Source organism: Streptomyces sp. NPDC044003, assembly GCF_056435185.1.
In genome coordinates this window covers 56541-169441 of the sequence record NZ_JBWKFA010000006.1, presented here as the reverse complement: position 1 = coordinate 169441, position 112901 = coordinate 56541, and the positions used below count along the sequence as shown (strand labels likewise).

Here is a 112901-nt window from a genome sequence, read left to right as displayed (position 1 = left end):
TCCTCGCCGACGAGTTCGCTCGGGGTGCCGATGAGGTCCGTGACGATCGCGAAGAAGCGGCTCTCCTCGGTGTCCGTGCGCTGCTCCAGCTGGGCGAGCGGCCGGCGGCCCTCGTACTCCCAGGTGAGCGTGGTGCCCTGGGCCGAGTCCGTCTGCTCGACGAGCCGGCTTCCGTCCCAGGTGAACCGGACCGAATGCACGACCGTCCGGCCGTCCTCCGCCATCCGGTGCTTGGCCGTGCGCCGGCCCAGCGGGTCGTAGGCGTACGTCCACAGCGTCCCGTCCGGTGTCCGGCAGGCCGTCAGCCGGTCCTCGGCGTCCCAGGTGTAGCGCCAGGTCTCCGGCTTGCGGGAGAGCCGGGTCCGCTGCCGCAGCACCACCCGGCCCGCGGCGTCGTACTCGTAGCGGACCGCGCCGGCCGCCAGGACCCGGGTGCCCCCGTAGCTGCGTGCGCCCCGGCCCTCGTCCCGCAGCGCCCGGTCCGGCCAGTCGGCGTGGGTCTGGTTGCCCAGGTCGTCGTAGGAGTAGCGCTCCGACCAGTCGTCCGCGGTCACCTCGGTCGGGCGGCCCACCACGTCGAGACCGAAGAGGGTGACACGGCCGGTCAGCCGGTCGGTCACCTCCTCCGGGCAGCCGTCGGCCCGGTAGGCGTAGCCGCGTGACCGCAGCTCGCCCTGGGGGCCCGTTAGGGTCTGCCCGGCCAGCCTGCCCGCCGCGTTCCACTCGGAGGCCAGCGTCACGGGCCGGTCGGCCTCGCCGAAGACCCGGCTGAGCTCACGGCCCCGGGCGTCCCGGCCGAAGCGCAGCACGCGCCCGCCGCTGACCAGCTCGGTGCGCTGCCCGGTGGGGTCGTAGGCGAAGGTCGACACCGCGCCCGTGGGCGTGGTGCGGCGCACGACCCGGCCCGCCGCGTCCCGCTCGTACCGCAGGGTGCGGCCGTCGACGGTCTCGGCGAGGACCCGGCCCAGGGCGTCCCGTTCCAGCGTCAGGGTGGAGTCGGGTGCCGTGACCGAGGTGATCCGGCCGGCGGCGTCGTAGGTGTAGCGCGTGGTCCGGCCGGCGATCTCCTTGGTGAGGAGCCGGCCGCAGGCGTCGTACGTGAGGGTGGTGGTGTCGCCGAGCGGGCCGGTGCGTCCGACGAGCCGGCCGCAGGCGTCGTAGGCGTAGCGGACGGTGCGGTCGTCGAAGTCGGTCTCGGCGACCAGCCGGCCGGCCGCGTCGTAGACGTACGTCCAGGTCAGGCCCTGCGGGCCGAGGACCTCGGTGAGCCGGAGCTCGGTGTCGTAGCGGAACGCGTAGCGGGCCCCGTCCGCGCCCGTGCGGGCCGTGAGCAGGTCGAAATGGCCGTACTCGAAGCGGGTGGTGGCGCCGGTCGCGTCGGTGTGGGAGGCGCAGTTGCCCTCCTCGTCCCAGGTCCAGCTCTCGGTGCTGCCGTCCGGGCCGGTCAGGTGGGAGAGCCAGCCCTCCGGCGTCCACTCCATGGCGGTGACGGCGCCGGTGGGGTCGGTGCCGCGCACCGGGCGGCCGTAGGCGTCACGGGCGACGGCGTAGCTGTGGCCGAGGGCGTCGGTGGCGGTGAGGGTGACCCCGGCGTCGTCGGTGGTGAAGCGCTCGGTGGCGCCGTCCGGGCCGGTGCGTGCGGTGAGCGCGCCGAAGGCGTCGTGGGTGAAGCGGGTCACCGCGCCGTCCGGGGCGAGGAGTTCGGTGCGGTTGCCGCGCGCGTCGAAGGTCTGGCGCCAGGTCGTGCCGTCCGGTCCGGTGACCGCGACCGGCAGGTGCAGGGCGTCGTAGGCGGTGGTGGCCTCGGTGCCGTCGGGGAAGCGGATACGGGTGAGGTCGGCGTGGTCGTCCCAGGTGAAGTGGGCCTCGTTGCCGAGCGGGTCGGTGCGGGAGAGCAGGTTGTCGTGGCGGTCCCAGCTCCGCAGCACCGTGTTGCCGAGCGGGTCGGTCTCGGCGACGACCTGGCCGAGCTCGTTGAGCCGGACGACCGCGACGGCCCCGGTGGAGTCGGTGAAGCGGGTGAGGCGGTGTCCGGTGGCGGCGTCGGTCTCGTAGGCGAAGCGGGAGGAGAGGAAGCCGTCGGGGCCGATGGTCTCGACGACCCGGCCGGCGGCGTCGTACACGTACCGGTAGACGGCTCCCTTGCGGTTCGTCCAGGAGGTGACGCGGGCCTGGTCGTCGTAGGTGAACCGGAGCGGGCGGCCGGAGCAGTTGGTGACGGTGTCGAGGTTGCCGAAGGGGTCGTACCCGAAGGAGGTCAGGGTCCTGGCCCCCTCCGGGGCGTACAGGGAGAGGCCGGTGACCCGCCCCGCCTCCGGGTCGGTGAGGACGAGGGCGCGGTAGCCGCCCTCGTGGACGACGGAGGAGGGCAGGCCGTCGTCGCCGCGCTGGATGTGGACGACGTTTCCGTGCCGGTCCTCGATCGAGCGGAGCCAGTAGTAGAGCGTGCCGCGGAACGGGTTGCCGGTGTAGTGGCGGGTGAGTCCGGCGTGCGGGTCGCGCAGCGCGTACGTGACCTCGCCGAGCGCGCCCGCGTCGGCGAGCGAGAGCGGCAGCCGGGCCCCCTCGACCGGCCACACCTCGTCGTCCTCGCCCTGCGGGAGCCTCGGGTAGACGAGCACGGAGCCGTCCTCGCGGGCCAGGAGCGCCCCGCCCCGGGGGTCGAGCTCGATGCGTTCGTCGAGGGTGGAGGCCCAGCTGCGGCCGAAGAGCTGGCCGTAGCGGTAGCCGGAGAGGTGGGTGCGGCGCAGGATCAGGGGCAGGACGCCGGGCAGGGCGAGGTCGGTCTGGGCGAGGATCATCTCGCCGGAGGCGATGTCGACCGGGTCGGTCGCGCAGCGGCGGGTGTTGACGGGGGTGCCCTTGCCCCGCGGGTCGTCCTTCGCGTCCTTCATCGAGTCGGGCTTCACGGCGGACGGGCCGCGCTTGTCGTTCGGGCCGCCGCCGGGGCCCTTGCCGCCGCCGTCCTCGTGCTTGCGGCGCTCGTTGGCGAGGCGGACGCGCACGTCGTCGTCGTGGTTCTTGTGGTCGACGGAGATCTGCTTGACCGCCTTGGGGAGCGTCTTGCCGACGTGGTCCCCCATGGTCGTGGCGGACTTGGCGAGGGCGTCCATCGCCTTGTCGAGGACCGGGTCGAGGGCCTGCGCGATGGAGTCGCGGCCACGGGTGCGGCCGTGGTGCGACCTGGCCTTGGTGAGCTTCCCGCTGGTCTTGCCGTGGATGGCGACGCTGACGCCGTTGAGCTGGGTGCCGGCGTGGTCGTGCTCGGCATGGTCGATGGAGAAGCCCTTGCCCCCGCCGGGACCGCCGCCCGAGCCGCCCGCGGAGGCGAGCTTCAGGGCGTCCTTGGAGGACTGCACGCCGTCCTTGAAGCCGTCCGCGCCCGCCTGCTTGGCCTGATCGAGGTTCACCCCGTCCTGGAGGCCGAGGGCGGTGGCGCCGAGCTGGACGACGAGGTCGGCGGCGAGGTTCTCCAGGGCGGCGACGGCCGGCTCGGTCATCGCCGAGACGATGTAGGAGACCGCCTCCTCCATGCACTCCTTGATGAGGCGCTTGACCACCTCCTGGGTGGCCCGCATCGCGCCCGCGCCGATCAGCGCGGAGAGCCCGCCGGTGACCGGGATGAGGGAGAGGGCGATACCGGCTTCCGAGGCCAGATAGCCGAGTTGGACGAGAGCCGCGCCCTTCATGACCTCGACGGCCACCGCGGCGGCGTCGACACCGTCGGCGATGGTGCGCGCCGCCGAGGCGATGTCCTTGATGTGCTTGTCCTTGACTTTGCCCCAGTGACCGTTGAGGGCGTCGAGGGCCTCGCCGTGCCCGGAGGAGAGCAGCCGCTGCACATGGTTGTTGGCGAGCTGTCCGTCGTCCTCCAGGTCGTCGGCGAATTCCCGTAGGGAGTCCGCCATGTCCCGGTAGGCGTCCTCGTCCACATTGGGCCAGGCCACGCCTATGAGGTCGAGGAGCGTGTCCGCCCAGCCGGGCACCGTGACCGCCATGCTTCCCCCTGTGCGTCCGTGTGGTTCGTCTCGTTCGCGAAGCGGAACAGTCCTACCACGGAGAAGGACGCGGAAACGCATCCGGCGGTGGCATGAGCCACCGCCGGATGTTTCACGTGAAACGGACGAACCTCGCCACTACGCCCAGGTGATGAGCCTCTTCGGGTTCTCCAGGATCGCGGCGACGTCCGCCAGGAACTTGGAACCGAGCTCGCCGTCGACCAGGCGGTGGTCGAAGGAGAGGGCCAGCGTGGTCACCTGACGCGGCTTCACCTTGCCCTTGTGGACCCACGGCTGGAGCTTGATCGCACCGACCGCGAGGATCGCGGACTCGCCGGGGTTCAGGATCGGCGTACCGGTGTCGACGCCGAAGACGCCGACGTTGGTGATGGTGAAGGTGCCGCCCTGCATCGCCGCCGGGGTCGTCTTGCCCTCGCGGGCGGTGGCGACGAGCTCGCTCAGGGACTTCGAGAGCTCGGGCAGGGTCTGGGCGTGCGCGTCCTTGATGTTCGGCACGATCAGACCGCGCGGGGTGGCCGCGGCGATGCCCAGGTTCACGTAGTGCTTGAGGACGATCTCCTGCGCCGCCTCGTCCCAGGCCGCGTTGATGTCCGGGTTGCGCTTGGCCGCGACCAGGACGGCCTTGGCGATGAGGAGGAGCGGGTTGACCCGCAGGCCCGCCATGTCCTTGTCGGACTTGAGCTCCTCGACCAGCTTCATCGTGCGCGTGATGTCGAAGGTCACGAACTCGGTGACGTGCGGCGCGGTGAAGGCCGAGCCGACCATCGCCGCCGCCGTGGCCTTCCGTACGCCCTTGATGGGGATACGGGTCTCCCGGGCGTCCGCCGAGACGGCGGGCGCCGGGGCCGGCGCGGCCGCGGGGGCCTGGGCGACGACCGGGGCCGTCTCCACCACCGGGGCGGGGGCCGCCGCGCGGTGGACGTCCTCGCGGGTGATGATCCCGTCCGGGCCGGTCGGGGTGACCGACGCCAGGTCGACGCCGAGGTCCTTGGCGAGCTTGCGCACCGGCGGCTTGGCCAGCGGGCGGGCACCCGCGGGGGCGTGACCGTTCAGCTGCTCGGGAACCGACGGTACGGAGACGGGCGCAGCGGCCGTCGCCTTGCGAGCCCGGCGCTTGGTGGAGCTCGCGGCCACGCCGTAGCCGACGAGGACCGGCTGGCGGCCCTCCGGCTCGGCGGCCTCCGGCTCGGCCACCGGCTCCGGCGCGGGGGCGGCGGCCACGGCCGGCGCGGCCGGCGCCTCGGGAGCGGCGCCGCCGCCGACGTTCACCGAGATGATGACCTGGCCGACGTCGACCGTGGTGCCCTCGGGGAAGAGGATCTCGTGGACCGTGCCGTCGAAGGGAATCGGCAGCTCGACGGCGGCCTTGGCCGTCTCGACCTCGATCACGACCTGCCCGTCGGTGACGGTGTCACCGGGCTGGACGTACCACTTGAGGATCTCGGCCTCGGTCAGGCCCTCGCCCACGTCGGGCATCTTGAATTCGCGGATCGTCATCGTGCTCTCCTCAGTACGCCAGCGAGCGGTCGACGGCGTCGAGCACGCGGTCCAGGCCCGGCAGGTACTCCTCCTCCAGGCGCGCCGGCGGGTACGGCGCGTGGTAGCCGCCGACCCGAAGGACGGGGGCCTCCAGGTGGTAGAAGCAGCGCTCGGTGATGCGGGCGGCGATCTCCGCGCCGGAGCCGAAGAACACCGGGGCCTCGTGGACGACCACCAGGCGGCGGGTCTTCTCGACCGAGGCCTGGATGGTGTCGAAGTCGAGCGGCGAGATCGAGCGCAGGTCCACGACCTCGATCGACTTGCCCTCCTCGGCCGCGGCGGCGGCCACCTCCAGGCAGGTCTTCACCATCGGGCCGTAGGCGACGAGGGTGAGGTCCGTGCCCTCGCGGGCGACGCGGGCCTTGTGCAGCTCGCCGGGGATGGCCTCGGTGTCGACCTCGCCCTTGTCCCAGTAACGGCGCTTGGGCTCGAAGAAGATGACCGGGTCGTCGCTCTGGATCGCCTGCTGGAGCATCCAGTAGGCGTCGGAGGAGTTCGCCGGGGTGACGACCTTGAGGCCCGCGACGTGCGCGAAGAGCGACTCGGGGGACTCGGAGTGGTGCTCGACGGCGCCGATGCCGCCGCCGTACGGGATGCGGATGACGATCGGCATCTTCACCGTGCCGAGCGAACGGGCCCGCATCTTCGCCAGCTGGGTGACGATCTGGTCGTACGCCGGGAAGACGAAGCCGTCGAACTGGATCTCCACGACCGGCCGGTAGCCGCGCAGGGCGAGGCCGATCGCGGTGCCGACGATGCCGGACTCGGCGAGCGGGGTGTCGACCACCCGGTCCTCGCCGAAGTCCTTCTGCAGACCGTCGGTGATCCGGAAGACACCGCCGAGCTTGCCGACGTCCAGGCCCATGATGACGACCTTGGGGTCGGTCTCCAGGGCCTTGCGCAGCGACTCGTTGAGCGCCTTCGCCAGGGGAAGCTTCTGAACAGCCATGATTACTCGGCCTCTCCGCCCTCGAAGGACGCCTGGTAGGCGGCGTACTGTGCGCGCTCCTCGTCGACGAGCGCGTGCCCGTCCGCGTACACGTTGTCGAACATCGCCATGTGGTCCGGGACGGGCATGGCGCGGACGACCTCGCGGACGTGCTTGCCGAGAGCCTCGCTCTCCGCCTCCAGCTCCTCGAAGAAGGCCGCGTCGGCGTGGCCCTCGTTCTCCAGGTACGCCTTGAGGCGCAGGATCGGGTCCTTGGCCTCCCAGGCCTCGCGCTCCGCGTCGCGGCGGTAGCGCGTCGGGTCGTCGGAGGTGGTGTGGGCGGCCATGCGGTAGGTGAACGCCTCGATGAGCGTCGGACCCTCGCCGCGGCGGGCGCGCTCCAGGGCGGAACGGGTCACGGCCAGGCAGGCCAGGACGTCGTTGCCGTCGACGCGGACGCCGGGGAAGCCGAAGCCGCGGGCACGCTGGTAGAGCGGGACGCGGGTCTGCTTCTCGATGGGCTCGGAGATCGCCCACTGGTTGTTCTGGCAGAAGAACACGACCGGGGCGTTGTAGACCGCGGAGAACACGAACGACTCGTTGACGTCGCCCTGGCTGGAGGCGCCGTCGCCGAAGTACGCGAGCACGGCGGAGTCCGCACCGTCCTTGGCGATGCCCATGGCATAGCCGGTGGCGTGCAGGGTCTGCGAGCCGAGGACGATCGTGTACAGGTGGAAATTGTTGCTGTTGGGATCCCAGCCGCCGTTGTTCACGCCGCGGAACATTCCCAGCAGATTCGTCGGGTCGACCCCACGGCACCAGGCGACGCCGTGCTCGCGATAGGTCGGGAAGACGTAGTCGTCGTCGCGCAGCGCCCGGCCGGAACCGATCTGTGCGGCCTCCTGGCCGAGCAGCGAGGCCCACAGGCCCAGCTCGCCCTGACGCTGCAGGGCGGTCGCCTCGGCGTCGAAACGGCGGGTGAGGACCATGTCGCGGTAGAGACCGCGCAGCTCCTCGGCGCTCAGGTCGATGTCGTACTCGGGGTGCTGAACGCGCTCCCCCTCGGGCGTCAGCAGCTGAACGAGCTCGGGCTCCGTGGCCGTGGTGGCCGTCGCCTTCTTGGTGGTGCTCGTGCTCGCGCTTGCGGTGCGCTTGGTGCCGCTGCTGCGTCGCGTCGTCTTGCGCGCGGCAGTGCTCTCCACGGTCACGTGCGTGCTCCTCCGTCGGTCCGGCCTCCGGGTTCGCCGGTGAGGCCAGTGCGGCTCCGCCTTGTCCGTACCTTCGCACGGGGTGGGTGCGACGCGGCCGGAGTCGGGCGTGACAGGTGCCCCGGCGAGCGCCGTCATAGGCACGTTACCCATTACGCGGCATTCCCGCGAAACCCCACTTGACCTGCGATTTTGCTTGGATTTCCAAGTAAATCGAGAAATGGGGGAAGCGCTGCTGGTCAGCGCATGGACAACGACCCGACGCCGTCGTCGGAACACCCGGCACGTTATCCCGCGCACCCCGGGCGCCGGAAGACCCAATATGTGAGACTGACTGCGTGCGCGAAGAAGGAAAAATCCGGGTATTTCTGCTGGACGACCATGAAGTCGTCCGGCGCGGGGTCCACGAACTGCTCTCCGTGGAGGACGACATCGAGGTGGTCGGCGAGGCCGGGACGGCGACGGACGCGCTGGTCAGGATCCCCGCGACCCGCCCGGACGTCGCCGTGCTCGACGTCCGGCTGCCCGACGGCAGCGGGGTGGAGGTGTGCCGGGAGATCCGCTCGCAGGACGAGTCGATCAAGTGCCTGATGCTGACCTCGTACGCGGACGACGAGGCGCTCTTCGACGCGATCATGGCCGGGGCCTCGGGTTATGTCCTCAAGGCCATCCGGGGCAACGAACTCCTCAACGCCGTGCGGGACGTGGCGGCCGGCAAGTCCCTGCTCGACCCGGTGGCCACCGCCCGGGTCCTGGAGCGGCTGCGCGACGGCAACAACCCGAAGAGCGACGACAAGCTCGCCAACCTGACGGAGCAGGAGCGGAAGATCCTGGACCTGATCGGCGAGGGCCTGACCAACCGGGTCATCGGCGAGCGCCTCCACCTCGCGGAGAAGACCATCAAGAACTATGTCTCCAGCCTGCTGTCGAAGCTGGGCATGGAGCGGCGCTCGCAGGCCGCGGCGTACGTGGCGCGGCTCCAGGCCGAGCGCCGCTGACGAGCACCCGGCCCCGGTCTCACCCGTACCGGCCAGGCCGGGGCCGACGGCCCGCTTTCGGGACCTACGTCCCCGTCGAACCGGGGCAGGGGCCCCTTTTCCGACACGGTGCCGGTGGCGGAGAGTGGAAACCATGCCCACCGACGAGATCCGCGCCATCGAGTTGCTCAGCCGTGTGTCGTACGGCCGGGTGGCGACGAGCATGCGGGCGATGCCGTTCGTCGCCCCCGCCCGCCACATCGTCTCCGACGGCCGCGTCCTGCTCCGGATGCACCGTGGCCTCGGCTACCACCGCGCGTGCAACGGCAGCGTCGTCGCGTACGGCGCGGACAACTTCGACTCCGGCGCCGACCACATCTGGTCCGTGCAGTTCACCGGCACCGCGGAGATCGTCGAGCCGACGGACGAGGAGCTGGCGGCCTTCGGGCCCGAGCCCGTGCGGGTGGACGGCGAGCCCTTCACCCCGGTGTTCATGCGGATCGAACCGCAGTTCGTGACGATCCACGAGCTCGACTACAGCGGCCACGCGGACACCGGGGCGCACTCCGAGAGCCCCTCCGGAACGCCCGCCGAAAGCCCTTCCGGAGCGCCCGCCGAGGCCCGATCCGCGGAGCGACCCCTCCACCACGCAGCGTGATCTAACATCTGCGGAGTGCCGCGCTCATCTGTACTCCTCGCTCCGCCCGTAGGCCACCTCCTGCGCCGCTACCGGGACGTCGGCGAGCCCCTCTCCTGCGTCCCCGTGACCGAGGGCCTGCTCAACCGCGGCTACCGGCTCTCCACCACCCGCGGCGCCTACTTCCTCAAGCAGCACCTGGACGCCCCCACCTCCGACCGGGCCACCATCACCCGCCAACACCGGGCCACCCAGCGCCTGCACGCCCTCGGCCTGCCCGTGGCCCCGCCGCTCCCCGACAGCCGGGGCCGCACGGTCGCGCTCGTCGGCGGCCACTGCTACGCCCTGCACCCCTGGGTCGACGGCCGCCACCGCGACGGCGCCCAGCTCTCCACCGGCTGCTCACGGCGGCTCGGCACCCTCCTCGGCCGCGTCCACACCTGTCTGGAGCAGGTCATGGAGTCCCCGCCGCCGGGCGGCGAGCACGAGAGCGCCCGCCCCGAGGACACCTTCCGGGCCATCGAGGAACTGCTCCGCCTCGCCCGCGCGCACCGCCCCCGCGACAGCTTCGACGCCCTCGCCGAGCACCGGCTCAGGGAGCGGCGCCGGCTGCTCGCCCAGCACGCCCACCACCGGCCGCCGCCCGCGTCCGCCGCCGGCTGGGTGCACGGCGACTTCCATCCGCTGAACCTGCTGTACCGGGGCGCGGAACCCGCCGCGATCGTCGACTGGGACCGGCTCGGGGTCCGCCCCAGGGCCGAGGAGGCGGTCAGGGCCGCCGCGATCTTCTTCGTACGGCCCGAGGGGGAGCTGGCCCTGGAGAAGGTACGGGCGTACGCGCGCGCGTACCGGCGTGAGACGGGCGCGGACGGCGCCGAGCTGGCGGCGGCGGCGCACCGGGTGTGGTGGGAGCGGCTCAACGACTTCTGGACCCTGCGCTGGCGCTACCAGCTGCACGACCGCAGGGCCGACCCGCAGTTTCCCGCGGTGTCGGCCCTGGCGGTGTGGTGGACGCGTGAGTACGCGGCGGTCCGCGACGCCTTCGCCGGCTGAGCCGCCGGCGGGGCGTCAGCGGGTCAGCCGGTCTCGGCGCCCGTGCCCGTCGTCGGGGTGTCCGGGTTGCCGTTGCCGCCGGTGGTGTCGTCGGTCGGCTCGCCCGTCGGCTCCGTGGGGTTGCCGGTCGGCGGCGCGGTCGTCTTCGTCGGCGGGTTCGTCGGCTGGGTCGGCGGCGCGGTCGTCGGCTGCGTCGGCGGTTCGGTCGTCGGCGTGCCCGTGGGCTCGGTCGGCGTCTGCGTCGTCGGCGGGGTCCAGGTGTCCTGGGTGCCGCCCGTCGACGTGCCGGGCTCCTCGGTGGGCTCCTGGGAGGGCTCGTCCGAGGCCGTGGGCTCCTCGGAGGCCGTCGACGGCGAGTTGGTGACGGTCGTCGTCGGCTTCACCGTGCCGTTGTGGTCGTTCGCCTTGTCGACCGCGTACACGACGCCGGCGACGACCGCGATCAGCGCGAGCGCGGCGAACAGCCACACCTTGCCCCGGCCGCCCCGGCCGCCCCTGCCGCCGTTGCCTCCGCCGTATCCGCCCTGGCCGTAGCCGCCGGTGCCGCCCGTGCCGCCGTCGTACCCGCCGTAACCGCCGTCGTCCGGGTTCATCGGCGGGAGGATCGGGCCCTGCGCGGTCTCGCCGTGCATCGGGTGGCCCATCGCGGTCGTCGCGGCCATGCCGCCGCCCGGGGTGTGCCCGCCCTCGTAGATCTCGACCGGCCCGGTGTTCCACGTGCCGATGTGGCCGCCCTGCTGCTGGAGCATCTGCAGGCCGTACTGGATGAGGCCGCGCATCTCCTCGGCGCTCTGGAACCGGTCGTCCGGGTCCTTCGCGAGCGAGCGCATCACCAGGCCGTCGAGCTCCGGCGGCACGGACCCCGTCACCTCGGACGGCGGGACCGGCGCGTCCTGCACGTGCTGGTACACGACGGACAGCGGGGTCTCGCCGGTGAAGGGAGGACGCAGCGCGAGGAGTTCGTAGAGCAGGCAGCCCGTCGCGTACAGGTCGGAGCGGTGGTCGACCGCCTTGCCGAGGGCCTGCTCGGGGGAGAGGTACTGCGGCGTGCCCATGACCATGCCGGTCTGGGTCATCGTCGACTGCGCGCCGTGCAGGGCGCGCGCGATGCCGAAGTCCATGACCTTCACCGCACCCGTGTGCGTGATGATCACGTTCGCCGGCTTGATGTCGCGGTGCACGATGCCGTGCTGGTGCGAGTAGGCCAGCGCCTCCAGGACCCCGGAGACGATGATGAGCGCCTGCTCGGGACCGGGCGCCTCGGCGCTGAGCAGCAGGTCGCGGATGGTGCGGCCCTCGACCAGCTCCATCACGATGTACGGCACGGGCCGGCCGCCCACGAGGTCCTCGCCGGAGTCGTACACGGCGACGATGGCGTGGTGGTTGAGCCCGGCGACGGACTGCGCCTCACGGGTGAAGCGGGCCTTGGAGACCGGGTCCTCGGCGAGGTCGGCGCGCAGCAGCTTGACGGCCACGGTGCGGCCGAGCCGTACGTCCTCGGCGGCGAAGACCTCCGCCATGCCGCCGCGGCCCAGACGGTGCGTCAGGCGGTACCGGCCGTCGCCGACGACGCCGCCCTCGCCCCACGATTCCGCCGACGCGTCCGGCACACCGTTACCTGCTCCGGAATCGGGTGCCATCAGTCCTCGCCGTCGTCTGTCGTGCCGTGTCCAGTCGTCACGCTACAGGCTCCGTACGACACCACGGTCCGAGATGGACCGGCCATCCAACCCCCTCGACGTACACCTGTGCAAATTCGACGGGGTTTCCCCCCAGAGTGCGGAAACGCTTCGGAGAAGCTTCCTGTGCGGAGGGTCACGGAACGGGTACCGAACCGGTGCCCGGCTTGACGTGTCACTGCCCTACGGCAGACTTGCGCCAGGAAATTCCGGATCAACGCCGCCACGCGCGCGTAGGGGGAAGCACAGATGAGCCAGGACGGCGCACAGGGCCGCTATGCGGGCGGTTCGGTCGCGGGCGGCCGGTACCAGCTGCGTGACCTGCTCGGCGAGGGCGGCATGGCGTCGGTGTACCTGGCGTACGACAGCGCTCTCGACCGGCAGGTCGCCATCAAGACGCTGCACACGGAGCTCGGCCGGGAGCAGTCCTTCCGCGAGCGGTTCCGGCGCGAGGCGCAGGCCGTCGCCAAGCTGTCGCACACGAACATCGTCTCGGTCTTCGACACCGGCGAGGACACCCTCGACGGCGCCGTCATGCCGTACATCGTCATGGAGTACGTGGAGGGGCAGCCGCTCGGCTCGGTCCTCGCCGCGGACGTCCAGCAGTACGGCGCGATGCCGGCCGACAAGGCACTCAAGGTCACGGCCGACGTCCTCGCGGCCCTCGAGGTCAGCCACGAGATGGGCCTGGTCCACCGCGACATCAAGCCGGGCAACGTGATGACGACCAAGCGCGGCGTGGTCAAGGTCATGGACTTCGGCATCGCGCGGGCCATGCAGTCCGGGGTCACCTCGATGACGCAGACCGGCATGGTCGTCGGCACCCCCCAGTACCTCTCCCCCGAGCAGGCCCTCGGCCGCGCGGTGGACGCCCGCTCCGACCTTTATTCGGTCGGCATCATGCTCTTCCAGCTGCTGACGGGCCGACTGCCCTTCGACGCCGACTCGCCGCTCGCCATCGCCTACGCGCACGTGCAGGAGGAGCCGGTCGCCCCGTCCTCCGTCAACCGCTCGGTGACGCCGGCGATGGACGCGCTCGTCGCCCGCGCGCTGCGAAAGAACCCGAACGAGCGGTTCCCGAGCGCGGCCGCGATGCGCGACGAGTGCCTGCGGGTGCTCTCGGCCGGCCAGACCGGCGCCCCGATGATCGTCCCGGGCGGCGGTCCGGTCAGCAGCGGTGCGGGCGTCGGCTCGGCGGTCTTCCCGCCGGTCGGCCAGACCCCGCCGCCGACCCCGCACCCCGGTGTGCAGCAGCCGTACATGCCGCCGACGCCGCAGCCCGGCCCGTACGGCCCCGCGACCCCGGCTCCCGCCCCGGCGTACGGCTACCCGCAGCAGGCGCCGACGCCCGCGCCGTACGCCCCGACCCCGGCCCCGGGGCCGTACGCGCCCACGCCGGCTCCCATGCCGGCGGCCATGCCCGGATCGGCCACGGTCGCGGGCGGCTCCGGCTCGTCCGGCTCCGGCTCCCGGCGGAACACCCCGGTGCTCATCGGCGCGATCGCCGTCGCGCTGCTCGCGATCGGCGGCGTGCTCGTCGCGTACAACATGAACAAGGACGAGCAGGACCCGCAGGCCGGCGGCACGGGCGGCACGGAGACCCAGCAGAGCGAGTCGGCGGCGCCCGGCCACAAGGGCCCCGACCTGACCAAGACGATCGACGTCAAGAAGTGCACGCAGCCTTCGGAGTCGAGCGACGACCCCTCCAAGTTCGAGGTCCCGAACTTCACCTACAAGAACATCCAGTCGGTGAAGGACTGCATCCGCGCGGCAGGCTGGAAGGTCATGTCCCAGACCCCCGTGGACGAGGCCACCTACGGCGAGGGCACGGTCCTGGAGCAGTACCCGCCGGCCGGTGAGGACATCACCGACGAGGACGCCGAGTTCACCCTCAAGATCTCGACGGGCAACCCGCCGCAGTAGGGCGAACCCTTCACAGGGAGCGGCCGGAGAACTCCGCCGCACATATTCCTCGAACACCTGAACATCAGCGAAGCTCCGCTTCTAGCATGGCCATGCCACGCAGCCTACGAACGGATCTTCCATGCGTATGCGCTCACGAATCTCCATCGCAGCGACGGTGGCCATGGCGACTGTGCTTCCCGTAACCATGGCTACCCCCGCGTCAGCCGCTTCCGTCTCCTGTTCCGTATCCGGCGCCTGGGGCAGCGCTACATGGACCTGGAACGGGAAGTACCGGATGGACAACCTGCAGCTCACGGCCAAGGACACTGCCTCCGACGGTCACCACCCGGCGGTCATGCTGGCCACCCTTCGAGCGGACGGGAGCCGGAGGGAGTGGCCCTGGCATCACAACTACGACGGCAACGGCACGTCGCGGACGTGGAGCACGTACGCCTATGACACTGCCGGCATCAGGAACGCCACCATCGAGGTGGCCAACTTTGAGGGCAGTACGTACCTCGTGGGATGCATGGCCGGCTCGCTGAACAATCCAAACTGGTAACTCCGTTTCAACAGCCGGACCCCCACCCGAATGCCGAGATCCACATGCGCCCGGATGCCGGAACTATTCCGACATGTGACGCTGAGTTGAACACCTCGGCGGCTCGGTACGGGAGGGGGTCACCCGGTGACTCCAGCACTCCGCAAGGCACGCGCGCGGGCCCTCCGCCCGGCGCTGACCTGTGCGTTCACCTGCGCCTGCGCCCTGTACGCCGCGCCCCTCGGGTACGGCGTACAGGCCCCCGGCGCCTCGGCGGCCCCCACTCCGGTGGCGACCGCGTCCTCGTCGGCCGCGTCGCCGGACGGCCCCTCCGCGCCCGCCTCCGCTTCCGCCTCCCCGGGCGCTTCCGCGGGGGGCACCCGCGCCCCCGCCTCTCCCGCGCCCGCGCCCACCGGCACCGGGGCGCCGTCCGCCCCGCCCGGGCCGAGCGCCGAGCCGTCCGACGCGCCCACCCCCAGCGGCTCCGCCTCCCTCGCGGGGCGGCCCGCCGGCGAGGGGCGGCCCCGACCCGGGCGCGGCGAGTCCGCGGCTCCCTCCACGACCGCCTCGGCGCCGTCGCCCGGCCCCTCACGTACCGAAACCGCTACAAGCTCGCGCGGGCGCGAGGCCGCCGAGGGGACCGGCGAGCCGGTACGTGAGGAGGACCCGGTGCCGCCCGGGGCGGCGCCCGCCAGCCTGCCCGCCGCGGCCCCCGGACTGGCGGCCGAGGCCGCGCCCACCCTCGTCGACCAGCGGATTCCCGTCCTCACCCTGGGCGTGGGGCTCGCCCTGATGGGGCTCGGCATCGGCTTCCTCGGGCTCCGGATGCGCCGCCGCTGAGCCCGCCGGGGCCACCGGGTCCTCCTTGAGTCGGACCTTCCGCATCCCTCCGAGGACGGTTGTCCGGCGCGGCATACCCGGTATACATACTGAGTATGTCGATCCGCCACGGGCTCCTCGCCCTCCTCGAACGCGGCCCTCGCTACGGCTCCCAGCTCCGTACGGAGTTCGAGTCCCGCACCGGCTCCACCTGGCCGCTCAACGTCGGCCAGGTCTACACGACCCTCAACCGCCTCGAACGCGACGGCATGGTCGCCCAGGGCGGCGAGGACGAGGCCGGGCACACGCTCTACGCGATCACCGACAGCGGCCGCGCCGAGCTCAGGACCTGGTTCGAGAAGCCGGTGGACCGCACCAGCCCCGCCCGCGACGAGCTGGCCATCAAGCTCGCCATGGCCGTGGGCGCGCCCGGCGTCGACATCCGCGACGTCATCCAGTCCCAGCGCCGGCACACCGTGAAGGCGATGCAGGACTACACCCGGCTCAAGGCGCAGGCCCTGCTCGCCGTCGAGAGTGGCGGCGGGGCCGGGGGCCGGGACGACGTGGCCTGGCTGCTCGTCCTGGAGCAGCTGATCTTCCAGACCGAGGCGGAAGCCCGCTGGCTGGACCACTGCGAGTCCCGGCTGATCCGCCTGTCGGCCGCTGCCGCCTCCCCGAGCACCCCGGCCTCCCCGGCTGCCACGGCCGCCACGGCCGTCCCGGGCACGTCGGCCTCGTAGCGCACTTCGACCACCGGTACGCCCGGGGCGCGCCGCCCGCACGCCCGCGCCCCGCCCGTACCGCCGACGCACCACCTTCCACCGCACGCTCCCGTACCCGGCCCGACCGCCGGCGTACGGCCAACCGGGGGGACCCCTCCATGACCGCTCAGCAGCCCGTGCTGCAACTCCAGAACCTGACCCGCGTCCACGGCGCGGGCGCCACCGAGGTGCATGCCCTGCGCGGCATCGACCTCGCCGTGTACCCCGGCGAACTCGTCGCCGTCATGGGCCCGTCGGGCTCCGGCAAGTCCACGCTGCTCACGATCGCGGGCGGCCTGGACACCCCCAGCTCGGGCCGGGTGATCGTCGAGGACACCGACATCACCACCGCGAGCGTCAAGCAGCTCGCCGCCCTGCGCCGTCGCAGCATCGGCTACGTCTTCCAGGACTACAACCTCATCCCGGCCCTGACGGCCGCAGAGAACGTCGCCCTGCCCCGCGAGCTGGACGGGACCTCCGCCCGCAAGGCCCGCGTCGAGGCCCTCGCCGCCCTGGAGGAGATGGGGCTCGGCCACCTCGCCGACCGCTTCCCCGACGAGATGTCCGGCGGCCAGCAGCAGCGCGTGGCCATCGCCCGCGCCCTCGTCGGCGACCGCCGGCTCGTCCTCGCCGACGAGCCGACCGGCGCCCTCGACTCCGAGACCGGCGAGTCCGTGCTCGCCCTGCTCCGCTCCCGCTGCGACGCGGGCGCCGCCGGCGTCCTCGTCACCCACGAGCCGCGGTTCGCCGCCTGGGCCGACCGGGTGGTGTTCCTTCGGGACGGCGCCATCGTCGACCAGACCGTGCGCAGCGACGCCGACTCCCTCCTCTCGGGCCAGGTGGCCGAAGCGTGAAGACCTGGCTCCACTCCTGGCGGGCAGCGATCCGCATAGCCCGCCGCGACGCCTGGCGTTCCAAGGGCCGCAGCGCCCTCGTCCTCGCGATGATCGCGCTGCCGATCCTGGGTGTCAGTGCCCTCGATCTGACCTACCGCAGCTCCGAACTCTCCCCCGCCGAGCGGGTGGAGCGGACGATCGGTGCGGCCGACGCGCGCTTCAGGGACGCCCAGGTCGGCGGTGTCCCGATCTTCCAGGACCCGACCGGCGAGATGCACACGACGGCCAAGGACTACGAGAACGAGCCGTGGCCGAGCGGCCCCACCGATGTCACGAAGGTGATCCCGGCCGGCTCCACCGTCCTCACGGACGCCGTCGGTTCGGCGAAGCTGACGACGGCCCACGGTCTGCTCATGACCGAGGTGCGTGAGCTGAAGGCCTCCGATCCGATCGCCCGCGGCATCCTGACGCTCCTGGACGGACGTTTCCCGGAGAAGAGCGACGAGGTCATCGCGACCTCGCACTTCCTGGAGACCAGCGGTCTGTCGGTCGGCTCGACCCTTTCCGCCCGCAACTTCGATCGCCCGTACCGGATCGTCGGCTCCTACGAACTTCCCGACACGCTCAACGCCGACCAGGTCAACACGCTGCCGGGGGCCTTCCTCGCCCCGTACGCGAAGGCCGTCGAGAAGGCCGGGCTGCCCGCGCCCGATGTCTCCGTCTCGTACCTGGTGCGCCGGCCCGGTGGTTTCACGTGGAACACCGTCAAGGAGATCAACACCAAGGGCGTCGCCGTCGTCTCCCGCGCCGTGGTGATCGACCCGCCGGCCGCGTCCGAGGTGCCGCTCAACCAGAAGGAGGGCTGGGGCGGTTACGAGTCCAGCGCGGGGGCCGATGCCGCCGAGCTCGCCTCCCTCGCGACCGTCGTCGGCCTGGCGATGCTGGAGATCTGCCTGCTCGCCGGACCCGCCTTCGCGGTCGGCGCCCGCCGCTCGCGCCGCCAGCTCGGTCTGGTCGGGGCCAACGGCGGTGCCCGCAGCCACATCCGGGCCATCGTGCTGAGCGGCGGTCTGGTCATCGGCGTCGCCGCCGCCGTCACCGGCACCGTCCTCGCCCTGATCCTGACGCTGCTGCTGCAGCCGGTCCTCGAGGACACCATGGGTCAGCGGTTCGGGGCCTTCGACATCCGGCCCCTCGAACTCCTCGGCATCGCGCTGCTCGCGGTCCTCACCGGTCTGCTCGCCGCCGTCGTCCCGGCCGTCACCGCCTCCCGGCAGACCGTCCTCGCCTCGCTCACCGGCCGGCGCGGAGTCCGCCGCAGCAGCCGGGTGCTGCCCCTGATCGGCCTGGTGGCCCTCCTCATCGGCGGCGCGGTCGCCCTCTTCGGCTCGATGGTCTCCCAGCAGGTCACCCTCGTGGCGGCCGGCTCCGCCCTCGCCGAGCTGGGCGTCGTCGCCATGACCCCGGCCCTGGTGGGCCTCTTCGGGCGGACCGGCCGCTGGCTGCCGCTCTCCCCGCGGCTCGCGCTGCGGGACGCCGTCCGCAACCGGGGCCGTACGGCACCCGCCGTCGCCGCCGTCCTCGCCGCCGTCGCGGGCACGGTCGCCGTCTCCACGTACATGGCCAGCCGCGAGGCACAGAACCGGGCCGAGTACGAGGCCTCCCTGCCGTACGGCGTCGCCTCCGCCTTCGTCCAGGAGGAGGGCGGCCGGGACGTCCCCGCGGTCCGCGACGCGATCCAGCGCACCTTCCCGGTCGACGTCCGCGCCGACGTCGGGCGCGTCTCGGTCGGCAAGCCCGGCTGCCCGTCCTGGGGCGGCCCCGGCTGCGGCCGCTACGAGGTCGTCCTCCCCCCGGCGAACGAGTGCCCGATGTACGCGACGCTCCCGGGCGGCGGCGACCCCTCGGAGAAGTACACGCCCGAACAGCGGCGGAAGATGATCACCGAGGACTGGCGGTGCAAGGACTCCGCGAGCAGCGGGATGTACGTCTCCGACGGCGGCCTGGTCATCGGTGACGCCAAGCTGCTCCAGGTCCTCGGCGTCGACGACCCCGCGACCGTGAAGGCCCTCGCCGACGGGAAGATCGTCGCCTTCAACCGCGCCCTGGTCGAGAAGGACGGCACCGTCGGGATCAAGCAGATCACCGACATCGCCGCCGCCGACAAGGCCTCCGAGGAGGGCCGCCCCGCACCCGGCAAGGTCAGCACCCTGCCCGCCTACCTGGTGCCCGGCGGCAAGAAGTCCTACGGCGTCCAGGCCCTCATGACCCCCGCCACCGCCAAGGCCGCCGGCCTGTCCACGGTGCCGCTGGGCGTGTACGTCAGCACCGAGCGGCTCCCGGACAGCGAGCAGCGCCAGAAGCTCGACAGCGACCTCGCCAAGCTCGGCAGCAATGTCGAACTGCACCTGGAGGAGGGGTTCGTCAACGACAACGGCATCCTCCTGCTCTCGCTGGCGATCTTCGCGGGCCTGGTCACCATCGGCGCCGCCGGCATCGCCACCGGACTCGCCCAGGCCGACGCCGAGGCCGACCTGAAGACCCTCGCCGCCGTCGGCGCCCCGCCCCGGGTCCGCCGCACGCTCAGCGGATTCCAGTGCGGAGTCGTCGCCGCGATGGGCGTGCTCCTCGGCTCGGCCGCCGGACTGCTGCCCGCCGTGGGGCTCCGGCTCACCGAGGAGCGCGACCAGCTCCGCTTCTACGAGCAGAACCTCGCCGAGGGCTGGAGCAGCGACCTCGCCCCGCCGGACGTGCCGATCGTCATCCCCTGGGAGACCCTGGCCGGCCTGCTCGTCGCCGTCCCGCTCGGCGCCGCGCTCCTCGCCGCCCTGGTGACCCGCTCGCGCGGTGCGCTGGCCCGGCGCGCGGCGACCTGACGGTCTTCGTTCCCGTCCTGTGCCCCTGTACGAGGGTGGATCACCCCCGTACAGGGGCACACCCTGTGGTGACGCTTGGGTACGAGAGAATGGCGGCATGGAGATGCCGAGGAATGACAGGTCGCAGGAGAGCCCCCAGGTCCTCATCGTGGGACAGGACGGGATGGCGCTCGGCGGCACTCAGGGCGACGACGAACCCCGCGAGGTCCCGGTGACGGAAATGGTCGAGCAGCCTGCGAAGGTCATGCGGATCGGCAGCATGATCAAGCAGCTCCTGGAGGAAGTACGGGCGGCCCCTCTGGACGAGGCGAGCCGGGTCAGGCTCAAGGACATCCACGCAAGCTCCGTGAAGGAGCTGGAGGACGGGCTCGCACCCGAGCTCGTCGAGGAACTGGAGCGGCTCTCCCTGCCGTTCACGGACGAGGCGATCCCCTCCGAGGCGGAGCTGCGCATCGCGCAGGCGCAGCTGGTGGGCTGGCTCGAGGGCCTGTTCCACGGCATCCAGACGGCGCTGTTCGCCCAGCAGATGGCGGCCCGCGCACAGCTGGAGCAGATGCGCCGCGCGCTGCCTCCGGGTGCGTCCCACGACGATGACGACGACCACGGCCACGGCCACGCGGTCCGCTCGGGACCGTATCTGTAGGTCGCGCTCGGTACGGAGGAGGGGCCCGGCACAGCTCGTGTGCCGGGCCCCTCCCTCGTACGTACGGGGTCAGGCCTGCGGCACGAGCAGCAGCACCTTGCCGACGTGGCGGCCGCCCTCAAGGGCCCGGTGCCCCTCGGCGGCCTCCGGCATCGGCACGGTGCGGTCGACGACCGGCCGGACCGTGCCCGCGCCGATCAGCGGCCAGACGTGCTCCCGTACGGCCGCGACGATCGCCGCCTTCTCCTGCGCCGGGCGGGACCGCAGGGTGGTCGCCAGGACGGCGGCACGCTTCGCGAGCAGCGCCCCGAGGTTCAGCTCGCCCTTCACCCCGCCCTGGAGGCCGATGACGACCAGCCGGCCGTTCACGGCCAGCGCCTTCACGTTCCGCTCCAGGTACTTGGCGCCGACGATGTCCAGGATGACGTCCGCGCCCGCCCCGTCCGTCGCCTTCGCCAGCTCCTCGACGAAGTCCTGCTCGCGGTAGTCGATGAGGATGTCCGCGCCCAGCTCGGCGCAGCGCGCCAGCTTCTCGGGGCCTCCGGCGGTGACCGCGACCCGCGCGCCGACCGCCTTCGCCAGCTGGATCGCCATCGTGCCGATGCCGCTCGCGCCGCCGTGCACGAGCAGCGTCTCGCCGGGCCTCAGGTGCGCGAGCATGAAGAGGTTGGACCAGACGGTGCAGGCGACCTCGGGGAGCGCGGCGGCCGTGGCCAGGTCGACGCCCTCCGGGACCGGCAGCAGCTGCCCGGCCGGGACCACGACCTTCTCGGCGTAGCCGCCGCCGGAGAGCAGCGCGCACACCTCGTCGCCGACGGCCCAGCCGGACACCCCGGGGCCGAGCGCGGCGACCCGGCCGGCGCACTCCAGGCCCGGGTACGGGGAGCTGCCCGGCGGCGGGCCGTAGAAGCCCTGGCGCTGGAGCAGATCGGCGCGGTTGACCGCGCTCGCCACCACCTCGACGAGCACCTCGCCCTCGCCGGGTACGGGATCGGGCACCTCGGCCCAGACGAGAGCCTCGGGACCACCGGGTTCCGGAATCGTGATCGCATACATGGCGGCGAGGCTACTCGTCGGGGCGACTCGGTTCTCGGGCGGACGCGGTCTTGCCGGGTCGATCCGGGTCCGGGCGCGGGCCAGGGCCTGTCCGACCCTGATCCGCCGGACAGCCCTAGTCCTCGGGCGGCGAGGAGAGCGGGGTCACCGGTGCGGCGCGCACGATGGTGATCACCCGGTCGGTGAGCTGGAGCGGGCTGGCCGCGGGGTCGTCGTAACCGATGAGCCGGTGGCCCCGGAGCACGCTCACCACCAGGTCGCCGGTCTCCCGCACGTTCTTGCCGGCCTCGCTCTTGGTCACCGGCCGTTCCACGAGGTCGAGGCCCGAGCCCTGCTGGATGAGGTCCTCCATCACTGTGCCGGCGCTGGGGCTCAGCACGGAGAGGCCGAGGAGGCGCCCGGCGGCGCTGGCGCTGGTGATGACCGCGTCCGCACCGGACTGGCGGAGCAGCGGCGCGTTCTCCTCCTCGCGGACCGCGGCGACGATCTTCGCGCCCCGGTTGAGCTGGCGTGCCGTCAGGGTGACCAGGACCGCCGTGTCGTCGCGCTGGGTGGCGATCACGATCTGCCGGGCCCGCTGCACCTCGGCCCGCAGCAGTACGTCGCTGCGGGTGGCGTCGCCGATGACGCCGACGAATCCGTCCGCGTTCGCCGTCTCGATCACCTTGGTGGAGGGGTCGACGATAACGATCTGGTCCTTGCGGAGTCCGGTCGCGCAGAGCGTCTGGATCGCGGACCGCCCCTTCGTCCCGAAACCGACGATGACGGTGTGGTCGCGCAAGGTGGACCTCCAGCGGTTCAGCCGGAACTCCTCCCGGGTCCGCTCGGTGAGGACCTCGAGAGTGGTGCCGACCAGGATGATCAGGAAGAGCACGCGCAGTGGCGTGACGAGGAGGATGTTGGCGAGCCTGGCCGAGTCGCTGTACGGGACGATGTCGCCGTATCCGGTGGTGGAGAGCGTCACCGTCGCGTAGTAGGCGCAGTCGAGGAAGTCGAGCGTCTCGTCGGCGTTGTCGTGGTAGCCGTCGCGGTCGACGTAGACGATGAGGACCGTCACGGCCAGCACGCCGAGCGCCATCAGCAGCCGCTTGCCGACCTGGCGCAGCGGCCTCTCGACGACCCTGCGGGGCAGCCGGATCTGAGGGCCCGAGGCCCGCTCGTCCTCGTTGCGGGCCATCACGTCACGGCTGGGAAGTTTCACGTGAAACACGCTCCCTGAGCCGGTACGGCACCCGACGTCGGCGGCCAGGGAAGGTCGAGGACGTCCAGCTCCTGGCCGGACCGGGCGCCGCCGGGCGGGACGACGGCCATGCCGTCCGCGACGGCGATGCCCCGGAGCATGGCGGGCCCGTTGTAGTGCAGCGGAACGAGCTGCTCGCCCCGCCGGACGACCGGGACGAGCCGGGTGTCGTGCGGATGCCCGTGCACCTCGTCCGCGACGGGGGCGCGGCCCCGGCCCCGGGAGCGCGAGGTGTCGGCCAGGGCCGCGAGGAGCGGCTCGGCGAGCGTGAGGAGCCCGGAGACGGCGGCGAGCGGGTTGCCGGGCAGGCCGACGAGGTGGCGGTGGCCGCCGAGGGCCGCGAGGAGCATGGGGTGGCCGGGGCGGACCTTCACCCCGTCGACGAGGAGCGTGGCGCCCGCCTTGTCGAGCACCCGGTGGAGGTGGTCGACGGGTCCGGCGGCGGTGCCTCCGGTGGTGACGACCAGATCGGCGGCGGAACCGGTGACGGCCGCGTACAGCTCCTCGGCGTCGTCGCCGATCCGCCGGGTGGCGAGGACCTCGGCGCCGAGCGCCGTGAGCCAGGGGCCGAGCATCGGGCCGAGGGCGTCACGGATGAGCCCCTCGTGGGGGAGCCCGGCCGTGAGCAGCTCGTCGCCGAGGACGAGGACCTCCACCCGGGGGCGCGCCGGTACGGGGAGCTCGTCGTACCCGGCGGCCGCGGCGAGGCCCAGGACGACGGGGGTCACGGCGGTGCCCGCGGGGAGCAGCTCGTCGCCGGAGCGGCACTCCTGGCCCCGGGGCCGGATGTCCTGTCGGGGAAGCACCTCGCGCAGGGCGTGCAGCACAAGGCCCGCGGCCTCGGTCCGCTCCGTACGGGAGTGCTCGCTGCGGATGACGGCGGTGGTCCGGGGCGGTACGGGGGCGCCGGTGGCGATCCGTACAGCCTCGCCGTCGGCCAGGGCGGCGGCGGGCGCGTGACCGGCGAGGACGGGGGTCTCGGCGCGGACGCTCCAGGGGCCCGGGCCCGCGACGGCCCAGCCGTCCATGGCGGAGGTGTCGAAGGAGGGCAGGTCGGTGAGGGCGAGCAGCGGCTCGGCCAGGACCCGGCCGAGCGCCTGCCCGAGCGGCAGGCGGTGAGGCTCTCGGCCGGCCCGCGCGGCGGTCCCGGCGCGGGCGGCGGCGGCCCGGGCCTCGGGCCAGGCGGTGGCGCGGTGCGGCGGCTCGGCCTTCGCGCCGGTGGTGGTCGTTCCCGGGGCCACGGGGGTGGGCTCCTTCAGGGTCATCCGGCCTCGTCCTGCTCGGCGGCCCAGCGCTGGGCGAGCGCCGCGGCCTTGCGGGCGGCCTCGGCGACCGCCTCCGGTCCGCCCTCGCTGCCCGCGCGGGCCGCCGCGTAGCCGACCAGGAAGGTGGTCAGGGGCGCGGCGGGGCGGGCAACGCCGTGGGCGGCGTCACGGGCGAGGTCGAGCAGCACGCCGGTGTCGACGTCCAGTTCGATGCCCAGTTCTTCCTTGACTGCGGTGATCCATTCATCCAGCACGGTCCCATGATCCCTGATGCGGGTCCGGGCCGTGGCGATGTCCTCCCAGGTGTCGCAGTCGAAGGAGGCGAGGGGGCCCGCGGCGACGCGGGTGAGGCGGAGTCCTCCGGTGAGCCGGCGCAGCGGTCCGCCGTCGAGGGTGCCCCGCTGTTCCACGACGAGGGCCAGTTCGCGCAGGAGGGGGGTGCGGCGGTACGCGGCGACGAGCGGCTGGTCCCGCCCCTCCGCGTCGGTGAGGAGCACTCCCTCGGCCCCGGGGTCCGCGTCGAGCGCGTCGAGGAGGCGGCGGACGGCGGCCCCGTCGAGGAAGGGCAGGTCGGCGGAGAGGACGAGGAGGACGTCGGCTCCGGTCTCCCGTACGCCGGCGCCGAGGGCGGCCAGCGGGCCGCCGCCGGGCGGGTCCTCCCTGGTCCAGCGGACGGGGCGGGCGGTCGGGCGGGGGTCGGCGACGACCACGGTGCGTTCGGCGTCGGGGCAGGCGGCGAGCACCCGGTCGAGGAGGGTCCGGCCCCCGATCCGTACCCCGGGCTTGTCGGAGCCGCCGAGACGCCGGGCGGCGCCCCCGGCGAGCACGACGGCGTCGTATGCGGTGGTCACCCCAGCAGTATGGGCCGCGAGGGGCCACCGCCGACGGGCCCGTCTCCCTTGCTGAGACGGGCCCGTCGTACGGAGGCAGCGGCGCGGGGCCGTACCGGGTCCTGCTGGGACGGGCCCCTCGGACCGTCCGTGTCGGACCGTGCCTGTCGGACCGCGCGTGTCAGACCGTGCGGAGCAGGACCGCGGGCTGCTCGACGCAGTCCGCCACGTACCGCAGGAAGCCGCCGGCCGTGCCGCCGTCGCAGACGCGGTGGTCGAAGGTGAGCGAGAGCTGCACCACCTGACGGACGGCCAGTTCGCCCTGGTGCACCCAGGGCTTGGGGATGATCCGGCCGACACCGAGCATCGCGGCCTCGGGGTGGTTGATGATCGGCGTGGAGCCGTCGACCCCGAACACCCCGTAGTTGTTGAGGGTGAACGTGCCGCCGGTCAGATCGGCCGGGGTGATCGCTCCCTGCCGGGCCGCCTCCGTCAGCCGGGCGAACTCCTCCGTCAGCGACTCGGCGGTCCGGGTCCCCGCGTCCTTGACCACGGGGACGACGAGCCCGCGCGGGGTCTGGGCGGCGAAGCCGAGGTGCACGGACGGCAGCCGGACGATCTCCCGTGCGGCCGTGTCCACCGTGGAGTTGAGCTCGGGGAACCGGGCCAGGGCGTGGACGCAGATCCGCGCGAGAAGCGCGAGCAGCGAGATCTTCGGCCCGCCGGCCGCGTTCATCGCCCTCCGTGCCGCCATCAGCTCGGTCGCGTCGGCGTCGACCCAGCAGGTCGCGTCGGGGATCTCCGTACGGCTGCGGGACAGCTTGTCCGCCACCGCGCCGCGGACCCCGCGCAGCGGAACCCGCTCACCGGCCGGGGCGGCGACCGCCACGACGGGTGCGGGCGCCGGGGCGGCGACCGGCCGCTCCAGGGCCGCGAGGGCCAGCTCCACGTCGGCCCGCAGGATCAGCCCCTCGGGCCCGGATCCGCGCACCTCCCGCAGGTCGAGGCCCCGGTCACGGGCGAGTTTCCGCACGAGCGGCGAGATGACGGGCACGGGCCCCTCGTGCCCGGCCGGTGCCGGAGCCGCCGGAGCGGCGACCGGGGCCGGAGCGGCAGCCGGGGCCGCGGCGGTCACCGGAGCCTGGGCGGCCGCCGGGTTCGTGTGCCGCACCCGGCGACGCCGGGCGGCGGGCCCGGCAGTGCCGTAGCCGACGAGCACGTTGCCCGAGTACTCCGAGGAGACGGCCGACTCGGCATCGGCCCCGCCCGCCGTGGGAGCCGCTCCCGGAGCGGCCTCGGCGAGCTCCTCCGGCGCGCCCGTGCCGCCCACGGCGACCGTCAGGAGCGGTGCGCCGACGGGCAGTTCGGTGCCCTCCTCGCCGTACCGGGCGGTGACGACGCCGCCGTACGGGCAGGGCACCTCGACCATCGCCTTGGCCGTCTCGACCTCGACGACCGGCTGGTCGATGGCGACGACGTCGCCGACGGCGACCAGCCAGCGCACGATCTCGGCCTCGGTGAGCCCCTCACCGAGGTCCGGCAGCTTGAACTCAAGGACCTGTGCCATCAGCTGCCCGCCTCCCACTGCAGTCGCGCCACCGCGTCCAGGACCCGGTCCACGCCCGGCAGATGGTGTCGCTCCAGCATCGGCGGCGGGTATGGGATGTCGAAGCCCGCGACCCGCAGCACCGGCGCCTCCAGGTGATGGAAGCAGCGCTCGGTCACCCGCGCGGCGATCTCCGCGCCGGGGCCGCCGAAGCCGGTCGACTCGTGGACGACGACCGCGCGGCCGGTGCGCCGCACCGAGGCGCAGACGGTCTCGTCGTCGAACGGGACGAGCGAGCGGAGGTCGATGACCTCCAGGTCCCAGCCCTCGGCCTGGGCGGCCTCCGCCGCCTCCAGACAGACCGGCACCGAGGGACCGTAGGTGATCAGGGTGGCGCCGGTGCCCCGGCGCCGCACGACGGCCTTGCCGATCGGCTCGACGGCCGCGGGCGCCTCGGGGGACCAGTCGGACTTGGACCAGTAGAGCCGCTTGGGCTCCAGGAAGACCACGGGGTCGTCGGAGGCGATGGCCGCGCGCAGCAGCCCGTACGCGTCCTCGACGGTCGCCGGCGTGACGACGTGCAGCCCCGGGGTGGCCATGTAGTAGGCCTCGGAGGAGTCGCTGTGGTGCTCGACGCCGCCGATCCCGCCGCCGTACGGCACACGGATCACGATCGGCATCGGCATCGCGCCGCGCGTCCGGTTCCGCATCTTCGCCACGTGCGAGAGCAGCTGCTCGAACGCCGGGTACGCGAAGGCGTCGAACTGCATCTCCACGACCGGCCGCAGGCCGTACATGGCCATGCCGACGGCCGCGCCGAGGATGCCCGCCTCGGCCAGCGGAGTGTCGGTGCAGCGGTCCTCGCCGAACTCCTTGGCGAGCCCGTCGGTGACCCGGAAGACACCGCCGAGGGTGCCGACGTCCTCGCCCATCACATGGACGGTCGGGTCCTCGGCCATCGCGTCGCGCATGGCGCGCTGGAGCGCCTGCGCCATCGTGGCCGGCTTCGGCTTCCCGGCGTTCCCGGCGGCCTTGGCCGCCGCGGGGCCGGTCGTCGCGGTCGTCATCACGCCTCACCCTCGGCTTCGAGCTCGGCGCGCAGCTGCGCCGCCTGTTCGCGCAGCTGTGTCGTCTGCTCCGCGTAGACGTGGGAGAAGAGTTCCATCGGGTCGAGCACCGGGTCGGCGTTCATCCGTTCGCGCAGCTCCGCCGCCATCGTCTCGGCGGCCTCCGCCGCCGCGCGCCTGCCGTCCTCGTCGAGCAGGCCACGCTCCGTCAGTTCCCGTTCGAGCAGCAGGATCGGGTCGTGCGCCCGCCAGGCCTCGACCTCGCCGGCCGCGCGGTAGCGGGTGGCGTCGTCGGCGTTGGTGTGGGCGTCGATCCGGTAGGTGACGGCCTCGACGAGGGTGGGGCCGCCGCCGCGCCGCGCGCGGGCCACGGCCTCGGTGAGGACCTGGTGGACGGCGACCGCGTCGTTGCCGTCGACGAGCCGGCCCGGCATCCCGTACCCGACGGCCTTGTGGGCGAGGGAGGGGGCCGCGGTCTGCTTGGCGAGCGGCACGGAGATCGCGAAGCCGTTGTTCTGGACGAAGAAGACCACGGGGGCCTGCCAGACGGCGGCGAAGTTCAGCGCCTCGTGGAAGTCGCCCTCGCTGGTGCCGCCGTCGCCGACCATGGCGAGGGCGACGACGTCGTCGCCCTTGAGGCGGGCGGCGTGGGCCAGGCCCACGGCGTGCGGGAGCTGGGTGGCGAGCGGCGTGCACAGCGGCGCGATGCGGTGCTCGTGCGGGTCGTACCCGGTGTGCCAGTCGCCGCGGAGCAGGGTCAGGGCCTGGACGGGGTCGAGGCCCCGGGCGACGGCCGCCAGGGTGTCGCGGTACGAGGGGAAGAGCCAGTCCCGCTCCTCCAGGGCGAGGGCGGCGGCGATCTCGCACGCCTCCTGGCCGGTGGTGGACGGGTACACGGCGAGCCGGCCCTGCTTGGTGAGGGCGGTGGCCTGCGCGTTGTACCGGCGGCCGCGGATCAGCTCCGCGTAGAGCCGGAGCAGCAGCGCGGGGTCGGCGTCGGCCACGGCGTCCGTGCCGAGCACGCGCAGCGGCTCGGCCTCGGGCAGCAGCGGCGCGGGGTCGGTGCGCGGCTGCCAGGCCGGCGGCGGGGTGGTCCGGTGGGCGTCAACGGCACCGGGCGGCTCTTGGACTGTCGAACTGCGCTGTTGCAACGAGTCCACCTCCTCGTGGGAGCGGGCATAAGACCCGAAGGCGGGTGGCGCGAGTGTGGCGCGCCTCACCTACCGATTGTTCGGTCGTGGAGGCATTTTGGCTACAGGCACCTCCAGCCTGTGGACAAACGGTTCTCCACAGCCTGAGATAAGGGCAGGTCGTCCACCGGAGAGAGGCGGGGGCACATGGCGGATGAACAAATGGCCGAGGACTGGGAGCGGGTCGTCGCACCGGCGTCGGCACCGGTGACCCCAGGCGCCCCGGCACGCCCGCTGGACGCCATCGACCGCGACATCCTGCGCATCCTGCAGACGGACGGCCGCGCCTCGATCCGCTCCGTGGCCGAGCGGGTGCACGTCTCCCGGGCCAACGCCTACGCGCGGATCAACCGGCTCATCGACGACGGGGTGATCCGCGGCTTCAGCGCGCGCGTCAACCACGAGCGGGCGGGCCACGGCGCCTCCGCCTACATCACGCTCAAGATCGTCCAGAACTCCTGGCGGACCGTGCGCGAACAGCTCCAGGCCCTGCCGGGAGCCGCGCACATCGCCCTCGTCAGCGGCGATTTCGACGTGCTGCTGCTCGTCCACACGCCCGACAACAGGACCCTGCGCGAGCTGGTGCTCACCAAGCTGCAGTCGATCCCCGAGGTGCTCTCCACCCGGACCCTGCTGGTCTTCGAGGAGACGGACCTGGACCCGGACCACCGGGAGCCGGGCCGCTGACCCCCCAGTAGCCCGTACGAGGGGTCAGCGCGCCGTCCGCAGCCCGTCGAAGGCCAGGTGGACGACGGTCTCGGCGAGCTGCTCCCGCTCCGCCGTCGCGTCCGGATGCGGCCGGTACCACTCCACCAGCGAGTTGATCATGCCGAAGAGGAGCCGGGTCGCGAGCCGGATGTCCACGTCGGCCCGCAGGTCGCCCTCGGCGGCGGCGGCCTTCAGCAGATCGGCCACCTTGTGGTCGAACTCGCGGCGCCGCTCCATCGCCCACCGCTCGGTGGCCGTGTTGCCCCGCACCCGCAGCAGCAGCGTCACGTACGGCAGCTCGGCTATGAGCACCTCGACGGTGCGCCGCGTGACGTACTCGACCCGCTCGACGGCCCGGCCGCGCCCGGCCCCCGGCTCGTCGAGGATCGCGAAGAGCCCGTCGAGCGCCCGGCTGACCGCGCGCCGCAGCAGCTCCTCCTTGCCGGAGACGTGGTGGTAGATCGAGGACTTCGAGATCCCGGCCGCCTTGGACAGGTGCTCCATCGAGGTGCCGTCGTAACCGCGCTCGTTGAAGACCCGCACCGCGACCGAGAGCAGCGTCTCGGGGGTGTACGTGTCGCGCTTCGCCGTGGTCATCGGGAGTCCTCCGCGTCCTCGGCGGCCGCCCGGCGCACGAGGCCGAGCCCCGGCGCGTACCGGCCGTTCGTGTACCGCGCGTGCAGCTCGCGCAGCAGACCGCACGTGCGCCGGTAGCCGAGCCTCCCGGCCCACTCCATCGGTCCGGCCGGATAGTTGACCCCGAGCCGCATCGCCGTGTCCACGTCCTCGGCGGTCGCGACCCCACGGTCGACCGCGTCGACCGCGACGTCGGCCAGCATCGCGACCGTCCGCGCGACGATCATGCCGGGCACGTCGCCGATCACGGAGACCTTCTTGCCGAGTGCCTGGAAGAGCCCCACCGCCTCGGCGAGGGCGGCGGGGTCGAGGTCCTCGCGCGTGGAGAGCACGATCCGGCTCGCGGCCGCGTAGTCGTACGCGAGGTCGAAGGAGATGATCCCCTCCTCGGGGTACTCGAAGGAGGTCTCGCCGTCCGCGAGGCTGAGCTCGGCGCCACTCGGCAGCTCGATGTGACCGCCGCCCTTTTTGTGCAGGACCGTGATTCCGGCCGCCTCGAAGAGCCCCACCAGCGCCTCCGCCGGCCCGAGGTCACCCCAGACGGTGATCCACTCGGGCGCGCTCTCGGGCGCCGCCGTGTGCGGCTCGGGCCGCTCGGCGCCCTCCGCGTACGAGAACCAGCCGTGCCCCGACTTGCGCCCGAGCCGTCCCGATTCCACGAGCCGCCGCTGCGCGAGCGAGGGGGTGAACTTGGGGTCCTGGTAGAAGGACTCCCACACCGACCGGGTGACGGCCTCGTTCACGTCCTGGCCGATGAGGTCCGTCAGCTCGAAGGGCCCCATGCGGAAGCCGCCGCACTCGCGCAGCGCCGCGTCGATGGTGGCCGGATCGGCCCCGCCCTCCTCGAAGACCCGCAGTGCCTCCGCGTAGAAGGGGCGCGCGACCCGGTTCACGATGAAGCCGGGGGTGTCCGCGCAGCGCACCGGCGTCTTGCCCCAGCCCTTGACCGTCTCGTACGCGCGCGTGGCGACGTCCGCGTCGGTGGCGAAGCCGCTGACGACCTCGACGAGGGGGAGCAGCGGCGCCGGGTTGAAGAAGTGCAGTCCGACGAACCGGCCGGGCAGCCGCAGCCCTCCCCCGATGGCGGTGACGGAGAGGGAGGAGGTGTTCGTGGCGAGGACGGTGTCGTCGCCGACGATCTTCTCCAGGTCGGCGAAGAGCCGCTGCTTGACCGCGAGGTCCTCGACGATCGCCTCGATCACCAGCGCGGCGTCCGCGAGCTCCGCGGCGTCCTCGGCCGCGTGCAGCCGGCCGACGGCGGCCTCCTGGGCGACGGCGTCGAGGCGGCCCTTCTCCACGAGCCGGTCCAGGCGGGCGGTGAGGGCGGCGACGGCCTCGGCGGCCCGGCCGGGGGCGCTGTCGTAGAGGCGCACGGGGTGGCCGGCGACCAGCGCGACCTGGGCGATGCCCTGGCCCATGGTCCCGGTGCCGACGACGGCGACGGTGCGGTCCCGTCCGACGGCGGCGCTGCCCTGTCCCTCGGCGTCGGGGCGGTCCTGCCCTTCGGCGGCGGTCTCACTGGCGGTCACGTCGTCGCTCCCCCTGACGGTCACGTTGGCGCTCATAGGAGTGATCCTCCCCGATGGGTTTTCCACAGGATCGGCGGACCCCCTTGTCCCGACCGATCGTTCGGTTACTCTAACTCCGTACGCGTCTCCCTGCCCAGCTCGACGAGGAGTTGGTCCATCGATGGCCACCGCTCAGCTGACCACCGACCGTCTGGCCGAGAAGCACCGGTCCACACTCGACCAGGCGCTCGACACCATCCGCACGCGCGCCTACTGGTCGCCGTACCCCGAGCACCCGAAGGCGTACGGCGCCGACGGCTCGCTCGACGCGGCGGCGGGTCTCGCGGCCCACCAGTCCGCGCTGAACACCCGCTTCGACCTCGACCAGCCCGGCACGGACGACTGGACCGGCGGCGAGACCTCGCCGTACGGCCCCTCGCTCGGCATCGAGTACCCGCACGCCGACCTCGACGTGCTGCTCCCCGCGATGCGCGCGGGCATGGGCGCCTGGCGGGACGCCGGAGCCGAGACCCGCGCCCTGGTCTGCCTGGAGATCCTCGCCCGGATCTCCGCCCGCACCCACGAGTTCGCCCACGCCGTCATGCACACCAGCGGCCAGGCGTTCATGATGGCGTTCCAGGCCGGCGGCCCGCACGCCCAGGACCGTGGCCTGGAGGCCGTGGCCTACGCGTACGAGGAGCAGACCCGCACGCCCGCGGGGCGGGCCGGCTGGTCCAAGCCGCAGGGCAAGCGCGACCCCCTGGAGCTGAGCAAGGAGTTCACCCCGGTCGGCCGCGGCATCGCCCTGGTCATCGGCTGCAACACCTTCCCCACGTGGAACGGCTACCCGGGCCTGTTCGCCTCCCTCGCCACCGGAAACCCGGTCCTGGTCAAGCCGCACCCGCGCGCGGTGCTGCCGCTCGCGCTCACGGTGCAGGTCGCCCGCGAGGTGCTCGCCGAGGCCGGCTTCGACCCGAACCTGGTCGCGCTCGCCGTCGAGCGCCCCGGCGAGGGCATCGCCAAGACCCTGGCCGTCCGCCCCGAGATCCGGATCATCGACTACACCGGCTCCACCGCCTTCGGCGACTGGCTCGAGGACAACGCCCGGCAGGCCCAGGTCTACACCGAGAAGGCCGGCGTCAACACGGTCGTGGTCGACTCCACCGACGACTACAAGGGCATGCTGGCCAACCTGGCCTTCTCGCTGTCCCTGTACAGCGGCCAGATGTGCACCACCCCGCAGAACCTGCTGATCCCCCGCGACGGCATCACCACCGACCAGGGCCCCAAGTCGTACGACGAGGTCGTCGCCGACCTCGCGGCCTCGGTCGGCGGCCTGCTCGGCGACGACGCCCGGGCGAACGGTCTGCTGGGCGCCCTGGTCAACCCGGACGTGAAGGCGCGCCTGGAGGCCGCCGCCGGGCTCGGCGAGGTCGCCCTCGCCTCCCGCGAGGTGGTCAACCCGGAGTACCCGGACGCCGTGGTCCGCACGCCGGTCATCGTGAAGCTGGACGGCTCCAAGCCGGACGCCCAGGCCGCGTACTTCTCGGAGTGCTTCGGCCCGGTCTCCTTCGCCGTCTCGGTGGACTCCACCGCCGACGCCCTGGAGCTGCTGCGCCGCACGGTCCGCGAGAAGGGCGCCATGACGGTCGGCGCCTACACGACCTCGGCGGACACCGAGCGCGCGGTGGAGGAGGTCTGCCTGGAGGAGTCGGCCCAGCTCTCGCTGAACCTGACGGGCGGGGTGTACGTGAACCAGACGGCCGCGTTCTCCGACTTCCACGGCTCGGGCGGCAACCCGGCGGCGAATGCCGCGCTGTGCGACGGCGCGTTCGTCTCCAACCGCTTCCGGGTGGTGGAGGTCCGCCGCCAGGCCTGATCCACCGGCTCGTGGAGGCCCTCCGGGGCCTCCACGACACCTCCTGGGACGCCCTGGGGGGCTCCTAGGACGCCTCGATCTCCGCGTACCGCTGCACCCACGCGTGCATGGCGATCGCGGCCGCGGCGCCCGCGTTGATCGACCGGGTCGAGCCGAACTGGGCGATCGAGCAGACCATCTCCACGTGGGCGCGGGCCTCCTCCGTGAGGCCCGGCCCCTCCTGCCCGAAGAGCAGCACACAGCGGCGGGGCAGCACGGTCCGCTCCAGCGGGACGGCGCCCGGCAGGTTGTCGATGCCGATGACCGGGATGCCCTCGGCCGCCGCCCACGAGGTCAGCGACTCGGTGTCCGGGTGGTGCCGGACGTGCTGGTAGCGGTCGGTGACCATGGCGCCCCGCCGGTTCCAGCGGCGCCGGCCCACGATGTGGACCTCCTTCGCCAGGAACGCGTTGGCGGTCCGTACCACCGAGCCGATGTTGAAGTCGTGGCCCCAGTTCTCCACCGCCACGTGGAAGTCGTGGCGGCGGGTGTCCAGGTCGGCGACGACCGCCTCGCGCGTCCAGTACCGGTAGCGGTCCACGACGTTGCGCCGGTCGCCGTCGGCGAGCAGCTCGGGGTCGTACCGCTCGTCCCGCGGCCACGGCTCCGGGTGGGGCCCGACGCCGATCTCGGGGCCGAACCCCTCGTCGTACTGGACCGGCTCGGGCTGTTCTTCCGTGGTGCTCACCCGACGAGGGTACGGGGACCGTGCTCCTCACCCGTACGGCGCTGCTCGGGCAGCGGTTCGCCGGAGGTCCCCTCGGGCGTCTCGGCGGGGGTCCGCCTCAGCAGCCGGTCCCTGCCCTTCACCACCCGGGCGCCCAGCCACACCAGGAACGCCGTCGGCAGGAACACCGCGTCCGCGGAGATCATCGCGAGCGAGAAGACCGGCAGTCCGAGAAGGACCGCGATCCCGGCGTGCTCCATCATCATCACGACGAGCAGGACGTTCTTGACCTTGCGGTTGAAGAGCGTGAACGGGAAGGCGACCTGCACGATCACCGTGCCGTAGGTCAGCAGCATCACCATGATCCCGCTGGCCCCGAGCAGCTCGGACAGAGCCGGCCAGGGCGCGAAGTAGTCCAGGTGGAGCGGGTAGAACAGCGCCGTCCCCTCCTGCCAGCGCGAGCCCTGGATCTTGTACCAGCCGGCCGTGGCGTAGATCAGGCAGACCTCCACCATGAGCACGGCGAGGACGGCGTTGTGCGCGAGGTTGGCGAGGGCGTCGAGCAGGGTCCGCGGCTCCCCGGGCGCCAGCCGGCAGACCAGCCACCACAGGCCGTTCCCCAGCCACAGCACCCACAGCAGCACCGGAACCCACCACTCGCCGCTGACATCGCTGAACCAGGTCGCGGCGAGGAGGAAGCCGCCGAGCACGACCCACAGCAGCGGTCCGACGACATCGCGGCGCGGGGCCTCCCCGGCCTCGGCCGCGCGGGCCTCACGGGCCGCCCGCCGGGCGTCGAGGGACCACACCCGGCCGCAGCGGGTGAAGACCAGGTAGATCGAGACGATGTGGAGGACGTTGTCGCCGCCGTCGCCCACGAACACGGAGCGGTTCAGCAGCGAGAGCACACCGACCATGAAGACCACGGACACGGCCCGGGTCCGCCAGCCCACCAGGAGCAGTGCGGCGGAGAGCACCGCGAGCCCGTAGACGACCTCGAACCAGAGCCGGCCGTCCGACCACAGGAGCACGGTGAAGGCCCGGTTGTCGGCGATCAGCCGCTGCGCCAGCTCGAAGGACCAGGGGCCTTCGGGCCCGTACAGCAGGTGCCGGTGCGGCAGCTCGCGCAGCAGGAAGAGCAGCCAGGTCAGCGAGAAGCCGATCCGTACGATCGCGCTCTGGTACGGGGCGAGGGTGCGGCCCGTGACGGCCTGCACCCCGCGGGCGAGCCGGCGGTCGAAGGGCTCGCGGGCACGCGCGGGCGTGGCGTGGGACGTACTCATCGGCCCGCCTCCGCGCGGCTCGCGACGGCACCGGCGGACCGGTCGGTCTCGGTGATCCTCCACCACGGGAGGTCGCGGTAGGACGGGTTGGACCGCGTCTTCTCGGTGCTCCACTGAGGGGAGGGGACGGGCCGGGAGACGGTACGGAGCTGGATGCGCCGCACGTCGGGGCCGAGGGCGCGCCCGTCGGCGCCTTCGAGGTCGTCGAGCCTGAGCATCGCGATCCGGCGCATGTACTGCTCCGAGAGGTCGCCGCGCAGTCCGTTGGAGCGGTTGTCGTCGTTGTGCGTGTTGAGGTAGAAGTCCACGGCCCTGCGGAGCTGGTTCTGCTGCGCGTGGCTGGGCAGCGGGTTGTGCCGGATGGCCGCGATGTCCAGCGCGGTGAGGTCGATCCAGCCGGTGGTGCGGCGGCCGCCGTCGGCGGTGGCGAGCTCGGCGCGGACCTCGACCGAGATGTTCGTCTGGAGCGGATTGGGCGCGAAGAGCTTCCAGTTCTGCTCGAACTCGGGGTAGATCCAGTCGTCGACGGCCTCGCCGTGCCGCTTGGTCAGCGTGTTGGACGGCGCCACGTGCAGGAAGACCATCGCCAGGTGCACACAGGTGAACACCGCGACGACGGCGAGCGCGACGGCGACGACGACCTGGTACGGCAGCGAGAGGGCCATGATCCCGGTGCCGGTGGTGCCGGTCCCCTTGCTTCCGTCCTGGGTTCGGGCAGCGGCGCCCGGAGCCTCGGGAGGGCTTGCGGGCGGGTCCTCGGGAGGGCTGAGGGGCGGGTCCTCGGGGGGTCTCCGCCCGCCGTCACTCACCTCGACCGCGTCCTTTTCGACGTACGCGTCCATCCCGCCCCGATCCCGATCGGCCCACCTCGGTTATCCACAGGGTTGACACCATACGGGCCGCCGACCCACCATTGAAGTCATTCAACCGAACGATCGGTCGGTAGGGGGTCTGATGACCGCAGTGACGGCAGGGACGGCAGGGACCACGGGCGTGCCCGGCGTGTCGGACACGGCCGCGGCGGCGGAGCAGGCCGCCTACGAGGCCGTGTTCGACGCAGCCGTCGCCGCCGACGAGCGGATCGAGCCGCGCGACTGGATGCCCGAGGCCTACCGGGCCTCGCTCGTCCGCCAGATCGCGCAGCACGCCCACTCCGAGATCATCGGCATGCAGCCCGAGGCGAACTGGATCACCCGGGCGCCCTCCCTGCGCCGCAAGGCGATCCTCATGGCCAAGGTGCAGGACGAGGCCGGCCACGGCCTGTACCTGTACAGCGCGGCCGAGACCCTCGGCACCAGCCGCGACGAGCTGCTCGACAAGCTGCACTCCGGCCGCCAGAAGTACTCCTCGATCTTCAACTACCCCACGCTGACCTGGGCCGACGTCGGTGCGATCGGCTGGCTGGTCGACGGCGCCGCGATCACCAACCAGGTGCCCCTCTGCCGCTGCTCCTACGGCCCGTACGCCCGCGCGATGGTCAGGGTCTGCAAGGAGGAGTCCTTCCACCAGCGCCAGGGGTACGAGGCACTGCTCGCCCTGTCGAACGGCACCGAGGCCCAGCACGCCATGGCGCAGGACGCGGTGAACCGCTGGTGGTGGCCCTCGCTGATGATGTTCGGCCCGCCGGACGACGAGTCGACGCACACCGCCCAGGCGATGGCCTGGAAGATCAAGCGCCACTCCAACGACGAGCTGCGCCAGCGCTTCGTCGACATCGCCGTCCCGCAGGCCGAGGCCCTCGGCCTCACCCTCCCCGACCCGGACATCCGGTGGAACGAGGAGCGCGGGCACTACGACTTCGGCCCGATCGACTGGACCGAGTTCTGGGACGTCCTCAAGGGGAACGGCCCCTGCAACGACCAGCGGCTGAGCAAGCGGCGCCAGGCCCACGAGGACGGCGCCTGGGTCAGAGAAGCGGCGGCGGCCTACGCGCAGAAGCACACCGGCAAGCACGGGGAGGCACAGGCATGACGACCGACGGTTGGCCGCTGTGGGAGGTGTTCGTGCGCTCCCGCCGCGGGCTGTCCCACACCCACGCGGGCAGTCTCCACGCACCCGACGCGGAGATGGCCCTGCGCAACGCCCGTGACCTGTACACCCGCAGGTCCGAAGGCGTGTCGATCTGGGTCGTCCCCTCGACGGCGATCACCGCCTCCTCGCCCGACGAGAAGGACCCCTTCTTCGAGCCGGCCGCGGACAAGCCGTACCGCCACCCGACCTTCTACGAGATCCCGGAGGGGGTGAAGCACCTGTGACCGGCACCACCGACACCGTGACCGCCGCCGCGGCGCTCGCCCTCGGCGACGATGCCCTCGTCCTCTCCCACCGCCTGGGGGAGTGGGCCGGCTCCGCCCCCGTCCTGGAAGAGGAGGTCGCCCTGGCCAACATCGCCCTCGACCTCCTCGGCCAGGCCCGCGTCCTGCTCTCCCTCGCCGGCGACGAGGACGAACTGGCCTACCTCCGCGAGGAGCGCTCCTTCCGGAACAGCCAGCTGGTCGAGCAGCCGAACGGCGACTTCGCCCACACCATCGCCCGGCAGCTCTACTTCTCCACCTACCAGCACCTCCTGTACGGGCAGCTGGCCACCGGCGACGGCCCCTTCGCCGGCCTCGCCGCCAAGGCCGTCAAGGAGGTCGCCTACCACCAGGACCACGCCGAGCACTGGACCCTCCGCCTCGGCGACGGCACCCCCGAGAGCCACCGGCGGATGCAGCAGGCCTGCGACGCCCTCTGGCGGTACACCGGCGAACTGTTCCAGCCCGTCGACGGCCTCGACCTGGACCTTCCCGCCATGGAGACCGCCTGGCTGGACTCGGTCGCCGACGTCCTCGGCCGGGCCACCCTCACCGTCCCCTCCGGACCCCGCACCGGCGCCTGGAGCGCGGGCGCCGGCCGGCAGGGCCTGCACACCGAACCCTTCGGGCGGATGCTCGCGGAGATGCAGCACCTGCACCGCAGCCACCCGGGGGCGACATGGTGACCATGACGGCCCTGGAAGAGGAACTGAGCCGCATCGCCGGCTCCGTCCCCGATCCGGAGCTGCCCGTCCTCACCCTGGAGGAACTCGGCGTCATGCGGGGCGTGCAGGTCCTCGGCCCCGGCCGGGTCGAGGTCTCCCTCACCCCCACCTACACCGGCTGCCCCGCGATCGAGGCGATGGCATCCGACATCGAGCAGGCCCTCCACGAGCACGGCGTACCGGACGTCACCGTCGTCACCGTCCTCGCCCCGGCCTGGTCCACCGACGACATCAGCGAGGAAGGGCGCCGCAAGCTCACCGAGTTCGGCATCGCCCCACCCCGCCCCCGGGGCCCCGCAGGCGGCCCCGTGGCCCTCACCCTGGCGATCCGCTGCCCGCACTGCGGATCCGCCGAAACCGAGCTCCTGAGCCGCTTCTCCTCCACCGCGTGCAAGGCACTGCGCCGCTGCACGGCCTGCCGCGAACCGTTCGACCACTTCAAGGAGTTGTAGATGGAGTCCTCAGCCGCCGCACGGGCCGGATTCCATTCCCTCAGGGTGAGCGAGGTCGAACGGCTCACGGACGACTCCGTGGCCGTCACCTTCGCCGTCCCGGCCGAACTCCACGAGGCGTACCGCCACGTCCCCGGCCAGCACCTCGCCCTGCGCCGCACCGGCGAACAGGGGGAGGAGATCCGGCGCACGTACTCGATCTGCGCCCCCGCCGCCCCGGCCGGCGAGCCTCCCGTCCTGCGCGTCGGCATCCGCCTCGTCGACGGCGGCTCCTTCTCGACGTACGCGCTCAAGGAACTGGCCGTCGGCGACCTCGTCGAGGTCATGGAGCCGATGGGCCGCTTCGCGCTCACCCCGCGCCCCGGCCACTTCGCCGCCGTCGTCGGCGGCAGCGGCATCACCCCGGTCCTGTCGATGGCGGCCACCCTGCTCGCCCGCGAGCCGGAGGCCCGGTTCTGCCTGATCCGCAGCGACCGCACCGCCGCGTCCACGATGTTCCTCGACGAGGTAGCCGACCTCAAGGACCGCTACCCGGACCGCTTCCAGCTCGTCACGGTCCTCTCCCGGGAGGAGCAGCAGGCCGGTCTGCCGTCCGGCCGTCTCGACCACGACCGGCTCACCGGGCTGCTGCCCGCGATGCTGCCCGTCGACACGATCGACGGCTGGTTCCTGTGCGGCCCCTTCGGCCTCGTCCAGGGCGCCGAGAAGGCGCTGCGCGGCCTGGGCGTCGACCGCGGCCGGATCCACCAGGAGATCTTCCACGTCGACGACGGCTCCGCACCCGCCCCGGCCCCCGCGGCCGACGCGCCGGCGCACGCCACGCTGACCGCGACCCTGCACGGCCGTTCCGGCACCTGGCCGGTGGAGCGGGGCGAGACGCTCCTCGACACCGTGCTCCGCGCCCGCGCGGACGCGCCGTACGCCTGCAAGGGCGGGGTGTGCGGCACCTGCCGTGCCTTCGTCGTCGGCGGAGAGGTGCGGATGGACCGCAATTTCGCCCTGGAGCCGGAGGAGACCGAAGCCGGATACGTCCTGGCCTGCCAGTCCCACCCGGCCACCCCGGACGTGGAGCTGGACTTCGACCGCTGAGAACCGAGAACCGCTGAGAACCACTGAGAACCACTGAGAACCGCTGCTGAGACGGTGGCGCCGACGAGGTGCGGCGCCACCATTCCCTTCCCCTAGAACCTGTTCTATCTTGACGACCCGTCAGAAGAACAGGCTCCGGGGCAACGGGAAGGCAGCACCGTGGACTTCACCTTCACCGAAGAACAGCAGGCGGCCGTCGAGACGGCCAAGGCGGTCTTCAAGGACGTCACGCCCGACGCGGTCCCGAGCCCCGCGCTCACCCCGGGCGCCGTGGCCGAGGACCACGACCGGCCGCTCTGGTCCCGCCTCGCCGCCGCCGACCTCCTCGGCCTCACCCTGGCCCCCGAGCACGGCGGCGCCGGACTCGACCCCGTCGCCCTCTGCCTCGTCCTGCGCGAGTCCGCCCGCGTCCTGGCCCGCGTCCCGCTCCTGGAGACCAGCGCGGTCGCCCTGACCGTCGAGCGGTACGCCCATCCCCGTACGGCCGCGGCACTCCTCCCCCGGGTCGCCCGCGGCGAACTCGTCCTCACCGCCGCCTCCCAGGGACGCACCGGCCACGAACCCGCCGACCGAGCCGTCACCGCGCGCCGCGACGGAGCCGGCTGGATCCTCGACGGCCTCCAGACCGCCGTCCCCTGGGCCCAGAGCGCCGACCTCATCGCCGTACCGGCCCACACCACCGAGGACCGCACGATCCTCGCCCTGCTGCCCCGCACCCACGAGGGCCTCACCCTCAGCGCCCAGTACTCGACCAGCGGCGAGCTCCTCGCCGAGCTGCACCTCGACGCCGTACGCCTCGACGACACGGACGTCATCGACGCCGACGGCGCCTGGGAACGGCTGCGCGACCTCCTCACCACCGGCACCTGCGCGCTCGCCCTCGGTCTCGGCGAGGCCGTCCTCACGATGACGAGCCAATACACCGGAAAGCGCGAACAGTTCGGGCACCCCGTGGCCACGTTCCAGGCCGTCGCCGTCCAGGCCGCCGACCGCTACATCGACCTGCGCGCCATGGAAGCCACCCTCTGGCAGGCCGCCTGGCGCCTCTCCACCGGAGCGGACGGGGCCCTCCCCGCCGCGGGGGACATCGCCGTCGCGAAGATCTGGGCCTCCGAAGGCGTACGCCGCGTCGTGCAGACCGCGCAGCACCTGCACGGCGGCTTCGGCGCGGACACCGACTACCCGCTGCACCGCTACCACGCCTGGGCCAAGCACCTCGAACTGTCCCTCGGCGCCGCCGCGGCCCACGAGGAGGCCCTCGGCGACCTGCTGGCCGCCCACCCCCTCGGCTGAAGCCTCAGACCCGCGTCAGAGGACGAACGCCGGGCTGCCGCTCTCCCCGACCATCGGACGCCCGGCACCGTCCCACGCCAGCATCCCGCCGTCGACGTTCACCGCGTCGAAGCCCTGCTGCACCAGGTACTGCGTGACCTGCGCCGAACGGCCGCCCACCCGGCACATCACATACGCGCGCCCCTGCTCGGCCACGGCCTCCGTCACCTCACCGAAGCGGGCCACGAAGTCGCTCATCGGCACGTGCAGCGCGCCCTCGACGTGACCGGCCGCCCACTCGTCGTCCTCCCTGACGTCCAGCACCAGGGCATCGGCCGGCACGGAAGCCGCGTCCACCGAGGGCAGCGGGGAGAAATTCATGGGACAGGCCTTCTCTCGTCGGTACCGCTCGAAGGTCTCGGGCGGTACTGAAAACCTACTGCACCAGCTCCGCCAGCTCGGTCTCCCGCTCGGAGACCTGGGCGAGCAGCTGCTCGGCGATCTCCTCCAGGAGCCGATCCGGGTCGTCGGGCGCCATCCGCAGCATCGCGCCGATCGCGCTGTCCTCCAGCTCGCGCGCCACCGCCGACAGCATGTCCTTGCGGTCGGCCAGCCACTCCAGGCGCGCGTACAGCTCCTCGCTCTCGCTGAGCCGCTCCTCGACCGGCACCGGTCCGGCCTCCCACTCCTCGGAGAGCTCACGCAGCAGGGCCTCGTCGCCGCGGGCGTAGGCGGCGTTCACCCGCGTGATGAACTCCTCGCGCCGCTTCCGCTCGTCCTCCTCGCGCGCCAGGTCGGGGTGGGCCTTGCGGGCCAGCTCGCGGTAGAGCCTGCGGGCCTCCTCGCCGGGCCGGACGCGCTTCGGCGGCCGCACCGGCCGGTCGGTGAGCATCGCCTCGGCCTCGGGGGACAGGCCGTCGGAGTCGATCCAGTCGTGGAACAGCTCGTCCACCCCGGGCATCGGCAGCACCGCGGCCCGCGCCTCCTGCGCCCGCCGCAGATCCTCGGGGTCCCCGGTACGGGCCGCCCGGGCCTCGGCGATCCGCGCGTCGAGCTCGTCGAGCCGCGCGTACATGGGCCCGAGCTTCTGGTGGTGCAGCCGCGAGAAGTTCTCCACCTCGACCCGGAAGGTCTCGACGGCGATCTCGAACTCGATCAGCGCCTGCTCGGCCACCCGCACAGCCCGCTCCAACCGGGCCTCGGGCCGCTCGTCCCCGACCTGCGGGGCCTCAGGCTGCTCATCCCCGTGCTGCGGGGCCTCCGCCTGCTCGTCCCCGGACTGGCCGGCCTCGGGCCGCTCGTCCCCGGGTCCTTCGTTCCCACCCTGGTCCACGCTCACGTCCACGCCGCCCAAGTCCTCGTTCCGCATCGTCCCACCCAGCCTACGGTCCTTCGGGGGGCCTCCCCCTCCCCCTCCCTCCCTCCCCCTCCCTCCCCTCCCCCTTTGGCTCCCCCGCCCGCGACGGACGTCAGACGCCCAGTTCCGCCGCCACGCGGCCCGTACGGACGGCCGAGAGCAGGTCGGCGTGGTCGGCCGTGGTGCGGTCCGCGTATGCGACGGCGAAGGAGGCGACGGCCTCGTCGAGCTCCTCGTTCTTGCCGCAGTAGCCGGATATCAGGCGCGGATCGGCGCTGTGGGCGTGCGCACGGGCGAGCAGGGCGCCGGTCATCCGCCCGTAGTCGTCGAGCTGGTCCGCGGTGAGGGCGGCGGGATCGACGCTGCCCTTGCGGTTGCGGAACTGCCGCACCTGGAACGGACGCCCGTCGACCGTGGTCCAGCCGAGCAGGATGTCGCTGACGACCTGCATCCGCTTCTGTCCGAGCACCACGCGCCGCCCCTCGTGACCGGCGTCCGGCACGGTGAAGCCGGCGGCCGGCAGGTGGGGCAGCAGGGCCGACGGCCGGGCCTCCTTCACCTGGAGCACCAGCGGCTCGCCCCGGTGGTCGAGCAGCAGGACCACATAGGAGCGGGTGCCGACGCTCCCGGTGCCGACCACCCGGAACGCCACGTCGTGGACGGCGTACCGGGCGAGGAGCGGCAGTCTGTCCTCGGACACGGTCTCCAGGTACGCGCCGAGGGATGCGGCGACCTCGGCCGCTTCGGCGTCCGGGACCCTGCGCAGCACCGGGGGAGCGGCCACGAACCTGCGGCCGCCGCCCTCGGCGTCCGTCACGGCCTCGGTCGACCGGGCGGCGAACCGGGCGCTCGTGTTGTTGCGGGCCTTGGCGGAGACCCGCTCCAGGGTGCCGAGGAGGTCGCGGGCGTCGGTGTGCGAGACGAGTTCCTCGTCGGCGATCGCGTTCCAGGCGTCGAGTGCGGGCAGTCGGGCGAGCAGGCGCATGGTCCGCCGGTACGCGCCGACGGTGTCGAAGGCGGCGGCCCGGCACACGTCCTCGTCGGCTCCCACCTCCCGGCCGGCGAGGACGAGTGAGGTGGCGAGCCGCTTGAGGTCCCATTCCCAGGGGCCGACGACGGTCTCGTCGAAGTCGTTGAGGTCCATGACGAGCCGGCCGCGGGCGTCACCGTAGAGGCCGAAGTTGGCGGCGTGCGCGTCGCCGCATATCTGGGCGGCGATCCCGGTGACGGGCGTCCCGACGAGGTCCTGGGCCATCAGCCCGGCGGAGCCGCGCAGGAAGGCGAAGGGGCTCGCCGCCATCCTGCCGACCCGTATCGGCGCGAGCTCGGGGACCCGGCCGCGGCTCGATTCCTCGACGGCGCGCACGGCGTCCGGGCGGTCGGCGGCGAGGGCCGGCCGGTCGTGCGAGGAACGGGGCACCCGCTCGCGCAGCTGCCTGCCGCGGTCCTTGGGGGAGACCCCGGCATCGGGGGCGGCGCGGCGCGCGAACCCCGGCACGTGCGGGACGCGCGCCCCGTCCTGTGCTCCGTCCGTACCGCGCTGTCCTGGCACGACGGCCCGGATCTCGTCCATGGGACGCCCTCCCCCGATGCGATGTCCAACATCATCCGGCCCAGACCGTACCGCCCTTCCCGATCGACCGTCTCCCCCTGTGGACAACGCCCTGTGGACAACGCTCAGACCGCGACGGCCTCCTCCACTTCCTCCTCGATCTCGGCGGGGGTCGGCGCCTGGGCGAGGGGACTGTTCGCCCTTCTCCGACGGGCTTCCGTGGTCCCCGCCGCGACGACGAGCACGGCACCGGCGAGGAGCCAGAGGGCGAGGACGAGGACGTTGCGGCCGAGTCCGTGGCCGTCGAAGTAGACGTGGCCGCGGACGCCCTCGACGAAGCCCGCGCCGTTCCAGAAGGCGTGCAGCGCGCCGAAGAAGCCGGGCTGGAGCTCGGGCCGGTAGATGCCGCCGGAGCTCGTGAAGTTGAGCATGACGAAGAGCACCATCACGCCGAGCGTGGTCCAGCGGCGCAGGAAGGTGTGCAGGCCGACGCCGACGGCGAGGATGCCCGCCGCGTACAGCCAGGACAGCGCCCATACGCCGCCGAGGCCCTGGTCGACGAGGTGGAAGACCGGCCCGGCGAAGAGGGTTCCGATGAGGCTGACGACGAGCGACATGCCGGCGGCGAGGAGGGCCCTGATCCGCATGGGCAGGACGGCTCCGGCTCCGCCGATGACGGCGACCGAGGCGTAGGCGCCGATGCTGAGGGCGACGAGCAGGAAGAAGACGCCCTGGCCCGTGGGGTCGCCGGAGGCGGTGGGGGCGATGTCGGTGACCTCGAGCGGCGCGTCCTGGGCGGCGGCGACCTTGGTGAAGACCTTCTCGACCGCCATGGCGCTGGTGTCGGAGGAGCCCGAGGCGACGAGCAGCTCGGGCTTCTCGCCGGGGAGGTAGGCGCCGAAGCTGCGCTGCTCGCGCAGGGCGGAGACGGCCGTGTCCCGGTCGGCGACGGTACGGACGTCGAGGGCGGCGGCGCCCTTGTTCTGGAGGGTCTGCGCGAGGACCTGTGTGGCGGGGCCGGAGCCGACGACGTCGACGCGCAGGTCGTGGGGTTCGGGCGCGTGGAAGGCGCCGAGGTAGGCGAGCCCCATGCCGACGCACATCAACAGGGGGGTGAGCAGATGTCCGAGGACATGCCGCAACGCACCGCCGGTGTTCGGTCCTGCGGACACCGAGACCTCCATGGTTGGCTTTTACAACTAAAGAACCGTTGTACTATACAACCGAAAGCCCGTAGGGGTTCGACCGGCGTCCGGGCCACCCCGAACGACAGCAGGGAGCGCACGATGACCGGCGGCGCACAGCCACCCCGTGAGGCGTCCTTGGATGTCATCCAGCGCGAGCTGACGGCCTTCGCCCGCCGGGCCCGCGCCGCGGCCGCCCGGGTCCACCCCGAGCTCCCGCTCGTCTCGTACACGCTCCTCGCCCACATCGAGGAGCAGCGCGGCTGCCGCGCCACCGACCTCGCGGCCCACTACCTCCTGGACAAGTCGACGGTGAGCCGTCAGGTCGCCGGTCTGGAGAAGCTCGGTTTCGTCGAGCGCCGCCCGGCCCCGGAGGACCACCGGGTGCACGTCCTGCACCCCACGGAGGCCGGCACGAAGGTCCTGGCCGCGGCCCAGACGAGCCGCATGGCCGCCTTCCAGGAGCGCCTGGGGGACTGGTCGGCCGAGGACCTCGCCCGCTTCGCCGCGTACCTGCTGCGCTACAACACCGCGACCACGAGCCCCGCCCCCGACACCCCGCCGAACTGAGCCGCGCCGCCGCGTCTCCTACAGCCCCGCGTCCCGCGCGAGCAGGGCCGCCTGGACGCGGTTCTCGCAGTGCAGCTTGGACAGGATCCGGCTCACGTACGTCTTCACCGTGGCCTCGCTCATGTGCAGCCGCCTTCCGGCGTCGGCGTTGGAGAGTCCTTCCCCGAGCAGCGCCAGGACGCCTCGCTCCTTCTCGCTGAGCGCCGCCACCCGTCCCCGAGCCTCCTCGGCGCGGGCCGCCTCCCGGCCGCCGGCCAGCCGCTCCACGACGTGCCGGGTCGCCGCCGGCGACAGATACGCGTCGCCCGCCGCGGCCGCCCGCACCGCCCGGATCAGCTCGGCGGGCGCGGTGTCCTTGAGCAGGAACCCGGCACCCCCGTGCTCCAGCGCCCGCAGGACGTTCTCCCGCTCTCCGAAGGTCGTCAGGATGATCACGCGGGCCGCGGGTGCCGCCCGGCGCAGCTCCGGCAGGGCCGAGAGGCCGTCGAGCACCGGCATCTGGATGTCGAGCAGCACCACGTCGGCGGCGTGCGCCCGCGCGGCCTCGACCGCCGCCCGTCCGTCGGCCGCCTCCCCGACGACCTCGATCTCCGGGTCCGAGATGAGGATCATCCGGATCCCGGCCCTGATCAGAGGCTCGTCGTCGGCGATCACGACCCTGATGGGCTGCCCTGCCACAGCTTCCTCCCCCACGCCTCCGGTACGGGCGGTGCGGCGCTAGCGCTGCTCGACCACGTACGACTTCTTCTCGATCAGCTTGCCGTCCTTGAAGCAGAACCGGAAAACGGGCTCGTCCTCATAGGTCTCGCCCATCTCGGAGGACATCAGCACCAGGCAGCTGGAGCCGTCCGGCCGGGTGGGCCCCGTCCCGCCGAGGCCCGCCGTGGCTATGGTGTCGCCCGAGGGCAGCTGGTCGCGGACCTCCTTCTCGGTCATCCCGACCTTGACCGCCTCGTACTGCGCGGGGTCGATCATCCCTTCCTTCAGCGAGCCCATCAGGAAGTAGAGACCGAAGCCCCCGGCCACCACCAGCAGGACGAGCGCCGCGAACGCGATCCCGCAGCCCAGCGCGATCGACCCGCCCGTGCTCCTGCCCCTGCCCCCACGCACCGCCATCGCCAGCTCCCGCTCCGTGAACGTCCGGTCGGCCGGTCCGACCGTGACCGGACGACCATCGCCCACCAGCGGTTTCGTGGTCTGCTGCCGGAAGTCGTCGGCCGCATCGACCAAAGGTGCCGCCTCGGCGACCGGCGCCGCCCCGTACGGCAGCATCCCGGCCACCCGGAACCCGCCGCCGTCCGCCGGGCCCGCGTGACACATGCCGCCCACGAGACGGGCCCGCTCGACGAGCCCGGCCAGGCCCTGCCCACCGCTCACGACGTCCTTCACCGGTCCGTCCACCGGCTCCCCGTTGACGACCTCCACGACGAAGGTGTCCGGCTCGTACCGCAGCTCGACGCCGATCGGCGTCCCCGGCGCGTGCTTGTAGGCGTTGGTGAGGGCCTCCTGCACGATCCTGTACGCGGCGTGGTCGGCGGCCGGTGCCAGTGGCCTCTCCTCCCCCAGCCGCCGCAGTCCGACCGAGGTGCCGGCCGCCCGGGCCGCCGCCACGAGCCCCTCGATGCCGGCGATCCCGCGGGCGGCCCGTCCCGTCTCGTCCCCGGCGAGGGCGGGCGCCGACGCCGTCCCGTTCTCCGCCGCGACGCCGTCGCGGAGTATCCCGACGACCTCCCGCAGTTCGTGCATGGCGGTCACCGAGGCGTTCCGCAGGACGCCGACCACCTCGCGCTGCCGCTCGCCCAGCTCCCGGTCCACTTCGAGGGCCCCGGTGTGCACGGCGATCAGCGCCAGCTGGTGCCCGAGGCTGTCGTGCATGTCCTGGGCGATCCGCTGCCGCTCGCGCAGCCGGGCGTGCCAGACCACCATGCTCCGCTCCCGCAGCAGCTGCGCGTTGCGTTCCTGGAGCGCGTGCAGCAGGGTCCGCCGCTGGGTCCAGTACCGGTGGGCGAGCCCGGGAGCCAGGGTGGTGCCCAGGTAGTAGAGGGTCGCCAGGAAGGCGACGGAGAGCAGTCTCTGCCGGTCCCAGGTCTCCAGGAGCGTCCCGCCGACGTTGAGGACGAAGGCGGCGATGAACGCGGCCAGCGCCCGCCCGGCACTGGCGACGTACCGGCCGGACGACCAGCCCAGCACGATGAGCAGGAGTGCGAGGCCGGGCAGGAAGGGCGTGAGCCCGGCGGTCACGACGAGCGCGCTCGCGGGAAGTCTGCGCCGCAGCAGCGACAACAGGGCCGCACCGGCGGCGACCGCGGCAAGGCTCCATCCCTCGCCGCCCATGATTTCCTCGGTCCCCGCGGCGAGCAGCGCGAGGACCACGGCGAGGGCCACCTCACCGGTGATCCTGCGCCGCGACCACTGCCCGGGCACGGCGAACCAGCTCCACCCGGCGGCGGCCCTGGACCTGATCCCCCGTGTGGTCCGGCTCCCCGACTTCGACATGTCGTCCACGCTCGAACCCTAGGCAGCGGCCGGTGCCGCGGACGTCCCTCTTTCGTCTCGCCGTGGGACGACAAAAGTCGCGGACCCGATCACCCGCCCCCTGCGACGTGGGAAGGGTCACATCCGTACCGACAAACGCGGAAGCCCCGTAGGTCGATGACCTACGGGGCTTCCGTCTGGTGCGCGAGGGGGGAGTTGAACCCCCACGCCCTTGCGGGCACTGGAACCTGAATCCAGCGCGTCTGCCTATTCCGCCACCCGCGCATTGGGTGATCTCCCTGCCCTCTCACTTTTCAGTGGGAGCGCCTGGCGACATCTGAAGATTAGCACGTCGCAGACCGTGGATTCACATCCGTTGTTTCGCCCCCGCTCCCGGAGAACAAGGAGAGGGAGGGAGAACCACAGGGACCGTGAAGGGCGCGAGCGGGAAGGAGTGGGGGAAGGGAAGGAGTGGGGAAGGAGAGGCGCGGAGAGGAGGGAGGGGCAGGGAGAACCGCGGGAGAGAAGAGATGAAGGAGGGGAGAAGGGGGGAGGAAGCGGACGGACCGTCCCGGAACCCCGGCCCGAGCCTCCGCTCCCACAGCCGGGTGCGGGACACTGTCCACAGGCCGCCTCTACGATCCGTGGGGGAAGCCTGTGAGAGGTGACACTCATCCACAGGGCAGAGAAGGGGAACCAGCCGATTTCCCGACGCGTGGATACGATCAGTAAGCAGTACCAGGGCGACAACGACGGAGGAGGTGCCCCATGGGAGTCCTGAAGCGTTTCGAGCAGCGTCTCGAAGGTCTGGTCAACGGCACCTTCGCCAAGGTCTTCAAGTCCGAGGTCCAGCCCGTCGAGATCGCCGGCGCGCTCCAGCGCGAGTGCGACAACAACGCGACGATCTGGAACCGCGAGCGGACCGTCGTCCCCAACGACTTCATCGTGGAGTTGAGCACGCCCGACTACGAGCGTCTCAGCCCCTACTCGGGCCAGCTGGGCGACGAGCTCGCCGGCCTGGTCAGGGACTACGCGAAGCAGCAGCGGTACACCTTCATGGGCCCGATCAAGGTCCACCTGGAGAAGGCCGAGGATCTCGACACCGGCCTGTACCGCGTCCGCAGCCGCACGCTCGCGTCGAGTACGTCACAGCCGCAGCAGCCCTCCGCGGGGCCGCAGCAGCACCAGCAGCAGCAGGGCCGCGGCGGCTACGGGTACCCCCCGGCCGGCGCCCCGCCCATGCCCGCCTCCCCGCCTCCCGGCGCGCCCGGCCACCGGCCGACGGCGCCCGCAGGACGCCCGGCGGCCGGCCCCGGATCCATGCCCGGACCCGCCACCCACGGCGGAGCGGGCGCTCCGGTGCGCCGCTGGATCGAGATCAACGGCACCCGCCATCAGATCTCCCGCCCGACCCTGGTCCTCGGCCGCAGCACCGACGCGGACGTGAGGATCGACGATCCCGGCGTCTCCCGCCGGCACTGCGAGATCCGGACCGGAACGCCCTCGACGATCCAGGATCTGGGATCCACCAACGGCATCGTGGTGGACGGGCAGCACACCACCCGCGCTACGCTCCGCGACGGCTCGCGGATCGTCGTGGGCAGCACCACCATCGTTTACCGGCAAGCCGAAGGGTGAAGCGGGGGCAATGTCAGAGCTGACCCTGACGGTCATGCGGTTGGGTTTCCTGGCCGTTCTGTGGCTGTTCGTCATCGTGGCCGTCCAGGTCATCCGCAGCGACCTCTTCGGTACGCGGGTCACCCAGCGCGGTTCGCGGCGCCAGGAGGCGCGACCTCAGCAGAACGCGCGCCAGGCCGCCACGCCGCCGCAGCAGCGCGGCCAGCAGAACACGGGCGGCCGCCAGCGCCGCGGCGCCCCGACCAAGCTGGTCGTCTCCGAGGGCACCCTCACCGGCACGACCGTCGCCCTCCAGGGCCAGACGATCACGCTGGGCCGGGCGCACGACTCGACGATCGTCCTCGACGACGACTACGCGTCCAGCCGCCACGCCCGGATCTACCCGGACCGGGACGGCCAGTGGATCGTCGAGGACCTCGGGTCCACCAACGGGACCTATCTCGACCGGAACCGTCTCACCACCGCTACACCCATTCCGCTGGGCGCGCCGATCCGGATCGGCAAGACCGTCATCGAGCTTCGGAAGTAGTGCTACATGATGAGTGAGCGCGAGCGGAGCGAGCGAGCCGGGACGGTCCCCGCCGCGGGATGTGCCGCGCTCCCGACCGGAGCGACTGAATCGACCGGCGTGGCCGGAGCGACCGGAGGGTGGGCAGTGTGGGTCGAGACCGGCTGTACCCCGATGCAGCGTCGACAGGGCAGGTGCGCATGACTCTGTCCCTGCGATTCGCCGCGGGCTCGCACAAGGGCATGATCCGCGAGGGCAACGAGGACTCGGGTTACGCCGGTCCCCGGCTGCTCGCCATCGCGGACGGCATGGGCGGCCAGGCCGCCGGCGAGGTCGCCTCCTCCGAGGTGATCTCCACGCTCGTCACGCTCGACGACGACGTCCCCGGCTCCGACATCCTCACCTCGCTCGGTACGGCGGTGCAGCGCGCCAACGACCAGCTGCGGATGATGGTCGAGGAGGACCCGCAGCTGGAGGGCATGGGCACCACGCTCACCGCCCTCCTGTGGACCGGCCAGCGGCTCGGTCTCGTGCACGTCGGAGACTCGCGCGCCTATCTGCTCCGCGACGGTGTCCTCACCCAGATCACCCAGGACCACACCTGGGTCCAGCGCCTCGTCGACGAGGGCCGGATCACCGAGGAAGAGGCCACCACCCACCCGCAGCGTTCGCTCCTGATGCGCGCGCTCGGCAGCGGCGACCACGTCGAACCCGACCTCTCCATCCGTGAGGTCAGGGCCGGCGACCGCTATCTGATCTGCTCCGACGGCCTGTCCGGCGTGGTCTCGCACCAGACCCTCGAGGACACCCTCGCCAGCTACCAGGGCCCGCAGGAGACCGTGCAGGAGCTGATCCAGCTCGCGCTGCGCGGCGGCGGCCCCGACAACATCACGGTGATCGTCGCCGACGTCCTCGACGTCGACGGCGGCGACACCCTCGCCGGTCACCTCAGCGACACCCCGGTCATCGTGGGCGCCGTCGCCGAGAACCAGGCACAGCTGAACGACGGCGGGGCGATGCAGACCCCGGCCGGCCGCGCCTCGGGCCTCGGCCGCCCCGCGCCGCACCAGCAGCCGCCCGCCGGCGGCTTCGGTCCGCCCGGCAGCGGCGACGACCACGGCTACGGCGGCATGCCCCCGCAGGGCTCCTTCGACTCGTACACGGACGACGACTTCGTCAAGCCGCGCACCGGCCGCAAGTGGCTCAAGCGCTCCTTCTTCATCGTCCTCGCCCTCGCCGTCGTCGGCGGCGGCCTCTACGGCGCCTGGCGCTGGACGCAGACGCAGTACTTCGTGGGCGCCAAGGACCAGCACGTGGCGCTGTACCAGGGCATCAGCCAGGACCTGGCGTGGGTGTCGCTCTCGAAGGTCGAGAAGGACCACCCCGAGATCGAACTCAAGTACCTCCCCGCCTACCAGCGGAAGCAGGTCGAGGACACGATCGCGGGCGGCAGCCTCGGCAAGGCCGAGACGAAGATCTCCGAGCTGGCCGTGCAGGCCTCGGCCTGCAAGAAGGCCGAGCAGCGGCACGCCGCCGCCGAGAAGGCCGCCGACCAGGCGAGCAAGCCGCCGGCCACCCAGAAGCCGAACGGCACCGCCACCCCTGACTCCAAGCCCACCACAGCCGCTCCGTCCCCGGGTCCCACCCTCACCGCGGAGGAGCAGAAGCTTGCCTCGAACTGCGGCAAGCAGTAAGCACCCGTAGGGGGCCTTTCACCACCATGAGCGTTGTCACCAACACGACCACCATCGGCGCGATCGAGGCGCCGAGCCGCCGCAACACCGAGCTGGCGCTGCTCGCGTTCGCCGTCGTCATCCCGGTGTTCGCGTACCTCAACGTGGGCCTGGCCATCGACGGCAAGGTCCCGGCCGGCATGGCCGGGTACGGACTCGGCCTGGCGCTGCTCGCGACCGTCGCCCATCTCGTGGTGCGCAAGTGGGCCCCGTACGCGGACCCGCTGCTGCTGCCGCTGGCGACCCTGCTCAACGGGCTGGGCCTGGTACTGATCTGGCGTCTCGACCAGTCGCCGCGGCTCATCGCGACCTCGATGCGGCTGTACAAGAGCTTCAGCCCCGACGCCCCCAGCCAGATGATGTACTCGGCGGTCGGCGTCGCCATGTTCGCGGGCGTGCTGCTGCTGCTCAAGGACCACCGCGTCCTCCAGCGCTACACGTACATCTCCATGGTCGTGGCCCTCGTCCTGCTGCTGCTGCCGCTCGTCCCGGGCCTCGGCGCGGACGTCTTCGGCGCCAAGATCTGGATCCGCATCGGCGGCTTCTCGATCCAGCCCGGTGAGTTCGCCAAGATCGTGCTGGCCGTCTTCTTCTCCGGCTACCTGATGGTGAAGCGGGACGCGCTGGCGCTGGCCAGCCGCCGTTTCATGGGGCTCTACCTGCCGCGCGGCCGTGACCTCGGCCCGATCCTGACGATCTGGGCGGTCAGCCTCCTCATCCTGGTCTTCGAGAACGACCTCGGTACCTCGCTCCTCTTCTTCGGCATGTTCGTGATCATGCTGTACGTGGCGACCGAGCGGACCAGCTGGATCGTCATGGGTCTGCTGATGGCCGTCGCGGGCGCGGTGGTCGTCGGCTCCACGGCCAGTCACGTGAAGTCGCGTGTGGCCGCGTGGCTCGACCCCTTCGGCTGCCTGGAGACCGCCACCGACCAGAACATGCTGAACGCCTGTGACCAGATGACGCAGGTGCTCATGTCGTTCGGTTCGGGCGGCATCCTCGGCACCGGTCTCGGCCAGGGCAACTCCGACCTCATCCAGTTCGCCGCCAACTCCGACTTCATCTTCGCCACGGTCGGCGAAGAGCTCGGTCTGACCGGCGTCATGGTCTTCCTGCTGCTGTACGGCCTGATCATCGAGCGCGGCATCCGTACCTCCCTCGCCGCCCGCGACCCGTTCGGCAAGCTGCTCGCGATGGGCCTGTCCGGCGCCTTCGCGCTCCAGATCTTCGTCGTGGCCGGCGGTGTGATGGGCCTCATCCCGCTCACCGGTATGACCATGCCGTTCCTCGCGTACGGCGGTTCGTCCGTGATCGCCAACTGGGCCCTGATCGGCATCCTCATCCGGATCAGCGACACCGCGCGCCGTCCCGCGCCCGCGCCCGCCCCGTCCCCCGACGCCGAGATGACCCAGGTGGTCCGTCCGTGAACAAGCCGCTGCGGCGGGTCGCGATCTTCTGCGGCCTGCTGGTCCTCGCCCTGCTCCTGCGGGACAACTGGCTCCAGCTGGTCCGCGCCGACGAGCTGAACGCGCACCCCAAGAACCGGCGCGTCCAGATCGAGCGGTACTCGAACGAGCGCGGCAACATCATCGTCGACGGCAAGCCCATCACGGGCTCCGTCGACTCGGGCGACAAGTTCTACAAGTTCAAGCGGACCTACATGGACGGCCCCATGTGGGCCCCGGTCACCGGCTACGCCTCGCAGGCGTACGACGCCAACCAGATCGAGAAGATCGAGGACGGCATCCTCACCGGCAACGACGACCGGCTCTTCTTCGACCGCACCCTCGCCATGTTCACGGGCGAGAAGAAGAAGGGCGGCGATGTCATCACCACCCTCAGCGGCGCCGCGCAGAAGGCCGCCTACGAGGGCCTCGGCGACAAGACCGGCGCCGTCGTCGCCATCGAGCCGAAGACCGGCAAGATCCTGGCGATGGCGTCCACGCCCTCGTACGACCCGTCCACCTTCGCCGGCTACTCCGGCAAGGACGAGAAGGCCTGGGTCGCGCTGGAGAAGGACAAGAACAAGCCGAAGCTGAACCGCGCGATCCGCGAGATCTACCCGCCCGGCTCCGTCTTCAAGGTCGTCACCGCCGCCGCGGCGCTGGAGAACGGCAAAGTCACCGACATCAACGCGCCCACCGACACCCCCGAGGGGTGGAAGCTCCCGCTGTCCACCAAGGAGATGGTCAACCACGCCAAGGGTTGCGCCAACACCAGCCTCAACCACGCCCTGGAGATCTCCTGCAACTCGGTCTTCGCGAAGCTCGGCGACGACGTCGGCCGCGACAAGATGGTCGAGATGGCGGAGAAGTTCGGCTTCAACGCCGAGCAGTTCACCCCGGTCCGCTCCTCGGCCTCCGTCTTCGACAAGAAGGCCGACCGCCCCGGTAACGCGCTCTCGTCGATCGGCCAGTTCAACACCGCGACCACCCCGCTGCAGATGGCGATGGTCACAGCGGCGATCGCCAACGACGGCAAGCTGATGAAGCCGTACATGATCGACCAGCTGCGGGCCCCGAACGTCGACGTCATCAAGCAGAACGAGCCGGAGGAGATGAGCCGCCCGGTCTCGCCGGAGACCGCCCAGAAGCTCCAGCAGATGATGGAGAACGTCGTCTCCAACGGCACCGGCGGCAACGCCGACCTGAACATGGACGGCGTGAAGGTCGGCGGCAAGACGGGTACGGCCCAGCACGGCGAGAAGAACGCCCAGCGTCCGTACGCCTGGTTCATCTCGTATGCCAAGACGGCCGAGGGTTCCCCGGTCGCGGTCGCCGTCGTCGTCGAGGACTCGGCGGGCACCGACCGTGAGGACATCAGCGGTGGCGGCCTGGCCGCCCCGATCGCGAAGGCCGTGATGAAGGCGGTCCTGAAGACCCGGGGCTGACCCCCCGGACCCGTACGAGCCAGGTACCGGTCAGGTATCAGCTACCGGCCCCGGGCGGAACGCCTTCCCGGGGCCGGTAGCGTATGCGCGAACAGCACACACCGCCGGACCACCCATGGGTGCGGTCGGGACAGACGGAGAGGGCTGGATTAGCTATGGAAGAGCCGCGTCGCCTCGGCGGCCGGTACGAGCTGGGCCCGGTGCTCGGCCGTGGTGGCATGGCCGAGGTGTACCTCGCCCAGGACACCCGGCTCGGCCGCACCGTCGCCGTGAAGACGCTGCGGGCCGACCTGGCCCGTGATCCGTCCTTCCAGGCCCGGTTCCGCCGTGAGGCACAGTCCGCCGCCTCGCTGAACCATCCGGCGATCGTCGCGGTCTACGACACCGGCGAGGACTACGTCGACCAGGTCTCCATCCCGTACATCGTGATGGAGTACGTCGACGGGTCGACCCTGCGTGAGCTGCTTCACTCCGGGCGCAAGCTGCTGCCCGAGCGCACGCTCGAGATGACGGTCGGCATCCTCCAGGCGCTGGAGTACTCGCACCGCGCCGGCATCGTGCACCGTGACATCAAGCCGGCGAACGTCATGCTGACGCGCACCGGCCAGGTCAAGGTCATGGACTTCGGCATCGCGCGCGCCATGGGCGACTCGGGCATGACCATGACGCAGACCGCCGCGGTGATCGGCACGGCCCAGTACCTCTCCCCCGAGCAGGCCAAGGGCGAGCAGGTCGACGCCCGCTCCGACCTGTACTCCACCGGCTGCCTGCTCTACGAGCTGCTCACCGTCCGGCCCCCGTTCATCGGTGACTCCCCGGTCGCGGTCGCGTACCAGCACGTCCGCGAGGAGCCGCAGCCGCCGAGCAACTTCGACCCCGAGATCACGCCCGAGATGGACGCCATCGTCCTGAAGGCGCTGGTCAAGGACCCCGACTACCGCTACCAGTCCGCCGACGAGATGCGCGCGGACATCGAGGCCTGCCTCGACGGTCAGCCGGTCGCGGCCGCCGCCGCGATGGGGATGGGCATGGCGGGCGCGCCCGCGTACGGCGGGGGCTACGGCTATCCGCCGGAGGACCAGCCGACCACCGCGCTGCGCCAGGCCGACCCGGCCGGCCAGACGTCGATGCTGCCGCCGGTCAACCCGGACGACGGTGGCTACGGCTACGACGACCGTCCCGACCGCCGTCGCGGCGGTGGCCAGAAGAAGTCGAACACCTCGACGATCCTGCTGGCCCTCGCGGGCGTCCTGGTGCTCGTCGGCGCGATCTTCATCGGCGTCTCGCTCTTCGACAAGAAGGACGGCCCGCAGAAGGTCACGGTCCCGCAGCTGGTCGGGCAGACCATGAGTGCGGCGCAGGAGCGCGCGAAGAACGCCCAGGTGAAGGTCGAGCAGGCCGGCACCGAGCGCTGCGACCAGCCCAAGGACACCATCTGCCGCCAGGATCCGGCCGCGGACGGCACCGCGACGATGGAGGCCGACGGCACGGTCAAGGTGTTCGTCTCCGAGGGCTCCCCGCTCATCGAGGTCCCTGACGTCATGGAGCAGTCCCAGGAGCGGGCCGAGCAGACCCTCAAGGACAAGGGCTTCAAGGTCAAGGTCGCGCAGGAGGAGTCCGAGGAGGAGCCCGGTACGGTCCTGCGCCAGAACCCGGAGGGCGGCACCAAGGCCGAGCAGAACTCCGAGATCACGATCACGGTCGCGAAGAAGCAGCTGTCCGAGCTTCCCAGCGTCAAGGGCCGGACCTACGACCAGGCCGTCCAGCAGCTGAACTCGCTCGGCTTCAAGAACGTGACTCAGGAGCCGGTCGACTCGCCCGAGCCCGCGGGCACGGTCGTCGACCAGACCCCGCAGGGCCCGTCGAACCAGCCGCTGGACGTCCAGATCACGCTGAAGGTCTCCAAGGGCCCGCAGCAGACGACGGCCCAGATCCCCACGGGACTGACCGGCAAGAAGTTCAAGGACGTCCGGGACCTGCTGCAGGGCATGGGCTTCACGGTCACCCAGGTGGGCTCGGACAAGGAGGACGCCATGGTCCTCGGCACGAACCCGCCGGAGGGCACGACGGTCCCCACCAACCAGCCGATCACCGTCACCACCCTTGGCGGCGGCGGGGACAACAACAACGGGAACCCCGGCGGCGGCTTCTTCGGCTGACGCCCCGCAGGTACCCGATACGCACGCGGGAGAGCCCCGGCATCCGTACTGGATGCCGGGGCTCTCCCGTCTGCTGGGGTTCAGCGCAGTTCGGCCGGTGGGGTGCGGTCGCGGTCGACCTTCTCCGTGCGTTCCAGTTCGCCCCAGACGATGTAGCGGTAGTCCGAGGTGTACATCGGGGTGCAGGTGGTCAGCGTGATGAAGCGGCCGGGCTTCGTCCTGCCGGATTCCTTCGGGACGGGCTGGAGGACGTCCACGTTGTACTTCGTGGTCTCGGGAAGGGTCTTGTAGACCTTGTAGACGTACCAGGTGTCCTTCGTCTCGAAGACGATCGAGTCCCCGGTCTTCAACTTGTGGATGTTGTGGAATTTGGCCCCGTGCCCGTCCCGGTGCGCGGCGAGCGTGAAGTTGCCCTGCTTGTCCTGCGGCAGCGCGGACTTGATCGGGTCGGTGTAGTAGCCGGCGACGCCGTGGTTGAGGACGTCGGTGCCGGTGCCCTGCTTCACCAGGACCTCGCCGTTCTGCATGGCGGGTACGTGGAGGAAGCCGATGCCGTCCTTGGTGTCGAGCGCTCCGGGGCCCTGGTCGGCCCACTGGTCGCGGACCTGTGCGCCGTCCTTGTCGGCGGCCCGGTCGGCGAGGACGTTCGTCCACCACAGCGAGTAGACGACGAAGAGGCCGAGTACCAGGCCCGCCGTGATGAGGAGTTCGCCGAAGAGGCTGATGATCCCGGCGATCCGGTTGCGCGCGCGTGCCACTAGGTCGTCCCGTCGTCCCGTCCGGAGGTGTGGGGTCTCAGCCTACGAGCGCTTCCGGCTTTCCCTTGCTGCGCGGGCGTTCCTCGACCAGCTTGCCCCACACGATGAGGCGGTAGGTGCTGGTGAACTCCGGCGTGCAGGTGGTCAGTGTGATGTACCGGCCGGGTCCCTTGAAGCCGGACTGCTCCGGTACGGGGTCGATCACCGAGACGTTGGAGGGCGAGGTCTGCGGCAGGACGCTCGCCATCTCGTACGTGTAGTACGCGCTCTTGGTCTCGACGACGATCGGGTCGCCGGGCTTCAACTGGTTGATGTACCGGAACGGTTCGCCGTGCGTGTTGCGGTGGCCGGCCACCGCGAAGTTGCCCTGCTTGTCGGCCGGCATGGCCGTCTTGAGCTTGCCCTCGCCGTAGTGGCCGACCATGCCCTTGTCGAGGACCTTGGTCTTGCTGATGCCCTCGGCGATGGGGACGACCACGTCCAGCTTGGGGATGTACATGATGGCGAAGCCCCTGCCGGGCTCGAAGGCCTCGGGCTTGTCCTCGCCGCCGCCCTGGGACCAGGTGTCCTCGATCTGTTCCTTGGCCCGGTCGGTCTCCTGGCCGGCGAGGACGTTCGTCCACCACAGCTGGTAGGTGACGAAGAGGAGCATGACGACGCCGAAGGTGATGAAGAGTTCTCCGACGACCCGGCTGGCGACGACGCCGACGCTCTCCTTCGCGGCGCGGGCGGCGCGCCGGGCCTCGACGCGGGACAGGGGCCGCCCTTCGGCGGCGGACGGCGCGGTGGTCGCGGGGGCGCCACCCCGGTTTCGGCCACGGCCGCCCTTGGCGGCGCGACGGCGCTCGGCCCGCCCGGGCCCCGGACCCGGCTCGGCCGGCACCTCGGAAGACGTCCCGGAGGGCTCTTCCAGGGCCCGCAGGGGCATCGTCTCGTCCCGGGGGGCCTCCGGGGCCTCCTCCGCCTCGTACGCCCCGTACGAGGGCTCGTAGGGGGCCTCGGGGGCGTACGGCTCGGCGGGTGCGTAGGAGTTCTCGGGGACGTACGGGTCTGCCGGCGGCGCATACGGCTCGGCGGCAGCGTAGGACGGCTCGGCGGGTGCGTGCGCGGCGCCTGCCCCGTACGCAGTGCGTGCCCCGTACTGCTCACCGGCCCCGTACTGCTCGGCCGGCACGTACTGCTCGGCCGGCACGTACGGTTCGGTCGGCGCGTGCGGTTCGGCGGGCGCGTACGGTTCGGTCGGCGCGTGCGGTTCGGCGGATGCGTGCGGTTCGGCGGGCGCGTACGGGTCCCCGGGTATCGGCTCCGGCTCCGGCCCCCGCTCCGGCACGTTCGTCGCCCGGAACCACGGCGAGCCCGTCGTCACGCGACGGCCTTGCCCACCACCGGAGCGAGCCCCGCCGACCTGCCGACCGCCCCCTTGTCGCCGCACTGCTCCAGCCAGTTGGCGAGCATCAGGTGCCCGTGCTCGGTGAGGACCGACTCGGGGTGGAACTGCACGCCCTCGACGGGGAGTTCACGGTGGCGCAGCCCCATGATGATGCCGTCCTCGGTCCGCGCCGTGACCTCGAGCTCGGCCGGCAGGGCGGCGGGCTCGGCGGCCAGCGAGTGGTAGCGGGTCGCGGTGAACGGCGAGGGCAGACCGGCGAAGACGCCCTTGCCCTCGTGCGTGACGAGCGAGGTCTTGCCGTGCAGCAGCTCGGGCGCGCGGTCGACGACTCCGCCGTACGCCACGGCCATCGACTGCATGCCGAGGCAGACGCCGAAGACGGGCACACCCGTGTCGGCGCAGTGCCGGACCATGTCGATGCAGACCCCGGCCTGCTCGGGCGCGCCGGGCCCGGGGGACAGCAGGACGCCGTCGAAGCCGTCCTGGGCGTGGCTCAGCTCGACCTCGTCGTTGCGGAGGACTTCGCACTCGGCGCCGAGCTGGTAGAGGTACTGAACGAGGTTGAAGACGAAGCTGTCGTAGTTGTCGACGACGAGAATGCGCGCGCTCACTGGCCGTCCACCGTCACATCGTTGAACGGAAGCAGAGGCTCCGCCCAGGGGAACACGTACTGGAAGAGGACATAGACGACCGCGAGGGCCAGCACGATCGAGATCAGCGCCCGTACCCACGCGTTGCCCGGCAGATGCCGCCAGATCCAGCCGTACATGACGTGGACCGCCCCTTCCGTTCGTTACGGGGACCAGAGTACGGGGCGAGGGGGCCGTGAGGGGTCAGCTGTCCAAAGCCTGTGGACGGCCGTCGGTCACGGGGCGGGTGGCGTCGAGGTGCGCCCAGACGATCAGCCGGTGGCTGCTGCCCCACTCGGGGTCGCAGGTGGTGAGGGTGAGGTAGCGGCCGGGCCCTTGGAAGCCCGACTTCCTGGGGACGGGGTCGACGACGGCGGTGTCGCCGGGGACGGTCCGGTACGGGCCGCGGTCGATCCGGTAGGTGAACCAGGTCGTGCCGTCGGTGAGGACGATGGCGTCGCCGGGGCGCAGCCGCGGGAAGTCCTTGAAGGGGTCGCCGTGGGTGCGGCGGTGGCCGGCGACGGCGAAGTTACCGGTGCCGCCGAGCGGGGCGGTGCGGGTGTAGTGCCCGAGGCCCTTCTTCAGGATGTCGGGGCCCGTGCCTTCGAGGACGGGCCATTTCCAGTCGCGGCCGAGCCGGGGGACGTACATCACGGCGATGCCCTTGCCGGTGACGTACGGCGGCGGTACGCGCGCGGGGGCGGCGGCGACGGGGGTGTCGGCCCATTGGCGCTGGAGGGTGTCGATCTGGGCGGCGCTCGCGCTGTCGGCCTGGACGCCGGTCCAGTACAGGAGGTAGGCGACGAAGAGGACGATGAGGGCGCCGGCGGTGATGCACAGCTCGCTGAGGGTCCTCACGAGGAGACGCAAGCGGCCCTCCCGCCGTCAGCTCACCGGCTTCGCGTAGTGGAGGTCCACTGTGCCCGAGTACCCGGGAAGAGTCACCGTCTTGTGTTCGTCCACTTTCCAGCCGAGCCCGTACGCCTTGACGTACAGCTGGTAGTTCTGGAGCGCGGGAGAGTCGGCCAGCGCCTTGGCCAGCCTGCCCTGGTCGCCGACGGCGGTGATCTTGTAGGGCGGCGAGTAGACGCGGCCCTGGAGGATCAGGGTGTTGCCGACGCAGCGCACGGCGCTGGTGGAGATGAGCCGCTGGTCCATGACCCGGATGCCTTCGGCGCCGCCCTGCCACAGGGCGTTGACGACGGCCTGGAGGTCCTGCTGGTGGATGACCAGGTCGTTGGCCTGCGGTTCGGGGTAGCCGGGGGCGGCCTGGGCGTTGGGCGGGGCGTCGTCGAGGGTGACGGTGAGGCCGGAGCCGGAGACCTCGGTGGTCCCCGCCTTCGCCTCGAGCGCGTGGAGTTTCTCGTCCTGCGCGCGCGTGGAGCCGTCGTCGCGGGCGGCGAGGGAGTCGACCTGACCGCGGAGGGCGGCGGTGGACTCGTCGAGGCCGGCGTTCTTGTGGCTGCGTTCCTCGATCAGGTCGGAGAGCCTGAGGAGCGAGGCGTCCGTACGGATATTGGTGCCCTTGGCGGTGTTGAAGCTCGTGACGAAGATCAGTCCGGCGAGGGCGAAAACGGCAAGAGTGAGCACCCGGACGGGGCGCCACCTCGTGGTGCGGCCCTGCCCTTCGGGAGTGTCGGCGGAATTGCTCAACGTACCCTGATCCCCTTCGGTGCCTCGGAACCACTACGCTAACGGACGCCTGGGGGACGCAGTCGTCCTCCTTCGTCACATCCCGGCGCCAGCCACAGTTCCCTGCGCGGTCACGCAGCGCATCGACAGGAGAGTCCCTCGTGCCGAAGTCACGGATCCGCAAGAAGGCCGACTTCACGCCTCCGCCCGCCAAGCAGGCCACCAACATCAAGCTGACCAATCGCAGCTGGGTGGCGCCCGTGATGCTGGCCCTGTTCGCCATCGGTCTGGTGTGGATCGTGGTCTTCTACGTCACCGACGGCTCCATGCCGGTCGAGTCGATCCGGAACTGGAACATCGTGGTGGGCTTCGGCTTCATCGCGGCCGGCTTCGGCGTCTCCACACAGTGGAAGTAGCCGGTCGGGCCACGGTCCGGGCGATCTAGCGGTCGCTGCGGCCTCTCGTCTAGCGGTCGCGGCGGCCTCTCGTCAAGCTCTCCCCCGAGCTTATCCACAGCGTTGTGCACAGCACTGGATAACTTACGAAGATCTGTGGATAACTTGCACGAGGTTGACGGCGGTATGACCGGAATCACCCTCGGCAGAACACGCGGCGCCCCTCGCCTCCCTGGAGAAACACCAGGTCAGAGGCGGGGGGCGCCGTCTTTCCCCATAGTGCGGGAAAGATTTGCCACACACTGTGGATAACTCTGGGGAAAGCTCACAGAAGAGCTCTTCCACAGGCCCCTGTGCTCAGGTGAGCGCGGCCGATCGGGCGAGCACGATCCCCAGGTCGATCAGGAGCACCAGGGCACAGGCCCCGTACTGCACGAGGTTCCGCCGGACCCGGGGCGCGTGCACCATCGCGTACGTCAGCAGCACGCCGGCCACCAGACCGCCGATGTGCGCCTGCCAGGAGATCCCCGGACGGGTGAACGTGATGAGCAGGTTCAGCGCCACGAACAGGAGCGCCGGACGCATGTCCTGCCGCCGGCGTCGGGCCAGCACGATCCAGGCGCCGAGCAGGCCGTAGACGATGCCGGAGGCGCCGAGCGAGAACTGGTTCTGCGGGGAGAGCAGATAGGCGAGTGCCGAGCCGGAGAGCCCGGAGAGCAGGCACACGGCCGTGTACCGGATCCGCCCCAGCTCGGGTTCGACGATCCCACCGATCATCCAAAGGCCCAGCATGTTGAAGAGGAAGTGCGGGATCTCCTGGTGGAGGAAGGCGGAGGTCAGCAGCCGGTACCACTCGCCGTCGGCGACCCCGACCGGCTCACCGCTCGGCAGGTAGGCGCCGCCGATCAGGGCGAGATCGTCGAGGAGCCGGTCGCCCACCACCTGGACGGCGATGAACAGCGCCAGGTTGATCGCCATGAGGATCTTGGTGACGAGGCGCCCGTCCGACGCCACCCGGCCGCCCGCGAGCGTCCGGGGCTGGTTGGCACCGGCGGCGTGGCCGGTGCCCGAGCCGCCCCGTACACACTCGGGGCACTGGAAGCCGACGGACGCGGAGATCATGCACTGCGTGCAGATGGGCCTGTCGCAGCGGGCGCAGCGGATGCCGGTCTCGGCCTCCGGGTGGCGGTAGCAGCGCAGCAGACCGGGCTGCGTGTCCATGGCGGGTTCCGTCCCTTCCGCCTCAGCGCTTCTCGATCACCACGGACTCGACGACGACGTCCTGGAGCGGGCGCTCGGTGTGGGGGTCGGTCGCGGTGCTCGCGATCGCGTCCACGACCTTCCGGCTCTCCTTGTCGACGACCTCGCCGAAGATGGTGTGCTTGCGGTTCAGCCAGGTCGCGGCGCCGACGGTGACGAAGAACTGGGAGCCGTTGGTGCCCGGGCCCGCGTTGGCCATGGCCAGCAGGTAGGGGCGGTCGAAGAAGAGCTCCGGGTGGAACTCGTCGGCGAACTCGTAGCCGGGGCCGCCCGTGCCGTTCCCCAGCGGGTCGCCGCCCTGGATCATGAAGCCCTTGATGACCCGGTGGAAGACCGTTCCGTCGTAGAGCGGGTCCGAGGAGACCGTGCCGGTGGCGGGGTGCGTCCACTCACGCTCACCCGAGGCGAGCTCGACGAAGTTCCGGACCGTCTTCGGGGCGTGGAACGGCATCAGCCGCACCTCGATGTCACCCAGGCTCGTCTTGAGGATCGCGTACAGCTGCTCGGCCACGGTCGCCTTCCGTCCCACGTCGTGTCGCGTCGCGTCGTCCCGCGTCCCGCGTCATGTCACGTCTGTCTCTGGCGTGTCCGATCCTCGCATGCCCCGGATGCCAGCCCCACATGCCGGACGGCGCTCCGGCGGGCATGATTCCGAAAAGGATGGAAAGGTGAAAAACCGACATCGCCACCGAGGAGGAGGAATCCCGTGACCCGCATGGACAGCGTGCGCGCCGCGACAGGTTCGGCGAAGGAGAGCGTCCTGCACGCCGCGGAAGTGGTGGCGCCGTACGCCGGTACGGCCAAGGACCAGGCCACGCATTACGCGCACGAGGCGAGGGTGGTGATCGGCCCGAAACTCTCGAAGGCCGCTCATCAGGCCCGTACACAGGCTCGCGCGCAGTACGACTGCTATGTCGCACCGCATGTACCGCCGCGGGTCGACGCGGCTGCACACCGTGCGGCGGTCAAGACCCGCCAGGCCGCCCGTCAGGCGGCCGACTACACCGTGCCGCGCGTCGAGAGCGCGGTCGCCGCGACCGGTCCCGTCCTCGAGGAGGCCGGATCGCGTTCCACTGCCGCCTGGGCCGCGCTGCGCGGTCAGGTGACGCCGAGTGAAATCCAGAAGATCATGAAGAAACACGAGCGTCGGGCCAGGGCCGGACGCCTCGCCAAGGGACTCGTCGTCCTCGGCCTACTGGTCGGCGGCGCGTTCGCCGCCTGGAAGTGGTGGGACAAGCAGGCCAATCCCGACTGGCTGGTCGAACCTCCGGCTCCCACCGAGATGGACGAGGGCTCACCGCAGTCGTCCGTCGACGGCAGTGGGGCTCCCGACACGGAGGTGGAGACCGAGGCCGATGACGATGCCGCAGCCGCCGCAGAGGCCGCCGAACGCGACGAACGTCGCTGACCGACCGCCACTCCTACCGGGTCCTACCGGGGGTACTGCTGGGGGTCCTACCGGGTCCTGCTGGGTACTGCTGGGGTTCTGCCAGGTCCTGCTGGGGTCCTGCTGAGGCTCTGCTGAGTCCTGCTGGGGTCGTACCGGGTCCACCAGGGTTCTGCTGGGGTTCTGCTGGGGTTCTGCTGGGGTTCTGCTGGGGTTCCGCCTGGTTCTACCGGGTCCTGCCTCGTTCTGCTGCGGCCCTGTCGGGGCCGCCGAGGTCCTGCACGTGGGGTGTGGGGAGTACGCGTCGTCGTCTCCCCGCGCCCTACGCCGCCGCGGCGGCGAGCGCCAGGTCCGTCAGCGCGGCCGGGTCGCTCTCGACACCGGCCGTCGACGAGGACCGCCGGCGCGCGGAGGGGGAGGAACCGTGGGCCTCGGCGGCGATGCGCTGCTTGAGGGTGGGCGGCAGGGAGCGGTCCCCGACGAGCGGCCACTGATACGTCCGCTGTGCCGGTACGGAGGCGAGCGCGCGCTCCCCGGCGGTGTCGGCGCGGACGGCGGCGGGCGCGGACGGCTCCTCGGGCTGCTGGACGGCGGGCTGCCCGGCCGCGGCGGCGGTGTTCGCCAGGCCGACGGAGGCGAGCAGGGCGAAGAGGACGGAGATGAAGGCGGTCCAGAACTGCTTGACCTTGGCGGTGGCCATGGTCCCTCACTTTCGTGACGTTCTCGGATGGTTCATTTCGGGTTGCGCGCTTTACGTACTTTTCTCATGATGTGGATGCGCCTCGGTTTTCCATGGACCGACGCCGTCGCCGCGCAGTTCTTCCGATGAACACCACCCGTCCGGCCCAGCTCCAGCCGGAGTCCAGAGGGCCTCCAGACGTGCCGTAGACGCTGTCAGGGCCCCGGGGGTCCGCCCCGGTGCTGCGCAGGTGCGAGACGACGGCGGTGAGAGGCATGGCTTTGGGGCCCGAGGCATTCCGCGACTTCTTCGGATCCGTACCGGCGGCCGTCGCGGTGGTGACCACGGCCGGCCCCGACGGCAGACCACTCGGCTTCACGTGCACCGCGTTCAGCGCGGTGTCCCTGGACCCGCCCCAGCTGCTCGTCTGCGTGGACGAGGGCTCCCGCACCCTGCCTGCGGTGCTCGGCGCGGAGGCGTTCGCGCTGCATCTGCTGTCCGCCGAAGGGGGCGAGGAGCTCGCGCGTACCTTCGCGGGGCGCTCGGACCGGAAGTTCGACGGCGTGGCATGGCGGCGCGGCGAGTCCGTGCCCGCGTGCCCGGTGCTGCTCGACGGGGTGCTGGGCCACGCGGAGTGCACGCTGGAGCGGAGCGTGGCCGCCGGTGACCACCGGCTGTTGATCGGCCGCATGGAGCGGGTCGTCCTACGCGAGGAGGCCCGCCCGCTGCTGTACCGGCGGGGGACCTTCGCCGCATGGGACTCCTTGCGGGCGGCCGCCGCGCCGGCGCGGATCGCCGCGGGAACGTGACCGGGCCACGGCGGGTTCCCCGCCCGGGTACGGAGAGCGGGGAGCCCGCCGGAACCTCGGCCGGGACCGGCCGACCGGCCGCCCGGATCTCGGGCGGGGCCGGGCGGTCGGCTGTCGGGGCGTCAGGCGTGGCAGGTGGGCAGGCCGCCGTGGTAGTCGATCATGCGGGCGAAGAGTTCGCTCATGTCCACCTGGGAGCCGCGGGGCTCGCCCTGTTCCTCGGCGTACGCGCGGAAGAGGTTGGGGACGAGCCGCTCGGAGTCGAGCCAGTGCGCGTACGCGCCCAGGTCGGTGCGGCGGGCCAGTTCGACCGGGTCGAGGGAGTCCGCGAGGCCCTGCCGGGCGAGGTCCTGGAGCAGGCGCAGATAGCCCTCGGTCTCGTCGAACACCCCGGGTCCCGCGACCGGGCCGTGGCCGGGGACGACCACCTCCGGGGCGAGGGCGCGCATCGCGTCCAGGGCTTCGAGGGAGCCGGCGACCGAGCCCATGGGGCAGAACGGCGTCACCCCGTTCATCACCAGGTCGCCGGTGAACAGCACCCGTTCCGCCGGCAGCCAGAGCACCGTGTCGTTGCTGGTGTGCGCAGGGCCCAGGTGCAGCAGCTCGGCCGTCTTCTCGCCGATGTGCAGGGTGAGCCGGTCGCGGAAGGTCAGCGCGGGCGGGACGAGTCGCAGGTCGCCCCACTCGACGTCCGGCCACAGGCCCGTCAGGTGCAGGCCCGTTTCGGTCATCTCCGTACGGGTGCGCTCGTGGCCGACGACGAGGGACTCCGGGAAGACGAAGTTCCCGAAGGTGTGGTCGCCGTGGAAGTGGGTGTTGAACAGGACCTGCGGGACGGCCGGGGAGACCCGGAGCACCGCCTCGCGCAGGGCCCTGGCGCGCGCCTCGGTGGCCGCCGTGTCCACGAGCGCGGCGCGGTCGCCCGAGACGACGAGGCCGGCGTTGTTGAGGCACCAGCCCCCGTCCGGCTGGACGTGGGCGAACACCCCGTCGGCGACCTCCGTCAGCTCGGTCGGGACGGCGCCGGCGGTGATTCCGGTCATGTGGGTCTCCTCCTCGACATCATGGAATTGGCTCATCGTCGGCTGAGGGGCTGGAGCCCCGCTCGAACCCGTTCGCGCTGATCGCGCCTCCCCCGCCGGCCGTGCTGACCACGCTGACGACCGTCCCGTCGGGCAGCGTGTGGGTGGCGGTGCTCAGGGTGCCGGGGAGCGCGGGCCGGCCGGCCGGGTCCGCCGGGTCGAGGCCGATGGTGCGGGGCGGGTGGCGCAGCCCGGTGCCCAGCGCCTTGGCGTACGCCTCCTTGAGGGTCCACAGCCGCAGCAGCTCCGCGTCGCGCGCGGTGCCGCGCAGCCCTCGCGCGGTGAGTGCGGCCCGTTCGTGGGGTGTGCACATCCGGTGCTCCAGTACGGACATGGCGCGGCCGGGTCGTTCCGCGTCCACACCGACCCGGCCGCCGTGGACGACCGCGACGGCCAGCAGGGAGCCGGTGTGGCTGAGGCTGAAGTCCAGGTCCGGCAGGTCGGGGGCGTAGGGGCGGCCGAGCGCGGTGCGGGCGAGCGCGATCCCGTCGGGGTCGCGGCCCACGAGCGCGCCGAGTGTGGTGCGCAGCAGCAGTCGGGAGGCCAGGAAGCGGCGGCGCAGCCGGTCGTCGCGCAGGGCGCGCAGGCGGGCGGTGTCCTCGGGCCGCCGCGGGCCGCCGCGGGACTCGGCGGCCCGGGCCCAGTCCTCGACGGTGCCGTGCCTGAGCAGGGGCCGCCCGGGTCGGGGGTCGGGGCCGGGCCCGGTGGCCGGGCCCGGTGGTGTCCGCACGGCGGCGCGGGCGGTCAGGCCAGCTGGTCGTGGGTGACCAGGCGGGAGCGGGTGTGGACGCCCTCGTCGGTGACTTCCAGGACGTCGTGGACGACGCAGCTGGGCGTGATCTCGGGCTTTCCGCCGGGCCGGACGGTGACGACCAGGGCGTACACGGTGGAGCGCAGCGAGCCGTCGGCCTGCGGCTCCAGGGCGATGTGGTTGAACCAGTGGCGGCGCTGGACCGGGTCGTTCTCGAAGCGCTTGTGGAACTCCACCAGTTCGGCGACGATCCCGGCCCGGCCGACCGCCGGCTGGGCGGCGGGGGAGTGCTGGAAGGTGCCGTCCTCGGTGAAGGTGGCCGCGTAGTCGGTGAAGTGGCCCTCGTCGAGGGCCTGCATCTGGTGGGCGTAGAAGTGCTGGACCTGGGCGTAGACGTCGGTACGGACGGTGGTGGCGGTCACTGGTTCCTCCGGAGCGCGAGACGGTCGATGGCGTCACCCTCGCCGGGCGGGCTCGAAGGGTCCTCCACTGCGGCTTGAGCCGGGCCGGGGAGCCTCGGTCCGTCACGTCACCTCGCCACCGAGCCGACACACGGGAGCCGGGCATGCTGTTCGAGGACGATTTCCACGAGGACTGGGGTGCGCCGGGGCGCGCGGCCCGCTGGCGGCTGCGGCCGCTGCCGTGGCTCGCGCAGGGCGACGCCCGGGTCCGGACGCCCGGGGACGGTGACGGGCTGTGCGTGGAGTCGGGGTACGGCGCGGGGCTCGGGGAGCAGCCCGCGTTCACTCGGGCGCCGGCCGGGCAGGAGGAGGCGGCGCATCTGCGGTGGGCCGCGTTCGCGGAGCCCGAGGCGCGTGGGCCGGGGGTGTTCCGGGCGGAGGCGGAACTGTCGGCGCGGGTGCTGTCGGCGGACCGGCATCCGGACGGGGACGGCCCGTCGTGTGCCATGGCCGCGCTGATCTGCGTGGACATGGTCTCGGGCCTGGCCTTCGACTTCGCGCTGACGAACGGGTTCGTGTGGGCGCTGTACGAGCGGCTGCCGCGCCCCGGTGCGGCGCACGGCTCGTTCGCGTACGCCGTTCCGGTGGCGCCCCGGACTCCGGAGGCGTGGCATCGCTGTGCGGTCGAGGTGGACGCGGCTGCGGGGCGGGCGTGCTGGCTGCTCGCGGGCGAGGAGGTGTTCGCGGTGGACCGTACGGGCCTGGAGCTCGACGCCCGCCGGCACGGCCGCCATCTGGAGCGGTCCACGCCGGGTCCGCGCGCCGAGGTCGCCCCGGAGCGGCTGACCGTCGGCTTCGGTCTGCTCGCCACGGCGGCGTACGGCCAGGGGGTGCGACTGCGGGCCCGCCGCGTGGCGCTGGCGGCGGGTGCCGGTCTCGGTCGGCCCTGACCTTGCGCGCGGCGGTCAGTCGGTCGCGGCCGCTTCCGCCGCTTCCGCCGCCTCGGCCGCGTGGCGGAGGGTGGTCAGGCTGTTGCGACCGAGAGCTTCCCGCACGTATGTACGGGCGTCGGCGAGTGTGGCGTCGGGGCCGAGCACCTCGGTGATGCCCGTCGGGTCGACGGCGACCGTGTGGCGTGCGGTCGCCACCGGCCCCTGGGGGGTGTGCGTGAACGTCCACTCGCCGCTGTGGCCGGACAGCAGCCGGGGGGTGCGCTGCTGCTTGTACGCGATCCACTCCGGTGCGCGGCAGATCCGCGCCGAGCGCGTGGTGTGGGCCGAGCCGTCGGCCGTGACGGTGTCCATCTCCAGCCACTGCAGGCCCGGTTCGGGCTCGGTCAGCGTGACGCGGGCGACGTGCGGCAGCAGCTCCGCCCAGCGTTCGGCCCGCTCGACGAAGGTGTAGGCGTCCTGGGCGGTGCCGGTCAGCGGGATGGTGTCCGTGAACGAGAAGACCAGGTCGTCCACGGGGTGCCCGGTCTCCGCGAGCGCCGCGAGGGCGCCCAGTTCGCGGGCGCTGTTGCGGTCGAGGGCCTCCTCGATCCGGGCCACGGCGGCCGGGTCGTCGTCGGCGACCGTGAACCGGTGGCGCAGCACGATCTCGGTGCGGCCGTCGGCCAGTCGCCGGAAGAGCCAGCCGCCGGACATCGACGTGACGGGCGGCCTGCTGTGCTCCTGGCGGAAGGACACGTACAGCCGTCGCGGGTCGAGGACGCGGCGCGAACGCCAGTGCGCGATCTCGCCGTTCACCTCGGCCCAGATCTCGAACCGTTCGGTCCGTCCCTCCTGGGCGAGGTGCCGCACGTGCACGGTCGGCTCGAACACGGCGGGCCACCGGGTCACGTCGGCGACGAGGGCGTACAGCGTCTCGGCGGGCGCGGCCACCGTCACGGAGTGCTCGCTGCGGTGAACGGTCGGGGTGGGGAGGGCGGCGGTACGGGCCATGAGGCGTACTCCTTGGGCGCGGGGGATGCGTACGGGACGGCGCGGGGCCGCCCCGGGGGCACCGCACGCACGGGCGGCGCGCGGTGCCCCCGGGGCCGGCCGACCGGCCGACCGGTGGTGGGACCGCGTCAGGCGGCCCGCACCTCGGAACGGTTGACGAGGTCGAGCAGGAGGCGCGGGGTGAGCGCCTCGTTGACGTCGTCGTCGTCGAGGGCGACGCCGAACTCGCGCTCGATACGGGCGGCGCTCTCCATGAGGGCCAGGGAGTCGTAGCCGAGGTCCTCGAAGGTGATGTCGAGGATGTCGCCGGAGAGGTCGGCGCTGTCGTCCTCTCCGGCGCAGGCGACGAGGATGGTGCGCAGTGCGTCGAGGGTCAGCTGTGCCATCGTGGGGCTCCTTGGGTTCAGGGTCGGTGGGTGGTAAGGACGACGGCCGAGTTGAAGCCGTGGCGGCCGCGGGCCAGGACCAGGGCGGTGCTCAGGGCGGCCTCGCGGGGCTGCCCGGTCACCAGGTCGAGCCCGTAGGCGTCGGGCACCCGCGTGGTCCGGCCGGTCGCGGGGATCACCTGGTCGCGCAGGGCGAGCAGGGCGGCCACCAGGTCGGTGGGACCACCGCCCGCGCACAGGCGCCCGGTGAGGGCCTTGGGCGCGGTCACGGGTACGCCGCGCGGCCCGAAGAGCCGGCCGATCGCCTCGGCCTCGGCCCGGTCGAGTTCGGGGACACCCGCGCCGTCGGCGAACACCACGGAGACGTCGGCGGGCGTCAGACCGGCCTGTGCGAGGGCGAGTTCGGCGGCGCGGCCGAGGGCGGGCGGCCGGCCGGAGCCGGGCGCCGGGTCGAAGGTCGCGGCATAGCCGGCGATCTCGCCGTAGATCCGCTCGACCCCGCGCTCGCGCGCCGAGTCGGCGTCCTCGACGATGAGCACGGCGCCGCCCTCGCCCGGCACATGGCCGGAGGCCTCGGTGTCGAAGGGCAGGTAGGCGCGCTCCGGGTCGGTGACCGTGCTGACCAGGCCGCCGGCGAGCTGGGAGGCGTAACCCCAGGGGTCGAGCGCGGAGTCGACGCCGCCGGTGAGCACCAGCCGGGTGCCGCGGCGGACCGTGCGGCAGGCGTGGCCGATCGCGTCGAGGCCGCCGGCCTGCTCCCCGACCAGCGCGGCGCTGGGTCCGCGCATGGTGTTGCGGATGGAGATCTGGCCGGTGTTGACGGCGTAGAACCACGCGAACGACTCGTACACGCTGACGTACTGGGGTCCCTGGCTCCACAGCTTGTGGAACTCCCGGTGGGTGAAGTCGAAGCCGCCCTGCGCGGTGGAGGTGACGACGCCGAGGTCGTAGTCCTCGAAGCCCGCGTCGGCGCCCACGCCGGCGTCGGCGAGCGCCCAGTCCGCGGCGACGAGGGCGTAGCGGGTGGAGACGTCGGTCTGCGGCAGGAGCCGTCCGGGCAGGTGGTCGGAGGCCTCGAAGTCGTCGATCTGGCCGGCCAGCCGGGACGGGTAGCGCGAGGCGTCGAAGCGGGTCAGCTCTCCGATGCCGTTCTCGCCGGTCAGCAGCGCCTTCCAGTAGCGCTCGGTGCCGATGCCGCCGGGCGCGGTGACGCCGAGACCGGTGACGACGACCCGCTTGTGGCCGGAGGTGCCGGGCTCGATGTTCGACGGGGTGCTCATGCGGCCACCTCCGGGCGGTGCAGGACCATCGCGCTCTGGAAGCCGCCGAAGCCGCTGCCCACGGTGAGGACGGTGTCGATGCGCTGCTCGCGCGCGGTGAGCGGCACGTAGTCCAGGTCGCACTCGGGGTCGGGGGTGTGCAGATTCGCCGTCGGCGGTACGACGTTGTGCTCGATGGCCAGGATCGACGCGGCGATCTCGATGGAGCCGATCGCGCCGAGCGAGTGGCCCACCATGGACTTGATGGAGCTGACGGGCACCGCGTACGCGTGGTCGCCGAGGCTTCGCTTGAACGCGGCCGTCTCGTGGCGGTCGTTCTGCTTCGTGCCGGAGCCGTGCGCGTTGACGTAGTCGACGGCGGTGCGGTCGAGGCGGGCCTCGTCGAGCGCCGCCCGGATGGACTCGGCCATCTCGCGGCCGTCCTTCTTGAGACCCGTCATGTGGTACGCGTTGCAGCGCGTGGCGTAGCCGCCGACCTCGGCGTAGATGTGCGCCCCGCGCCGCTTGGCGGCCTCGTACTCCTCCAGGACGAACATGGCGGCGCCCTCGGCGAGGACGAAGCCGTTGCGGGTGCCGTCGAAGGGCCGGGAGGCGTGCTCCGGGTCGTCGTTGCGCGGGGTCGTCGCCTTGATGGCGTCGAAGCAGGCGACGACAATCGGCGAGACGGGGGTGTCGGCCGCGCCGGCGACCGCCACGTCCACGCTGCCCTCGCGGATCAGCTGGACGGCGTAGCCGACCGAGTCCAGGCCCGAGGTGCAGCCGTCGGACACCATGGTGACCGGGCCCTCGGCGCCGGCCGCCCAGGCGACCTCGGCGGGCATGACGCCCGGGCTGAGGTAGTCGAACATGTACGGCGACAGGTGCGCCGGGTCCACCAGCCACTCACGGCCGGCGTCCGCCATCACGAGGTACTCGTTCTCCAGGCTGGTCGCGGAGGCGACCGCGCTGCCCAGGGCGACACCGATCCGGGAGGGGTCGATCGTGTCCCTCTCCAGGCCGCTGTCGGCGAGCGCCTCGCGGGTGCAGGCGACGGCGAACTGGGTGGCGCGGTCCATGCGCCGGACCTCGCGCGGGGAGAAGCCCTCCGCCCGCGGGTCGAAGTCGACCTCGCCCGCGATCCGGGACCGGAACGGCGCGGCGTCGAAGAAGCTGATGGGCCGGGTGGCCGTGCGGCCCGCGGTGAGCAGGTCCCAGAAACCCTTCGTCCCCGAGCCGCCAGGGGCGCGCACCCCGACCCCGGTGATCACTACGCGTCGGGTCACCGTCGTCCTCCTGTGCTGCTGGGCATCGCGTGGGGCTCCTTTCGCCCGCCGTACCTCTCTGACACAGCGGCACACTCCCCCGCCCGGCTTGAGGGCGGCTCGCGGGCCGATGGTGCGCTCGTGGGCGCCCGCGAGCCGCCTTCCAGCCCCGCTCAAGGGGCCGCGACCACGCTCTCGGGTGGACGGCGGGACGCCCCGCACGCACCACCCCGCACCCGCCCGAGGGACCCAAGGGAGACGAGCAGCATGACGACGCAGACAGCGACGGACACGGCCGAGGCCACCGCTCCGGCGAAGCCGGTGGCGCTGGTGACCGGCGCCACCAGCGGCATCGGTCTGGCGATCGCACGGCGGCTCGCCGCACTCGGCGCACGCACCTTCCTGTGCGCCCGGGACGAGGCGCGCCTCGCGGAGACGGTCAAGGAGCTGCAGGCCGAGGGCTTCGACGTGGACGGCACGGTGTGCGACGTGGCGGACCCGGCGCAGATCCGCGCCTATGTGGCGGCGGCCGTCCAGCGGTACGGCACCGTCGACATCCTGGTGAACAACGCCGGCCGCAGCGGCGGCGGCGCCACCGCCGAGATCCCCGACGAGCTGTGGCTCGACGTCATCAACACCAACCTGACGAGCGTCTTCCTCATGACGAAGGAGGTGCTGGGCGCCGGTGGGATGCTGGCCAAGAAGCGCGGCCGGATCATCAACATCGCGTCCACGGGCGGCAAGCAGGGCGTCGTGCACGCGGTGCCGTACTCGGCGTCCAAGCACGGCGTCGTCGGTCTGACCAAGGCCCTCGGCCTGGAGCTGGCCCGTACCGGCATCACCGTGAACGCCGTGTGCCCCGGCTTCGTGGAGACCCCGATGGCCGAGCGGGTGCGCGAGCACTACGCCGGCATCTGGCAGGTGTCCGAGCAGGAGACCTTCGACCGCATCACCGCCCGGGTGCCGATGGGCCGGTACGTCGAGACCCGCGAGGTCGCCGCGATGGTCGAGTACCTGGTGGCGGACGACGCCGCCGCGGTCACCGCGCAGGCGCTCAACGTCTGCGGCGGGCTGGGCAACTACTGATGGCCGCCGAAGCTCAGGAGGCGCCCGTGGCGTCCGTGGCACCCGTCGCGCTGGTCACCGGCTCCTCCTCCGGCATCGGGCAGACCGTCGCCCAGCGGCTGGCCGGCGCGGGCTACCGCGTGGTCGTCAACTCCGCCCGCTCCGTGGAGGAGGGCGAGAAGACGGCCGCCGCACTCCCCGACGCGCTCTACGTCCAGGCGGACGTCTCCGACGAGGCGGACGCGCACCGCCTGGTGGAGACGGCCGTCGCGCACTACGGCCGGCTGGACGTCCTGATCAACAACGCCGGACGCACCCGCGCCATCCCGCATGCCGACCTGGCCGCCGCCACGCCCGAGGTGTGGCGGGAGATCCTCGGCCTCAACGTGATCGGGACCTGGCAGACCACCGTCGCCGCGATGCCGCACCTGTCCCGCTCGGGAGCCGGCGCCGTGGTCAACGTGTCCTCGATCGCGGGCAGCCGCCCGGCGGGCAGCTCGATCCCGTACGCGGTGAGCAAGGCGGCCATCGAGCACATGACCCGGCTCCTCGCGAACACGGTGGGCCCGGCCGTCCGCGTCAACGCGGTCGCGCCCGGGCTGATCGAGACGCCCTGGACGCAGAACAGCGACTTCTTCGCGCCGATCGCCGAGCACGTACGGCAGACCACTCCGCTGCGCCGCACGGGCCGGCCGGAGGACGTCGCGGAAGCCGTCCTGGGGCTGCTCCGCGCCACGTACACCACCGGGCAGGTCCTGCTGGTGGACGGCGGCGCCCACCTGCTCTGACCCATCCACCCCCGTTTCCCGAGGAGTTCCACCGTGCGGCTCGCCGTGAACCTCGTCCACCAAGGTGCCGGTGACCTCGCCCGCGCCGCCGAACGGCTGGGCTACGCCGCCGCGCTGGCCCCCGAGGGCTACCGCTCCGACGCGGCCAGCGTGCTGGGCCTCGTGGCGGGGGTGACCGAACGCATCGCCCTGATCTCGGGCGTGATGCAGATCCCCGGCCGCCCGCCCGCCATGGCCGCCCTGACCGCCGCCACACTCGACTCGCTGAGCGGCGGTCGCTTCCGGCTCGGCCTCGGAGTCTCCAACCCCGATGTGTCGGTGGGCTGGTACGGCGTCGATTTCACGCGACCGCTCGAACGCACCCGGGAGTACGTCGACATCGTCCGCCGCGCTCTGGAGGGCGGGCCCGTCACCCACCGGGGCACGTACTTCGAGGTCGGCGGACCGGCCCCCCTGCATCTGCTGACCGAACGGCCTCCCGGCCGGCTGCCGGTGCTGCTCGCGGCGGTCGGCCCGCGCAATCTGCGGCTCGCGGGGGAGATCGCGGACGGCTGGCTCGGGGTCTTCACCTCGCCGGAGGCCGTCTCCCAAGCCGTCGCGGAGATCCGTAAGGGCCGGGGAACGGACGACCTGAGCGGGTTCGACGTGCTGCCCAGCCTGCCCACCGCCGTCGCGGACACCGCGGAACAGGCGGCGGACGCGCTGCGTGGCCAGTACGTGTACCTCATGGGCATCGGCGACTCCGAGCGCAACTTCTACTGCGCGATGGCGCGTTCAATGGGGTACGAGGCCGAGGTCGCCGCCTTCCTCGACCGGCTCGCGGCAGGCGACCGTGCGGGCGCCGGCGCGGCGCTCCCGCTCGGCTTCATCGACCGTACGGCGCTGATCGGCCCCGTCGACCGGATCGCGGACCGGATGCGCGCCTACGCGGACGCGGGCGTGACCACCCTCGGAGTCATGGTCTCGGCCGCCGCGACCGACCTGGAGGGCCGTCTGTCCATCCTCGAAGCGGCTGCCCAGGCCCTGGAACGCTCCGGCACGGCCACCGGCTGACTCCGGTCCTGTTTCACGTGAAACAGGACCGTCACCCCCTGCCTGGTTTCACGTGAAACGAGAGCGCCCCCGGCCGCCTTGTTTCACGTGAAACGAGCCCCCGACCTGCTCACCGCACGGAGACGCCATGACGATCCTCTTCCACGACGACTTCACCGAAGGGCTGCGGGTGCGCTCCCCGGAAGCCCGGACCGAAGGTCCCTGGGCGCTGCGGCCCGCCGGTGCGCTGACGGCCGGGGACGGGATCACGCGCGCCACGGACGCCGGCCTGCTGGTGGAGCCGACCGGCACGGACCCCGGCACCGGGCGCCCGGCCTTCCTGGTGCCGCCCGGCGGCGAGCCCGTCGACCATCTGCGCTGGGCCGCCTTCGGCCCCGCGTGCCCGACCGGTGGCGCCACGGTCACCGTGTCGGCGACGCTCTCGGCCGAACAGCTGGGGGAGGCGGCGGACGACGTACCGGACGGGGCGGGCGCCCTCGTCGTACTGGACCGTGACGCCGGTCTGGTCCTGGACTTCGCGCTGACCGGCGGCCGGGTATGGGCGCTGTACGGCCGCGTGCCAGGCCCGGACGGCACACGGGGCGGCTTCTCGTACAGCGTGCCGCTCGCCAAGCGCGGCCCCCTGGACACGCATCACTGCGCCCTCGTGGTGGACACCGCGGCGGCCGTGGCCCGCTGGTTCATCGACGGCACCGAGATGTTCTCCGTGGAACGCCTGGGGCAGGCCCTGCCGGAGGAGGTGCGTGCGGACTCGGTGTCCCCGGGCCCGCTCGACCTCGTCCACTCCTCGGCGCTCGCGCCCGGTCTGGCGCTGATCTGCGACCGTCCGCACGGACAGGGTCTGCGTCTCACCGTGGGCGCGCTGTCGGTCACCGACGAGGTGGCGTCATGACCCGTATCGAGGACGCGGCCGGCTTCCACTCCTGGTTCGCCGGTCGAGGCGCCGCCCACCGGTACCGCATCACCCCGACTCCTCTGCACGACCTGGACGGCTGGTACACCGACGCCACCACCGGCGACGTCCGGCACCGCAGCGGCCGGTTCTTCTCGATCGAGGGCCTGCGGTTCGAGCCGGCCGCCCCGGATGCACCGGCCTGGACGCAGCCGATCATCCGGCAGCCGGAGACCGGCATCCTCGGCGTGCTGCTCAAGCGGTTCGACGGGGTCCCCCATCTGCTGATGCAGGCCAAGATGGAGCCGGGCAACATCACCACGCTCCAGCTCTCACCGACGGTGCAGGCCACCTTCAGCAACTACACCCGGGTGCACCGGGGCGCCGCCGTCCGGTACATCGACCACTTCCTCACCCCGGGCGCCGCGGACCGGGTGCACTACGACGCCCTGCAGAGCGAGCAGGGCTCGTGGTTCCTGGGCAAGCGCAACCGCAACATCGTCGTCGAGACGACCGCCGACGTCCCGGTCCACGAGGACTTCTGCTGGGTGCCGCGCCCGGTCCTCGCGGAGCTGCTGCGGGTCGACAACCTCATCAACATGGACTCGCGCACCGTGCTCGCCGGACTGCCCGACGACGTGGCGGACGACGGCACCGGCGAGGCTCCGCTCTCCGGGCGGGCGGCGGAGAAGCCGCTGCACGACACCGCGGCGCTGCTGCACTGGTTCACCGAGGCCAAGGTGCGCCACCGCCCCGAGCGCACGACGCTCCCGCTGAGCCGGGTCGGCGGCTGGCGCCGCGACGACGAGCGCGGCGAGATCGTCCACGAGGCGGGCCGGTACTTCCGGATCATCGGCGTCGACGTGGAGGCCGACAGCCGCGAGGTGCCCTCCTGGTCCCAGCCGATGCTGGCGCCGGCGGGACGGGGCGTCATCGCCTTCGTGAGCAAGGAGATCCACGGGGAGCGCCATCTGCTGGTGCAGGCCCGCGCCGAGGCGGGCACTTTCGACACCGCCGAGATCGGGCCCAGCGTGCAGTGCAACCCGGGCAATCTCACCGAGTCCGCGCGACGGCCGCCGTATCTGGACGCGGTGCTGTCCGCCCGGCCCGAGCAGGTGCTGTTCGACACCGTGCACTCCGAGGAGGGCGGCCGTTTCTACCATGCGGAGAACCGCTACCTGGTGGTGGACGGAGCCGAGGTCCCCCTCGACGTTCCCGAGGACTACACATGGATGACGGTCCGCCAGCTCACCCGTGCCGGCCGGATCGGCAACCTCGTCGACGTCGAGGCCCGCACCCTCCTGGCGTGCGTCCGCACCCTGCCCGGCCACGGGGTGTCCCGGTGAGCGCGCTGCGGATCGGGGTGGCGGGCTGCGCCGACATCGCCCTGCGCCGCATGGTGCCCGCCTTCGCGGCCTCCCCCCACACGGTCGTGACGGCGATCGCCAGCCGTACCGCCGAGAAGGCCCGGGCCGCCGCCTCCACCTTCGGCTGCGCGGCCGTCGTCGGGTACGACGCCCTGCTCGAACGGTCCGACGTGGACGCCGTGTACGTACCGCTGCCGGTCGCCCTGCACGCCCGGTGGACCGAACGCGCGCTGCGCGCGGGCAAGCACGTCCTGGCCGAGAAGCCGCTCACCGCGCGGCCCGACGACACCGCCCGCCTCCTCGACCTCGCCCGCGAGCGCGGAGTCGTCCTCGCCGAGAACTTCCTGTTCGTCCACCACAGCGCGTACACGGCCGTACGGGACCTGGTGGCCGAAGGCGTGATCGGCGACGTACGCGCGCTGCACGCCTCGTTCACGATCCCACCGCGGCCCGCCGACGACATCCGCTACCGCGCCGACCTGGACGGCGGGGCCCTTCTCGACATCGGCGTGTACCCGGTCCGGCTGGCCTCCCTGCTGCTCGGTCCGGAACTGCGCGTGCACGGCGCCGTCCTGCGCCACGACAGCGCGCGCGGCGTCGACCTCGGCGGCAGCGCGCTGCTCGGCGATCCCGTCACCGGGGCGAGCGCCCAGCTGGTCTTCGGCATGGAGCACGGGTACACGGCGGGCTGGCGGCTGCTCGGCAGTGAAGGCTGCCTGTCCCTCGACCGCGCCTACTCCCCGCCGTCCGAGCACCGCCCGGTGCTGCGGATCGAGCATGCGGGCGGCGTCGAGGAACGCGTCCTGCCGGCGCACGACCAGGCGGCCGCCGCCGTCGCCGCCTTCGCCGAGGCCGTACGACGACGGCGCACGAGCGACCCGGCGCACACGGCCGACGCGGGCGGCATCGACCGGACGGGCGCCACCGGCCGGACGGCCGACTCGGACGCCACCGGCAAGACGGCCGACACGACCGACGCGGCAGCCGTCATGCGCCAGGCCCGGCTGGTGGACGAGATCCGCCGGACAGCCCATGTCGTGAAGATCTGAGCCGAGGGACGGACGACGGACATGGACATCCGAGAGATCCCGCAGGTCCCGGGCTCCTACGTGATCACCCCGCGCCAGTGGCCCGACCCGCGCGGCACGTTCTTCGAGTCGCTCCGCACCGACCTGGTGAGCGAGGCCGTCGGGCGCCCCTTCGAGGTGCGGCAGATCAACTACTCGACCTCGCGCCGGAACACCCTGCGCGGCATCCACGGCGTCCTCATCCCGCCCGGCCAGGCGAAGTACGTCACCTGCGTCCGCGGCGCGCTGCGCGACATGGTGGTGGACCTGCGGGTCGGCTCGCCGACCTTCGGGCAGAGCGCGAGCACCCTGCTCACCCCCGAGAACGGGGTGGCCGTGCACGTCACCGAAGGTCTCGGCCACGGCTTCCTCGCCCTCACCGACGACACCTGCATCTCCTACGCCCTGTCCACCGCGCACGTCCCGGGCACCCAGTTCGAGATCGACCCGCTCGACCCCGAACTGGCGCTTCCCTGGGGCCACGAGGAACCACCGCTGCTGTCCGAGAAGGACGCCCGGGCACCGTCGCTGCGCACCGCCCTGGAGCGGGGCGTCCTCCCGCACTGGCCCGGCACCGGCACCGTGCCCTCCGGGGCCCACCGAAAGAACGGGACACCATGAAGCTGCTGTTTCTCGCGCCGGTCGTCGGCACCCACGGCGAGGTCACCACCGGTCTGGGCCTGGCCCGGCTCCTGGCACCCGCCGGCATCACCGCCCACTTCGTGGTGGACACCCACAACGCACCGCAGCTCGAGGCCGCCGGCGTGCCCGGCACCGTCATCGACGCCTCGATGGGCGAGGGTGTCCGCGCGGTCGTCGAGGACGCCGTACGGGCCGAGCGGCCCGACGTGATCGTGCTCAGCGACTACCTCTCGTACTGGCTGATGATGCACCGCGTCTACCGCACCGACCCCTGGTTCGTGGAGCGGCTCGGCGTCCCGGTGATCCCGCTCGACCTGTACGAGTGGGAGAACACCGACTTCCGCATCGACCACTTCGGGCTCGGCCTCGACGTGGACCGGCGGATCCTCGGGATGCCGGTCGCGCTGCGGCCCGCGCCCTGGGCCCGCCCCGACCCGGGCCCCGGCAGCCGCGCCCTGGTCTACCCGTTCATGCGCCCGCTGCCCCGCCCCGGCACCGAGGCGCGCCGCGCCGTGCGGTCCTCCCTCGGACTGCGTGACGAGGACCGGCTGCTCTCCCTGTCCGTCTCGGGCTGGCAGCGCCACGCCCAGTCGGTCGACGACCCGGTGACGCGCGGCCTCGCCCGACGGGTACCCGAGCGCGTCGCGGCGGCACTGCGCCGGCTGTCGGCCACCACGCGCTTCCTGGTCGTCGGACCCGACCTGGAGGGTCTCGAAGGGCTGCCGGCCGAGCGCACCCACCGGGTGCCGTCCTGCCCGCCCGACCGCTACCAGGCCCTCCTGGACGCCTCGGACGCCGTCCTCTCGCTGCACGCGCCCGCCTCGGCACTGGTCCGCTCGGTCTTCTCGGACCTGCCCGCGGTGTACGTCGGCCACAGCGGCCCGCACACCGAGGGGCCGGACGCCCTCGCCCCGTACAGCATGTGGCCGCTGCGCTGGAACTCCGTCGTCCGGCCGCTGCTCGCGGACAACCCGCTGACCGGGACCTTCCGGCAGGCCGAACTCCTGGACACCGACGGGACGGTGGCGGCCGTCGACGCCGTCCTGAACGACCCCGGGGAGCGCGCGCGCCTTGCGGAGGGACGCGCCCGCTACCTGGCCACGCTCGACGCGCTGCCCGCCGTACCGGAGATCTTCGCGGAGGCGGTGCGCCGCCTGGGCTGAGCCCGGACGGCGACGCACGCCGAAGCACCGCCGACGCACGCCGGGACCCGGATCCGCGGGTCACCGAGCAGCGGCGGCGGCGAACTCCCGGATGCTGCTGGTCACATGGTCGATCATCGCGTCCGTCAGACTCGGATGGACACCCACCCACAGGGTGTGCTCCGTGATGACATCGGAGTTGGTCAGCTCGCCCACCACCCGGAACTCACGGCCCTGATAGGCGGGGTGCCGTGTCAGGTTGCCGCCGAAAAGCCGCCGCGTGCCGATGGCGCGGGAGCCCAGGAACCCCTCCAGATCGCGCCGGGTGAAGGGGGCGTCGGGCCGCACGGTGAGCACGAAACCGAACCAGCTGGGGTCGCTGTGCTCCGTCGCCCGGGGCAGCAGCAGCCCGGGAACGTCCGCGAGACCCTCGTACATGCGCTGCCAGTTGGCCCGGCGGGCCTTGCCGAAGGAGTCGAGCCTGGTCAGCTGGCTGACGCCGAGCGCCGCCTGGATGTCGGTGGCCTTCAGGTTGTAGCCGAGGTGCGTGAAGATGTACTTGTGGTCGTAGCCGTGCGGCAGCGTGCCCAGCTGGTAGTCGAAGCGTTTGAAGCAGGTGTTGTCCTGGCCCGGCTCACACCAGCAGTCCCGGCCCCAGTCCCGCAGCTGCTCCACGATCCGCGCCAGCGCCAGATTCCGGGTGAGGACGCAGCCGCCCTCGCCCGTGGTGATGTGGTGCGCCGGGTAGAAGCTGGTCGTCGTCAGGTCGCCGAAGGTGCCGGTCAGCCTTCCGTGGTGGTACGAGCCGACCGCGTCGCAGTTGTCCTCCACGAGGTACAGACCGTGCTCCGCGGCGATCGCGGCGATGTCCGCCACCGGGAACGGGTTGCCCAGCGCGTGCGCGATCATGATCGCCTTGGTCCGGGGGCCGACCGCGGCGAGGACCCGCTCCGCGGTCGTGTTGTACGTGCCGAGCTCGACGTCGACGAAGACGGGGACCAGGCCGTTCTGGATGATCGGGTTGACCGTCGTCGGGAACCCGGCCGCCACGGTGATCACCTCGTCGCCGGGGCGGAGCCTGCGCTCGCCCAGGGTGTGGGAGGTCAGCGAGGTCAGGGCGAGGAGGTTGGCCGAGGAACCGGAGTTGGTCATGTGCGCCTTGCGCAGCCCGAAGTAGCGGGCGAAGTCGCGCTCGAAGCGCCGGCTGCTGGGCCCGGCCGCGATCCGCAGGTCGAGCGCCGCCTCGACGAGCGCCACCCGGTCGTTCGCGTCGAGTGTCGCGCCCGCCGGCTGCACCGGCGTCACACCGGGTACGAACTCCCGCTCCTCCGTCGCCCGGTGGTACTCGCGCACCTTCGCCAGGATGTGCGTCTTCTCCGCGTCCATCGGATCCACTGGCCTTTCGCTGGGCTGACAGGGAGTGCGGCGCGGACGTGCCACCGCGGACCCCGTCACCCTGAGGCCGTCCCCTAGCCGCCGACTAGCCGGTCGCTAGCCCACCGCTGGTCCCCGGCTCGAGCCCCGCTGGAAGCCCGGACGCCGCCTCCCACAGGCCCCGCAGCGACTCCTCCGGGTCGCGCACCGCCCGCCAGCCGAGGAGCGCCTCCGCGATCTCGTGGGACGGGCCCTGCTCCACCCCGGACAGGCCGCCGGGCGGCGCGTGCCCCGGCTCCGGGAGGCGCTCCTCGACGTGCGCGGGCACCCCGCTGAGCCGGATGAGCAGGTCGAGGAGGTCCCGTACGTCGACCGGGCGGCCCGTTCCCAGATCGAGGGACCGGCCGCGCACCCGCGCGGCGGCCGGCGGCGCCACGGCGGCGAGCACGGCGCCGGCGGCGTCCCGCACGTCGAGGAACTCGCGGCGCTCACGCCGCGCGAGGGTCGTCACGGTCACGGCTTCGCCGGTGCGCGCCGCCCGGGCGAGCCGCGCGCCGACCCCGCCCAGGAAACTGCCCTCCGGGGTGCCCGGGCCCAGCAGGTTCGGCAGCCGCAGCACCGTGCCGCCCGCCGCCGTCACGCACGCGGTGGCCGCCGCCTTCGTACGGCCGTAGACGGTCGCCGCCGCGTGCTCGTGCACGCTGCCGAGCTGGACGAACCGGGGCGCTCGGGTCGCGAGGGCGGTCACGGCCGTCATGAACCGGAGCACCGCGTGCTCGTTGGCCTCCGCCATCTCGGCCTCGCTGGCGCCCCACACCGCGCCGGAGGCGTTCACCACCACCTGCGGCGCCAGCGCGGCCAGCTCGTCCGCGAGCCGTCCGGGCCCGGACCGCACCAGGTCGACCGCGCGCGCCGTGACACCTCTGGGCGCCCGGGCGCGCCGGGACCAGGCGTGCACCTCCCAGCCGCGGGCCAGGAACGCGGCGCACACGTGCCCCCCGGCGAATCCGCTGCCGCCGAGGACGAGCACACACGGCGCGGGGACGGAACGGGCTGCCATGTCAGGGCCTCCTTCGGGGCTGCTGCCGGGGGCGGAGCTTTCCTGGGTTCAGGGCTGTTGCCGGGGCCGGAGCCTTCCAGGGTTCAGGGGCTGCTACCGGGGCCGGAGCCTTCCAGGGCGGCCTGTAGTCCCGCTCGAGCGGCCCACGTGAGGCTGGCGCGAGGAGTACGGGACCGGGCGACCGGCCCCGGCCGCAGGCACTCACAAGGAGCAGACCAGGATGCCGACTCAGGAGTTGACGGCACGGCAGGTGTCGTCCCGCATCGAATCCGCCGCCGTGGTGGCCGCGGCCGCCGATGTCGCGAAGACCGCCGCGGAGCACGCGCGGGCCGCCGAGCGCGATCGCCGGCTCGCCCCGGAGGTGGTGCGGTCCCTGCTGGACGCCGGCTTCGCGCGCCACTTCGTACCGCGCCGGCACGGCGGCGAGGCCGGGACCTTCGAGGAGATCGTGCGGGCGGTGGCCCTGGTCGGCGAGGGCTGCACCTCGGCCGCCTGGGCGGCTTCGCTGACCGCCTCCCTCGGCCGGATGGCCGCGTACCTCCCCGAGGAGGGACAGCGGCGTGTCTGGGCGGGGGGTCCGGACGTGCTGATCGTGGGCGCGCTCATGCCGCTGGGCCGGGCCCGGCGCGAGGAGGGCGGCTGGCGGATCGACGGCACCTGGCCGTACGTCAGCGCGGTGGACTACGCGGACTGGGCGCTGGTGTGCGCGATGACGACCGAGGACCGGCCGACCGCCCGGTTCTTCGCCGTGCCGCGCGGCGACTGGCGCACCGAGGACACCTGGTCGTCGGTCGGGATGCGCGGCACCGGCAGCAACACGCTTTCGGTGGAGGGGGTGTTCGTGCCGGACGAGCTGACCTTCACCCGTGACTCCCTCGCCACCGGCATCGCCGAGGGCGAGGAGGCGCCCTGCCACCGTGTGCCCCTGAAGGCCGTCAACGGGCTGTGCTTCGCCGCCCCCGTGCTGGGCGCCGCGCGTGCCGCCCTGGCGGCCTGGCGGGAGGGCACGGCACCCCGCCACACCTCGGCCTCGGGCGGTCTGGAGAGTGCGGCGGCGGTCGTCCTCAGCCGCGCGGCGGGCGAGGCGGACGCGGCGGCGCTGCTCCTGGAGGCGGCGGCCCGTACGGCCGACACCGGACAGGTCACCGCCTCCGACACGGCCCGCGCGGGCCGGGACTGCGCGCTCGCCGCGGAGCTCGCCACGTCCGCCGTGGACCGCCTGTTCGCCTCGGCGGGAACCCGCGCCCACCAGGACTCGGCCCCGCTGCAGCGCCACTGGCGGGACGCCCACACCGCATCCGGCCACGTGGTCCTGGCCTTCCAGGCCGCGGCCGAGTCGTACGCCCGCGAGCTCCACCCGCCGCACCCCGCGAACTGACCGAGGCCCGGCGCGCCCACCCCGTCACGGGCCCGGCGCGCCCACGGTCACGGGCCCCGGCGCGCCCACCCCATCACGGGCCCGGCGCGCCCACGGTCACGGGCCCCGATGCCCGGCCCCGTACCCCTGCCGCGCCCACCGTCACAAGCCCCGGCGCCCGGCCCCGTACGGCTCCGGCGCCCACCGTCGCAGGCACCCGCGCCCGGCCCCGTACCCCTCAGTCCTGCGTGTCGTCCTGGCAGCTCGGGCTCGTGCCGCCGCACGGGTCCTCCGTGGGGGCGCGGTGCCGGCCGCCCCGGGTCGCGGCCCCCGTCGGCTCGCGCAGGAGCCTGCGCGGCCCGGGACCCTCCTCGCCGAGCTCGTCGAACGGGTTCGTCAGCGGACAGTCCCGTACCGAGAGACAGCCGCAGCCGATGCAGTCCTCCAGGCCGTCGCGCAGCGCGAGCAGCTGCTCGATGCGCGCGTTGAGATCCGCGCGCCAGCGCTGCGAGAGCCGTGCCCAGTCGTCCCGGTTGGGCGTGCGCTCCTCGGGCAGCTCGGCCAGTGCTTCGGCGACCGTGCTCAGGGGGATTCCCATGCGCTGGGCGACCCGGATCACCGAGATGCGCCGCAGCGTGTCCCGGGTGTAGCGGCGCTGGTTGCCGGGCGTGCGGCGGCTCTTGATCAGGCCCTTGGACTCGTAGAAGTGCAGGGCCGTGACCGCGACGCCGCTGCGCGCCGACAGCTGTCCGACGGTGAGCTCGGTGACGTGGTACGCGGGCCGGGCGACGGTCATGTCAGCCGGCCTCCACCAGGGCCCGGTGCAGCTGGTCCACGGAGGGGACGCCGGTGGTGACCCGTACGCCGTCGACGAAGACGGTCGGGACGCCGGTGACCCCGAGGCGGGCGGCGGCCCGCTCGTCCTCGCGTACGTCCTCGCCGTAGGCGTCCGTCGCCAGGACCGCCGTCACGCGGTCGGCGTCGAGCCCGGCGGCCGTCGCGGTGCGGAGCAGGACCTCGTGGTCCGCCACGTTCAGCTGTTCCGTCAGGTAGGTGCGGAACAGCTCGCCCTTCATCTTGTGCGCGAGACCGTCCTCGGCGGCCAGGTGCACCAGGCGCTGCGCGTCGAAGGAGTTCACGGGGCGGACGCCGGTGAGGCGGATGTCCAGCCCCTCGGCCTCGCCCAGGACCCGGATCTTCTCGAACAGCTCGACCGTTTCCCCGGGTTGGAGTCCGAGCTTCTCCCGCATCATCTCGCCGAGCGTAGCACCGGGCGTACGGGGCTGGTCGGGACGGAGTTCGAAGCTCCGCCACACCACCTCGGCCTCGCGGTCCTCCAGGCGTTCGATCGCCTTGTCGAGGCGCGCCTTGCCGATGTAGCACCACGGACACATGATGTCGGACCAGATCTCGATCTTCACGGACGGTCTCTCCCCACTTCCGGTTGTACGTCTCAGGCTGCAACCTCGAGTGCGCTGGAGGTCAAGCGCACTCGAGGTCGGCCGCACGGAAAACGCGCCGGCCGGCCCCGCTCGGGGACCGGCCGGCGCGGCGCACCCGCGTAGCCGCTACTTGACGACCGTCGTGGTCAGCGCGATCGGCTGGTCGGGCCAGCAGGCGAGCTGGGCCTCGCCGGCCCAGTTCGGGGAGATGAAGGTCCAGCTGAAGCCCGGGTCGTCGTGGGAGGTGCCGCCGAAGCGGGTCTCCAGGGTGGTCCGGCTGTAGGGGGCCTTCAGCTTGATGGTGATCTTCGGCAGGTCGAAGGGGGTGTTGGAGACGTACGGGCCCGCGGCGCGCAGCACGGCCTTGGTGCCGTCTATCTGCAGCTCCGGGGTGCCCGCGGCGCCGCCGTCGGCGACCTGGTAGGAGACGACCGTCGCGCCGGCCGGCAGCTTGAACTGCAGGGCGACGTTCTTGACCTCCTTGTTGTAGGCCGGGTTCGGGGTGATCGGGGCCGGGTCGAGGGTGACGTCGAAGGTCGCCCCGGGCCGGACGGTCGCGGGGGCGACGGCGTCCACGTAGGTGGAGTAGGCGAGGCCGGTCACGGTGCCGACCCGGCAGTCGAAGTAGGTCTTCACCGGAGCGGCCTGGGCGCCGGACGTGGTGGCCGCGACACCGGCCAGGGCCAGCGGGACGGCGATCGCGGCGGTGCGGGCACGGCTGCGCAGTGCGGACATGGTGATGGGTTTCCGTTCTCGTCGACAGCGTGCCGCCGGCCGGGTGCCGGCGGCTGAGTGGGTGGTGAGGAAGGCGCGACGGTGCCGACCGACGGCACACGGCGTCCCGTGGTCAGGAGGTGTGGGCGCGCCAGAAGTCGGGGTGGTCGCGGTACCAGTCCACGACCGCCCCCAGTCCGCTCTCGATCGACCAGCGGGGCGCGTAGCCCAGCTCCTCGCGGATCTTGGAGTCGTCGATCGCGTAGCGGAAGTCGTGTCCGAGGCGGTCCTCGACATGGCGCACCATGTCCCAGTCCGCGCCCAGGAGGTCGAGCAGGCGGGCGGTCATCTCGCGGTTGCTCATGCCGCTGCCGCCGCCGATGTTGTAGATCTCGCCGGCCCGGCCCTTGGTGAGCACGAGCTGCAGGGCCCGGCAGTGGTCGTCCACGTGCAGCCATTCGCGCACGTTGCGGCCGTCGCCGTACAGCGGGACCGTCCGGCCGGTCAGCAGCCGGGTGACGAAGAGGGGGATGAGCTTCTCGGGGTGCTGACGGGGTCCGTAGTTGTTGGAGCAGCGGGTGACGCGGACGTCGAGTCCGTGCGTCCGGTGGTAGGCCCGGGCGATCAGGTCGCTGGACGCCTTGGACGCGGCGTAGGGCGAGTTGGGCAGCAGCGGGCTCTCCTCGGTCCAGGTGCCGCTGTCCACCGAGCCGTACACCTCGTCGGTGGAGACGTGCAGGACCCGGTCCACCCCGGCGTGCAGGGCGGCGTCGAGCAGCTGCTGGGTGCCCATGACGTTCGTACGGACGAACTCGCCGGGGCCGGTGAGGGAGCGGTCGACGTGGGACTCGGCCGCGAAGTGCACGATCGCGTCGTGGCCGGGGACGACGCGGTCGAGGAGGCCCCGGTCGCAGATGTCGCCGTGGACGAAGTCGAGCCGGTCGTGGTCCTCGGGCAGGTTGTCGCGGCGGCCCGCGTAGGTGAGCCGGTCGACGACCGTGACGTGGACGTCCTCGGTCTCGGGGTAGGCGCCCGCGAGGATCTGGCGGACGTAGTGCGAGCCGATGAATCCGGCGGCGCCGGTGACCAGGAGCCTCATGCCGCGACCTCCGCCCGGGTGTGGTCGCCGATGATGAGCCGGCGTCCGGCGGCCTCGCCGCCGCGCACGTCGGCCGAGCGGCCGATGAGGGAGCCGGACAGGCCGCGCACGCCCTGGATGGTCACGCCGTCGAGGACGATCGAGTCGCGGATGCCGGCGTCCTCCAGGACGCAGTCGCGGCCGAGGGCGGTGTACGGGCCGAGCTCGCTGTCGCGCACGACGCTGCCCGCGCCCACCACCAGCGGTCCGACGAGGTGTGAGCGCTCCACGCGGGCTCCGGCCTCGACGACCACGGCCCCTTCGAGGGTGCTGGCCGCGTCGACCTCGCCCCGTACGCCGGGGTCGAGTCCGCGGAGCAGTACCCGGTTGCAGTCGAGCAGGTCGTCGGGGCTGCCGGTGTCCTTCCAGTAGCCGGTGTACTCGCCGGCGACGACGCGGTCACCGCGTTCCACGAGGTACTGGATGGCGTCGGTGATCTCCAGCTCGCCGCGGGCGCTGGGCTCGATGGCGCGGACCGCCTCGTGCACGGCGGCGGTGAAGAAGTACACGCCGATCACGGCGAGGTCGCTGCGCGGCTGCCGCGGCTTCTCCACCAGCGCGCGGACCCGGCCCTCGGCGTCGATCTCGGCGACGCCGTAGGCGCGCGGGTCGTCCACCTTGGTGAGCAGCAGCCGGGCGGCGGGGCGCTCGGCCCGGAAGTCGCGGGCGGACTCGGCGATGCCGTCGGCGAGGATGTTGTCGCCCAGGTACATCACGAAGTCGTCCTCCCCGAGGAACTCCTCGGCGATGGCGACGGCGTGCGCCAGGCCGAGGGGAGCCTCCTGCTGGAGGTAGGTGACGTTCAGTCCGTAGGCGGAGCCGTCTCCGACGACGGCGCGGACGTCCTCGGCGCGGTCACCGACGACGACGGCGACGTCCTCGACACCGATGGCGCGGACGTTCTCCAGACAGTGCACCAGGATCGGCTTGTTGGCGACGGGCACCAGCTGTTTGGGCATGGAATAGGTGAAGGGACGCAGTCTGGTCCCCATCCCTCCGGACAGAATCAGTGCCTTCATGGCAACCCTTCACTCCCGCCTTCGGCCCTTGCCTTGGTTACGGGAACGATTCTGCGAAGCCGACCTAGAGAGCCGGTCCAATCCAGCTGGACCCGGCGCGATTCCTACCCGTACGAGCTCGTACGCCCGGCCGTGTGCCCGGCGCGTGCCCGGCGTATGCCCGGCATGTGCCCGCCGCCGGGGGCGCGTCCGTGAACGCGGAGAAGGGGGCCGGCGCGGGCCGGCCCCCTTCGTGGACACGTGCGACGGGGGAATGGCACGTGTCCGTACGGGGGCGTGCTCGCCCGCCGGTGGGGCGGGCGGCACGCGGGTGCGCGGCCGGGGCCCCGGGGTCGTGACCCCGGGTGTCCCGGCGCGGCGGTCGGTCAGCTCTTGCCGGCGGGCTGCTTGCCCTCCTCCTTGGCACCGCCCGGCGCACCGGCGGCGGGCTCACGGCGCTTCTCCTTCGGCACGGCGGCGAGGACCAGGGCGATCAGCAGCATGACCCCGCTGACGACGAAGACGGTCTGCATCGCCTCGGCCATGCCCTCCAGGAACGGCTTGGCGAGCCGCGGGTCGGCGTGGTCGAGGAAGGAGCTGTCGTCCAGCGGCACGGCGCCGTCCCGGGCGCCGAGCAGCACCTTGTTGGCGGCCTGCCCGGTCACGGAGGGGTCGTTCACGGCCGCCGTGAAGGCGGGGTCGGAGGCGGCGTCGCGGTAGGCCGCGGCCACCTTCTCGCCGACCGCGCCGAAGAACATCGACAGGAAGACGGCGATGCCCGCGGTGCCGCCGATCTGCCGGAAGAAGGTGAACGAGCCCATGCCGGCGCCCATGTACTGCGGCGCGACACCCGTCTGGATCGCGATGAGCATGACCTGCCAGGCCAGGCCGATGCCGAAGCCCATCAGGCCGGCGGCGACGCCCGTCAGCCACAGCGAGGTGTCCACGCTGAGCGTCCCGAACAGGAAGGTCGCGACGACCATCAGGACGAGTCCGCTGAGCAGGACCACCTTGTAGCGGCCCGACTTGGTGACGTACGGACCGGCGATCCGGCCCGCCACGACGATGCCCAGCGTCTGCGGCAGCATCATCAGTCCGGCCTGGGTGGGGGACAGGCCCTTGACCATCTGGAAGTACAGCGGAAGGACGGACAGCGCGCCGAACACGGCGGCGCCGACGAGGACGTTGACACCGTTGTAGACGGAGAAGAGCGGGTTGCGGAACATCGGCGTGGGCAGCAGGGCCGCGTCGGCCGCCCGCTTCTGCGCCAGCAGGAAGAGGACCAGGCCGATCGCCCCCAGGACGAACAACAGAATCGTTCCGGTGTCCGTCCAGCCCCACTTCGGGCCCTGTTCGACCGCGAAGAGCAGCGGCAGCAGGCAGGCGATCAGCGCGAGCAGGCCCGCGATGTCGAACTTGTGCTGGGCGCGGTTCGGCTGGACGCGCACCAGCGTGCCGATGAGGACCGCGGCGGCGACGCCGATCGGCACGTTGATGAAGAAGGCCCAGCGCCAGCCGGTCGCGCCGAGGAAGGAGTCGAGCCCGGCGAAGAAACCGCCCGCGACGGGGCCGATGACGGCCGAGACACCGAAGACCGCGCCGAACCACGCCTGGTAGCGGCTGCGTTCGGTCAGCGGCACCAGATCGGTGAGGATCGCGAAGGCGAGGCTCATCAGACCGCCCGCGCCGACGCCCTGGACGCCGCGGAACACGGCGAGCATCGTCATGGACTGGGCGAGGCCGCTGAGCACGGAGCCGAGGACGAAGATGCCGACCGCGGTGATGTAGACGGGCCGGCGGCCGTAGATGTCCGAGAGCTTGCCGTAGAGCGCCGTCGTGATCACCGAGGTGATCATGTACGAGGTGTTCGCCCAGGCCTGCTCGGAGAGGCCGCCCAGGTCGTCGGCGATGGTACGCAGCGCCGCGGAGATGATCGTCTGGTCGAGCGCGGCCATGAACAGGCCGAGCAGCAGACCCGTCATGATCAGCCGGATTCTGCGCCTGTCCACCGCCCCGGCCGCGTCGGCACCGGAATCGGGCGCGGGGGAACCCGGCTTCGCTGTGTCTGTCATCGGAAGTTCTTCCTTCGGATATCGGAAGGGGCGTCGGGAGGGGTCGGGCCGCTGCGTCCGGACCAGGATGAAACCTCTAGCGCGCTGGAGGTCAAGGGGCATCGTGCGGCGCCCTGCTAGGGCGCGACTACAGCCCCCCTCGCGCTCCCGCACCACCGCGCACCGCACCGCCCGGCACCGGCCCGCACCACGCCCCCGGCACCGGCCCGCACCACACCGCACCCCGCCCCCGGCACCGGCCCACACCGCCCGGCCCGCACCACACCGCACCGCATCGCACCGCTTCCAGCGGCGCTCCAGGGGTGCTCGACCCCCGCTCCCTAGCGTCCGCCGCCATGAGATTCCTTTTTGTGTCCGGAGGAAGCGCGGGGGCCGTCTTCCCCATCACCCCGCTGGCGCTCGCGGCGCGCAACGCCGGTCACGAGGTGATCGTCGGGGCCACGGAGAACGTGATGCCGCTGGTCGCCGCGACGGGTCTGCCCGGCGCCCCGATCACCTCGCGCACCATGTTCGACTTCATGCAGCGCGACCGGCACGGCAATCCGCTCGAGATCCCCAAGGACCCGCACGAGCGGAACCTGTTCAACGGCCGGGGCATGGCCCGCCTCGCCCTGGGCAGCATGGAGGGGCTCGTCCCGCTGGTCGAGCGCTGGCAGCCGGACGTCCTGGTCGCCGGAGCCCTCTCGTACGCCGCCCCGCTCGTCGCCCACCGTTTCGGACTGCCCTGGGTGCGGCACGCGCTCAACATGGGCGAGCCGTCCATCATCGACCTGTCCGCCGCCGCCGAACTGGCGCCGGAGCTGGAGGAGATGGGCCTGTCCGCGATCCCCGACCCGGACATGTACGTGGAGATCTGCCCGCCCGGCGCCCGCCGCCCGGACGCGGGTCCCGCGCAGTTCATGGGGTACGTGCCCTTCAACACCCAGCGGGCGCTGGAACCCTGGATGTACTCCAGGACGGGCGACCGGCCGCGCGTCCTGGTCTCGGCCGGCAGCCGCGTGACCGCCGACTACGAGGCCGACGCCCTGTCCGCCCTGGTGGAGAAGGTCGCCGGGCTCGACGTGGAGCTGCTGATCGCGGCGCCGCAGGAGATCGCGGACGCCCTGGGCGACCTGCCGGAGAACGTACGGGCGGGCTGGCTGCCGCTCGACGTCGTGCTGCGCACCTGCGACCTGCTCGTGCACCGGGCCGGCGGCAACACGATGCTGCACGCGATCGTGTGCGGCGTCCCGCAGCTGCTGATCCCGGCGATGCCGAAGCAGGTCGGGATGTCGGCCCGGCTCGCGGAGTACGGCGCCGCGATCATGCTGACGGCGGGGCAGGACGACTCCCCGGAGAACGTCGCCAAGATGTGCCGGGAGCTGCTCGAAGACCCCTCGTACAAGGCGAGGACCGAGGAGCTGAGCAGGGAGATCGCGGGCCTGCCCACGCCCCACGACGTCACGGTCGCCATCGCCGACATGGTCCACGCGCGCGCGAGGACGTGAATCCCTCACATCCGATTCATGACGGGAACACTGGTCGGCGGTCGTGAGGTGTTCGCAGAATCCAGCGAGGGCGCTGCGTCACCGCGTCTTCAGCTCGTACGTCCTCTTGGAAGACACCGCAGGCTCCTGGAAGGAACCCCCCATGAACCACGTCCTTGCCGAGAACCCCGCCTGGGCCGCCGTCCTCACCCCGGCCCACGAGGAGTCCCCGGCCATGCTGTCGATCGAGGACCTGGACGCGGTCCCCGCCGATGCGGCGGCGCTGTTCACCTGGTGCATCATGGCCCCCGAGCCGACCGAGGCCGTCGCGGCCTGACGCCTCGGCACACGAGCAAGGGGGACCGGTGGCCGACGACGGCGGACCGCGGATCGGCTGGCGCAGCCATCTGCGCAGCCTCGTCGTGCCGGGCGAGGCCGTCTACCTCGTCTCCGCGCGAGGCGTCCGCGCCGTGCGCGGCGCCCCGGCCGAGGCACTGGCCCCCTTGCTCGACGGGACCCGCACGCCGGACCAGGTGCTGCGGGAGGCCGCCGCCACCGACGCCCCCGGCGCCGGCCCGCGGGAGCTGCGCGGCGCGCTCGCCGAACTCTGGTCGGCGCACCTCCTGCGCGCCCACACGGAACCGCTCCGGAACCCGGGAACACCGGCAGCCACCTCCCCCGGCGCCTCGGACGAGGCCTTCTGGGACCTGGCCGGAGCGACGGCCCCGTCCGCGGCCGCGGCCGTGCGGCTCGTCGTCCTCGACGGCCCGGTCTCCCCCGAGGAGGCACGGGACGCCTGCGCCGCCTCCGGGCTCACCCTCGCGCCGCCCACCGCGGAAGCGGAGGACGCCGAGGTCACCCTGGTGCTCTGCGCCGACTACCTGGACCCCCGGCTCGCCGGCATCGACGCGCGGCAGCGCGCGGCCGGCCGCCCCTGGATCCTCGCCAGACCAGGCGGCCCCGAGGCGTGGACCGGCCCGGTCCTGCGCCCCGGCGACGGCCCCTGCTGGCACTGCCTCGCCGAACGGCTGCGCCTCCAGCGCGGCGGCGAGGCACCCCTGCACCGCGCCCTCGGCAGTACGGACCCGGTCTCCCGCCCCGACGCCTCGATCGCCGCGAGCCGTGCGGCGGGCCTGCACACCGCCGTCCTGGAGACCGCCAAGTGGCTGGCCGGCGTGGCAGGACCCACCCGCGACGCCGTCCACACCTTCGACGCCCTCACCCTCGCCGCTGAGCTGCATCCGGTGACCCGCCGCCCCCAGTGCCCGGCCTGCGGCGACCCCGGGCTCGTGGCCACCCGAGTGCGCGAGCCCTTCGTGCCGCGGCCCCGCCCCAAGGCGGCGGACGGCGGCAACGGCCACCGCGCCCTGTCCCCCGCTCAGATGCTGGAGCGGTACGGCCATCTGGTGGGCCGCGTGACCGGCGTCGTACGCGAGGTGCGGCGGGACCCGCGCAGCCCCGCCTTCACCCACAGCTTCCTCTCCGGGCACAACCTGGCCATGCGGGCGTCGACTCTGGACGGGCACAGCGCCGGGCTGCGCGCGCTCAGCGGCGGCAAGGGCCTCACGCCCGAGGAGGCGACGGTCAGCGCGCTGTGCGAGGCCGTCGAGCGCTACAGCGGTTCGCGGCACGGCGACGAACCCGTGGTCCGCGACAGCTTCCGCGCGCTCGGCCCCGCCGCGGTCCACCCGGACGCGGTCCGGCTGTACGACCCCCGGCAGTTGCGCGAGCGGGACGCCTGGAACGCAGCCGGCTCGCCCTTCCAGTACGTCGGCCGTCCCTTCGACGAGGACGCGCCGCTCGACTGGACGCCCGTGTGGTCCCTGACCTCCGGCACCCGGCGGCTGCTGCCCACCTCCCTCCTGTACTTCGACAGCGATCCCGCGGCCCCGCTGCGCGGGGACTCCAACGGCAACGCCGCCGGTTCCAGTCGTGAGGACGCCTTCGTGCAGGGCTTCCTGGAGCTCGTGGAGCGCGATGCGGTCGCCCTGTGGTGGTACAACCGCACCCTCGCCCCCGCCTGCGACCTCGACGCCTTCGTCGCCGCCGGCGACACCTGGATCGAGCCGTTGCGCGCGGGCTACCGCTCGCTCGGCCGCGAGGTCTGGGCCCTGGACCTGACCTCGGACTTCGGCATCCCGGTGGTGGCCGCCCTGTCCCGGCGCACCGACGGCCCCGCCGAGGACGTCCTCTTCGGCTTCGGCGCCCATCTCGACCCGCGTATCGCGGTACGCCGCGCGCTCACCGAGATGGGGCAGATGCTGCCCGCGGTCGTCGACGCGCGCCCGGACGGATCGGGCTACACCGTGGACGACCCCCAGGCCCTGTCCTGGTGGCGCACCGAGACCGTCGTCCGCCAGCCCCATCTGCTGCCCGACCCGCGGCTCGCCCCGAGCGGCCCCGCGACCCATCCGTACATCCCTCGCGCGGACCTCGCCGACGACGTGGCGGCACTCACCGCGCTCGCCGCCGAACGGGGTCTGGACGTCCTGGTCCTGGACCAGACCCGCCCGGACATCGGGCTCCCTGTGATGAAGGTCATCGTTCCCGGCATGCGCCAGTTCTGGCCACGTTTCGCGCCGGGCCGTCTCTTCGACGTGCCGGTCGCCCTGGGCCGGCTCGCCGCCCCCACCCCGTACGAACTCCTCAACCCCCTGCCGCTGTTCGTCTGACGCCGGCGACGGCGGCCGTCCCGACCGCCCCTCTCGGCCACCGCCCTTCCGAGGGTGGGGAATCGGCCGCTGTTCGGGGACTGTTCACCGAGGTCGGAGCCGATGGAGACCCGGACAGCGCGGTCCGATATTTCCATGATCGGCATCGCGGTACCTTCCGGTACGTCTCTACCCCCACAGAGAGGTCGTCACCTCCGATGAACGCGCGTGACCATCAGTCAGACGATCCGAACGACCCCGTCCCACGCCCCTCCCACGACGGCTCCACCGTGCTGGCCCCCCGCCTGGCCCGCTCGGTCCTGCTGGCCACCTTGGCCGGATACTCCCTGGTCACCGCCGTGAACATCCTCGGCACCCGAGCATCTCCCGTCGAGACCGGGGCGGGATTCCTGGGCCTGCTCGTGATGTTCGGCCTCCAGCTCGTGCACTCCAGGCCCCACGCCCGGCAGAGTTCCTACGGATGGCGTGTCACCACCCTCGCCGTGCAGGCCGTGTGCTGTTTCGTGCCGCTCGCGCTGTTCCATCTGGCATGGGGAGCGATGTCCGGTTTCCTGGCCGGCTCCGTCCTCCTGCTCCTCCCGGGCCGGACGGCCTGGCCGCTGTACGTGGCGATCGGACTCTCCCTCTTCGGGTACGCGGCGCTCGTCGCGGACCGCGGGCTGTTCGACAGCGTCTACGCGCTGGAGACCACCCTCGTCACCGGGCTCGTGGTGTTCGGGCTGAGCAGCCTGACCGGTCTGGTGACCCGGCTGCACGCCCAGCGTGCCGACCTGGCCCGGCTGGCCGTGGCCGACGAGCGGCTCCGCTTCTCCCGGGACCTGCACGACCTGCTCGGGTACAACCTGTCCGCGATCACCCTGAAGACCGAACTGGTCCGCCGGCTGGTGCCGGAGATGCCGGGGCCCGCCAGGGCCGAGACCGACTCCATCCTGGCCCTGTCCCGCCAGTCGCTCGCCGATGTGCGCAAGGTCGCGACCGGCTACCGCGACATGTCGCTGCGCGAGGAGGCGACCGCCACCCGCTCGATGCTGGAGGCGGCGGGGATCGAGGTGGTGGCGGCCATCGACACGGGCCCGCTGCCGCCGGAGATCGACACGGTGCTCGCCACCGTGCTGCGCGAGGGCGTCACCAACGCGTTGCGGCACAGCCATGTCCACCAGTGCACGATCCGGTGCTGGGAGGAGGAGGGCCTGATCACGCTCAGCATCGCCAACGACGGCGTGGAGCTCGCCGACCGGGGCCCCGACGAGGCGGGTCCCCTGCCCCGGCAGGCGGCGGTGGACGAAGCCGGCGGCTCCGGCCTGGGCAATCTCACCCACCGCCTCGGCCGTGTCGGCGGCAGCCTCACCACCGAGCTGAGCGACGACGGTTGGTTCCGGATGACCGCCCGCGCGCCCCTGCCCGCTCGACCTGACACAGTCGGCCTTAACCGGAAGGAGAACGCACAGAAATAAACAATTGTAGTATGAATATGGTCAGACCATGGGGGGATTCACCGCAATGATACGGATATTGCTGGCCGAGGACATGGGCATGATCCGCGGCGCGCTGGTGGCGCTGCTGAGCCTGGAAGACGACCTCGACGTGGTCGCGCAGGTCGAACGCGGCGACAGAATCCTCCCGACCGCCCTGGAGCACCGCCCCGACGTGGCGATCATCGACATAGGGCTCCCCGGCATGGACGGCCTCACGGCGGCGGCGCTGCTCGCCGAGGAACTCCCCTCCTGCCGCACCCTCATCCTGACGAGCCTCAGCCGGCCCGCCGTCCTGCGCCGGGCACTGGACGCCAAGGTGGCCGGCTTCCTGCCGAAGGACGCCTCCCCGCAGGACCTCGCCGAGGCGATCCGCCGGATCGCGGCCGGGCACCGCGCCATCGACCTCCAGCTCGCCCTCGCGGCCTGGGACGGCGCCGAGAGTCCGCTCACCAAACGGGAGCTGGAGGTGCTCCGCCTGACCGCCGCGGGCGACGAGGCCCCGGAGATCGCCGCCCGGCTGCACCTGTCCACAGGGACCGTCCGCAACTACCTGACCTCGGTGGTCACCAAGCTGAACGCCCGCAACCGGGTGGACGCGGTGCGCATCGCGCACGAGTCCGGCTGGCTGGTCTGACCGCCGGCCGGACTCGTACGCCTCAGGTACGCATCAGATGAAGGCCCGCGTACGGCGCCTGCTCCCGCCCCAGCTCCAGCTCGGGCTCACCGGAGAGCACCGCCTGGTGCAGCCGCCTCAGTCGGTGCGAAGGCTCCACGCCGAGCTCCTCGACGAGCGTCCGGCGCAGTTCCTGGAACACCTCGAGGGCCCGCCACACCCCGCCCGAGCGGTACAGCGCCGTCATCAGCTGGGCGGCGAGATTCTCGTTCATCGGGTGCCGGGCGACCAGCATCCGCAGCTCGGCCAGGAGCGAGGCGTGCCGCCCGAGCAGCAGATCCGCCTCGATCCGCTGCTCCAGGACGCGGGTGCGCTGCTCCTCCATCCCGAGCACCTCGACCCCCAGGACCCGCCCGACCGGCACGTCCACCAGTGCGGGTCCCCGCCAGAGCCCGAGCGCCCGCTCCAGCGTCACGGACGCGGCCCGCGCGTCACCCGCCTCCAGCGCCACCGACCCGCGGGCCGCCAGTGACTGGAACTCCCGCAGATCGCTGTCCTCCGGACGCACGGCGAGCCGGTACCCCCCGAAGGACGTCGTGAGCACCTCCTTGGCGTCCCCGCCCCGGTCGAGTCCACCGCCCGGCGCCCCGGCACGCAGCGCCGCGGCGACCTTGCGGCGCAGATGAAGGATGTACGTCTGCAGTGTGGTGGCCGCGCTCTTGGGGATCGCGTCCCCCCAGATCTCCTCCATCAGCGTCGGTACGGTCACCACCCGCTCCGCTCTGATGGCGAGCAGCGCGAGCAGTTGGCGCGGCTTGCCCGCACTCGGAACGATCGACTGCCCGTTCAGACGGACCGCGAGCGGCCCGAGAATCCCCACATCCATGAAACTCCCCCGGAGTGCTCCGATATTGGAGGGACTGATCAGCAATGTCGGTATCGACGATTGCACGCCTCGTCCGCGCCTCCCAGGGCCGTCGTCATGGATCGGACCATGACCAGCTCACTCGAGCGAGACCCGAGCACGAGTCCAGCGACCGGACCCCCGCGCCCATCGAAAAAGCCCCCTGAACCTGTGTTCTCCACAGGCCAGGGGGCATTCGTCCGGTGGAGCCTAGGGGAGTCGAACCCCTGACATCTGCCATGCAAAGACAGCGCTCTACCAACTGAGCTAAGGCCCCGGAACGAGGACAGCGTACCGGGTCCACCCCTATGTCCGGCAAAAGGATTGGGACTCCCGGTCGGCAACCACTCTCCGTAAGATGCTGACCGAGGTTCGCAGTGGCGAACCTAAGGGATGGGGAGTAAGCAATGGACGCAGCGCAGCAGGAAGCCACGGCGAGAGCCAGAGAGCTTCAGCGCAGTTGGTACGGAGAGCCGCTGGGGGCGCTCTTCCGTCGCCTGATCGACGATCTCGGGCTCAATCAGGCCAGGCTCGCGGCCGTGCTCGGGCTCTCCGCGCCCATGCTGTCCCAGCTGATGAGCGGCCAGCGGGCCAAGATCGGCAACCCGGCCGTCGTCCAGCGCGTCCAGGCCCTCCAGGAGCTCGCCGTCCAGGTCGCCGACGGCAGCGTCAGCGCCGCCGAGGCCACCGACCGCATGGACGAGATCAAGAAGTCGCAGGGCGGCTCCGTCCTCACCGGCACGGGCCAGACCGCCACCGGATCCGGCGCGCCGACCGTGCGCCGTGTGGTCCGCGAGATCCAGTCGCTGCTGCGCTCCGTGGCGGCCGCCGGCGACATCATCGACGCCGCCGACTCGCTCGCCCCGGCCCACCCGGAACTGGCAGAGTTCCTCCGGGTGTACGGCGCCGGGCGCACCGCCGAAGCGGTCGCCCACTACGAGTCGCACCAGAACTGACGCGGGCCCGGCAGCCGGCCGGCACCGCGGAGAGACGACGCACACGGGGAGCGGGCACAGCGCGATGGGTGAGGTCTTCGCTGGTCGGTACGAGCTGATCGACCCGATCGGACGCGGCGGGGCGGGCGCGGTGTGGCGTGCCTGGGACCACCGGCGCCGCCGCTATGTGGCGGCCAAGGTGCTCCTGCAGAGCGACGCGCACACGCTGCTCCGCTTCGTCCGTGAGCAGGCGCTGCGGATCGATCATCCGCACGTCCTCGCCCCGGCCAGCTGGGCCGCCGACGACGACAAGGTCCTCTTCACCATGGACCTGGTGGCCGGCGGCTCGCTGGCCCACGTCATCGGGGACTACGGCCCGCTGCCGCCCCGCTTCGTCTGCACGCTGCTCGACCAGCTGCTCTCGGGCCTGGCCACGGTGCACGCCGAGGGGGTCGTGCACCGGGACATCAAGCCCGCCAACATCCTCATGGAGGTCACCGGCACCGGGCGGCCGCATCTGCGGCTGTCCGACTTCGGCATCTCCATGCGCAAGGGCGAACCCCGCCTCACCGAGACCAACTACGTGGTGGGGACGCCCGGTTATTTCGCGCCCGAGCAGCTCCTCGGCGCCGAGCCCGACTTCACCGCCGACCTCTTCGCCACCGGCCTGGTCGCGCTCTATCTGCTCCAGGGCCGCAAGCCGGACTCCCAGACCCTGGTCGAGCACTTCCTCGCGCACGGCACCCCGGGCGCCCCCGAGGGCATTCCCGAGCCCCTGTGGCAGGTGCTCGCCGGTCTGCTGCAGCCCGATCCGCAGGCCCGGTTCCGTACGGCCACGGGAGCGCGGAAGGCGCTGAGCGCCGCCGTCGAGATGCTGCCCGAGACGGGCCCCGGCGAGGAGCCGGTCGAGATCTTCGACCAGCTCGGCCCGCTCCCGTCCGGCTTCGGCCCCGAAGGCCCGACGGGCCCCACAGGACCCACGGCCCCCGCAGGCGCCGCAGGCACCGCAGGCACCGCCACCACGGACCTCGCTGCGCCGGCGCCCGCCGCCGCGCCCGTACCGCCCCAGGAGCAGCCCGCCCAGCCGGCTCAGCCCCCGGCGCACCCCACGCACCCCGTACAGCCCGCTGCACACCCCGTACAGCCCCACCAGCAGCCGTACCAGCCCACCGTCCACGCCCCGGCGGCCCCGACGCCGCCCGGGCCCTCCGAGACGGGCAGCTTCCACCTGCCTCCCCCGGTCACGCACCCGACCCCCTCCTTCGAGCAGGCGCCCACCTCCGCGACGCCGTACGGACAAGCCCCTACTCATCCATACACCGCTCGACCCGATCAGGTTCCCGCCCCGCACACGGCACCCACGGCGCTCGCCCCCGTACGCCGACCGGGACCGCCCCCGAAGGTGGCGGTCCCGGTGCTCCTGCTCGCGCTGGTGTCGCTCGCGGTCGGTATCTGGGCCCTGACGCAGATCTGAGCCCGGCGGATCTCAGGCCCTGCGCCGGGCCAGCAGGGTCCAGGCCCCGAGCCCGAGCAGCAGGACGGTCCCGGTGCCGATCCCGGCCGCCGCGACGATCTTCATGGAGCCGCTCCGCTCGGCGGCCTCCTCCACCTGCGCGCCGCTGGACCCGCTCGCGGCCGCGTCCTTGTCGTCGGCGGTCACGGCGAACGGCCCGGGGTCCCCGTCGTACCCGGGACCGGACGCGGCCTTGTTCATGACGTTCACCCGCAGCGTCAGCGGCACCGGCTTGTCGCCGTAGTCCTTGGCGACCGCCGGGCTGAGGGTGGCCGACAGGTAGTACCAGCCGGCGAACCGCATGCCGTTGGTGGCGTCGTCGTACGAGGTGCGGTTCGCGTGGGCCACCGGCCGCTGCGGGCCGAGCGTCACCGTCGCGGGCTTCCCGTCGTAGGTGACGGTGTTCTCGTCGACGTGGCCGAGCGCCGGGTTCTCCAGGGAGAGCACCAGGGCGTTGGAGACGTACGCGTCGGCGGCGGAGCTGCTGCCGAGCTCGGCGGTGGTGAAGAGCTGCTGTCCCCAGTCGACGGGCACCCGGTAGAAGAGCGTCTGGCCGGGCCGGATGTCGGAGCGCCACTCGCCCTGCGTCAGCGAGGCGGCGTCGTGAATGCCGGAGCCGCCCTGCCGCGGCTTGGGGCCTCCCGTCGGCGGCGCGGGCGTGGCGGAGGGCCAGGCGGACGGGAGCTCGGTCGGCCCGGCCTTCTTCAGCGGCGGCTCGGACAGGTGCCGGATCTCGAGCTCCCAGTCGTCCGGGGAGGAGGTCGCCTTCGAGGAGCGCTCGACGAGCACGTAGAAGGCCCCCGCCCGCTGGCAGCTGGAGCTGTCCGCGTCGATGATCCGGCGGGCGTAGGCGGCGAGGGGCCGCGCGTAGTCGGCCGACGAGAAGTTGACCTGCTGGTAGCTGCATTCGGCGCCGGAGCCGTCCTGCATGGTCACCTTGACGCCGTCGCTGTACTCGACCTTGCCGCCGGGCTTCGGCACGGCGACCACGGAGACGTACGAGTTCCGCTTGTCGTCGAGGTCGACCCGGTAGTAGAGCTTGCCGTCCTTCTTGACGGTGTCCCGGTACGTCTGCCCCGTCTTCAGGGCCTTCGCGTCGAGGCTGGAGGCGGCGCCCTGGATCCGCTGGGCCGAGCCGTCGAAGGCGTACGGCGGTACCGCCGCGCCTTCGGCCGCCTGGGCCTGGACGGGCAGTGCCGTCACCGCGCCCACGGCCGTGGCCGCCGCGATCAGGGCTCCCGCCCTCCGACCGATCCCGGTCCGCCTGCCGGCCTGCGTGCTCACGCGTCTCTCCCGTTCCTTCCCGCCCTGCGCCGCGCCCGCCCGAGGGCGATCAGCACCCCGGCGAGCAGCACCAGTGCCCCGCCGCCCACCGCGACGGCCGTGGTGCCGGTCCATCCTGCCCCGCCCGCACCGCCGGTGTCCGCCCGCGCGGTGGATTCGTCCTGCTTCGCGGGGGCCTTCACGCGCGCGTGGTGCTCGGGTCCGGCCTTCTCCTCGCCGAGGACGGCGATCCGCAGGACGACGGCGATCTCGGGGTTCCGGGCGATCCCGGCCGCGTCGGCGCCGAGGGTGACGGCGATGTAGTGGCCGCCGGGCGCGTGCGTGGCGATCACGTTCGGGTCGGCCTCGTAGCGGTTGGCCCAGGCGACGGGGACCGTGCCCATCTTCAGCGCGATCGGTTCGCCGGTGTACGTGGTCTCGGGGGTGAAGACGCCCGTGCCGCCGCCGACCGGGTGGCGTGACGGGGTGTATACCTCGGTGCCGCCGTACGAGCGGGCCGGGGAGCCGTTGTCGCCGACGGTCGGCTCGTTGGCGAACTCGACGTCGTAGCGCAGCTGCTGGCCCCAGCCGACCGGCACCTTGAACCAGAGGGTCTGGGAGGGCAGCAGCCGGTCGCGGAAGACGCCGGGGCCGAGTTCCTTCGCGTCGTTGAAGCCGGTGCCGCCCCGTACGTCCTTCGGGTCGCCGGTGGGCAGGGCGGCCTCCGGGCCGCCGGCGCCGTACTCGGGCTGGGACTGTGCCGGGACGGCCCCGGCGGGCAGGGGCTTCTCGACGCCGTGGACGATCTCCAGGGGCCAGCGGGCCGCGTCGGAGCCCGGCTTGCTCTCCCGCGTGACGCGCAGCCAGTAGCGCCCGGCGTTGTCGCAGGTGGAGTACCGGGTCTCGGTGGGGATGCGGGAGACGGCCGAGGTCAGCGGGACGGCGCCCTCGTCCTGGTGGAAGATCTGGGACCGCGTCGCGCAGCCCCCTTCGTCGCCGATGCCCGAGACCCAGACGATGGTCGTCGCCAGCTTGTCGACGGTGTCCACCGCCGCCCCGGGCTGCGGGACGGCCGTGGCGGCGAGGTTCACCGTGGACGCGTCGTCCATGTCGACCGCGTAGTACCGCTTCTCGCCGGGTCCGATGGTGTCGAGGTACTGGCCGGGCGGCAGCGCGGGTGCGCCGTCCCTGGTGGGCGTGCCCTCGATCCTGGTGCCGCGCAGCCGGTAGCCGTCCGCGGAGAGGCGGGCGGCCCGCTGGAGCTGGCGGGCGAGCGCGTCGGCGTCGGGCGCGTCGTAGTAGCGGCCGTTCCCGGCCTCGGCGACGCACTCCAGCTGCTCCCGGGCCTTGCCCTTCACCTGGAAGCCGACGGTGTCGATGCGCAGCCCGATGCCCTGGCGGGCGAGCTCGGCGGCGACCTCGCAGGGCTGCGGGGTGCCGCAGTTGTCATCGCCGTCCGAGATCAGCAGGATCGTGCGGGTCGTGATGGCCCCGGGAGGCGGTGCGGGCAGGTCTTCGGCGGCCTTCCGCAGCGAGAGCCCGATGGGGGTGTCCCCCTTGGGCGTGAGGGCCGCCACGGCCGCCTTGAGGCCGGCCCGGTCGAGGGGGGCGACCGGCTTCACGAGCCGGGTGTCGGTGCAGCCGCTCGTCCGGTCGGCGCCGTACACGCGCAGGCCGGTGGGGTGGCCGTCGGGAAGGCCGTCGACGACGGTCCCGACCGCGTCGCGGGCCGCCGCCATCCTCGTACGGCCGGGGTCTCCGCCGCCCACCGGGTCGGCCATGGAGCCGGAGGAGTCGAGCACCATGACGAGGCTGCCCCCGCCCGGCTCCTGCGCGGTCTCGGCGACCGCGGACGGGGCCGGTGCGAGCAGCAGGGCGCACAGTCCGGCGACCGTCCCTCCCGCGATCCCCCGTCGAAGTAGAAGAAGTCGATGTGGAAGCAGTCGTTGTGGAAGCAGTCGATGTGGAAGAAGTCGAACCCTCACAGCCGTCCCCCTTGTTCGCGATCACTCAACTTTGCTTTAGCAAGCTAGTGATTTGCGCTGGCGAACTCAAGGGAACCCGTGTCACGGTCCTGGAACAGCGAAACCCCGGCGGCGCTCACGCGCTGCCGGGGCCTCACCCACAGAGTGTGTGTCTCTCAGACACCGGAACCTGCGGGCACGGAGTCGGTCGCCTCCGTCCACAGATCCTGCTCGGCGCGATCCGCCTGGATCTGGCGGTACACGAGGAGCCCGCCGATGGCGGCCAGTGCGACCAGGAGAAGCTTCTTCACCGCGCGACCTCGTCTTTCGTTGACGTAGGAGACTTCTGACGCCCACTCTACACATCGACCGATACCGATCGGTGACCTGTACGGGCTTCGCACCCCTGCTTCAAACCTCGCACAAACAGATCGACCCGGATGGAGGAACCATCCGGGTCGATCTGAACTGTGGGGCTAACAGGATTTGAACCTGTGGCCTCATCCTTATCAGGGATGCGCTCTAACCAACTGAGCTATAGCCCCGCCGCGCTTTGCGGTGTGTGTCCCGCGCGCTGACTCCTGAACATTAGCGCACGTGGGGGCCAGTCCCAAAATCGGTAACCGACCGACCCCCTCGCAGGTCACTCGTCCTCGGCCAGCGTCAGCTCCACACCGCCCACGAAACCGGCCGACAGGTTGTAGATGAAGGCACCCAGCGTCGCCAGCGCGGTCATCAGGACCACGTCGATCACGGCGATCACCGAGGTGAACATCAGCACCCGCGGCAGCGACAGGAAGGACTGCAGATCGAAGCCGTTGGACTCGTTCGAGCCCGTGGCCTCGCTGATCGTGCCGCCGACCGTCGAGAAGACGCCCATGGCGTCCATGACCATCCACAGCACCGCCGCGGCCACGACCGTGCAGATGCCCAGCGCGATGGAGAGCAGGAAGCTCACCTTCATCACCGACCACGGATCGGCCTTGGCCACCCGCAGCCGCGCCTTGCGCGTCCTGGGCGTCGTGCGCGCCCCGGTCCGCGGCCGGCGCACGGCCCCGGTCTGCCCGCCCTGCGTACCGCCCTCAGGCGTGCCGTACGCCTGCGGCGGGTGGTAGGGCCCGCCCGACTGCCCCTGGGGGCGCTCGCCGGGCAGCGGCCCGTTGTAGGTCTCGTACGAGGGCTGCTGCCCCCGAGTGTCCGTCACCGCAACCCCCTGGGAGTCCGTGGCGGGGCCACGGGCGCCGTTCGCTCCAGCACCAGCAGAAGCTCCGGCAGCCGCCGATCCGGCGCCCGTGGCTCCACTCACGCTCTTACTCCTCGTGCTCCCCGGCCGAAGGCTCCGTGCCCTCGACCGCCTCGGCGTCGACCTCGACCGACTCGACCACGCCCTCGGCGTCGTCTGCCGTTTCGACGTACTCGTCTTCGCTGCCCGCCTCGGCGTTCCGTGCGATGCCGACGACGGCATCGCGCTTGCCCAGGTTGATCAGCTGGACGCCCATGGTGTCACGGCCGGTCTCCCTGACTTCGTTGACTCGCGTACGAATCACACCGCCGGACAGCGTGATGGCGAGGATCTCGTCGGTCTCCTCGACCACCAGCGCGCCCACGAGCGAGCCGCGGTCCTCCACGATCTTGGCGGCCTTGATACCGAGGCCGCCACGGCCCTGGACGCGGTACTCGTCGACGGGGGTGCGCTTCGCGTACCCGCCGTCGGTCGCGGTGAAGACGAAAGTACCGGGCCGGACGACATTCATCGAGAGGAGTTCGTCGTCCTCGCGGAAACTCATCCCCTTGACGCCCGAGGTGGCACGTCCCATCGGACGCAGCGCGTCGTCCGTGGCGGTGAAGCGGATCGACTGCGCCTTCTTGCTGACGAGGAGGAGATCGTCCTCGGCCGAGACCAGCTCGGCGCCGATCAGCTCGTCGTCGCCGCCGTCCGCGGTCTCCCGCAGGTTGATCGCGATGACACCGCCCGAGCGGGGCGAGTCGTAGTCCTTCAGCGCGGTCTTCTTCACCAGGCCGGCCTTGGTGGCGAGTACCAGGTACGGCGCGGCCTCGTAGTCGCGGATCGCCAGGATCTGGGCGATCTGCTCGTCCGGCTGGAAGGCGAGCAGGTTGGCCACGTGCTGGCCGCGCGCGTCCCGGCCGGCGTCCGGCAGCTCGTACGCCTTGGCGCGGTAGACCCGGCCCTTGTTCGTGAAGAACAGCAGCCAGTGGTGGGTGGTGGAGACGAAGAAGTGGTCGACGATGTCGTCCTGCTTCAGCTTCGTGCCGCGCACACCCTTGCCGCCGCGCTTCTGCGAGCGGTAGTCCTCGGTCTTCGTCCGCTTCACATAGCCGCCACGCGTGATGGTGACGACGATGTCCTCCTCGGCGATCAGGTCCTCGATGGACATGTCACCGTCGAAGGGCACGAGCTTGGAGCGGCGGTCGTCGCCGAACTTCTCGACGAGCGCGGCCAGTTCCTCGCTGACGATCGCCCGCTGGCGCTCCGGGGAGGCCAGGATCGCGTTGTACTCGTTGATCTTCGCCTGGAGCTCGTCGTGCTCGGCGACGATCTTCTGGCGCTCCAGGGCGGCGAGCCGGCGGAGCTGCATCTCCAGGATCGCGTTGGCCTGGATCTCGTCGATCGTGAGGAGGTCCATCAGGCCCGTCCGCGCGACCTCGACGGTCTCGCTGCGGCGGATGAGCGCGATGACCTCGTCGATCGCGTCGAGGGCCTTGAGCAGACCGCGCAGGATGTGGGCGCGCTCCTCGGCCTTGCGCAGCCGGAATTTCGTCCGGCGGACGATGACCTCGATCTGGTGCGTCACCCAGTGGCGGATGAACGCGTCGAGCGAGAGGGTGCGCGGCACGCCGTCGACGAGCGCCAGCATGTTCGCGCCGAAGTTCGTCTGCAGGTCGGTGTGCTTGTACAGGTTGTTGAGGACGACCTTGGCGACGGCGTCGCGCTTGAGCACGATGACCAGGCGCTGGCCGGTCCGGGACGAGGTCTCGTCGCGGACGTCGGCGATGCCGCCGATCTTGCCGTCCTTGACCAGGTCGGCGATCTTCTGCGCGAGGTTGTCCGGGTTGGTCTGGTACGGCAGCTCCGTGACCACCAGGCACTGGCGGTTCTGGATCTCCTCGACCTCGACGACCGCGCGCATCGTGATCGAGCCACGGCCGGTGCGGTACGCCTCCTCGATGCCCTTGCGGCCGACGACGAGCGCGCCGGTGGGGAAGTCGGGGCCCTTGATCCGCTCGATCAGCGCGTCGAGGAGCTCCTCGTGGCTGGCCTCGGGGTGCTCCAGCGCCCACTGGGCGCCGGCCGCGACCTCGCGCAGGTTGTGCGGCGGGATGTTGGTGGCCATACCGACGGCGATACCGGCCGAGCCGTTGACCAGCAGGTTCGGGAACCGGGCCGGGAGGACCGTCGGCTCCTGGTTGCGGCCGTCGTAGTTGTCCGTGAAGTCGACGGTCTCCTCGTCGATGTCGCGGAGCATCTCCATCGACAGCGGCGCCATCTTGCACTCGGTGTAGCGCATGGCGGCGGCCGGGTCGTTGCCCGGGGAGCCGAAGTTGCCGTTGGAGTCGACGAGCGGCATGCGCATCGACCAGGGCTGGGCGAGGCGGACGAGCGCGTCGTAGATCGAGGAGTCGCCGTGCGGGTGGTACGTACCCATGACGTCACCGACGACGCGGGCGCACTTGTAGAAGCCCTTCTCGGGCCGGTAGCCGCCGTCGTACATCGCGTACAGCACGCGCCGGTGGACGGGCTTGAGGCCGTCCCGTACGTCGGGCAGCGCGCGGGACACGATGACGGACATCGCGTAGTCGAGGTACGAGCGCTGCATCTCGGTTTCGAGCCCGACGGGCTCGATCCGCAGTACCGGCTCTTCTTCTTCGGTGGTCCTGGTCGGGGTGTTTTCGTCGGCCATTGCTGGTCGTCAGTCCTTTCGTACGGTCAGCTGAGACCGACTCAGATGTCGAGGAAGCGAACGTCCTTGGCGTTGCGCTGGATGAACGAGCGGCGTGCCTCGACGTCCTCGCCCATGAGCACCGAGAACAGGTCGTCGGCCTGCGCGGCGTCGTCCAGGGTGACCTGGCCGAGCACGCGGTGCTCGACGTCCATGGTGGTGACGCGCAGCTCCTCGGCGTTCATCTCGCCGAGACCCTTGAAGCGCTGGATCGAGTCTTCCTTGATCCGCTTGCCGTTCTGCTTGCCGAGCTCGACGAGCGCGTCCCGCTCCCGGTCCGAGTAGGCGTACTCGAAGTCGTCCCGGCCCCACTTGATCTTGTAGAGCGGCGGGCGGGAGAGGTAGACGTGCCCGGCCTCGACCAGCGGCCGCATGAAGCGGAAGAGGAAGGTCAGCAGCAGGGTGTTGATGTGCTGGCCGTCGACGTCGGCGTCCGCCATCAGGATGATCTTGTGATAGCGGAGCTTCTCGATGTCGAAGTCCTCGTGCACACCGGTGCCGAAGGCCGAGATCAGCGCCTGGACCTCGGTGTTCTGCAGGATCTTGTCGATCCGGGCCTTCTCGACGTTCAGGATCTTGCCGCGGATCGGCAGGATGGCCTGGTACATCGGGTTCCGGCCGGACTTGGCCGAGCCGCCGGCGGAGTCACCCTCGACGATGAAGATCTCGCACTTGGACGGGTCGTTCGACTGGCAGTCGGACAGCTTGCCCGGCAGCGACGCCGACTCCAGGAGACCCTTGCGCCGGGTCAGGTCGCGCGCCTTGCGCGCGGCCACGCGCGCGGTGGCGGCCTGGATCGACTTGCGGATGATGTCCGCGGCCTCGATCGGGTTGCGGTCGAGCCAGTCGTTGAGGTGCTCGTAGACCGCCCTCTGGACGAAGGTCTTGACCTCCGTGTTGCCCAGCTTGGTCTTGGTCTGGCCCTCGAACTGCGGCTCGCTCAGCTTGACCGAGATGATCGCCGTCAGACCCTCGCGGATGTCGTCGCCCGTGAGGTTGTCGTCCTTCTCGCGGAGCAGCTTCTTGTCGCGCGCGTACTTGTTGATCAGCGAGGTCAGCGCCGCACGGAAGCCCTCCTCGTGCGTGCCGCCCTCGTGGGTGTGGATGATGTTGGCGAAGGAGTACACGCCCTCGCTGTAGCCGCTGTTCCACTGCATCGCGACCTCGAGGGACAGGCTCTTGTCCTTGTCCTCGGCCTCCAGGTCGATGACCGTGGGGTGGACCAGCTCGCCCTTGCGCGAGTTGAGGTACTTCACGAAGTCGACGATGCCGCCCTCGTAGTGGTACTTCACCGTGCGCGCGGCCTGCTCGGCCGCCGCCTCGGCGTCCGGGTCGTCGGCGCCGACCGTGGCCTTGGCGGACTCGCGCTCGTCGGTGAGCGTGATCGTCAGGCCCTTGTTGAGGAAGGCCATCTCCTGGAAGCGGCGCGAGAGCGTCTCGAAGGAGTACTCGGTCGTCTCGAAGATGTCCGGGTCGGCCCAGAACGTGACCGAGGTGCCGGTCTCGTCGGTCGCCTCGTGCTGCGCCAGGGGCGCGGTCGGGGCGCCCATCTTGTAGTCCTGCGTCCAGCGGTGGCCGTCCGTCCTGATCTCGACGGAGACCTTGGTGGACAGGGCGTTGACGACCGACACACCGACACCGTGCAGACCGCCGGAGACGGCGTAGCCGCCGCCGCCGAACTTTCCGCCCGCGTGGAGCACGGTCAGCACGACCTCGACGGCCGGCTTGCCCTCGGAGGCCACGATGCCCACGGGGATGCCACGGCCGTTGTCGACGACGCGCACGGCGCCGTCGGCCAGGATCGTCACGTCGATGGTGTCGGCGTGGCCGGCCAGGGCTTCGTCGACCGAGTTGTCGACGACCTCCTGCACCATGTGGTGCAGACCGCGCTCGCCGGTCGAGCCGATGTACATGCCAGGGCGCTTGCGCACGGCATCCAGGCCTTCGAGGACCTGGATGTTGCTGGCGGTGTACTGGTTGTTCTCGTTGGGGTCGCCGGAATCGGCCACGAAGCGCCCTTTCTGGCACAGCACAGGCCGTTCTCCGGGCATACCGGAGCGGCTGCGTCGTTCGACATGTTCCGCAGGGTGGCGGGATTGTCTCCCAGTCTACCGGTAGCGCCGACAGTCATGGGGGTTTGCCGGTACCTGAATGCGCATGTGCCGCCCTGAGCGGGAGCGAGACGACTCCCCATATCCGGATAGGGGCTCCAGAGGCCTTAGACGGCCACCTAGCGCTTCGGGCGGTGACGGCCAGTGGGCACCGGCTGTGGGCATCGGATCCGCCCCCGTTGTGGGCAATCGTTCCGCAGGGCGTGGGGGTCCCCCCGGACGGAGTCGGGGGAGGGTGGGCACAACGCCCACCCGCACGGCGCCCTACTGCTGGGACCCGCACCCCGAGGGCCTTGCGGTAGACCCGCACCACGAGGCCCCGCACCCCAGACGCCCGGCGCTCTAGCCGTACGTGTCCCCGGGCCCGACACTGCCGGGCGCCCGAAGCGGCCCGTACCCCCGCCGGGGGCCACCGGGCCCCAGCACCTTGATGAGCCGCACCGTCCCGTGCCCGAGGTCCTCGTTGAGCCGCGCCACCAGCGTCGGCGCAAGCAGCCGCAGCTGCGTCGCCCACGCCGTCGAGTCGCACTGCACCGTCAGCACCCGCGCGTCCGGCTCGTCGTCGAACTTCACCGGGACGCAGTGCTTCGCCAGGTCCTCGCCGACGATCTGCGGCCAGCGGCCCATGACCCCGCCGACCGCCGCCGGGGTCTCCCAGCCGCGCTCGGTGATCAGCCGGTTGATCGCGGCGCCGAGCGCCATCGGGTCGCGCCCGTCGGCGCGCGCGCCGGAGCGCAGCCCGCCCCCGCGCCGGGCCTGCTTCTTCTGCGCCGCGGCCGCGCCCTTCGCGCGGGCCTGCTCCTTGGCCGCGCGCAGCGCGACCCGGGCGAGATCCACACCCGACGGCTCGGGCGCGGCCGGCCTGTCCACAGGCTGTGGGGAGTTCTCCTCGCTCATACGCGTTCCACCGCCCCGCCGGACACGGCGTACCGCGTTCCCTTGAGCACGCCGGGCACGTCGTCGTCCACCGCCGCCGTGACGAGCACCTGCTCACCGGGCGCCACCAGCTCCGCGAGCCGCTCGCGCCGCCGGGCGTCCAGCTCGGCGAAGACGTCGTCGAGGACGAGGACCGGCTCGTTGCCCTCGGCGCGCAGCAGGTCGTACGAGGCCAGCCGCAGCGCCAGCGCGTACGACCAGGACTCGCCGTGGCTCGCGTACCCCTTCGCGGGGAGGTCGCCGAGCTTCAGGAACAGCTCGTCCCGGTGGGGTCCGACGAGCGTGACGCCCCGCTCGATCTCCTGCTTGCGGACCTCGGCGAGGGCGGCGAGCAGCTGCTCGTACAGCTCCTCACGGGTGTGCCCGGTGCCCGGCGCGGAGGGGCGGTACTCGAGGAGGATCGGTCCGCCGCCGGGGGCGAGCTGCTCGTACGCCTTGTCGGCGAGCGGCTGCAGTACACCGATGAGGTCGAGCCGCTGGGCGAGCAGCTCGGCGCCCGCCCTGGCCAGGTGCTGGTCCCAGACGTCCAGGGTCGACAGGTCCATGCCGCGGCCGCCGTGGCGCCGGGCCATCGCCGCCGACTTCAGGAGGGTGTTGCGCTGCTTGAGCACGCGCTCGTAGTCGGAGCGCACGCCCGCCATGCGCGGCGTGCGCGCGGTGATCAGCTCGTCGAGGAAGCGCCGGCGCTCGCCGGGGTCGCCCTTGATCAGGGCCAGATCCTCGGGGGCGAACAGCACGGTCCGTACGATCCCGAGCACGTCACGCGGTCTGACCTGCGAGGACCTGTTGATACGGGCGCGGTTGGCCCGGCCCGGGTTGAGTTCAAGCTCGATCAGCTGGGAGCGCTCGCCCTGGGTGACGGCGGCGCGGATGACGGCGCGCTCCGCCCCCATGCGGACGAGCGGGGCGTCGGAGGCGACGCGGTGGCTCCCGAGGGTCGCGAGATAGCCGACGGCCTCCACCAGGTTGGTCTTGCCCTGGCCGTTCGCGCCCACGAAAGCGGTGACGCCCGGGTCGAGCGGGACCTCGACCCGGGCGTAGGAGCGGAAGTCGGCCAGCGAGAGATGCGTGACGTGCATGGTGGGCGCCGACCTTCTTCCCCCGGCGGCTGTGCACCGCGGGGTGCACAGCCTGTGGATTACTTCTTCGTCTCGACCGCGTGGCCGCCGAACTGGTTGCGCAGCGCGGCGATCATCTTCATCTGCGGGGAGTCGTCCTGACGGGAGGCGAACCGCGCGAACAGCGAAGCGGTGATCGCCGGGAGCGGGACGGCGTTGTCGATGGCGGCCTCGACCGTCCACCGGCCCTCGCCGGAGTCCGACGCGTAGCCCCGCAGCTTGTCCAGGTGCTCGTCCTCGTCCAGCGCGTTCACCGCGAGGTCGAGCAGCCAGGAACGGATGACCGTGCCCTCCTGCCAGGAGCGGAAGACCTCGCGCACGTCGGTGACGGAGTCGACCTTCTCCAGGAGCTCCCAGCCCTCGGCGTAGGCCTGCATCATCGCGTACTCGATGCCGTTGTGGACCATCTTCGCGAAGTGGCCGGCGCCGACCTTGCCCGCGTGGACCGAGCCGAACTCGCCCTCGGGCTTGAGCGCGTCGAAGATCGGCTGGACCTTCGCCACGTCCTCGGCGGAGCCGCCGTACATCAGCGCGTAGCCGTTCTC

The 112901-nt window shown here is 72.2% G+C and carries 102 protein-coding genes and 3 tRNA genes (2 of these 105 cut by a window edge); 45 read left to right on the top strand and 60 right to left on the bottom strand.

All coding sequences use genetic code 11. The features are described 5' to 3' along the window. The 4 genes from AC07AW_RS24160 to pdhA (AC07AW_RS24145) form a co-directional block, all read right to left on the bottom strand. On the bottom strand, window positions 1-3998 hold the 5' portion of the coding sequence (locus tag AC07AW_RS24160) for a DUF6531 domain-containing protein (protein ID WP_478817521.1). The gene continues 721 nt to the left of window position 1, outside the view; the window shows 3998 of its 4719 coding nt (coding positions 1-3998); its start codon is at window positions 3996-3998; its stop codon lies off the left edge, out of view. Window positions 3999-4136: 138 nt separating this feature from the next. Continuing rightward, complete coding sequence (locus AC07AW_RS24155) at window positions 4137-5516, bottom strand: dihydrolipoamide acetyltransferase family protein (protein WP_478817520.1); 1380 nt, start codon at window positions 5514-5516, stop codon at window positions 4137-4139. A 10-nt stretch (window positions 5517-5526) separates the two neighbouring features. Further along, a complete protein-coding gene (locus AC07AW_RS24150; protein ID WP_392158851.1) occupies window positions 5527-6507 on the bottom strand; it encodes an alpha-ketoacid dehydrogenase subunit beta in 981 nt (326 codons plus the stop codon). 2 nt (window positions 6508-6509) lie between these two features. Next, window positions 6510-7694: a pyruvate dehydrogenase (acetyl-transferring) E1 component subunit alpha gene (pdhA, locus tag AC07AW_RS24145; protein ID WP_392158850.1), complete on the bottom strand. Its 1185-nt coding sequence runs from the start codon at window positions 7692-7694 to the stop codon at window positions 6510-6512. Between the two features lie 338 nt (window positions 7695-8032). Between pdhA (AC07AW_RS24145) and AC07AW_RS24140 the strand changes: the two genes are divergently transcribed. The 3 genes from AC07AW_RS24140 to AC07AW_RS24130 all read left to right on the top strand — a co-directional run bounded on the left by AC07AW_RS24140 (window position 8033) and on the right by AC07AW_RS24130 (window position 10361). Next, the gene (locus tag AC07AW_RS24140) at window positions 8033-8692 is read left to right on the top strand and encodes a response regulator (protein ID WP_478817519.1); all 660 of its coding nucleotides are present in this window, start codon (window positions 8033-8035) and stop codon (window positions 8690-8692) included. A 133-nt stretch (window positions 8693-8825) separates the two neighbouring features. After that, complete coding sequence (locus AC07AW_RS24135) at window positions 8826-9329, top strand: pyridoxamine 5'-phosphate oxidase family protein (RefSeq protein ID WP_478817518.1); 504 nt, start codon at window positions 8826-8828, stop codon at window positions 9327-9329. Window positions 9330-9344: 15 nt separating this feature from the next. Continuing rightward, window positions 9345-10361, top strand: coding sequence for a phosphotransferase (locus AC07AW_RS24130; protein WP_478817517.1), 1017 nt, complete (start codon window positions 9345-9347; stop codon window positions 10359-10361). A 23-nt stretch (window positions 10362-10384) separates the two neighbouring features. On the opposite strand, the gene AC07AW_RS24125 is transcribed toward AC07AW_RS24130, so the two are convergent. Then, entirely contained in the window at window positions 10385-12001 is a 1617-nt protein-coding gene (locus AC07AW_RS24125; protein ID WP_478817516.1) for a protein kinase domain-containing protein, read from the bottom strand. Between the two features lie 288 nt (window positions 12002-12289). On the opposite strand from AC07AW_RS24125, the gene AC07AW_RS24120 reads away from it, so the two are divergent. The 7 genes from AC07AW_RS24120 (at window position 12290) to AC07AW_RS24090 (ending at window position 20421) form a co-directional block, all read left to right on the top strand. After that, on the top strand, window positions 12290-13963 hold the full coding sequence (locus tag AC07AW_RS24120; RefSeq protein ID WP_478817515.1) for a protein kinase domain-containing protein: 1674 nt from the start codon (window positions 12290-12292) through the stop codon (window positions 13961-13963). 277 nt (window positions 13964-14240) lie between these two features. Continuing rightward, window positions 14241-14507, top strand: a complete 267-nt coding sequence (locus tag AC07AW_RS24115) for a hypothetical protein (protein WP_376583438.1) — start codon at window positions 14241-14243, stop codon at window positions 14505-14507. A gap of 126 nt (window positions 14508-14633) precedes the next feature. Beyond that, on the top strand, window positions 14634-15326 hold the full coding sequence (locus AC07AW_RS24110) for a hypothetical protein (protein ID WP_478817514.1): 693 nt from the start codon (window positions 14634-14636) through the stop codon (window positions 15324-15326). Between the two features lie 95 nt (window positions 15327-15421). Beyond that, window positions 15422-16045, top strand: coding sequence for a PadR family transcriptional regulator (locus AC07AW_RS24105; protein ID WP_478817513.1), 624 nt, complete (start codon window positions 15422-15424; stop codon window positions 16043-16045). A gap of 140 nt (window positions 16046-16185) precedes the next feature. Beyond that, window positions 16186-16920, top strand: a complete 735-nt coding sequence (locus AC07AW_RS24100; RefSeq protein ID WP_392158842.1) for an ABC transporter ATP-binding protein — start codon at window positions 16186-16188, stop codon at window positions 16918-16920. After that, window positions 16917-19778, top strand: a complete 2862-nt coding sequence (locus tag AC07AW_RS24095) for an FtsX-like permease family protein (protein ID WP_478817512.1) — start codon at window positions 16917-16919, stop codon at window positions 19776-19778. The genes AC07AW_RS24100 and AC07AW_RS24095 overlap by 4 nt, the downstream gene beginning before the upstream one ends. 97 nt (window positions 19779-19875) lie before the next feature. After that, window positions 19876-20421 (top strand): bacterial proteasome activator family protein, encoded by a 546-nt coding sequence (locus AC07AW_RS24090; RefSeq protein WP_123453478.1) that lies wholly within the window; start codon window positions 19876-19878, stop codon window positions 20419-20421. 69 nt (window positions 20422-20490) lie between these two features. Here AC07AW_RS24090 and AC07AW_RS24085 read toward each other — a convergent pair whose 3' ends face one another. The 7 genes from AC07AW_RS24085 to pdhA (AC07AW_RS24055) all read right to left on the bottom strand — a co-directional run bounded on the left by AC07AW_RS24085 (window position 20491) and on the right by pdhA (AC07AW_RS24055) (window position 28585). Continuing rightward, window positions 20491-21477 (bottom strand): NAD(P)H-quinone oxidoreductase, encoded by a 987-nt coding sequence (locus AC07AW_RS24085; RefSeq protein WP_478817511.1) that lies wholly within the window; start codon window positions 21475-21477, stop codon window positions 20491-20493. Between the two features lie 115 nt (window positions 21478-21592). Next, window positions 21593-22654 carry a potassium channel family protein gene (locus AC07AW_RS24080; RefSeq protein WP_478817852.1) on the bottom strand — a complete coding sequence of 354 codons (1062 nt, stop codon included), beginning with the start codon at window positions 22652-22654 and terminating at the stop codon, window positions 21593-21595. Window positions 22655-22674: 20 nt separating this feature from the next. After that, window positions 22675-23982: a molybdopterin molybdotransferase MoeA gene (locus tag AC07AW_RS24075; RefSeq protein WP_478817510.1), complete on the bottom strand. Its 1308-nt coding sequence runs from the start codon at window positions 23980-23982 to the stop codon at window positions 22675-22677. Continuing rightward, a complete protein-coding gene (locus tag AC07AW_RS24070; protein WP_478817509.1) occupies window positions 23979-24833 on the bottom strand; it encodes an NTP transferase domain-containing protein in 855 nt (284 codons plus the stop codon). Before AC07AW_RS24070 ends, AC07AW_RS24075 begins: the two co-directional genes overlap by 4 nt. Window positions 24834-24993: 160 nt before the next feature. Then, entirely contained in the window at window positions 24994-26379 is a 1386-nt protein-coding gene (locus AC07AW_RS24065; protein ID WP_478817508.1) for a dihydrolipoamide acetyltransferase family protein, read from the bottom strand. Continuing rightward, the gene (locus AC07AW_RS24060) at window positions 26379-27425 is read right to left on the bottom strand and encodes an alpha-ketoacid dehydrogenase subunit beta (protein WP_478817507.1); all 1047 of its coding nucleotides are present in this window, start codon (window positions 27423-27425) and stop codon (window positions 26379-26381) included. Before AC07AW_RS24060 ends, AC07AW_RS24065 begins: the two co-directional genes overlap by 1 nt. Beyond that, window positions 27425-28585, bottom strand: coding sequence for a pyruvate dehydrogenase (acetyl-transferring) E1 component subunit alpha (gene pdhA, locus AC07AW_RS24055; protein WP_478817851.1), 1161 nt, complete (start codon window positions 28583-28585; stop codon window positions 27425-27427). The genes AC07AW_RS24060 and pdhA (AC07AW_RS24055) overlap by 1 nt, the downstream gene beginning before the upstream one ends. 192 nt (window positions 28586-28777) lie before the next feature. Here pdhA (AC07AW_RS24055) and AC07AW_RS24050 point away from each other — a divergent pair, with 192 nt between their 5' ends. Further along, window positions 28778-29302 carry an Lrp/AsnC family transcriptional regulator gene (locus AC07AW_RS24050; RefSeq protein ID WP_478817850.1) on the top strand — a complete coding sequence of 175 codons (525 nt, stop codon included), beginning with the start codon at window positions 28778-28780 and terminating at the stop codon, window positions 29300-29302. Window positions 29303-29326: 24 nt separating this feature from the next. Here AC07AW_RS24050 and AC07AW_RS24045 read toward each other — a convergent pair whose 3' ends face one another. Next, window positions 29327-29920 carry a TetR/AcrR family transcriptional regulator gene (locus tag AC07AW_RS24045; RefSeq protein WP_383785453.1) on the bottom strand — a complete coding sequence of 198 codons (594 nt, stop codon included), beginning with the start codon at window positions 29918-29920 and terminating at the stop codon, window positions 29327-29329. After that, window positions 29917-31524, bottom strand: coding sequence for a 3-hydroxyacyl-CoA dehydrogenase (locus AC07AW_RS24040; protein ID WP_478817506.1), 1608 nt, complete (start codon window positions 31522-31524; stop codon window positions 29917-29919). The genes AC07AW_RS24045 and AC07AW_RS24040 overlap by 4 nt, the downstream gene beginning before the upstream one ends. A 124-nt stretch (window positions 31525-31648) precedes the next feature. Here AC07AW_RS24040 and paaN point away from each other — a divergent pair, with 124 nt between their 5' ends. Continuing rightward, the gene (gene paaN, locus AC07AW_RS24035; RefSeq protein ID WP_478817505.1) at window positions 31649-33346 is read left to right on the top strand and encodes a phenylacetic acid degradation protein PaaN; all 1698 of its coding nucleotides are present in this window, start codon (window positions 31649-31651) and stop codon (window positions 33344-33346) included. Window positions 33347-33410: 64 nt separating this feature from the next. Here paaN and AC07AW_RS24030 read toward each other — a convergent pair whose 3' ends face one another. The 3 genes from AC07AW_RS24030 to AC07AW_RS24020 are packed head-to-tail and all read right to left on the bottom strand — an operon-like array spanning window position 33411 to window position 36177. Beyond that, window positions 33411-34073 (bottom strand): TrmH family RNA methyltransferase, encoded by a 663-nt coding sequence (locus tag AC07AW_RS24030; RefSeq protein WP_478817504.1) that lies wholly within the window; start codon window positions 34071-34073, stop codon window positions 33411-33413. Continuing rightward, window positions 34070-35335 (bottom strand): HTTM domain-containing protein, encoded by a 1266-nt coding sequence (locus AC07AW_RS24025; RefSeq protein WP_478817503.1) that lies wholly within the window; start codon window positions 35333-35335, stop codon window positions 34070-34072. The genes AC07AW_RS24030 and AC07AW_RS24025 overlap by 4 nt, the downstream gene beginning before the upstream one ends. Next, window positions 35332-36177 (bottom strand): DUF5819 family protein, encoded by an 846-nt coding sequence (locus AC07AW_RS24020; protein WP_478817502.1) that lies wholly within the window; start codon window positions 36175-36177, stop codon window positions 35332-35334. Before AC07AW_RS24020 ends, AC07AW_RS24025 begins: the two co-directional genes overlap by 4 nt. Window positions 36178-36289: 112 nt before the next feature. On the opposite strand from AC07AW_RS24020, the gene paaA reads away from it, so the two are divergent. The 6 genes from paaA to AC07AW_RS23990 all read left to right on the top strand — a co-directional run bounded on the left by paaA (window position 36290) and on the right by AC07AW_RS23990 (window position 41188). Beyond that, on the top strand, window positions 36290-37306 hold the full coding sequence (paaA, locus tag AC07AW_RS24015) for a 1,2-phenylacetyl-CoA epoxidase subunit PaaA (RefSeq protein WP_478817501.1): 1017 nt from the start codon (window positions 36290-36292) through the stop codon (window positions 37304-37306). Continuing rightward, window positions 37303-37590 carry a 1,2-phenylacetyl-CoA epoxidase subunit PaaB gene (paaB, locus tag AC07AW_RS24010; protein ID WP_030692422.1) on the top strand — a complete coding sequence of 96 codons (288 nt, stop codon included), beginning with the start codon at window positions 37303-37305 and terminating at the stop codon, window positions 37588-37590. The genes paaA and paaB overlap by 4 nt, the downstream gene beginning before the upstream one ends. After that, entirely contained in the window at window positions 37587-38315 is a 729-nt protein-coding gene (paaC, locus tag AC07AW_RS24005; protein WP_478817500.1) for a 1,2-phenylacetyl-CoA epoxidase subunit PaaC, read from the top strand. The genes paaB and paaC overlap by 4 nt, the downstream gene beginning before the upstream one ends. Beyond that, window positions 38309-38806 carry a 1,2-phenylacetyl-CoA epoxidase subunit PaaD gene (gene paaD, locus AC07AW_RS24000; protein ID WP_478817499.1) on the top strand — a complete coding sequence of 166 codons (498 nt, stop codon included), beginning with the start codon at window positions 38309-38311 and terminating at the stop codon, window positions 38804-38806. The genes paaC and paaD overlap by 7 nt, the downstream gene beginning before the upstream one ends. After that, window positions 38807-39895, top strand: coding sequence for a 2Fe-2S iron-sulfur cluster-binding protein (locus tag AC07AW_RS23995; RefSeq protein WP_478817498.1), 1089 nt, complete (start codon window positions 38807-38809; stop codon window positions 39893-39895). A 159-nt stretch (window positions 39896-40054) separates the two neighbouring features. Beyond that, the gene (locus tag AC07AW_RS23990; protein ID WP_478817497.1) at window positions 40055-41188 is read left to right on the top strand and encodes an acyl-CoA dehydrogenase family protein; all 1134 of its coding nucleotides are present in this window, start codon (window positions 40055-40057) and stop codon (window positions 41186-41188) included. Between the two features lie 15 nt (window positions 41189-41203). Here the strand turns inward: AC07AW_RS23990 and AC07AW_RS23985 are convergent, their stop codons facing one another. The 4 genes from AC07AW_RS23985 to AC07AW_RS23970 all read right to left on the bottom strand — a co-directional run bounded on the left by AC07AW_RS23985 (window position 41204) and on the right by AC07AW_RS23970 (window position 45260). Continuing rightward, window positions 41204-41548 (bottom strand): rhodanese-like domain-containing protein, encoded by a 345-nt coding sequence (locus AC07AW_RS23985; RefSeq protein WP_478817496.1) that lies wholly within the window; start codon window positions 41546-41548, stop codon window positions 41204-41206. Between the two features lie 55 nt (window positions 41549-41603). Continuing rightward, window positions 41604-42512, bottom strand: a complete 909-nt coding sequence (locus AC07AW_RS23980) for a hypothetical protein (protein ID WP_478817495.1) — start codon at window positions 42510-42512, stop codon at window positions 41604-41606. Between the two features lie 124 nt (window positions 42513-42636). Then, window positions 42637-44097 (bottom strand): DUF2252 domain-containing protein, encoded by a 1461-nt coding sequence (locus AC07AW_RS23975; protein ID WP_478817494.1) that lies wholly within the window; start codon window positions 44095-44097, stop codon window positions 42637-42639. Window positions 44098-44201: 104 nt separating this feature from the next. Beyond that, entirely contained in the window at window positions 44202-45260 is a 1059-nt protein-coding gene (locus tag AC07AW_RS23970; protein WP_478817493.1) for an ABC-2 transporter permease, read from the bottom strand. A gap of 102 nt (window positions 45261-45362) precedes the next feature. Here AC07AW_RS23970 and AC07AW_RS23965 point away from each other — a divergent pair, with 102 nt between their 5' ends. Further along, window positions 45363-45830, top strand: coding sequence for a MarR family winged helix-turn-helix transcriptional regulator (locus tag AC07AW_RS23965; RefSeq protein ID WP_478817492.1), 468 nt, complete (start codon window positions 45363-45365; stop codon window positions 45828-45830). An 18-nt stretch (window positions 45831-45848) separates the two neighbouring features. On the opposite strand, the gene AC07AW_RS23960 is transcribed toward AC07AW_RS23965, so the two are convergent. The 3 genes from AC07AW_RS23960 to AC07AW_RS23950 all read right to left on the bottom strand — a co-directional run bounded on the left by AC07AW_RS23960 (window position 45849) and on the right by AC07AW_RS23950 (window position 48590). Beyond that, complete coding sequence (locus AC07AW_RS23960) at window positions 45849-46508, bottom strand: response regulator transcription factor (RefSeq protein WP_478817491.1); 660 nt, start codon at window positions 46506-46508, stop codon at window positions 45849-45851. A 39-nt stretch (window positions 46509-46547) separates the two neighbouring features. Next, entirely contained in the window at window positions 46548-48326 is a 1779-nt protein-coding gene (locus tag AC07AW_RS23955) for a sensor histidine kinase (protein WP_478817849.1), read from the bottom strand. A gap of 177 nt (window positions 48327-48503) precedes the next feature. Further along, window positions 48504-48590 (bottom strand) — tRNA-Leu (locus tag AC07AW_RS23950). 483 nt (window positions 48591-49073) lie between these two features. On the opposite strand from AC07AW_RS23950, the gene AC07AW_RS23945 reads away from it, so the two are divergent. The 6 genes from AC07AW_RS23945 (at window position 49074) to pknB (ending at window position 57233) form a co-directional block, all read left to right on the top strand. Further along, on the top strand, window positions 49074-49943 hold the full coding sequence (locus AC07AW_RS23945; RefSeq protein WP_478817490.1) for an FhaA domain-containing protein: 870 nt from the start codon (window positions 49074-49076) through the stop codon (window positions 49941-49943). 10 nt (window positions 49944-49953) lie between these two features. Next, window positions 49954-50472 carry an FHA domain-containing protein FhaB/FipA gene (locus AC07AW_RS23940; RefSeq protein WP_392158817.1) on the top strand — a complete coding sequence of 173 codons (519 nt, stop codon included), beginning with the start codon at window positions 49954-49956 and terminating at the stop codon, window positions 50470-50472. A gap of 179 nt (window positions 50473-50651) precedes the next feature. Beyond that, a complete protein-coding gene (locus AC07AW_RS23935) occupies window positions 50652-52145 on the top strand; it encodes a Stp1/IreP family PP2C-type Ser/Thr phosphatase (protein ID WP_478817489.1) in 1494 nt (497 codons plus the stop codon). A gap of 26 nt (window positions 52146-52171) precedes the next feature. Beyond that, window positions 52172-53611, top strand: a complete 1440-nt coding sequence (locus AC07AW_RS23930) for an FtsW/RodA/SpoVE family cell cycle protein (protein ID WP_392158815.1) — start codon at window positions 52172-52174, stop codon at window positions 53609-53611. After that, on the top strand, window positions 53608-55074 hold the full coding sequence (locus AC07AW_RS23925) for a peptidoglycan D,D-transpeptidase FtsI family protein (RefSeq protein WP_478817488.1): 1467 nt from the start codon (window positions 53608-53610) through the stop codon (window positions 55072-55074). Before AC07AW_RS23930 ends, AC07AW_RS23925 begins: the two co-directional genes overlap by 4 nt. 155 nt (window positions 55075-55229) lie before the next feature. After that, window positions 55230-57233 (top strand): Stk1 family PASTA domain-containing Ser/Thr kinase, encoded by a 2004-nt coding sequence (gene pknB / locus AC07AW_RS23920; protein ID WP_478817487.1) that lies wholly within the window; start codon window positions 55230-55232, stop codon window positions 57231-57233. Window positions 57234-57313: 80 nt separating this feature from the next. Here the strand turns inward: pknB and AC07AW_RS23915 are convergent, their stop codons facing one another. The 6 genes from AC07AW_RS23915 to AC07AW_RS23890 form a co-directional block, all read right to left on the bottom strand. Next, on the bottom strand, window positions 57314-57991 hold the full coding sequence (locus tag AC07AW_RS23915; protein WP_478817486.1) for a class E sortase: 678 nt from the start codon (window positions 57989-57991) through the stop codon (window positions 57314-57316). A gap of 37 nt (window positions 57992-58028) precedes the next feature. After that, a complete protein-coding gene (locus AC07AW_RS23910; protein ID WP_478817485.1) occupies window positions 58029-59357 on the bottom strand; it encodes a class E sortase in 1329 nt (442 codons plus the stop codon). Continuing rightward, window positions 59354-59992, bottom strand: coding sequence for an aminodeoxychorismate/anthranilate synthase component II (locus tag AC07AW_RS23905; RefSeq protein ID WP_478817484.1), 639 nt, complete (start codon window positions 59990-59992; stop codon window positions 59354-59356). Before AC07AW_RS23905 ends, AC07AW_RS23910 begins: the two co-directional genes overlap by 4 nt. Further along, window positions 59989-60150 carry a hypothetical protein gene (locus AC07AW_RS23900; RefSeq protein WP_148003371.1) on the bottom strand — a complete coding sequence of 54 codons (162 nt, stop codon included), beginning with the start codon at window positions 60148-60150 and terminating at the stop codon, window positions 59989-59991. The genes AC07AW_RS23905 and AC07AW_RS23900 overlap by 4 nt, the downstream gene beginning before the upstream one ends. A 64-nt stretch (window positions 60151-60214) precedes the next feature. Then, on the bottom strand, window positions 60215-60880 hold the full coding sequence (locus AC07AW_RS23895; protein ID WP_478817483.1) for a class E sortase: 666 nt from the start codon (window positions 60878-60880) through the stop codon (window positions 60215-60217). A gap of 15 nt (window positions 60881-60895) precedes the next feature. Beyond that, window positions 60896-61663: a DUF881 domain-containing protein gene (locus AC07AW_RS23890; protein ID WP_478817482.1), complete on the bottom strand. Its 768-nt coding sequence runs from the start codon at window positions 61661-61663 to the stop codon at window positions 60896-60898. A gap of 140 nt (window positions 61664-61803) precedes the next feature. Between AC07AW_RS23890 and crgA the strand changes: the two genes are divergently transcribed. Further along, window positions 61804-62058, top strand: a complete 255-nt coding sequence (gene crgA / locus AC07AW_RS23885) for a cell division protein CrgA (RefSeq protein WP_056565215.1) — start codon at window positions 61804-61806, stop codon at window positions 62056-62058. A gap of 336 nt (window positions 62059-62394) precedes the next feature. Here the strand turns inward: crgA and AC07AW_RS23880 are convergent, their stop codons facing one another. Next, window positions 62395-63258: a rhomboid family intramembrane serine protease gene (locus AC07AW_RS23880; protein ID WP_478817481.1), complete on the bottom strand. Its 864-nt coding sequence runs from the start codon at window positions 63256-63258 to the stop codon at window positions 62395-62397. Window positions 63259-63280: 22 nt separating this feature from the next. After that, window positions 63281-63808, bottom strand: coding sequence for a peptidylprolyl isomerase (locus AC07AW_RS23875; protein ID WP_392158807.1), 528 nt, complete (start codon window positions 63806-63808; stop codon window positions 63281-63283). A gap of 195 nt (window positions 63809-64003) precedes the next feature. Here AC07AW_RS23875 and AC07AW_RS23870 point away from each other — a divergent pair, with 195 nt between their 5' ends. Continuing rightward, on the top strand, window positions 64004-64705 hold the full coding sequence (locus AC07AW_RS23870) for a DUF5324 family protein (RefSeq protein ID WP_478817480.1): 702 nt from the start codon (window positions 64004-64006) through the stop codon (window positions 64703-64705). A 301-nt stretch (window positions 64706-65006) separates the two neighbouring features. Here the strand turns inward: AC07AW_RS23870 and AC07AW_RS23865 are convergent, their stop codons facing one another. After that, window positions 65007-65384, bottom strand: coding sequence for a DUF6344 domain-containing protein (locus AC07AW_RS23865; RefSeq protein ID WP_478817479.1), 378 nt, complete (start codon window positions 65382-65384; stop codon window positions 65007-65009). A 254-nt stretch (window positions 65385-65638) separates the two neighbouring features. Here AC07AW_RS23865 and AC07AW_RS23860 point away from each other — a divergent pair, with 254 nt between their 5' ends. After that, window positions 65639-66172, top strand: a complete 534-nt coding sequence (locus AC07AW_RS23860; protein WP_478817478.1) for a flavin reductase family protein — start codon at window positions 65639-65641, stop codon at window positions 66170-66172. A 122-nt stretch (window positions 66173-66294) separates the two neighbouring features. Here AC07AW_RS23860 and AC07AW_RS23855 read toward each other — a convergent pair whose 3' ends face one another. The 3 genes from AC07AW_RS23855 to AC07AW_RS23845 are packed head-to-tail and all read right to left on the bottom strand — an operon-like array spanning window position 66295 to window position 68427. Further along, window positions 66295-67215: an MBL fold metallo-hydrolase gene (locus AC07AW_RS23855; protein WP_478817477.1), complete on the bottom strand. Its 921-nt coding sequence runs from the start codon at window positions 67213-67215 to the stop codon at window positions 66295-66297. Between the two features lie 19 nt (window positions 67216-67234). Further along, on the bottom strand, window positions 67235-67984 hold the full coding sequence (locus AC07AW_RS23850) for a 4'-phosphopantetheinyl transferase family protein (protein ID WP_478817476.1): 750 nt from the start codon (window positions 67982-67984) through the stop codon (window positions 67235-67237). A 14-nt stretch (window positions 67985-67998) separates the two neighbouring features. After that, window positions 67999-68427 (bottom strand): nuclear transport factor 2 family protein, encoded by a 429-nt coding sequence (locus tag AC07AW_RS23845; RefSeq protein WP_478817475.1) that lies wholly within the window; start codon window positions 68425-68427, stop codon window positions 67999-68001. Window positions 68428-68570: 143 nt separating this feature from the next. Between AC07AW_RS23845 and AC07AW_RS23840 the strand changes: the two genes are divergently transcribed. Then, complete coding sequence (locus AC07AW_RS23840) at window positions 68571-69356, top strand: DUF6081 family protein (protein ID WP_478817474.1); 786 nt, start codon at window positions 68571-68573, stop codon at window positions 69354-69356. 15 nt (window positions 69357-69371) lie between these two features. Here AC07AW_RS23840 and AC07AW_RS23835 read toward each other — a convergent pair whose 3' ends face one another. The 4 genes from AC07AW_RS23835 to AC07AW_RS23820 all read right to left on the bottom strand — a co-directional run bounded on the left by AC07AW_RS23835 (window position 69372) and on the right by AC07AW_RS23820 (window position 73277). After that, window positions 69372-70349 carry an aromatase/cyclase gene (locus AC07AW_RS23835; protein ID WP_478817473.1) on the bottom strand — a complete coding sequence of 326 codons (978 nt, stop codon included), beginning with the start codon at window positions 70347-70349 and terminating at the stop codon, window positions 69372-69374. 128 nt (window positions 70350-70477) lie between these two features. After that, window positions 70478-70735, bottom strand: a complete 258-nt coding sequence (locus tag AC07AW_RS23830) for an acyl carrier protein (protein WP_478817472.1) — start codon at window positions 70733-70735, stop codon at window positions 70478-70480. A 17-nt stretch (window positions 70736-70752) separates the two neighbouring features. Further along, window positions 70753-72015 (bottom strand): ketosynthase chain-length factor, encoded by a 1263-nt coding sequence (locus AC07AW_RS23825; RefSeq protein ID WP_478817471.1) that lies wholly within the window; start codon window positions 72013-72015, stop codon window positions 70753-70755. Beyond that, complete coding sequence (locus tag AC07AW_RS23820; RefSeq protein WP_478817470.1) at window positions 72012-73277, bottom strand: beta-ketoacyl-[acyl-carrier-protein] synthase family protein; 1266 nt, start codon at window positions 73275-73277, stop codon at window positions 72012-72014. Before AC07AW_RS23820 ends, AC07AW_RS23825 begins: the two co-directional genes overlap by 4 nt. A 246-nt stretch (window positions 73278-73523) precedes the next feature. On the opposite strand from AC07AW_RS23820, the gene AC07AW_RS23815 reads away from it, so the two are divergent. The 8 genes from AC07AW_RS23815 (at window position 73524) to AC07AW_RS23780 (ending at window position 81293) form a co-directional block, all read left to right on the top strand. Next, the gene (locus AC07AW_RS23815) at window positions 73524-74342 is read left to right on the top strand and encodes an SDR family NAD(P)-dependent oxidoreductase (RefSeq protein ID WP_392158795.1); all 819 of its coding nucleotides are present in this window, start codon (window positions 73524-73526) and stop codon (window positions 74340-74342) included. 26 nt (window positions 74343-74368) lie between these two features. Beyond that, the gene (locus AC07AW_RS23810; RefSeq protein ID WP_478817469.1) at window positions 74369-75109 is read left to right on the top strand and encodes an SDR family NAD(P)-dependent oxidoreductase; all 741 of its coding nucleotides are present in this window, start codon (window positions 74369-74371) and stop codon (window positions 75107-75109) included. Window positions 75110-75142: 33 nt separating this feature from the next. Beyond that, entirely contained in the window at window positions 75143-76162 is a 1020-nt protein-coding gene (locus AC07AW_RS23805) for an LLM class flavin-dependent oxidoreductase (RefSeq protein ID WP_478817468.1), read from the top strand. Between the two features lie 127 nt (window positions 76163-76289). Continuing rightward, entirely contained in the window at window positions 76290-77054 is a 765-nt protein-coding gene (locus AC07AW_RS23800; RefSeq protein ID WP_478817467.1) for a DUF6081 family protein, read from the top strand. Then, window positions 77051-78400 (top strand): NDP-hexose 2,3-dehydratase family protein, encoded by a 1350-nt coding sequence (locus AC07AW_RS23795; RefSeq protein WP_478817466.1) that lies wholly within the window; start codon window positions 77051-77053, stop codon window positions 78398-78400. The genes AC07AW_RS23800 and AC07AW_RS23795 overlap by 4 nt, the downstream gene beginning before the upstream one ends. Beyond that, window positions 78397-79470, top strand: coding sequence for a Gfo/Idh/MocA family protein (locus AC07AW_RS23790; RefSeq protein ID WP_478817465.1), 1074 nt, complete (start codon window positions 78397-78399; stop codon window positions 79468-79470). Before AC07AW_RS23795 ends, AC07AW_RS23790 begins: the two co-directional genes overlap by 4 nt. Window positions 79471-79491: 21 nt before the next feature. Continuing rightward, window positions 79492-80109, top strand: a complete 618-nt coding sequence (locus tag AC07AW_RS23785; RefSeq protein ID WP_478817464.1) for a dTDP-4-dehydrorhamnose 3,5-epimerase family protein — start codon at window positions 79492-79494, stop codon at window positions 80107-80109. Further along, entirely contained in the window at window positions 80106-81293 is a 1188-nt protein-coding gene (locus AC07AW_RS23780; RefSeq protein ID WP_478817463.1) for a DUF6365 family protein, read from the top strand. The genes AC07AW_RS23785 and AC07AW_RS23780 overlap by 4 nt, the downstream gene beginning before the upstream one ends. Window positions 81294-81353: 60 nt before the next feature. On the opposite strand, the gene rfbH is transcribed toward AC07AW_RS23780, so the two are convergent. Both rfbH and AC07AW_RS23770 read right to left on the bottom strand, forming a co-directional pair. Continuing rightward, window positions 81354-82658: a lipopolysaccharide biosynthesis protein RfbH gene (gene rfbH / locus AC07AW_RS23775; RefSeq protein ID WP_478817462.1), complete on the bottom strand. Its 1305-nt coding sequence runs from the start codon at window positions 82656-82658 to the stop codon at window positions 81354-81356. A 94-nt stretch (window positions 82659-82752) separates the two neighbouring features. Continuing rightward, window positions 82753-83706, bottom strand: coding sequence for an NAD-dependent epimerase/dehydratase family protein (locus tag AC07AW_RS23770; RefSeq protein ID WP_478817461.1), 954 nt, complete (start codon window positions 83704-83706; stop codon window positions 82753-82755). A 220-nt stretch (window positions 83707-83926) separates the two neighbouring features. Between AC07AW_RS23770 and AC07AW_RS23765 the strand changes: the two genes are divergently transcribed. Further along, the gene (locus AC07AW_RS23765; protein WP_478817460.1) at window positions 83927-85084 is read left to right on the top strand and encodes an acyl-CoA dehydrogenase family protein; all 1158 of its coding nucleotides are present in this window, start codon (window positions 83927-83929) and stop codon (window positions 85082-85084) included. A 217-nt stretch (window positions 85085-85301) separates the two neighbouring features. On the opposite strand, the gene soxR is transcribed toward AC07AW_RS23765, so the two are convergent. The 6 genes from soxR to AC07AW_RS23735 form a co-directional block, all read right to left on the bottom strand. Further along, entirely contained in the window at window positions 85302-85859 is a 558-nt protein-coding gene (soxR, locus tag AC07AW_RS23760) for a redox-sensitive transcriptional activator SoxR (RefSeq protein WP_478817459.1), read from the bottom strand. A 1-nt stretch (window position 85860) separates the two neighbouring features. Beyond that, window positions 85861-86484, bottom strand: a complete 624-nt coding sequence (locus tag AC07AW_RS23755) for a DsbA family oxidoreductase (protein ID WP_478817458.1) — start codon at window positions 86482-86484, stop codon at window positions 85861-85863. Between the two features lie 147 nt (window positions 86485-86631). Then, on the bottom strand, window positions 86632-87240 hold the full coding sequence (locus tag AC07AW_RS23750) for a hypothetical protein (RefSeq protein ID WP_478817457.1): 609 nt from the start codon (window positions 87238-87240) through the stop codon (window positions 86632-86634). Between the two features lie 112 nt (window positions 87241-87352). Next, window positions 87353-88318 carry a dTDP-glucose 4,6-dehydratase gene (gene rfbB, locus AC07AW_RS23745; protein ID WP_478817456.1) on the bottom strand — a complete coding sequence of 322 codons (966 nt, stop codon included), beginning with the start codon at window positions 88316-88318 and terminating at the stop codon, window positions 87353-87355. Continuing rightward, window positions 88315-89376, bottom strand: a complete 1062-nt coding sequence (locus AC07AW_RS23740) for a glucose-1-phosphate thymidylyltransferase (protein WP_478817455.1) — start codon at window positions 89374-89376, stop codon at window positions 88315-88317. Before AC07AW_RS23740 ends, rfbB begins: the two co-directional genes overlap by 4 nt. A 365-nt stretch (window positions 89377-89741) precedes the next feature. Next, window positions 89742-91427: an MDR family MFS transporter gene (locus AC07AW_RS23735; protein WP_478817454.1), complete on the bottom strand. Its 1686-nt coding sequence runs from the start codon at window positions 91425-91427 to the stop codon at window positions 89742-89744. 335 nt (window positions 91428-91762) lie between these two features. Here AC07AW_RS23735 and AC07AW_RS23730 point away from each other — a divergent pair, with 335 nt between their 5' ends. The 5 genes from AC07AW_RS23730 to AC07AW_RS23710 all read left to right on the top strand — a co-directional run bounded on the left by AC07AW_RS23730 (window position 91763) and on the right by AC07AW_RS23710 (window position 97674). After that, window positions 91763-92914 (top strand): glycosyltransferase, encoded by a 1152-nt coding sequence (locus AC07AW_RS23730; protein WP_478817453.1) that lies wholly within the window; start codon window positions 91763-91765, stop codon window positions 92912-92914. A gap of 142 nt (window positions 92915-93056) precedes the next feature. Continuing rightward, window positions 93057-93230 carry a hypothetical protein gene (locus AC07AW_RS23725; protein ID WP_478817452.1) on the top strand — a complete coding sequence of 58 codons (174 nt, stop codon included), beginning with the start codon at window positions 93057-93059 and terminating at the stop codon, window positions 93228-93230. A gap of 28 nt (window positions 93231-93258) precedes the next feature. Continuing rightward, a complete protein-coding gene (locus AC07AW_RS23720; protein ID WP_478817451.1) occupies window positions 93259-95565 on the top strand; it encodes a TOMM precursor leader peptide-binding protein in 2307 nt (768 codons plus the stop codon). Window positions 95566-95834: 269 nt separating this feature from the next. Further along, on the top strand, window positions 95835-97019 hold the full coding sequence (locus tag AC07AW_RS23715) for a sensor histidine kinase (protein WP_478817450.1): 1185 nt from the start codon (window positions 95835-95837) through the stop codon (window positions 97017-97019). A 46-nt stretch (window positions 97020-97065) separates the two neighbouring features. Next, the gene (locus tag AC07AW_RS23710; RefSeq protein WP_478817449.1) at window positions 97066-97674 is read left to right on the top strand and encodes a response regulator transcription factor; all 609 of its coding nucleotides are present in this window, start codon (window positions 97066-97068) and stop codon (window positions 97672-97674) included. Window positions 97675-97696: 22 nt separating this feature from the next. Here the strand turns inward: AC07AW_RS23710 and AC07AW_RS23705 are convergent, their stop codons facing one another. Beyond that, window positions 97697-98539, bottom strand: a complete 843-nt coding sequence (locus AC07AW_RS23705; RefSeq protein ID WP_478817448.1) for an AfsR/SARP family transcriptional regulator — start codon at window positions 98537-98539, stop codon at window positions 97697-97699. 222 nt (window positions 98540-98761) lie between these two features. Further along, window positions 98762-98834 (bottom strand) — tRNA-Ala (locus tag AC07AW_RS23700). Window positions 98835-98964: 130 nt separating this feature from the next. On the opposite strand from AC07AW_RS23700, the gene AC07AW_RS23695 reads away from it, so the two are divergent. Both AC07AW_RS23695 and AC07AW_RS23690 read left to right on the top strand, forming a co-directional pair. Further along, the gene (locus AC07AW_RS23695) at window positions 98965-99513 is read left to right on the top strand and encodes a helix-turn-helix domain-containing protein (protein ID WP_478817447.1); all 549 of its coding nucleotides are present in this window, start codon (window positions 98965-98967) and stop codon (window positions 99511-99513) included. A gap of 64 nt (window positions 99514-99577) precedes the next feature. Continuing rightward, entirely contained in the window at window positions 99578-100966 is a 1389-nt protein-coding gene (locus tag AC07AW_RS23690) for a serine/threonine-protein kinase (RefSeq protein ID WP_478817446.1), read from the top strand. Between the two features lie 12 nt (window positions 100967-100978). Here the strand turns inward: AC07AW_RS23690 and AC07AW_RS23685 are convergent, their stop codons facing one another. From AC07AW_RS23685 to gnd, 10 genes are all read right to left on the bottom strand, one after another. Continuing rightward, entirely contained in the window at window positions 100979-102289 is a 1311-nt protein-coding gene (locus AC07AW_RS23685; RefSeq protein WP_478817445.1) for a hypothetical protein, read from the bottom strand. Next, window positions 102286-104073, bottom strand: coding sequence for a vWA domain-containing protein (locus AC07AW_RS23680; RefSeq protein ID WP_478817444.1), 1788 nt, complete (start codon window positions 104071-104073; stop codon window positions 102286-102288). The genes AC07AW_RS23685 and AC07AW_RS23680 overlap by 4 nt, the downstream gene beginning before the upstream one ends. Before the next feature lie 335 nt (window positions 104074-104408). After that, the gene (locus AC07AW_RS23675; RefSeq protein WP_003958712.1) at window positions 104409-104543 is read right to left on the bottom strand and encodes a DLW-39 family protein; all 135 of its coding nucleotides are present in this window, start codon (window positions 104541-104543) and stop codon (window positions 104409-104411) included. 160 nt (window positions 104544-104703) lie between these two features. Next, window positions 104704-104777 (bottom strand) — tRNA-Ile (locus AC07AW_RS23670). Between the two features lie 98 nt (window positions 104778-104875). After that, window positions 104876-105436 (bottom strand): DUF3566 domain-containing protein, encoded by a 561-nt coding sequence (locus tag AC07AW_RS23665; protein WP_478817443.1) that lies wholly within the window; start codon window positions 105434-105436, stop codon window positions 104876-104878. 106 nt (window positions 105437-105542) lie between these two features. Beyond that, a complete protein-coding gene (gene gyrA, locus AC07AW_RS23660; protein ID WP_478817442.1) occupies window positions 105543-108152 on the bottom strand; it encodes a DNA gyrase subunit A in 2610 nt (869 codons plus the stop codon). Between the two features lie 41 nt (window positions 108153-108193). Beyond that, window positions 108194-110224, bottom strand: coding sequence for a DNA topoisomerase (ATP-hydrolyzing) subunit B (gyrB, locus tag AC07AW_RS23655; protein WP_478817441.1), 2031 nt, complete (start codon window positions 110222-110224; stop codon window positions 108194-108196). Between the two features lie 420 nt (window positions 110225-110644). Then, a complete protein-coding gene (locus AC07AW_RS23650; RefSeq protein WP_478817440.1) occupies window positions 110645-111199 on the bottom strand; it encodes a DciA family protein in 555 nt (184 codons plus the stop codon). Continuing rightward, window positions 111196-112317, bottom strand: a complete 1122-nt coding sequence (gene recF / locus AC07AW_RS23645; RefSeq protein ID WP_478817439.1) for a DNA replication/repair protein RecF — start codon at window positions 112315-112317, stop codon at window positions 111196-111198. Before recF ends, AC07AW_RS23650 begins: the two co-directional genes overlap by 4 nt. A gap of 59 nt (window positions 112318-112376) precedes the next feature. Beyond that, window positions 112377-112901, bottom strand: the 3' portion of a protein-coding gene (gene gnd / locus AC07AW_RS23640; RefSeq protein WP_478817438.1) for a phosphogluconate dehydrogenase (NAD(+)-dependent, decarboxylating). 354 nt of this gene lie beyond the right edge of the window; only the last 525 of its 879 coding nucleotides appear in the window; the start codon falls outside the window, past its right edge; its stop codon occupies window positions 112377-112379.

Coding starts and splice junctions, on each gene's coding strand:
- AC07AW_RS24155 (WP_478817520.1), bottom strand. CDS start 5,516: ATGACGATCCGCGAATTCAAGATGCCCGACGTGGGCGAGGGCCTGACC.
- AC07AW_RS24150 (WP_392158851.1), bottom strand. CDS start 6,507: ATGGCTGTTCAGAAGCTTCCCCTGGCGAAGGCGCTCAACGAGTCGCTG.
- AC07AW_RS24135 (WP_478817518.1), top strand. CDS start 8,826: ATGCCCACCGACGAGATCCGCGCCATCGAGTTGCTCAGCCGTGTGTCG.
- AC07AW_RS24125 (WP_478817516.1), bottom strand. CDS start 12,001: ATGGCACCCGATTCCGGAGCAGGTAACGGTGTGCCGGACGCGTCGGCG.
- AC07AW_RS24120 (WP_478817515.1), top strand. CDS start 12,290: ATGAGCCAGGACGGCGCACAGGGCCGCTATGCGGGCGGTTCGGTCGCG.
- AC07AW_RS24115 (WP_376583438.1), top strand. CDS start 14,241: ATGGACAACCTGCAGCTCACGGCCAAGGACACTGCCTCCGACGGTCAC.
- AC07AW_RS24105 (WP_478817513.1), top strand. CDS start 15,422: ATGTCGATCCGCCACGGGCTCCTCGCCCTCCTCGAACGCGGCCCTCGC.
- AC07AW_RS24100 (WP_392158842.1), top strand. CDS start 16,186: ATGACCGCTCAGCAGCCCGTGCTGCAACTCCAGAACCTGACCCGCGTC.
- AC07AW_RS24090 (WP_123453478.1), top strand. CDS start 19,876: ATGGAGATGCCGAGGAATGACAGGTCGCAGGAGAGCCCCCAGGTCCTC.
- AC07AW_RS24085 (WP_478817511.1), bottom strand. CDS start 21,477: ATGTATGCGATCACGATTCCGGAACCCGGTGGTCCCGAGGCTCTCGTC.
- AC07AW_RS24080 (WP_478817852.1), bottom strand. CDS start 22,654: ATGGCCCGCAACGAGGACGAGCGGGCCTCGGGCCCTCAGATCCGGCTG.
- AC07AW_RS24075 (WP_478817510.1), bottom strand. CDS start 23,982: ATGACCCTGAAGGAGCCCACCCCCGTGGCCCCGGGAACGACCACCACC.
- AC07AW_RS24065 (WP_478817508.1), bottom strand. CDS start 26,379: ATGGCACAGGTCCTTGAGTTCAAGCTGCCGGACCTCGGTGAGGGGCTC.
- AC07AW_RS24060 (WP_478817507.1), bottom strand. CDS start 27,425: ATGACGACCGCGACGACCGGCCCCGCGGCGGCCAAGGCCGCCGGGAAC.
- AC07AW_RS24050 (WP_478817850.1), top strand. CDS start 28,778: ATGGCCGAGGACTGGGAGCGGGTCGTCGCACCGGCGTCGGCACCGGTG.
- AC07AW_RS24045 (WP_383785453.1), bottom strand. CDS start 29,920: ATGACCACGGCGAAGCGCGACACGTACACCCCCGAGACGCTGCTCTCG.
- AC07AW_RS24040 (WP_478817506.1), bottom strand. CDS start 31,524: ATGAGCGCCAACGTGACCGTCAGGGGGAGCGACGACGTGACCGCCAGT.
- paaN (WP_478817505.1), top strand. CDS start 31,649: ATGGCCACCGCTCAGCTGACCACCGACCGTCTGGCCGAGAAGCACCGG.
- AC07AW_RS24025 (WP_478817503.1), bottom strand. CDS start 35,335: ATGAGTACGTCCCACGCCACGCCCGCGCGTGCCCGCGAGCCCTTCGAC.
- AC07AW_RS24020 (WP_478817502.1), bottom strand. CDS start 36,177: ATGGACGCGTACGTCGAAAAGGACGCGGTCGAGGTGAGTGACGGCGGG.
- paaA (WP_478817501.1), top strand. CDS start 36,290: ATGACCGCAGTGACGGCAGGGACGGCAGGGACCACGGGCGTGCCCGGC.
- paaB (WP_030692422.1), top strand. CDS start 37,303: ATGACGACCGACGGTTGGCCGCTGTGGGAGGTGTTCGTGCGCTCCCGC.
- paaD (WP_478817499.1), top strand. CDS start 38,309: ATGGTGACCATGACGGCCCTGGAAGAGGAACTGAGCCGCATCGCCGGC.
- AC07AW_RS23995 (WP_478817498.1), top strand. CDS start 38,807: ATGGAGTCCTCAGCCGCCGCACGGGCCGGATTCCATTCCCTCAGGGTG.
- AC07AW_RS23985 (WP_478817496.1), bottom strand. CDS start 41,548: ATGAATTTCTCCCCGCTGCCCTCGGTGGACGCGGCTTCCGTGCCGGCC.
- AC07AW_RS23975 (WP_478817494.1), bottom strand. CDS start 44,097: ATGGACGAGATCCGGGCCGTCGTGCCAGGACAGCGCGGTACGGACGGA.
- AC07AW_RS23970 (WP_478817493.1), bottom strand. CDS start 45,260: ATGGAGGTCTCGGTGTCCGCAGGACCGAACACCGGCGGTGCGTTGCGG.
- AC07AW_RS23965 (WP_478817492.1), top strand. CDS start 45,363: ATGACCGGCGGCGCACAGCCACCCCGTGAGGCGTCCTTGGATGTCATC.
- AC07AW_RS23955 (WP_478817849.1), bottom strand. CDS start 48,326: ATGTCGAAGTCGGGGAGCCGGACCACACGGGGGATCAGGTCCAGGGCC.
- AC07AW_RS23945 (WP_478817490.1), top strand. CDS start 49,074: ATGGGAGTCCTGAAGCGTTTCGAGCAGCGTCTCGAAGGTCTGGTCAAC.
- AC07AW_RS23940 (WP_392158817.1), top strand. CDS start 49,954: ATGTCAGAGCTGACCCTGACGGTCATGCGGTTGGGTTTCCTGGCCGTT.
- AC07AW_RS23935 (WP_478817489.1), top strand. CDS start 50,652: ATGACTCTGTCCCTGCGATTCGCCGCGGGCTCGCACAAGGGCATGATC.
- AC07AW_RS23930 (WP_392158815.1), top strand. CDS start 52,172: ATGAGCGTTGTCACCAACACGACCACCATCGGCGCGATCGAGGCGCCG.
- pknB (WP_478817487.1), top strand. CDS start 55,230: ATGGAAGAGCCGCGTCGCCTCGGCGGCCGGTACGAGCTGGGCCCGGTG.
- AC07AW_RS23900 (WP_148003371.1), bottom strand. CDS start 60,150: ATGTACGGCTGGATCTGGCGGCATCTGCCGGGCAACGCGTGGGTACGG.
- AC07AW_RS23880 (WP_478817481.1), bottom strand. CDS start 63,258: ATGGACACGCAGCCCGGTCTGCTGCGCTGCTACCGCCACCCGGAGGCC.
- AC07AW_RS23865 (WP_478817479.1), bottom strand. CDS start 65,384: ATGGCCACCGCCAAGGTCAAGCAGTTCTGGACCGCCTTCATCTCCGTC.
- AC07AW_RS23860 (WP_478817478.1), top strand. CDS start 65,639: ATGGCTTTGGGGCCCGAGGCATTCCGCGACTTCTTCGGATCCGTACCG.
- AC07AW_RS23855 (WP_478817477.1), bottom strand. CDS start 67,215: ATGACCGGAATCACCGCCGGCGCCGTCCCGACCGAGCTGACGGAGGTC.
- AC07AW_RS23840 (WP_478817474.1), top strand. CDS start 68,571: ATGCTGTTCGAGGACGATTTCCACGAGGACTGGGGTGCGCCGGGGCGC.
- AC07AW_RS23835 (WP_478817473.1), bottom strand. CDS start 70,349: ATGGCCCGTACCGCCGCCCTCCCCACCCCGACCGTTCACCGCAGCGAG.
- AC07AW_RS23830 (WP_478817472.1), bottom strand. CDS start 70,735: ATGGCACAGCTGACCCTCGACGCACTGCGCACCATCCTCGTCGCCTGC.
- AC07AW_RS23825 (WP_478817471.1), bottom strand. CDS start 72,015: ATGAGCACCCCGTCGAACATCGAGCCCGGCACCTCCGGCCACAAGCGG.
- AC07AW_RS23815 (WP_392158795.1), top strand. CDS start 73,524: ATGACGACGCAGACAGCGACGGACACGGCCGAGGCCACCGCTCCGGCG.
- AC07AW_RS23800 (WP_478817467.1), top strand. CDS start 76,290: ATGACGATCCTCTTCCACGACGACTTCACCGAAGGGCTGCGGGTGCGC.
- AC07AW_RS23795 (WP_478817466.1), top strand. CDS start 77,051: ATGACCCGTATCGAGGACGCGGCCGGCTTCCACTCCTGGTTCGCCGGT.
- AC07AW_RS23785 (WP_478817464.1), top strand. CDS start 79,492: ATGGACATCCGAGAGATCCCGCAGGTCCCGGGCTCCTACGTGATCACC.
- AC07AW_RS23780 (WP_478817463.1), top strand. CDS start 80,106: ATGAAGCTGCTGTTTCTCGCGCCGGTCGTCGGCACCCACGGCGAGGTC.
- rfbH (WP_478817462.1), bottom strand. CDS start 82,658: ATGGACGCGGAGAAGACGCACATCCTGGCGAAGGTGCGCGAGTACCAC.
- AC07AW_RS23770 (WP_478817461.1), bottom strand. CDS start 83,706: ATGGCAGCCCGTTCCGTCCCCGCGCCGTGTGTGCTCGTCCTCGGCGGC.
- AC07AW_RS23765 (WP_478817460.1), top strand. CDS start 83,927: ATGCCGACTCAGGAGTTGACGGCACGGCAGGTGTCGTCCCGCATCGAA.
- soxR (WP_478817459.1), bottom strand. CDS start 85,859: ATGACCGTCGCCCGGCCCGCGTACCACGTCACCGAGCTCACCGTCGGA.
- AC07AW_RS23750 (WP_478817457.1), bottom strand. CDS start 87,240: ATGTCCGCACTGCGCAGCCGTGCCCGCACCGCCGCGATCGCCGTCCCG.
- rfbB (WP_478817456.1), bottom strand. CDS start 88,318: ATGAGGCTCCTGGTCACCGGCGCCGCCGGATTCATCGGCTCGCACTAC.
- AC07AW_RS23740 (WP_478817455.1), bottom strand. CDS start 89,376: ATGAAGGCACTGATTCTGTCCGGAGGGATGGGGACCAGACTGCGTCCC.
- AC07AW_RS23735 (WP_478817454.1), bottom strand. CDS start 91,427: ATGACAGACACAGCGAAGCCGGGTTCCCCCGCGCCCGATTCCGGTGCC.
- AC07AW_RS23730 (WP_478817453.1), top strand. CDS start 91,763: ATGAGATTCCTTTTTGTGTCCGGAGGAAGCGCGGGGGCCGTCTTCCCC.
- AC07AW_RS23725 (WP_478817452.1), top strand. CDS start 93,057: ATGAACCACGTCCTTGCCGAGAACCCCGCCTGGGCCGCCGTCCTCACC.
- AC07AW_RS23710 (WP_478817449.1), top strand. CDS start 97,066: ATGATACGGATATTGCTGGCCGAGGACATGGGCATGATCCGCGGCGCG.
- AC07AW_RS23705 (WP_478817448.1), bottom strand. CDS start 98,539: ATGGATGTGGGGATTCTCGGGCCGCTCGCGGTCCGTCTGAACGGGCAG.
- AC07AW_RS23695 (WP_478817447.1), top strand. CDS start 98,965: ATGGACGCAGCGCAGCAGGAAGCCACGGCGAGAGCCAGAGAGCTTCAG.
- AC07AW_RS23690 (WP_478817446.1), top strand. CDS start 99,578: ATGGGTGAGGTCTTCGCTGGTCGGTACGAGCTGATCGACCCGATCGGA.
- AC07AW_RS23680 (WP_478817444.1), bottom strand. CDS start 104,073: ATGGTGCTCGACTCCTCCGGCTCCATGGCCGACCCGGTGGGCGGCGGA.
- gyrA (WP_478817442.1), bottom strand. CDS start 108,152: ATGGCCGACGAAAACACCCCGACCAGGACCACCGAAGAAGAAGAGCCG.
- AC07AW_RS23650 (WP_478817440.1), bottom strand. CDS start 111,199: ATGAGCGAGGAGAACTCCCCACAGCCTGTGGACAGGCCGGCCGCGCCC.
- recF (WP_478817439.1), bottom strand. CDS start 112,317: ATGCACGTCACGCATCTCTCGCTGGCCGACTTCCGCTCCTACGCCCGG.